The sequence below is a fragment of the Noviherbaspirillum sp. genome, from assembly GCF_035254685.1.
GTDB lineage: Bacteria > Pseudomonadota > Gammaproteobacteria > Burkholderiales > Burkholderiaceae_D > Noviherbaspirillum.
The window spans coordinates 1-115,343 of sequence record NZ_DATFAI010000035.1 but is presented as its reverse complement, the minus strand read 5'-3'; the positions used below and the strand labels follow the sequence as shown (position 1 = coordinate 115,343).

The 115,343-nt window shown below is 59.3% G+C and carries 102 protein-coding genes and 1 pseudogene; 37 read left to right on the top strand and 66 right to left on the bottom strand.

Annotated features, from left to right (window positions below; translation table 11 throughout):
* Positions 1-169: 169 nt before the first annotated feature.
* A pseudogene (locus tag VJ698_RS24620) lies at positions 170-1,518 on the bottom strand (Fic family protein).
* Positions 1,519-1,683: 165 nt separating this feature from the next.
* Between VJ698_RS24620 and VJ698_RS15895 the strand changes: the two are divergent.
* Entirely contained in the window at positions 1,684-1,881 is a 198-nt protein-coding gene (locus VJ698_RS15895) for a hypothetical protein (RefSeq protein WP_324103762.1), read from the top strand.
* A gap of 139 nt (positions 1,882-2,020) precedes the next feature.
* Here VJ698_RS15895 and VJ698_RS15890 read toward each other — a convergent pair whose 3' ends face one another.
* The 7 genes from VJ698_RS15890 to VJ698_RS15860 all read right to left on the bottom strand — a co-directional run bounded on the left by VJ698_RS15890 (position 2,021) and on the right by VJ698_RS15860 (position 8,372).
* Complete coding sequence (locus VJ698_RS15890; RefSeq protein ID WP_324103761.1) at positions 2,021-2,581, bottom strand: RBBP9/YdeN family alpha/beta hydrolase; 561 nt, start codon at positions 2,579-2,581, stop codon at positions 2,021-2,023.
* A gap of 27 nt (positions 2,582-2,608) precedes the next feature.
* Entirely contained in the window at positions 2,609-3,919 is a 1,311-nt protein-coding gene (locus VJ698_RS15885; protein ID WP_324103760.1) for an MFS transporter, read from the bottom strand.
* A 149-nt stretch (positions 3,920-4,068) separates the two neighbouring features.
* Complete coding sequence (locus VJ698_RS15880; RefSeq protein ID WP_324103759.1) at positions 4,069-5,094, bottom strand: 3-keto-5-aminohexanoate cleavage protein; 1,026 nt, start codon at positions 5,092-5,094, stop codon at positions 4,069-4,071.
* A 31-nt stretch (positions 5,095-5,125) separates the two neighbouring features.
* Positions 5,126-5,974 (bottom strand): TauD/TfdA dioxygenase family protein, encoded by an 849-nt coding sequence (locus VJ698_RS15875; protein ID WP_324103758.1) that lies wholly within the window; start codon positions 5,972-5,974, stop codon positions 5,126-5,128.
* Between the two features lie 14 nt (positions 5,975-5,988).
* Positions 5,989-6,969, bottom strand: coding sequence for a quinone oxidoreductase (locus VJ698_RS15870; protein WP_324103757.1), 981 nt, complete (start codon positions 6,967-6,969; stop codon positions 5,989-5,991).
* 34 nt (positions 6,970-7,003) lie between these two features.
* On the bottom strand, positions 7,004-8,026 hold the full coding sequence (locus VJ698_RS15865; protein ID WP_324103756.1) for a universal stress protein: 1,023 nt from the start codon (positions 8,024-8,026) through the stop codon (positions 7,004-7,006).
* A gap of 37 nt (positions 8,027-8,063) precedes the next feature.
* The gene (locus VJ698_RS15860; protein ID WP_324103755.1) at positions 8,064-8,372 is read right to left on the bottom strand and encodes a Rieske (2Fe-2S) protein; all 309 of its coding nucleotides are present in this window, start codon (positions 8,370-8,372) and stop codon (positions 8,064-8,066) included.
* Positions 8,373-8,587: 215 nt separating this feature from the next.
* On the opposite strand from VJ698_RS15860, the gene VJ698_RS15855 reads away from it, so the two are divergent.
* The 7 genes from VJ698_RS15855 to VJ698_RS15825 all read left to right on the top strand — a co-directional run bounded on the left by VJ698_RS15855 (position 8,588) and on the right by VJ698_RS15825 (position 21,108).
* The gene (locus VJ698_RS15855) at positions 8,588-11,278 is read left to right on the top strand and encodes a helix-turn-helix transcriptional regulator (RefSeq protein ID WP_324103754.1); all 2,691 of its coding nucleotides are present in this window, start codon (positions 8,588-8,590) and stop codon (positions 11,276-11,278) included.
* Between the two features lie 332 nt (positions 11,279-11,610).
* Positions 11,611-13,371 (top strand): DUF1302 domain-containing protein, encoded by a 1,761-nt coding sequence (locus VJ698_RS15850; RefSeq protein WP_324103753.1) that lies wholly within the window; start codon positions 11,611-11,613, stop codon positions 13,369-13,371.
* 10 nt (positions 13,372-13,381) lie between these two features.
* Positions 13,382-14,731: a DUF1329 domain-containing protein gene (locus tag VJ698_RS15845; protein ID WP_324103752.1), complete on the top strand. Its 1,350-nt coding sequence runs from the start codon at positions 13,382-13,384 to the stop codon at positions 14,729-14,731.
* A 20-nt stretch (positions 14,732-14,751) separates the two neighbouring features.
* On the top strand, positions 14,752-15,828 hold the full coding sequence (locus VJ698_RS15840; RefSeq protein ID WP_324103751.1) for a WD40/YVTN/BNR-like repeat-containing protein: 1,077 nt from the start codon (positions 14,752-14,754) through the stop codon (positions 15,826-15,828).
* Between the two features lie 20 nt (positions 15,829-15,848).
* Complete coding sequence (locus tag VJ698_RS15835) at positions 15,849-18,302, top strand: efflux RND transporter permease subunit (RefSeq protein ID WP_324103750.1); 2,454 nt, start codon at positions 15,849-15,851, stop codon at positions 18,300-18,302.
* A 42-nt stretch (positions 18,303-18,344) separates the two neighbouring features.
* Positions 18,345-19,349 carry a YeiH family protein gene (locus VJ698_RS15830; RefSeq protein ID WP_324103749.1) on the top strand — a complete coding sequence of 335 codons (1,005 nt, stop codon included), beginning with the start codon at positions 18,345-18,347 and terminating at the stop codon, positions 19,347-19,349.
* Positions 19,350-19,455: 106 nt separating this feature from the next.
* The gene (locus VJ698_RS15825) at positions 19,456-21,108 is read left to right on the top strand and encodes a 3-(methylthio)propionyl-CoA ligase (RefSeq protein ID WP_324103748.1); all 1,653 of its coding nucleotides are present in this window, start codon (positions 19,456-19,458) and stop codon (positions 21,106-21,108) included.
* A gap of 85 nt (positions 21,109-21,193) precedes the next feature.
* On the opposite strand, the gene VJ698_RS15820 is transcribed toward VJ698_RS15825, so the two are convergent.
* Positions 21,194-21,466 carry a hypothetical protein gene (locus VJ698_RS15820; RefSeq protein WP_324103747.1) on the bottom strand — a complete coding sequence of 91 codons (273 nt, stop codon included), beginning with the start codon at positions 21,464-21,466 and terminating at the stop codon, positions 21,194-21,196.
* A 231-nt stretch (positions 21,467-21,697) separates the two neighbouring features.
* Positions 21,698-22,711: an AraC family transcriptional regulator gene (locus tag VJ698_RS15815; protein WP_324103746.1), complete on the bottom strand. Its 1,014-nt coding sequence runs from the start codon at positions 22,709-22,711 to the stop codon at positions 21,698-21,700.
* Between the two features lie 310 nt (positions 22,712-23,021).
* Here VJ698_RS15815 and VJ698_RS15810 point away from each other — a divergent pair, with 310 nt between their 5' ends.
* Together VJ698_RS15810 and VJ698_RS15805 are read left to right on the top strand one after the other, a co-directional pair.
* A complete protein-coding gene (locus VJ698_RS15810; RefSeq protein WP_324103770.1) occupies positions 23,022-23,864 on the top strand; it encodes a TauD/TfdA dioxygenase family protein in 843 nt (280 codons plus the stop codon).
* 59 nt (positions 23,865-23,923) lie between these two features.
* Positions 23,924-24,976, top strand: coding sequence for a 3-keto-5-aminohexanoate cleavage protein (locus tag VJ698_RS15805; protein ID WP_324103745.1), 1,053 nt, complete (start codon positions 23,924-23,926; stop codon positions 24,974-24,976).
* A gap of 438 nt (positions 24,977-25,414) precedes the next feature.
* On the opposite strand, the gene VJ698_RS15800 is transcribed toward VJ698_RS15805, so the two are convergent.
* The gene (locus VJ698_RS15800; protein ID WP_324103744.1) at positions 25,415-25,717 is read right to left on the bottom strand and encodes a helix-turn-helix domain-containing protein; all 303 of its coding nucleotides are present in this window, start codon (positions 25,715-25,717) and stop codon (positions 25,415-25,417) included.
* Positions 25,718-26,097: 380 nt separating this feature from the next.
* On the opposite strand from VJ698_RS15800, the gene VJ698_RS15795 reads away from it, so the two are divergent.
* The 19 genes from VJ698_RS15795 (at position 26,098) to VJ698_RS15705 (ending at position 35,825) form a co-directional block, all read left to right on the top strand.
* Complete coding sequence (locus tag VJ698_RS15795; RefSeq protein ID WP_324103743.1) at positions 26,098-26,337, top strand: hypothetical protein; 240 nt, start codon at positions 26,098-26,100, stop codon at positions 26,335-26,337.
* 3 nt (positions 26,338-26,340) lie between these two features.
* Positions 26,341-26,694, top strand: coding sequence for a hypothetical protein (locus VJ698_RS15790; protein ID WP_324103742.1), 354 nt, complete (start codon positions 26,341-26,343; stop codon positions 26,692-26,694).
* 220 nt (positions 26,695-26,914) lie between these two features.
* Positions 26,915-28,717: a replication endonuclease gene (locus tag VJ698_RS15785; protein WP_324103741.1), complete on the top strand. Its 1,803-nt coding sequence runs from the start codon at positions 26,915-26,917 to the stop codon at positions 28,715-28,717.
* Positions 28,710-28,856: a hypothetical protein gene (locus VJ698_RS15780; protein ID WP_324103740.1), complete on the top strand. Its 147-nt coding sequence runs from the start codon at positions 28,710-28,712 to the stop codon at positions 28,854-28,856. The genes VJ698_RS15785 and VJ698_RS15780 overlap by 8 nt, the downstream gene beginning before the upstream one ends.
* A gap of 317 nt (positions 28,857-29,173) precedes the next feature.
* On the top strand, positions 29,174-29,644 hold the full coding sequence (locus VJ698_RS15775; RefSeq protein ID WP_324103739.1) for a hypothetical protein: 471 nt from the start codon (positions 29,174-29,176) through the stop codon (positions 29,642-29,644).
* Positions 29,631-30,239: a hypothetical protein gene (locus VJ698_RS15770; RefSeq protein WP_324103738.1), complete on the top strand. Its 609-nt coding sequence runs from the start codon at positions 29,631-29,633 to the stop codon at positions 30,237-30,239. The genes VJ698_RS15775 and VJ698_RS15770 overlap by 14 nt, the downstream gene beginning before the upstream one ends.
* 327 nt (positions 30,240-30,566) lie before the next feature.
* A complete protein-coding gene (locus tag VJ698_RS15765) occupies positions 30,567-31,355 on the top strand; it encodes a major capsid protein P2 (protein ID WP_324103737.1) in 789 nt (262 codons plus the stop codon).
* Positions 31,356-31,365: 10 nt separating this feature from the next.
* Positions 31,366-31,641 (top strand): hypothetical protein, encoded by a 276-nt coding sequence (locus VJ698_RS15760; RefSeq protein ID WP_324103736.1) that lies wholly within the window; start codon positions 31,366-31,368, stop codon positions 31,639-31,641.
* Positions 31,641-31,991: a hypothetical protein gene (locus VJ698_RS15755; protein WP_324103735.1), complete on the top strand. Its 351-nt coding sequence runs from the start codon at positions 31,641-31,643 to the stop codon at positions 31,989-31,991. Before VJ698_RS15760 ends, VJ698_RS15755 begins: the two co-directional genes overlap by 1 nt.
* 3 nt (positions 31,992-31,994) lie before the next feature.
* Positions 31,995-32,657, top strand: a complete 663-nt coding sequence (locus tag VJ698_RS15750) for a hypothetical protein (protein ID WP_324103734.1) — start codon at positions 31,995-31,997, stop codon at positions 32,655-32,657.
* Positions 32,657-33,262, top strand: a complete 606-nt coding sequence (locus tag VJ698_RS15745) for a hypothetical protein (protein ID WP_324103733.1) — start codon at positions 32,657-32,659, stop codon at positions 33,260-33,262. The genes VJ698_RS15750 and VJ698_RS15745 overlap by 1 nt, the downstream gene beginning before the upstream one ends.
* On the top strand, positions 33,263-33,760 hold the full coding sequence (locus VJ698_RS15740) for a hypothetical protein (RefSeq protein ID WP_324103732.1): 498 nt from the start codon (positions 33,263-33,265) through the stop codon (positions 33,758-33,760).
* Positions 33,757-33,957 carry a hypothetical protein gene (locus VJ698_RS15735; RefSeq protein WP_324103731.1) on the top strand — a complete coding sequence of 67 codons (201 nt, stop codon included), beginning with the start codon at positions 33,757-33,759 and terminating at the stop codon, positions 33,955-33,957. Before VJ698_RS15740 ends, VJ698_RS15735 begins: the two co-directional genes overlap by 4 nt.
* 2 nt (positions 33,958-33,959) lie before the next feature.
* Complete coding sequence (locus tag VJ698_RS15730; protein ID WP_324103730.1) at positions 33,960-34,637, top strand: glycoside hydrolase family 104 protein; 678 nt, start codon at positions 33,960-33,962, stop codon at positions 34,635-34,637.
* Positions 34,634-34,903: a hypothetical protein gene (locus tag VJ698_RS15725; protein WP_324103729.1), complete on the top strand. Its 270-nt coding sequence runs from the start codon at positions 34,634-34,636 to the stop codon at positions 34,901-34,903. Before VJ698_RS15730 ends, VJ698_RS15725 begins: the two co-directional genes overlap by 4 nt.
* Positions 34,903-35,202, top strand: a complete 300-nt coding sequence (locus VJ698_RS15720; protein WP_324103728.1) for a hypothetical protein — start codon at positions 34,903-34,905, stop codon at positions 35,200-35,202. Before VJ698_RS15725 ends, VJ698_RS15720 begins: the two co-directional genes overlap by 1 nt.
* A 1-nt stretch (position 35,203) precedes the next feature.
* The gene (locus tag VJ698_RS15715; protein WP_324103727.1) at positions 35,204-35,578 is read left to right on the top strand and encodes a hypothetical protein; all 375 of its coding nucleotides are present in this window, start codon (positions 35,204-35,206) and stop codon (positions 35,576-35,578) included.
* Complete coding sequence (locus VJ698_RS15710) at positions 35,575-35,703, top strand: hypothetical protein (RefSeq protein ID WP_324103726.1); 129 nt, start codon at positions 35,575-35,577, stop codon at positions 35,701-35,703. Before VJ698_RS15715 ends, VJ698_RS15710 begins: the two co-directional genes overlap by 4 nt.
* A complete protein-coding gene (locus VJ698_RS15705; RefSeq protein WP_324103725.1) occupies positions 35,700-35,825 on the top strand; it encodes a hypothetical protein in 126 nt (41 codons plus the stop codon). Before VJ698_RS15710 ends, VJ698_RS15705 begins: the two co-directional genes overlap by 4 nt.
* A 52-nt stretch (positions 35,826-35,877) precedes the next feature.
* Here the strand turns inward: VJ698_RS15705 and VJ698_RS15700 are convergent, their stop codons facing one another.
* The 16 genes from VJ698_RS15700 to VJ698_RS15625 form a co-directional block, all read right to left on the bottom strand.
* Positions 35,878-36,111 carry a hypothetical protein gene (locus VJ698_RS15700; protein ID WP_324103724.1) on the bottom strand — a complete coding sequence of 78 codons (234 nt, stop codon included), beginning with the start codon at positions 36,109-36,111 and terminating at the stop codon, positions 35,878-35,880.
* Positions 36,112-36,406: 295 nt separating this feature from the next.
* Positions 36,407-38,875: an efflux RND transporter permease subunit gene (locus VJ698_RS15695; RefSeq protein ID WP_324103723.1), complete on the bottom strand. Its 2,469-nt coding sequence runs from the start codon at positions 38,873-38,875 to the stop codon at positions 36,407-36,409.
* A 49-nt stretch (positions 38,876-38,924) separates the two neighbouring features.
* Positions 38,925-39,968, bottom strand: coding sequence for a WD40/YVTN/BNR-like repeat-containing protein (locus VJ698_RS15690; RefSeq protein ID WP_324103722.1), 1,044 nt, complete (start codon positions 39,966-39,968; stop codon positions 38,925-38,927).
* A gap of 318 nt (positions 39,969-40,286) precedes the next feature.
* Positions 40,287-41,690 carry a DUF1329 domain-containing protein gene (locus VJ698_RS15685; RefSeq protein ID WP_324103721.1) on the bottom strand — a complete coding sequence of 468 codons (1,404 nt, stop codon included), beginning with the start codon at positions 41,688-41,690 and terminating at the stop codon, positions 40,287-40,289.
* A 20-nt stretch (positions 41,691-41,710) separates the two neighbouring features.
* On the bottom strand, positions 41,711-43,492 hold the full coding sequence (locus VJ698_RS15680; protein WP_324103720.1) for a DUF1302 domain-containing protein: 1,782 nt from the start codon (positions 43,490-43,492) through the stop codon (positions 41,711-41,713).
* Positions 43,493-43,885: 393 nt separating this feature from the next.
* Positions 43,886-44,674: an enoyl-CoA hydratase/isomerase family protein gene (locus VJ698_RS15675; RefSeq protein ID WP_324103719.1), complete on the bottom strand. Its 789-nt coding sequence runs from the start codon at positions 44,672-44,674 to the stop codon at positions 43,886-43,888.
* Positions 44,671-46,839 carry a 3-hydroxyacyl-CoA dehydrogenase NAD-binding domain-containing protein gene (locus VJ698_RS15670; protein WP_324103718.1) on the bottom strand — a complete coding sequence of 723 codons (2,169 nt, stop codon included), beginning with the start codon at positions 46,837-46,839 and terminating at the stop codon, positions 44,671-44,673. Before VJ698_RS15670 ends, VJ698_RS15675 begins: the two co-directional genes overlap by 4 nt.
* 194 nt (positions 46,840-47,033) lie before the next feature.
* Positions 47,034-48,242 (bottom strand): acetyl-CoA C-acetyltransferase, encoded by a 1,209-nt coding sequence (locus VJ698_RS15665; RefSeq protein WP_324103717.1) that lies wholly within the window; start codon positions 48,240-48,242, stop codon positions 47,034-47,036.
* Positions 48,243-48,316: 74 nt separating this feature from the next.
* The gene (locus VJ698_RS15660) at positions 48,317-49,093 is read right to left on the bottom strand and encodes an SDR family oxidoreductase (RefSeq protein WP_324103716.1); all 777 of its coding nucleotides are present in this window, start codon (positions 49,091-49,093) and stop codon (positions 48,317-48,319) included.
* 63 nt (positions 49,094-49,156) lie between these two features.
* On the bottom strand, positions 49,157-52,711 hold the full coding sequence (locus VJ698_RS15655) for an indolepyruvate ferredoxin oxidoreductase family protein (RefSeq protein WP_324103715.1): 3,555 nt from the start codon (positions 52,709-52,711) through the stop codon (positions 49,157-49,159).
* A complete protein-coding gene (locus VJ698_RS15650) occupies positions 52,692-53,405 on the bottom strand; it encodes a glutathione S-transferase family protein (protein WP_324103714.1) in 714 nt (237 codons plus the stop codon). Before VJ698_RS15650 ends, VJ698_RS15655 begins: the two co-directional genes overlap by 20 nt.
* Positions 53,402-54,796 carry an FAD-binding oxidoreductase gene (locus VJ698_RS15645; protein ID WP_324103713.1) on the bottom strand — a complete coding sequence of 465 codons (1,395 nt, stop codon included), beginning with the start codon at positions 54,794-54,796 and terminating at the stop codon, positions 53,402-53,404. Before VJ698_RS15645 ends, VJ698_RS15650 begins: the two co-directional genes overlap by 4 nt.
* Positions 54,793-55,098 (bottom strand): Rieske (2Fe-2S) protein, encoded by a 306-nt coding sequence (locus VJ698_RS15640; RefSeq protein WP_324103712.1) that lies wholly within the window; start codon positions 55,096-55,098, stop codon positions 54,793-54,795. The genes VJ698_RS15645 and VJ698_RS15640 overlap by 4 nt, the downstream gene beginning before the upstream one ends.
* Before the next feature lie 150 nt (positions 55,099-55,248).
* A complete protein-coding gene (locus tag VJ698_RS15635) occupies positions 55,249-55,656 on the bottom strand; it encodes an ester cyclase (RefSeq protein ID WP_324103711.1) in 408 nt (135 codons plus the stop codon).
* Positions 55,657-55,675: 19 nt separating this feature from the next.
* Entirely contained in the window at positions 55,676-56,638 is a 963-nt protein-coding gene (locus tag VJ698_RS15630; RefSeq protein ID WP_324103710.1) for a PDR/VanB family oxidoreductase, read from the bottom strand.
* Positions 56,639-56,773: 135 nt separating this feature from the next.
* Positions 56,774-57,676, bottom strand: a complete 903-nt coding sequence (locus tag VJ698_RS15625) for an EthD domain-containing protein (protein ID WP_324103769.1) — start codon at positions 57,674-57,676, stop codon at positions 56,774-56,776.
* Positions 57,677-58,192: 516 nt separating this feature from the next.
* Here VJ698_RS15625 and VJ698_RS15620 point away from each other — a divergent pair.
* The gene (locus VJ698_RS15620) at positions 58,193-61,030 is read left to right on the top strand and encodes a LuxR C-terminal-related transcriptional regulator (protein WP_324103709.1); all 2,838 of its coding nucleotides are present in this window, start codon (positions 58,193-58,195) and stop codon (positions 61,028-61,030) included.
* A gap of 117 nt (positions 61,031-61,147) precedes the next feature.
* Here VJ698_RS15620 and VJ698_RS15615 read toward each other — a convergent pair whose 3' ends face one another.
* From VJ698_RS15615 to VJ698_RS15590, 6 genes are all read right to left on the bottom strand, one after another.
* Positions 61,148-61,594, bottom strand: a complete 447-nt coding sequence (locus VJ698_RS15615; RefSeq protein WP_324103708.1) for a nuclear transport factor 2 family protein — start codon at positions 61,592-61,594, stop codon at positions 61,148-61,150.
* A 27-nt stretch (positions 61,595-61,621) separates the two neighbouring features.
* Positions 61,622-62,668 (bottom strand): aldo/keto reductase, encoded by a 1,047-nt coding sequence (locus tag VJ698_RS15610; RefSeq protein WP_324103707.1) that lies wholly within the window; start codon positions 62,666-62,668, stop codon positions 61,622-61,624.
* 2 nt (positions 62,669-62,670) lie between these two features.
* The gene (locus tag VJ698_RS15605; protein WP_324103706.1) at positions 62,671-63,420 is read right to left on the bottom strand and encodes an ester cyclase; all 750 of its coding nucleotides are present in this window, start codon (positions 63,418-63,420) and stop codon (positions 62,671-62,673) included.
* Between the two features lie 87 nt (positions 63,421-63,507).
* Positions 63,508-64,950 carry an aldehyde dehydrogenase gene (gene aldA / locus VJ698_RS15600; protein WP_324103705.1) on the bottom strand — a complete coding sequence of 481 codons (1,443 nt, stop codon included), beginning with the start codon at positions 64,948-64,950 and terminating at the stop codon, positions 63,508-63,510.
* Positions 64,947-66,167 (bottom strand): alpha-hydroxy acid oxidase, encoded by a 1,221-nt coding sequence (locus VJ698_RS15595; RefSeq protein WP_324103704.1) that lies wholly within the window; start codon positions 66,165-66,167, stop codon positions 64,947-64,949. The genes aldA and VJ698_RS15595 overlap by 4 nt, the downstream gene beginning before the upstream one ends.
* Positions 66,168-66,196: 29 nt before the next feature.
* A complete protein-coding gene (locus VJ698_RS15590; RefSeq protein ID WP_324103703.1) occupies positions 66,197-67,444 on the bottom strand; it encodes a cytochrome P450 in 1,248 nt (415 codons plus the stop codon).
* A 282-nt stretch (positions 67,445-67,726) separates the two neighbouring features.
* Here VJ698_RS15590 and VJ698_RS15585 point away from each other — a divergent pair, with 282 nt between their 5' ends.
* Positions 67,727-67,867: a hypothetical protein gene (locus tag VJ698_RS15585; protein ID WP_324103702.1), complete on the top strand. Its 141-nt coding sequence runs from the start codon at positions 67,727-67,729 to the stop codon at positions 67,865-67,867.
* A 473-nt stretch (positions 67,868-68,340) separates the two neighbouring features.
* Here VJ698_RS15585 and VJ698_RS15580 read toward each other — a convergent pair whose 3' ends face one another.
* The 23 genes from VJ698_RS15580 to VJ698_RS15470 all read right to left on the bottom strand — a co-directional run bounded on the left by VJ698_RS15580 (position 68,341) and on the right by VJ698_RS15470 (position 94,693).
* Entirely contained in the window at positions 68,341-69,309 is a 969-nt protein-coding gene (locus VJ698_RS15580; RefSeq protein WP_324103701.1) for a VOC family protein, read from the bottom strand.
* Complete coding sequence (locus VJ698_RS15575) at positions 69,306-70,136, bottom strand: alpha/beta hydrolase (RefSeq protein ID WP_324103700.1); 831 nt, start codon at positions 70,134-70,136, stop codon at positions 69,306-69,308. Before VJ698_RS15575 ends, VJ698_RS15580 begins: the two co-directional genes overlap by 4 nt.
* Positions 70,137-70,213: 77 nt before the next feature.
* The gene (locus VJ698_RS15570; RefSeq protein WP_324103699.1) at positions 70,214-70,642 is read right to left on the bottom strand and encodes a lipocalin-like domain-containing protein; all 429 of its coding nucleotides are present in this window, start codon (positions 70,640-70,642) and stop codon (positions 70,214-70,216) included.
* Positions 70,643-70,684: 42 nt separating this feature from the next.
* Positions 70,685-71,551, bottom strand: a complete 867-nt coding sequence (locus VJ698_RS15565) for an alpha/beta fold hydrolase (protein WP_324103698.1) — start codon at positions 71,549-71,551, stop codon at positions 70,685-70,687.
* A gap of 200 nt (positions 71,552-71,751) precedes the next feature.
* Entirely contained in the window at positions 71,752-72,777 is a 1,026-nt protein-coding gene (dmpG, locus tag VJ698_RS15560) for a 4-hydroxy-2-oxovalerate aldolase (RefSeq protein WP_324103697.1), read from the bottom strand.
* A gap of 14 nt (positions 72,778-72,791) precedes the next feature.
* The gene (locus VJ698_RS15555) at positions 72,792-73,736 is read right to left on the bottom strand and encodes an acetaldehyde dehydrogenase (acetylating) (RefSeq protein WP_324103696.1); all 945 of its coding nucleotides are present in this window, start codon (positions 73,734-73,736) and stop codon (positions 72,792-72,794) included.
* 11 nt (positions 73,737-73,747) lie between these two features.
* Positions 73,748-74,536, bottom strand: coding sequence for a 2-keto-4-pentenoate hydratase (locus VJ698_RS15550; RefSeq protein WP_324103695.1), 789 nt, complete (start codon positions 74,534-74,536; stop codon positions 73,748-73,750).
* Between the two features lie 24 nt (positions 74,537-74,560).
* Positions 74,561-75,505 (bottom strand): 3-carboxyethylcatechol 2,3-dioxygenase, encoded by a 945-nt coding sequence (locus VJ698_RS15545; RefSeq protein ID WP_324103694.1) that lies wholly within the window; start codon positions 75,503-75,505, stop codon positions 74,561-74,563.
* A 173-nt stretch (positions 75,506-75,678) separates the two neighbouring features.
* A complete protein-coding gene (locus VJ698_RS15540) occupies positions 75,679-76,929 on the bottom strand; it encodes a DUF1329 domain-containing protein (protein WP_324103693.1) in 1,251 nt (416 codons plus the stop codon).
* Positions 76,930-76,951: 22 nt separating this feature from the next.
* A complete protein-coding gene (locus VJ698_RS15535) occupies positions 76,952-78,547 on the bottom strand; it encodes a DUF1302 family protein (RefSeq protein ID WP_324103692.1) in 1,596 nt (531 codons plus the stop codon).
* A gap of 62 nt (positions 78,548-78,609) precedes the next feature.
* Positions 78,610-80,979 (bottom strand): efflux RND transporter permease subunit, encoded by a 2,370-nt coding sequence (locus VJ698_RS15530; protein WP_324103691.1) that lies wholly within the window; start codon positions 80,977-80,979, stop codon positions 78,610-78,612.
* Between the two features lie 27 nt (positions 80,980-81,006).
* Entirely contained in the window at positions 81,007-82,068 is a 1,062-nt protein-coding gene (locus VJ698_RS15525; protein ID WP_324103690.1) for a WD40/YVTN/BNR-like repeat-containing protein, read from the bottom strand.
* 177 nt (positions 82,069-82,245) lie between these two features.
* The gene (gene iaaH / locus VJ698_RS15520; RefSeq protein WP_324103689.1) at positions 82,246-83,694 is read right to left on the bottom strand and encodes an indoleacetamide hydrolase; all 1,449 of its coding nucleotides are present in this window, start codon (positions 83,692-83,694) and stop codon (positions 82,246-82,248) included.
* Between the two features lie 34 nt (positions 83,695-83,728).
* Positions 83,729-84,469 carry an aspartate/glutamate racemase family protein gene (locus VJ698_RS15515; RefSeq protein WP_324103688.1) on the bottom strand — a complete coding sequence of 247 codons (741 nt, stop codon included), beginning with the start codon at positions 84,467-84,469 and terminating at the stop codon, positions 83,729-83,731.
* A 16-nt stretch (positions 84,470-84,485) separates the two neighbouring features.
* Positions 84,486-85,826 (bottom strand): acetylornithine deacetylase, encoded by a 1,341-nt coding sequence (locus tag VJ698_RS15510; RefSeq protein WP_324103687.1) that lies wholly within the window; start codon positions 85,824-85,826, stop codon positions 84,486-84,488.
* 145 nt (positions 85,827-85,971) lie between these two features.
* A complete protein-coding gene (locus VJ698_RS15505) occupies positions 85,972-86,985 on the bottom strand; it encodes a ring-hydroxylating dioxygenase ferredoxin reductase family protein (protein ID WP_324103686.1) in 1,014 nt (337 codons plus the stop codon).
* 22 nt (positions 86,986-87,007) lie between these two features.
* Positions 87,008-88,405, bottom strand: a complete 1,398-nt coding sequence (locus VJ698_RS15500; RefSeq protein ID WP_324103685.1) for an amidase — start codon at positions 88,403-88,405, stop codon at positions 87,008-87,010.
* 199 nt (positions 88,406-88,604) lie between these two features.
* Positions 88,605-89,945: a Rieske 2Fe-2S domain-containing protein gene (locus tag VJ698_RS15495; RefSeq protein ID WP_324103684.1), complete on the bottom strand. Its 1,341-nt coding sequence runs from the start codon at positions 89,943-89,945 to the stop codon at positions 88,605-88,607.
* A gap of 338 nt (positions 89,946-90,283) precedes the next feature.
* Positions 90,284-91,027 carry an SDR family NAD(P)-dependent oxidoreductase gene (locus tag VJ698_RS15490; RefSeq protein WP_324103683.1) on the bottom strand — a complete coding sequence of 248 codons (744 nt, stop codon included), beginning with the start codon at positions 91,025-91,027 and terminating at the stop codon, positions 90,284-90,286.
* Between the two features lie 15 nt (positions 91,028-91,042).
* The gene (locus tag VJ698_RS15485) at positions 91,043-91,555 is read right to left on the bottom strand and encodes a hemerythrin domain-containing protein (protein WP_324103682.1); all 513 of its coding nucleotides are present in this window, start codon (positions 91,553-91,555) and stop codon (positions 91,043-91,045) included.
* Positions 91,556-91,578: 23 nt separating this feature from the next.
* Positions 91,579-92,112: a cupin domain-containing protein gene (locus VJ698_RS15480; protein ID WP_324103681.1), complete on the bottom strand. Its 534-nt coding sequence runs from the start codon at positions 92,110-92,112 to the stop codon at positions 91,579-91,581.
* A 38-nt stretch (positions 92,113-92,150) separates the two neighbouring features.
* Positions 92,151-93,266, bottom strand: a complete 1,116-nt coding sequence (locus VJ698_RS15475; protein ID WP_324103680.1) for an alcohol dehydrogenase catalytic domain-containing protein — start codon at positions 93,264-93,266, stop codon at positions 92,151-92,153.
* Between the two features lie 428 nt (positions 93,267-93,694).
* Positions 93,695-94,693 carry an AraC family transcriptional regulator gene (locus tag VJ698_RS15470; protein WP_324103768.1) on the bottom strand — a complete coding sequence of 333 codons (999 nt, stop codon included), beginning with the start codon at positions 94,691-94,693 and terminating at the stop codon, positions 93,695-93,697.
* A gap of 334 nt (positions 94,694-95,027) precedes the next feature.
* Here VJ698_RS15470 and VJ698_RS15465 point away from each other — a divergent pair, with 334 nt between their 5' ends.
* Both VJ698_RS15465 and VJ698_RS15460 read left to right on the top strand, forming a co-directional pair.
* Positions 95,028-95,345 (top strand): hypothetical protein, encoded by a 318-nt coding sequence (locus VJ698_RS15465; RefSeq protein WP_324103679.1) that lies wholly within the window; start codon positions 95,028-95,030, stop codon positions 95,343-95,345.
* A gap of 34 nt (positions 95,346-95,379) precedes the next feature.
* On the top strand, positions 95,380-96,588 hold the full coding sequence (locus VJ698_RS15460; protein ID WP_324103678.1) for a tyrosine-type recombinase/integrase: 1,209 nt from the start codon (positions 95,380-95,382) through the stop codon (positions 96,586-96,588).
* Between the two features lie 215 nt (positions 96,589-96,803).
* Here the strand turns inward: VJ698_RS15460 and VJ698_RS15455 are convergent, their stop codons facing one another.
* A complete protein-coding gene (locus tag VJ698_RS15455) occupies positions 96,804-97,853 on the bottom strand; it encodes a DNA-binding protein (protein WP_324103677.1) in 1,050 nt (349 codons plus the stop codon).
* 323 nt (positions 97,854-98,176) lie between these two features.
* Here VJ698_RS15455 and VJ698_RS15450 point away from each other — a divergent pair, with 323 nt between their 5' ends.
* Entirely contained in the window at positions 98,177-98,482 is a 306-nt protein-coding gene (locus VJ698_RS15450; RefSeq protein WP_324103676.1) for a hypothetical protein, read from the top strand.
* A gap of 221 nt (positions 98,483-98,703) precedes the next feature.
* Here the strand turns inward: VJ698_RS15450 and VJ698_RS15445 are convergent, their stop codons facing one another.
* The 9 genes from VJ698_RS15445 to VJ698_RS15405 all read right to left on the bottom strand — a co-directional run bounded on the left by VJ698_RS15445 (position 98,704) and on the right by VJ698_RS15405 (position 109,636).
* Positions 98,704-99,759, bottom strand: coding sequence for a branched-chain amino acid ABC transporter permease (locus VJ698_RS15445; RefSeq protein WP_324103675.1), 1,056 nt, complete (start codon positions 99,757-99,759; stop codon positions 98,704-98,706).
* Between the two features lie 20 nt (positions 99,760-99,779).
* The gene (locus VJ698_RS15440; protein ID WP_324103674.1) at positions 99,780-100,646 is read right to left on the bottom strand and encodes a branched-chain amino acid ABC transporter permease; all 867 of its coding nucleotides are present in this window, start codon (positions 100,644-100,646) and stop codon (positions 99,780-99,782) included.
* Positions 100,647-100,672: 26 nt separating this feature from the next.
* Positions 100,673-101,374, bottom strand: coding sequence for an ABC transporter ATP-binding protein (locus VJ698_RS15435; protein ID WP_324103673.1), 702 nt, complete (start codon positions 101,372-101,374; stop codon positions 100,673-100,675).
* On the bottom strand, positions 101,371-102,093 hold the full coding sequence (locus VJ698_RS15430; protein WP_324103672.1) for an ABC transporter ATP-binding protein: 723 nt from the start codon (positions 102,091-102,093) through the stop codon (positions 101,371-101,373). Before VJ698_RS15430 ends, VJ698_RS15435 begins: the two co-directional genes overlap by 4 nt.
* Positions 102,094-102,159: 66 nt before the next feature.
* Positions 102,160-103,452: an ABC transporter substrate-binding protein gene (locus VJ698_RS15425; RefSeq protein ID WP_324103671.1), complete on the bottom strand. Its 1,293-nt coding sequence runs from the start codon at positions 103,450-103,452 to the stop codon at positions 102,160-102,162.
* 473 nt (positions 103,453-103,925) lie between these two features.
* Positions 103,926-104,528, bottom strand: a complete 603-nt coding sequence (locus VJ698_RS15420; protein ID WP_324103670.1) for a VOC family protein — start codon at positions 104,526-104,528, stop codon at positions 103,926-103,928.
* A 12-nt stretch (positions 104,529-104,540) separates the two neighbouring features.
* The gene (locus VJ698_RS15415; RefSeq protein WP_324103669.1) at positions 104,541-105,506 is read right to left on the bottom strand and encodes a glutathione S-transferase family protein; all 966 of its coding nucleotides are present in this window, start codon (positions 105,504-105,506) and stop codon (positions 104,541-104,543) included.
* Positions 105,507-105,632: 126 nt separating this feature from the next.
* Complete coding sequence (locus VJ698_RS15410) at positions 105,633-106,535, bottom strand: 4Fe-4S dicluster domain-containing protein (RefSeq protein WP_324103668.1); 903 nt, start codon at positions 106,533-106,535, stop codon at positions 105,633-105,635.
* A 59-nt stretch (positions 106,536-106,594) separates the two neighbouring features.
* Positions 106,595-109,636 (bottom strand): molybdopterin-dependent oxidoreductase, encoded by a 3,042-nt coding sequence (locus VJ698_RS15405; protein WP_324103667.1) that lies wholly within the window; start codon positions 109,634-109,636, stop codon positions 106,595-106,597.
* A gap of 619 nt (positions 109,637-110,255) precedes the next feature.
* On the opposite strand from VJ698_RS15405, the gene VJ698_RS15400 reads away from it, so the two are divergent.
* The 3 genes from VJ698_RS15400 to lpdA are packed head-to-tail and all read left to right on the top strand — an operon-like array spanning position 110,256 to position 115,155.
* A complete protein-coding gene (locus VJ698_RS15400) occupies positions 110,256-112,478 on the top strand; it encodes an alpha-ketoacid dehydrogenase subunit alpha/beta (protein WP_324103666.1) in 2,223 nt (740 codons plus the stop codon).
* Between the two features lie 15 nt (positions 112,479-112,493).
* Positions 112,494-113,747 (top strand): pyruvate dehydrogenase complex dihydrolipoamide acetyltransferase, encoded by a 1,254-nt coding sequence (locus VJ698_RS15395; protein ID WP_324103665.1) that lies wholly within the window; start codon positions 112,494-112,496, stop codon positions 113,745-113,747.
* A 10-nt stretch (positions 113,748-113,757) separates the two neighbouring features.
* Positions 113,758-115,155: a dihydrolipoyl dehydrogenase gene (lpdA, locus tag VJ698_RS15390; protein WP_324103664.1), complete on the top strand. Its 1,398-nt coding sequence runs from the start codon at positions 113,758-113,760 to the stop codon at positions 115,153-115,155.
* Positions 115,156-115,343: the final 188 nt, after the last annotated feature.

Here is a 115,343-nt window from a genome sequence, read left to right as displayed (position 1 = left end):
AGTCAGTCAGCAGTGAATCACCTGCAAGTCTTGCATGGGGAACAGTCACAACTCGCCCCACCCGATATCGCGGAGGAGATATTCCCCCGCAAGAAAATGCGACGGACCTCCTCAGTGAACGTACTCTGGTTGCACTCTGAGCCGCACGCTACAGTTGAACCTGCATCTGTCAATGTCCATGCCTGGCTTTCCACGCAAGGAACTCCGACGGTCTCACGCCGTAGCGCGCAAGGACTCCCTCGTGTATCCGCCTGAGTTCCTCCACAATCAGCGATTGCACGCTGTCTCGCTCAACCTCGGGTACGCGACCGATGATCGCCTGTCGGATGATATCCAGCGGTTCGTGATCAGGCTGTGTCACGACAGCATGGATGGTCTGCTTGATCAACTCTCGCCAGGCAAGGCGAAGCGGGTCGGGTTCCGCCAGTTCCTGTTTGATTGCCAAATACTCTTGCGTCGAGCGTTCATATGCCCAGACATAAAGGTCACGCAGCAACTCTACTCTCGTCATTTCGTACACACCGAGGATGGCGCGGTTGTATGCATGTTCCGGAACATCAAGGAAGGTCAGTGGACATAGATTGGCTCGGAACAGCGGCAAGTTAGCGGCCAAGCGCGAGGTGCGCTTGTTGATGTCGGCAAATGGCTGCAGGTAGGGCAGATGCACCATCACGAAAAAGGACTGCTCGAATGGATCGGCGATCTGATTTGCTTTTGCCAATAGCAAGTCCAGCAAGTCGTCAATTTGTTGAGGGGCCGATAAGGGGCGATAGACGCTCTTGCCGATATCCACGGCATGTTGGCGAATCCGTCCCTCATCGGCAGGGTTGGGCAGCAGATTTTCCGCCAAGGCGGCGTGCAGGTTCATCAGCGTATATCGGTTGAATTCGGCACTTCGATGTTGTCAACCAAGAGCTCGATTGCTGCCTTGTGGTTCAAAATCATCTGCGTTTCGATGGCGGCCTTACCGCGTGCTTCCTTGCCGTGCTCGATGAGTTCACGGGTGTCGAGTCGGGAATAAGTGTTCCCTTCCAGATGGCTGGACGCCCATGACAAGTCGATCAGCAATCGGCTCAGGATAGCCCGACTATAAGTGCCTGCCGGCGCATCGGCTTGCTGTGTCTGCCCGATTTTTTGCAATTGGCGCCGGAGTGGGGCGGACAGATACCAGGTCTTGTTTGGCTGGTAGGCCTCGAGAAAGTCCCGCTGATAGTCCACTGGCTTGCGCGCTTCGAGTGGTTGATCGATGTAGGCCACGATATCCCTGCTGTCGGCCGACAGAGGAATGAAATCCGGAAATTGATTGGTCTGTGCGACTGTTCGTGTTGAGCTTACCGGATAGTAGCGGCGAGCACGCCCTTCGCCGCGTGCGCTGATGCGCCCTGCAGCGATCATTTCGCTGATCAGGCGCTGCGCGGTTCGGCGTGCCACTTGGGGATGCTGTGCAAGCAATTCCATCAAGGTCAGTCCGACTGGGGACGCATGAATGCTCTGCAGGAGCTCTTTGGTTTTCGGCATGATTTCTGGCGCAGTTTATCGTGGTTACGGCGCTATGTTGGCGCAGTTTCGATAACCGCGCCAGATTTTTGGCGCAGTTCGGCCAGGGCCTGATCGACGGCTTGTGGCCGGGCACAAGACACGCTCGGGTCTCTTAGCTTGCTCAGTGGCCTCAAGGGTCATGACATGATCCTTTTTGCGGGTGCACGTCCGCATACCGACGCCATTGACGAGCGCGATGACTTGGCCCTTGGCGACGATGTTCTCGACCATGCCGGCCGTCTCTTTAGGATCATAGCCGTCGTTGTGCAGGGCAAGCTTCAGCTGATTGTCAGTAACTCCACCCTTGGCATTGACCTGATCAGACCTGATCAGAATAGCTGATGGTTACCTTGAGTACGTCGGCCGTGGTGAGCGCAAGCTGCGTATTCCCGATACGCACCCGAGTTTCACTTCTTCGGCATTGAAAAGCGTTTATGCACCTCTTGGGGATCCACTTGCTTTGTCTGCCCGCGCCTTCCAGTCAACAGAGCTCACGGATCAGATTTTCGGCCTCGGACCACGCGCCGAATCCAGCTGCAGGATTGAGGTGACCGACTGCGCCGGCATTGATGATGGTACTGCCCCATTCCTTTGCCAATTGAGTGACGCGCTCAATGCGCCCCAGGGGGTCGTTCGTGCTTGCGACGACCATACTGGTGAAGGGCAGGCGGGTTCGTGGAATGGGCAGCCAGCCGTTGTCGCGCAAAGCGTCGGTGGTCGGATAGCCGGCGGGTATTGGCGACTCCAGGTCCGCAGGAGTAACCAGCAAGGCGCCCTGTAACGGTCGGCGGTACTGCTGCGCCCAGTGAACCGTGATCATAACGCCAGCACTGTGGGCAACCAGGATGACCGGTCCCTCAATGTGTGACAGCACTTTCTCGAGCGCCTCGACACGCGCGGCACGACTGAGCTTGTTATGTTCGAGCGGGGGAACCGAACAGGTATTCGGCAGCTTTTTTTCCAGGATGGTCTGCCAGTGATCCTCGACATGATCACGAAGGCCGGGAACGATAAGAATGGTAGGAGTGTGCGAAGCGTTCATTGGGATGGGGTCGAAAAATAGCTCCGTTCAGTTTTGCAGTGCCTGGATGTGCTTCAGGTCGCTGGCGTAATAGCGTTTGCCAATGGCGAACGCCGAAGCAGCGCCAAGTGCGACGAGCGGAATGATCTTCAGAGAACCAAGGAGCCCGACGCGATCGGCGATGAACCCGGTGACGAATGGCCCGGGCGCCAGGCCGAGGAGGTTGTTCATAAGCGTCAGTGTTGCGAACGCGCTCGAATGGATCACGGTCGGGGTGAGATTGGCCACCATGGCGCCCGCCGGGCCGGAAGTGCCGGCGACCACCAGCATGGCGGCGCCGATCAGGACAAGCTGCGGCGTTCCTGCAGGGAGGCGAAACGCTACCATCAGGAGCGCACCGGAGATCAGGGAATAGGCTACGGCCATCCACCACTTTCGTTCCGGCACATGGCGGCTTATGCGATCCGTGACAATGCCGCACAAGACCATGCCGATCGCGCCAGCCAGGATGAACACGCCTGCCAGCAGCGCGGCCTTGTCAGTGCGCAAGTGGTAATAGCGGTTCAGGTAGCTTGGCATCCAGGCGACCAGCGCTGCCATGATAAAAAGCTGCAGCCCGCTCCCGACGTAGGCGAGGCGTACTGCCGTCGAACCGAAAAGACCTTTCATGAGACGGCGGAAGTCGTCGCCGGCGGCCTTGCCTGATGCCGTCTTGCGCCTTGGGGTAATCGATAATGGCGTCATCCTGTCTTCGCGAACGACCGCGCGATACAGGATAACCAGGAGCAGGCCGAACAGAGCCATGACGCCGAAGGACCAGCGCCAGCCGAATTGCATGGCGATGACGCCGCCGAAGGTCATTCCCAGCACAGAGCCGACCGGGCCGCCTGCCATGAATGCCCCGGTCAGCGTGGATCGCAGGTGCGACGGGAAGATGCTCAGGATCAGCGCAACCCCGACACTGCCGTAGGCTGCTTCGCCGATGCCGACGAAGAAGCGCGCGGCGAACATCTGGTTGTAGTTGCCTGCCAGAGCGCACGCAAGCGTCGCGAGGCTCCACAGTCCTGCCATCAGGACGATGCTCTTGACGCGGCCCCAGCGGTCGGCCGCCACAGAAAGAGGGAATGTGAGGATGCCGACAAGCAGGGCGACTATGCCGCTGAGCGAACCCAACTGCGTGTCCGATAATGCCCATTCGGCTTTCAGGACAGGGAATACCGCGTTGAGGACCTGCCGCGACATGTAGTCAGACAGCAGCAATCCGAACGTCAGCGCAAAGACCGTCCAGGCATAGATCCGCGGTACCGATGGTGCGGCGGAATGCGCTTCCGGCAGGTCCTTGGCAATGGAAAGGGCCATGATTGTCTCCTGGGGCAGGATGCCGTGGCGGCAGGATCGCTGTCGCCCGGCCTTGTTATGCTATTTTCTCGGGAAGCAGGGAAACCTGCTTCCCGTGGGCTTGCTGCACCTTGCGATTATGCCGCACGCAAGGCAGCGCCGGCCTTGCCTTACGTGCGATTCGGCGCGAAGCCATTCGCAGCAAGGGTTTCATCAGCATTCTTGTAGAAGGTGCCAATCTTGTAGATCTCGCGTGCCTCTTTCGCATTGGCGACGTCGCGACCGAACTCGCGTGAGATGCGCACCAGTTGCTCGATCTGTGCCACCGTACCCATCTTGCGGTCGCGGCGCTGGGTCCAGATATTGTCTTCAATGCCGCAGCGAACATGCAGGCCCATGGCAATTGCCATCATGTTCAACGGAAGCACGTTCAGCATGGAAGACTCAAGCGTCAGCACGGAACCATCCGGGCAGGCGCGCACGAAGTTCGCCAGGTTGTAGAGGTTCGGTGCGTCGAAGCCGCCGCCAATGGCAACCCAGGTCAGGATCAACGGAACGTTGCACACGCCGCGGCGCATCATGCGCTCCACCGTTTCCAGTTGCGTGATGTTGGCAAGCTGGAAGTGCGTCTGGATGCCCTTGGCCGAGAGGCGGCTGATATGCTCCTCGACCCAGTCAGGGCCGGCAGGGATCGTCATTTCGCGATAGGCACGGTACATGGCTGGATCGGCCAGCGAAGTGCCGGCGATATCCGCCGCACACATCTGCTCGACGACGTTCATCTGGTTGGTGTTGATCGCGATCGTCACCTGGTCCGGCGTCGGTGTCAGCTCGGCCAGCATGTGGCGCGTGTCGTCGGACAGCCACTTGGCCACGTCGCCGTCATTTTCCGGCGCGAAAGAGATGGAGCCGCCGACCTGCAGGATCATGTCGGGCACACGCTCGCGAATCCCGGCCAGCAGCTCGTTGAACTTGGAGAGGCGCTTGGAGCCCTTGCCATCGAGCTCGCGCACGTGCAGATGGAGGACCGTGGCGCCGGCGTTGTAGCAATCGACGGCCTTCTGGATCTGCTCTTCCATCGTGACCGGGATATCTTCCGGGAAGTCGGACGGCATCCACTCCGGGCCGTACGGCGCGGCGGTGATGACGAGTTTTTGCTGGTTTTCCGGGAACAGCGAACCATCGAGAAAATTCATTGCGGGTCTCCTTGATTGGATAGGTGAAGGGTCAGAATGTCGTGTCGCCGATGATGCCTGCACGCTCCATCTTGCGATGGCAGGGCGGATAGTCCATCACGGCGTAGTGCTGAGTGGAACGGTTGTCCCAGATGGCCATGCTGTTTTTCTTCCAGCGCCAGCGCACCTGGTACTCCGGGATAAATGCCTGGCTGATGAGATAGTTCAGGAGCATGGACGATCCCGGGCTTGCATCCTGTCCGAAGCGCACATGCTCCTTCGTATGGAAATTGGTGAAGTGCGTGGTGAAGGCATTCACGAACAGGACTTTTTCTCCGGTTTCCGGATGTGTGCGCACGACCGGGTGCTCGGCATCCGGATATTGCGCTTTCAATGCGAGGCGTTTTTCGATCGGCATCGCGGCGCCGAAACTGGCTTCGATGCTGTGGCGGGCACGCAGGCCAGCGATCTGTTCCTTCACGTGCGCGGGCAGCATTTCGTAAGCGGTGACCATGTTGGCCCACATCGTGTCCCCGCCGACGTCCGGGCACTCCACGCAGCGCAGTACACATCCCATGGGCGGTGCTTCACGCCATGTGGCATCGGTATGCCAGGCGTTCTCGTAACGATCGATCGGCGTATCCGGCGACTTGTAGATCTGGACCAGGCCGGGATATTCCGGATGGCTGCCGGCGACCGGGTGATCTTCCAGCTTGCCGAATCGCTCGGCAAAGGCAACATGGTCAGCACGGCTGATCTCCTGGTCACGCAAGAACAGCACCTTGTGCTTGAGCAAGGCGTTCTTGATCTCCTTGAACAAGCCATCATCGTGCACCGCGTCGGCCAGGTTGACGCCAACCAGTTCGGCGCCGATATTGCATGTCAGTTGTTCTATTCTCATTTTCTGCTGTCTCCTCAGATGACAAAAACGGATGATCCTGTCGTCTTGCGCGATTCCAGGTCCTGGTGTGCCTGCACTGCCTCTTCCAGTGCATAACGTTGATTGATTTCAATCCTGATGCGACCCGCAGCGACATGGCCGAACACTTCGGCGGCGAGCTCGGCTTTTTCCGCGGGGTCGGCAATGTAATCGGCAAGGGCCGGTCGCGTCAGGAAAAGTGATCCCTTCCTGGCGAGGATCTGCGGATCGAAAGGCGGTATCGTGCCCGAGGCAGTGCCGACGCAGACCATGAGGCCGCGGCGCTTGAGCGAATCCAGCGATGCCATGAAAGTGTTCTTGCCAACGCTGTCAAAGACAACGGACACACCAACGCCATCGGTCAGTTCGCGGACCCGCTTCGCGACGTCTTCATGGCTGTAGTTGATGACTTCATCGCATCCGTGCGCACGTGCGACTGCCGCCTTCTCTTCGCTCGATACCGTGCCGATTACGCGCAGGCCCAGCAACTTCGCCCATTGCGAGACGATGAGGCCAACACCGCCGGCGGCCGCGTGCAGCAGAATGCTGTCGCCCGCATGGAACGGATAAATACGGCGCAGCAGGTAAGCCGAGGTCAGGCCACGCATGGTCATTGCAGCGGCGGTTTCGCAACTGATCGCTTCGGGCAGTTTGATCAAGGGATCGGCGGCAATGAGGCGAGCGGTACTGTATGCGCCAAGGGTGTTGAGAAAACCGGTATAAGTCACGCGGTCGCCGACAGCGACATTGGTGACGCCCGGCCCGACAGCTTCAACCACGCCGGCTGCTTCGACGCCCATGCCGGCGGGCAGAGGAATCGGATAGGTGCCATTGCGGAAATAGGTGTCGGCAAAGTTCAGGCCTACCGCCACATGGCGCAGGCGGACTTCACCTGCGCCGGGTTCGCCCACCTCGACGTTCTCATAACGCAGGACGTCCGGGCCGCCGGTTTCGCGGAAGCGAATCGCTTTTTCCAAAATGTTCTCCTTGTATATCGTTGTTCAATGACGCTCAGGTGTTTGAAGAAGGTGCCAGGTTCACGATCCTGGAAAACAGGCGCCGGAATTGCGCGTCCGTATCGCCGCCGAAGCGCGGATCTTCGTGGTCGCAGAACGCGGCATTGATTTCCTCCCAGTCTTCATCGGTCAGACAGCGTTGCGCGGCAGGCAGGATCACGCCTTCCTCGCGCCCCATGTGTTCCCACATGAAGGTGGCATAGGCAGAAACCGCCTTTTCCAGTTCACCCCGCCCGGTGTTGCCTGCTTCATACTCGCGCAGCAGAACGGCAAGTTCGTCCACCAGCTGGTGGTCTCGCTCATGCTGGCGTTCCAGCTCGTCCAGCTCGGCGTTGACGGACGACGTGCGCTTGCGCAGCTTCCTGAACAGGTACTCCTGCTCTTTCGGATGGTGCAGCTCCAGCGGGAAGGCCTGGATGTAGTACAGCATTGCCTTCATCAGCTCCATGCCGTCGGAGGCCCCCGGTGTTGCCGGCTCCCTCAGCAGATGCATCCAGGCGTGCAGGACTGCGGCGAGCGAACGGTGTTCGTCGCGGATGGTGCCGATGGTGACGGCAGGGATCGGAGGGCAGGTCGTGGCCGAGACCAGGACCGGAATTTCAGTGTTGATCAAGACGCGCAGTGTTTGCGAATCCAGCACCATGCCGACCCTGCTGCGCCGCCCGTGGGATGCCATGAAGATCAGGTCGCAATCCTCCGCCTTGGCCGCCTCGAGAATGGCCGAGTAAGGCGAATCGCTGACGGCCGTGGCGGTGGTGCAGGGCACGCCTTGCGCGCGGGCCGCCGACTCGGCTTTCGTCAGCAGCTCGCGGGCACGGCCTTCAAAGTTGTAGCTGAAGTCGGCAGGAGACACCAACCGGACGATCTCCGCATCGCCATGCAGCAACGACACATGATTGGTTTGCGCATGGAAAAAGGTGATGCGCGCGCCGAGGGTGCGGGCAAATTCGACGGCCTGTCCGATTGTCGCAATGGAAAGATCGGTGTTGTCGATCGGAACGAGCAAGTGGCGATACATGGTGACTCCTACAAGAATAATGGGGCGCGAAATGTTGTCATGCGTCCATCCCAACCATGACCTTGCCGTCATTCACCTCGACCGGGAAGGTCCTCACACGCATGGCAGGAGCAACGACCAGGGCGCCCGTCGTCACGTTGTAGCGCCAGCCGTGGGCCGGACAGCTCACGACGTTGCCGCACAGGGTGCCGCCGGCCAGGGAGGCGCCGGCATGCAGGCAGGAATTTTCCATTGCATGCAGCGCGCCATCCATGTTAAAAATCGCCACATCTGCTGCCCCGGCGCGCACTGCACGAGAAGTCCCTGGCGGGATGTCCTTGAGCGCGCAAACTTCGATGAACTTCATTCCACTCCTTTGATTTCTTGCCGTGGTGTTGCACAAATCGTAGGGCATGGATCTGGGCGAAGCCCCCCTCGAAAAAGGGGGGGCTGACATAATCGCCTGCTTATATGCTGCGATCGGATGCCGGAAAAGGGCGACGGCAGGTAACAGACGCAAGCGCGCATTCCCTTTTGGCAAACCTGCAATAGACTGTAGATGATCCCTTCCGGGATTTTTTGATGGCTTCCGCTGTGATCGACAACGCATCCAAATACGCTGAGCTTGTGCTCCGGACCACGCCGCCGCGCGCGTCCCGGCATCAGCTCGCGCGTCCGCGTCTCAGCCTCGAGGATGAAAGGTTCCGGGAGCATTCCGTCATCGTCGTGCAAGCCCCGCCCGGCTTTGGAAAGACCTCGCTGCTGGGCCAGTGGCGGCGCGAGTACCTGGCGCGCGGCGCCGCAGTGGCGTGGGTGACAGCAGACGACAGTGACGATCCACGACGCTTCCTGCATTGCCTGGTGCTTGCCGTACGGTCCGGTTGCGGCCGGCCGGCATTCGGCCGCCTGCTGCTGGAAGGCTCCGGCTCCAACGCGGATGAAATCGCGGGTATCACGGCATGGCTGGCCGAGGTGACGCAATCGTCTCTGGACCTGATCCTGATCGTCGACGAAGCGGAGCGATTATCTCCGGTCAACTTTTCGGCGCTGACCTATCTGCTGCACAACACGACATCGAACCTGCGCGTTATCGTTGGCGCACGCAGTCGCATCGATACCGCAGTAGCTGATCTACTGAATTACGGACACTCGCTGTCGCTTGGACCGGAACAGCTGCGTTTCCACCTCGACGAGACCATGGCGCTCGTGCGCGGCCGCTTTGGCGCGAAGGTCGACGCCGACATGGCAGCGCGTGTGCATGAAGCGACGGAAGGCTGGCCGCTCGGACTGCAGATCGTGATGGCCGCGATGGAGCGTACCAATGATCCGCGTGCGGCCATCGCGGCCGTTTCCGCAGGTGTTGGCGGTCGCGGCGAGAATTTTGTAGGAGGGCTGCTGGCTAACCTGACCGGCGAGGACGCTGATTTCCTTATCCGGATCTCCGCGGTTAACCTGATTCACCCGGATCTGTGCCGCGCGTTGACCGGACTCGACGACGCGCCGGAACGCCTTGCTCGCCTGATCCGTGACACGCCCTTGTTCGTGGTGGGCGACGAAAGCGAATGGGGGCGCCTGCACAACCTCGCTCGCGACGCGTTGCGCACGCGCCTGGCGAAGCTGCCGGAGCCGGAGCGCCTCGAGCTCCACTTGCGCGCGCTGCACTGGCTTGCCGATCACGGCATGCTCCAGGAGGCGGCGCGCCATGCCCATGCATCCGGACAGCACGAGATCGCCTACGACCTTGCGGAGCAATCTCTCTATGACGCCGTCACACAGGGGCACCAGGAAACTGTACTCGGCTGGCTCGAGCTCCTGCCCACGACGGAGCTCGACAAACGGCCTCGCCTGCGCCTCGCCGCCGCCTGGGCCTTGGCCCTCAGTGAGCGCCCGGCCGAAGCCGATGCACTTGTACGCCGCTTGCTCGAGAATCCGGATGCCGATGCCGAGTTGCGCTACGAATGCGCGCTGATCGGCAGCGGCGCTGCGTATTACGCCGATGATCCAGACCGCTGCGTTGCCTTGTTTGCGCCATGGGCAGCGGCGCCGCCTTCGCGCGAGCCGCGCTTTCTTCAGATGCACGCCAACCGTCTGTCCGCCATGTCCTTGATAACCGGGGATCCCGCGGGCGCGCGCCGTCATATCCAGATGGCGGCCGCATCCGACTTCGCACAGGCCTACGGCTACGGCGTGCGCTGGGCCAACTTCAAGATGGGCCTTAGTTATCTGTGGGAAGGGCAGGTGCTGCTTGGTGAAGAGGTACTGCGCCCTGCGCTCGCAAGCGCGGACGCCGACCTCGGTCGTCGCCATCCCCTGTCCTGCATGATTGCATCGATGCTCGCGACGGCCGTGTATGAACGCGACCGCCTGGATGAAGCGGCGGAACTGCTGGCCAACCGGCTCGACGTGCTGGAACGTGCCGGCACGCCGGAAGCTGTCATGCTCGGTTACAGGACCGCCGCCCGCATCGCCGCGGCACGCGGTATCGAACACCGTGCGCTTGACCTGCTCGAACTCATGCATGCCGTCGGCGTCGCGCGCGGCCTGCCACGGCTGTGCGTGGCAAGCCTGGCCGAACAGATCCGCATGCATGCAGGACGCTATCGGGTTGAAACCTGTCGCGTGCTGGTTCAGCGCGTCGACGAAATCATGGCCGAAAACCTGGCATCAAAAGGCCCATTGTGGCAGCGCGGAATGCAACTCCTGCAATGGCTTGCTCATGCCCATGCATGGATCGCCGCGCAAGAGTGGCAGCGGGCTGGCGAAGCACTGCTGCAGGTCGCCCCGTCGGCGGAAACGATGAAACTCGGCCGCTGGCGCATTGAAATCATGGCGCTGCGCGCCTTCGTCATGGAGCGCAAGGGCGAGAATGGACATTCCTTGCTGATTGAGGCCATGAACCTCGCGCAGACCTTCGGGCTGTCCCGCATTTTTGTGGACGCCCATCCCGCCCTTGGGGACTGGGTGCAACGCGTAGCTGGTGAGAGCGGAGCCGGTATCCGGCTACCGATGCCCCGCATTGCACGCCCGGTGCCCAAGCCCCCTGCAAGCGCGCCGCGTGCCGTACCAAGCATGGTGCTGACGCCGAAAGAACGCGAAGTGCTGGAGCATCTTGCGCGCAATCTCTCGAACAAGGAAATCGCGCATGCGATGGAGGTGGGAGAGGAAACCGTCAAGTGGCACCTCAAGAACCTGTTCGGCAAACTTGATGCCGGCACGCGCAAACATGTTGTGCGACGTGCACAACTCCTCGGCCTGCTGGAAGGCCTCGATTGATACCGGATTTCCGTCGGTTCAGGCAGTAAGCCGAAAATTCCACAGCCGACCCTGTCGCTCCGTGAGTTGGTGCGCCAGGCGATCGACATATATAAATATCCATTGATATCGTGCCGCACGCCGGCCTACGGCTCTGTCATGTCCTGACAAGCCGGCTTCAAGCCGTTATCACCAATCCTCGCCCATTCTGCCGTTTTTCCTTGCGGCACAACACCCCCCATCCTCTCACTCTCACCCCCCGATCATGGGGGGGTGGGGGATGTCGTCTTGTTCTGATAATGAGCTCTCGGAGACTGAAATACCTTAGCCAACCTACAAGAGAGGGCAACACAATGAAAACGAGGAGACCGCTGGTTGATGCGATGCGCATGCGTCCGCTTTCCGTGGCCGTCACTACTGCGTTTCTTGCAGCGGGCAACGCCATGGCGTTCGAATTCGATACCGGCAACCCGGACGTCGCCGTCCGCTGGGACAACACCGTCCGTTACAACGCTGGGCTGCGCGTCCAGGGCAGGGACCCGCGCATCGGCAATTACTATGTCGCGGACGAAGGTGACTACAGCATCGACAAAGGCGACATGGTGGCGAACCGCCTTGACCTGTTGTCCGAATTGGATGTGGTGTTCAGGAAGGACATGGGATTTCGCGTCAGTGCCGCGGCATGGTACGACGGCGCCTACGGCAGCCGCAGCCGTGCCAATCCAAACCTGCGTGACGTTCTCGGCAATCCCGCCCAGCCGAGCTATGTAAACCAGACCTACAGCAGTTACACAAAGCGCTACTACGCAGGCCCATCCGGAGAAATCCTCGACGCATTTGTATTCTCGAACTTCGACGCCGGCAATATTCCCGTCAAACTGAAGGCCGGCCGCCACACCGTCTTCTGGGGTGAATCGCTTTTCCTCGGCGGTGCGCTGCACAGCGTTTCTTATGCACAGATGCCGCTCGACCTGCAAAAAGGATTTGCGACCCCGGGCACCGAGGCGAAAGAGCTGTTCCGCCCACTCAACCAGATTTCTGCGCAGGCGCAGGTGACGGATAGCCTGTCGCTGGCGGCGCAATACTTCTTGCAGTGGGAACCCTATCGATATCCCGAAGGCGGCACCTATCTCGGCCCGGTCGACTTTGCGTTCAACGGGCCCGACCGAATCATCCAGGCCACGCATCCCCTGCTGGGACCGCTCGGGTATACGCGCGGCGATCCCGTCCGCCCGAAAAACAGTGGAGAATTCGGCCTGAGCGCGCGCTGGTCGCCGGAAGCGCTCGACGGCACGCTGGGCTTCTATCTCCGCCGCTATGCCGACAAGCTCCCGCAAACGCTTGTCACCTCGCAACGCCTGGCCGGCGGCTTCCCGCTTGCCGGCAGCAGCTTCTACAACCTTGTCTACGCCGACAATATCGATTTGTTCGGCGTCAGCCTGGCCAAAAACATCGGCGGCCTCAGCCTGGGCGCCGAACTTTCCTATCGCCGCAATACACCGCTGGTGGCGAAGGTCCTGGGCGATGTCTCGGCCACCGGCGTTCCCGCGCCCGGCGAGACTTCCGGCCCCCGCGGCGATACCGTGCACGGCCTCGTCAATCTCATGGGCTCCATTTCTCGCACGCCGCTGTTCGATAGCGCGACCTGGGCGGGCGAGCTGGTCTGGAGTCACTGGAACAAGGTGCGCAGCGGCGCCAGCCTGTTCAACGCGGTCGGCTACAACTGCTCGGTGCGCTTCGGCGTTCCTGCAAGGACGCGCGCCGGCGACAAGTGGGATGGCTGCGCGACGAAAAACTATGTGGGGCTGAATCTCTCCTTCACACCGACCTGGTTCCAGGTGCTTCCCGGTGTCGACCTTTCCGCACCCCTGACCGCGGGCATGGGCTTGAAAGGCAACGCGGCCACCACCTTCGGCGGCAATCAGGGGACAGGCAACTTCAGCCTCGGCCTCGGCGCCGACATCTACCAGAAATACCGTATCGACCTGAAATACATCGGCTACCTGGGCCACTACCGGGACGATGGCACCGGTGTAGTGACTAGCCAGAACGGGTCCTCGGTCCTTATCAAGGACCGCGGCTTCCTGAGCCTGACCTTGAAAACATCATTCTAAGGAGACAGACATGCAATTCCAGACAGCGATTTTGATTGCAGCGGTTGCAGGTGCGGTGACCAGCGTTGCCGTGGCCGGCGTGCCAGCCGATGAAGCGAAGAAGCTTGGCACGAGCCTGACTGCGGTGGGCGCCGAAAAAGCGGCCAGCAAGGACGGTGCAATTCCGGCATACACCGGCGGCCTGACGAGCGCGCCAGCAGGCTTCAAGGTCGGCGACGGCGTTCGTCCCGATCCTTTTGCGGATGAAAAGCCCTTGTTTTCCATCGACGCAAAGAACGCTGAAAAATATGCAGACAAACTGACCGAGGGCACCAAGGCTCTGATGAAGAAGTATCCGGACTACCGGGTCGAGGTCTACAAGACGCATCGCACCTCTGCCTTTCCGAAATTCGTGGAAGACAACACGGCCAAATGTGCAGTGAATGCCAAGACCACCAATGGCGGACGCTCGATGGAAGGCTGCCAGTCCGGGTTCCCGTTCCCGATTCCCAAGACCGGTTATGAAGCCATGTGGAACCACCTGGTGCGCTTCAATGGGCTGGCGTTTACCGTCAAGTATCGCAACTGGAACGTCGACGCGTCGGGACGCCCCTCGCTCTCGACCGAGGGTGTCATCGTGCAGGAGTATCCGTACTGGGACAAGGAAAAGGCCAGCTCGGGCGTCTACTACAAGCAGCGCATCTCCTATACCGGCCCGGCCCGCCGCGCTGGCGAGTCGATGATGATCATCGATCCGCTCGACTACACCGACAAGGATCGCCGCGCATGGCTCTACCTGCCCGGCCAGCGCCGCGTGAAGGTCGCGCCCGACCTGTCGCACGACACGCCGAATCCCGGCACCGCGGGCTCGACCACCTTCGATGATGTCTTCCTGTTCAACGGCTCGATGGACCGCTTCGACTTCAAATTGATCGGCAAGCGCGAGGTCTTCGTGCCGTACAACGACTATCGCATGACCTATCGTGCTACTGCGGACGAACTGCTCAAGCCGAAGTTCATCAATCCGGACGTGGTGCGCTGGGAGCTGCATCGCGTCTGGGTAGTCGAAGCAACGCTGCGCGAAGGCAAGCGTCACGTCTACAGCAAGCGCACGTTCTACCTGGATGAAGACTCCTGGGCCGCCGTCGCATCCGATGAATACGATGCGCGCGGCCAGCTGTACCGCGCCGGTTTCGCCTATGTCACGCCGAGCTACGACGTGCCTGCGCCATCGGCCACCATCCACGGCCTCTACGATCTCGTTGCCGGCGTCTACTCGCTGGTCGGCCACAGCGCCGAAACCGGTGGTGTGCGATTCGGCAAGGCGTTGCCGGACCGCGAGTGGTCGCCTGACGCACTTGCCGGCGGCGGCCTGCGCTGATGGCCCGGCTGAGGCGCACGATGAAGAGCATTCATCTTCCACGGTTTACGTCGGTGCTTGCCGCCCTCCTGGCAGCATTTCCGCTTGTCGCGGGGGCGGCTCCTTTTCGCGACGTGCTCGACACGCCAGCGAAAGACAGCCGACTTGCATCCAGATCCCTGCTCAATGCGGTAGCGCGCGCCGGCAAGCGCCTTGTGGCCGTCGGCCAGCGCGGTCACATCATCTTCTCGGACGATGGGGGCAATTCCTGGCGCCAGGCAAAAGTGCCCGTCAGCGCGGACCTTGTCGCGGTGAGTTTCCCGACGCCGCAGAAGGGATGGGCGGTCGGGCATGACGGCGTCGTGCTGCATTCCGAGGACGGCGGCATTAGTTGGACGAAGCAGCTTGACGGGCGCGCGGTCGGCAAGCTGATGGTGTCGTACTACGAGGAACGCGCGGCGAAAGGATCACTGACGTCTCCGGAGGCAGCACTCCTCGACGAGACGCGCCGCATCGCCAGCCAGGGCGCCGAGAATTCGTTCCTCGATGTCTGGTTCGCGAACGAAAGCACCGGCTTCATCGTCGGCGCCTTCAACCTCATCTTCCGTACTGCCGACGGTGGCAGGACATGGGAGCCCTGGTTCCACCGCACCGAAAACCCGAAGCGCTTGCACCTGTATGCCATCCGGGAGGCGGCCGGAGAGCTGTATATCAGCGGCGAGCAGGGCATCGTCCTCAAGCTGGACCAGTCGCGCAACCGTTTCGTTGCCCTGAATACCGGCTACGGTGGCACCTTTTTCGGACTTGCCGGAAGCGATGACGCGGTGATCGTCTATGGTCTTCGCGGCAATGCATTTCGTAGCACCGACGGCGGCAAGCAGTGGCACAAGATCGAGGCCGGGCTGCAGGACGGAATCACGGGCGCGGCGTCCTGCGGTGGCCGCCAGCTGATACTGGTAAGCCAGTCTGGACATGTGCTGGCAAGCGACGATGCGGGCGAGAATTTCCGTCACACGAAGCTTGAACAGGCAGTGCCCGCCTCGGCCGCGCTCTGCATCGGAGGCAACGTCGCAGTAATTGCCGGCACCCGCGGAATCACTATTCAGGCTTTCAAATAACATTTCAGGAGACACAGGCGATGGCAGCCTCAACAGATTTGACGGACCGTATGCCGGTTGTTCGTTCGCTCGCGGATTTCGACCCGAAATCCGGCAGCGGGCTTGAGAGGTTGATCTTCAACCACCGCCTCGCCCTGATAGTACTGTGTGCGCTGATCACCCTCGTGCTGGCAGCAGGCGCAGTCATGAAGCTGAGGCTCAATGCCAGCTTCGAAAAAATGATTCCGCAGGGCCACCCCTATATCCGGAACTATCTCGACAACCGCAAGGAATTGCGTGGCCTGGGCAACGCCTTGCGCATCGTCGTCGAGAACGAGAAGGGCGATATCTTCGATCCGAAATTCCAGGACACGCTGCGCAAGATCAACGACGAGCTATTCGTCATGCCAGGCGTGGACCGCGCATGGCTGAAGTCCCTGTGGACGCCGGCGGTGCGGTGGACCGAAGTGACGGAGGAAGGATTCCGTGGTGGTCCCGTAATGCCCGAATCCTATGACGGTTCACCGAAGTCCATCGAACAGCTTCGCCTCAACATCGCCCGTGCTGGCATCGTTGGCCGTTTCGTTGGCAACGACTTCAAGTCGAGCATGATCTTCGTTCCCTTGCTGGACAAGGATCCGACGACTGGCCAGCCGATCGACTACCGCGCATTGTCCCGTATGCTTGAGGACAATATCCGCGCGAAATTTGCCGGAGATCCGGCATCAGGAATTCGTATCCACATCATCGGTTTTGCCAAGCTCGTCGGCGACCTGATCGATGGCCTGACGCAAGTGATGACTTATTTCGGGGTGGCGGCGCTCATCGCGATTGCCGTCATTTTCCTTTATACGCGCTGCCTGCGCAGCACCGTGCTGGTGGTGGCGTGTTCCGTGGTGGCCGTAGCGTGGCAGCTCGGTCTGGTCGCCCTGCTCGGATTCGAACTTGATCCCTTTTCCATCCTTGTTCCATTCCTGATATTCGCCATCGGCGTGTCGCATGGCGCGCAGAAGATGAACGGCATCATGCAGGATGTCGGACGCGGCACGCATCGGCTAGTGGCGGCGCGCTATACCTTCCGCCGTCTCTTCCTGGCGGGCATGACCGCGCTGCTGGCCGATGCGGTCGGGTTCGCCGTCCTGATGATGATCGACATACCCGTGATCAAGGACCTCGCGCTCACCGCCAGCATCGGCGTTGCTGTTTTGATCTTCACCAACCTGATCCTGCTACCCGTGCTGCTTTCATATACCGGGGTAAGCGCGGCGGCCGCCGGCCGCTGCGTAAGCGCGGAAAATGAAGACGTCGGCGGCAGTGGCCTCGCCACGATCTGGAACCTGCTGGATCGGTTTACGCAGCGTCGCTGGGCACTCATGGCAATCGCCGTATCGGCCGTCCTGTGCGTCCTGGGCTTCATCACCAGCCAGCAGCTGAAGATCGGCGACCTTGAGTCCGGAGCACCCGAACTGCGTGCCGATTCGCGCTATAACCGGGACAACGCCTACATCGCGAGGAACTACTCGCTGTCGAGTGACCAGTTCGCCGTCATCGTCAAGACGCCGGCGGAAGGCTGTCTCAATTACCGCACCCTGGTCGAAGCCGACCGCCTTGCCTGGGATCTGCAGCAACTGCCCGGCGTGCAAACCACCATGTTCCTCGGCAACGCGGTGCGCCAGATTACCGCCGGCTCGAATGAGGGCAGCCCGAAATGGCTGACGTTGGCTCGCAACCAGGACGTGCTGAATTACGGCGCGCAGCAGGCATCCGTGAATAATCCGGACCTGTTCAACAACGACTGCTCGGTCATGCCGGTGATTGCCTACCTCACCGACCATCGCGCGGAAACGCTCGGCCGCGTGGTCGATGAAGCAAGCCGGTTCGCCGCGCTGCATTCGGAGCCGGACCGCCAGTTCCTGCTGGCTGCAGGCAATGCGGGGATCGAGGCAGCAACCAACATCGTGGTCCGCGAAGCCAATCATCACATGCTTTTCTATGTTTATGGCGCCGTCATCCTCCTGTGCTTCGTTACATTCCGCAGCTGGCGTGCCGTCGTGGTGGCCGTGCTGCCCCTTGTCGTCACTTCGATATTGTGTGAAGCCTTGATGGTGATGCTCGGCATCGGCGTGAAGGTGGCGACCCTGCCTGTCATTGCGCTGGGAGTGGGCATCGGTGTTGACTATGCGCTTTATCTCGTCAGCATCCAGCTGGCCCAGCAGCGCGCCGGCGTGCCGCTCGCACTCGCCTACAGGCGTTCGATCCAGTTCACCGGCAAGGTGGTCGCGCTGGTCGGCGTCACTCTCGCAGCGGGCGTCGTCACCTGGGCATGGTCACCGATCAAGTTCCAGGCTGACATGGGCATCCTGCTGACGTTCATGTTCCTGTGGAACATGATCGGTGCACTGATCCTGATTCCCGCCTTGTCCCATTTCCTTTTGCAGAAGCCCGCGCAGGGGCTGCGTTTCCGGATGCCTTTTCCGCGCGCGGCCCGCCAGTAATCGAGGGCGTCGAGGGCCCGTTTATACATTGAAAGAGATACGATGCGTCAGTATGTTGTCACCTATGTGAACGCCGTTCCCAACCTGTGGCCCGGTCTGATCACCGCCATCACGATCGCGTTCGCCGCGACCTTCATCGCCGAGCACCAGGGCGGGCCGCAACTGTTGTACGCACTGTTCTTCGGCATGGCGTTCAATTTCGCTGCAACGTCCGAGAAAATCCGGCACGGCATCGACTTTGCCTCGCGTCACGTCATGCGTTTCGGCGTCGCGTTGCTGGGCGCGCGTATCACCCTCGAGCAGATTTCGACGCTCGGCGGGGCGTCAGTGTTGCTGGTAATCGGCGGCGTGGTATCGACCATCCTGTCTGGCGTATTGCTCGCGCGCCTGCTGCGGCGTCCGCTGGCGGAGGGAATCCTGACCGGCGGCGCGGTCGCGATCTGCGGCGCATCGGCCGCACTCGCCATTTCCGCCGTCCTGCCTCGCACTGAAGATAACCACCGCTTCACCTTGTTCACGGTCGTTGGCGTGACAACCTTGTCCACCGTGGCCATGATTGCCTATCCGACGCTGGCGCACATCGCCGGATTGAATCCGAATGACGCCGCAGTGTTCATCGGCGGGACCATCCATGACGTCGCACAAGTAGTCGCGGCAGGCTACATGATTTCTCCGGAAGTCGGCGATGCGGCCACATTCGTCAAGCTGCTGCGTGTCGGAATGCTGCTGCCGGTGGTGGCCGTCCTTGGGATGCTGTTCCGCAAGCAGGGCGGCGGGGAGGGCGAAAAGCCGCCCATCCTGCCCCTGTTCCTGGTCGGATTTGGCGCACTGATGGTAGCCAACAGCATGGGCATGATTTCGCAGGAGCTCGGCAAAGGATTGTCCACGCTTTCACGCTGGTGCCTCGTCGTCGCAATCTCAGCGCTCGGCGTCAAGACCTCCTTCCAGCAACTGGCCAGGCTCGGCTGGCGCCCGGTGGCGCTGCTGGTGACGGAAACCTTGTTTCTGGCGACACTGATCCTCGGTGGCCTGACACTTCTTCATTAAGCGCACCAATCACAATGCTGCCGCGCCGCCCGCCCTCGAACCAGCGTGCTTGTCGCCCCTGCCCGGCCCGCAAGACCATTTCTTGATTACCTATAGGGAGTATTCCATGTCGCAGTATCCGAAGAGCCCGTTGATGGGCCAGATGATGAGCCAGCCCTTGCTCATTTCGAACATCATTCAATTTGCGGACCGCTATTTCGGTGACGCTGAAATCGTGTCGCGCCGGGTAGAGGGCGACGTCCATCGCTATACCTACCGCGACTGCCATCGGCGCGCGCGGCGCCTGGCAAATGCGCTGGCAAGCCTGGGAGTGCAAATGGGCGACCGCGTCGCCACGCTGGCATGGAACGGATATCGCCATCTCGAGCTGTACTATGCCATTTCCGGTTCCGGCGCAGTCATGCATACCATCAACCCCCGTCTCCATCCTGACCAGGTTGCCTACATTGCCAATCATGCGGAAGACCAGTATCTGTTTTTCGACATGACTTTCCTGCCGTTGGTCGAGCGTTTTGCGCGGCAATGCAAGACGGTCAAGGGATTCGTCATGATGTGCGACCGCGACGGCATGCCGCAAGAAACCAGTGTGCCGAACCTGATGTGCTATGAAGACCTGATCGACCAGAACTCCGATGAGTATGCATGGCCGCAGTTCGACGAGAATTCCGCGTCAAGCCTGTGCTATACCTCCGGCACTACCGGCAATCCGAAGGGCGCGTTGTATTCGCATCGTTCGACGCTGCTGCACTCGCTTGCGTCAGTGATGCCGGATGCGCTGAATGTATCGGCGCGCGACGCGGTACTGCCGGTCGTTCCGATGTTCCATGTGAACGCCTGGGGCCTGCCGTATTCCGCGCCAATGGTCGGCGCGAAACTGGTTTTCCCCGGCCCGGCGCTGGATGGCAAGTCCCTCTATGAACTGTTCGAGCAGGAGAGAGTCACTTTTTCCGCGGGCGTGCCGACCGTCTGGCTGGGTTTGCTCAATTACGTTGAACAGCACAAGCTGAAGTTCTCGACCTTCAGGCGTACGGTGATCGGCGGCGCCGCTTGCCCACCTGCAATGATGAGCAAATTCCGTCATGAGTATGACGTGGAGGTCGTGCATGCATGGGGCATGACGGAGATGTCGCCGTTGGGCACGACCTGCACGCTGCAGAATCGCCATCTCGACCTGCCCGAGGAGCAGAAGCAAGCCGTGCTTGAGAAGCAGGGACACGCCATCTTCGGCGTGGATATGAAGATCGTCGACGACAATGGCAAGGAACTGCCGTGGGACGGCGAAACGTATGGCAACCTCCTGGTGCGAGGGCCATGGATCATTGAGCGCTATTTCAAGGGGGAGGGGGGCGACGTGCTGCAGGACGGCTGGTTCCCGACCGGTGATGTCGCCACCATCAGTCCGCATGGCTACATGCAGATTACGGACCGTAGCAAGGACGTGATCAAGTCAGGGGGAGAGTGGATTGGTTCGATCGATCTGGAAAATATCGCAATGGCGCATCCGGCAGTTCAGCAAGCTGCCTGCATCGGTGTCTTTCATCCGAAATGGGATGAACGCCCGCTGCTCGTCGTCGTCCGCAAGCCGGGCGTCGATATCAGCAGGGAGGAATTGATCAGGCACTACGATGGCAAGATCGCAAAATGGTGGACGCCGGACGACGTGGCTTTTGTCGAGGCACTGCCGATCGGCGCCACTGGCAAGATCCTGAAGAACAGGATCCGGGAACAGTTCAAGGGCTACAAGCTGCCGACCGCATGAGAAGATGAAACGCAGTCCGGCATTCGTGAGCAGCGTGTTCAGCGGCGAGATCTGCCTGAACAGCGTTCACGATTGCCGGCGCTGGTTAATGCGGCCTTTGCAGAAGCTCGCGAAGGAGCGCGTTCTGCTCGTGAAGCATGGTGATGATTTGTTCATTCTGGTCGCGCACGCGCGGCAGCGTGGACATCACCAGTTTCGGCGGCGAGTTTTCTGGAAGACTCGCCATCATGCGCTCCATTACGCGGAGCATCCGATGGCCACGCGCCGAACCGGGACTGCGGTCCGGCGCTTTCAAAAACGCACGGAAGGCAACCATTCCTCCGATGATGGCGGCTCCAAGAGCGATGGATCTGTTCATCCTTCCTCCTACCGGTTGACTCTGCTTGCCAGGCAAGCTCGACCCCGAGGGGTATTCGGAAACAGGATGCCGGCACGGTCGGTCACAGCGCCATGTACGTATCCGACAAGTCCCAAGCTTGCAACATCCATGGCTTTCGTATTTGATGGAAATCGAACAACCACTATCCGATGGCCGTTGCTGAAAATCCTCTCGGCAATGTTGAAATTCGCCCATGGGTTTTGGCGCAATTCAGGGATCGGCGCAATCAAAAGCGTCGTTCCTCCAGCGCGTCGGCGATCTGCCGAATTGGGCGCTGAACCAGCGTGAGAAGGCGCTTGTCTCTGAAAAACCCAGGAGCATGGCTACCTGAGAAACCGAGTGGCGCTGGTTGCCAAGGTAGCGCTGCGCCAGTTCGCAGCGCACTTCGTTGACCAGAGAGGAGAAATTCTCTCCGGCCTCCATCAAGCGCCTTTGCATGGTTCTCGGGCTCATGCCGAGGCTTTGTCCCACCTGTTCGATGGCAAAGATTCCCTTTGGCAAGAGTCGGTGGATCGTGCGACGGACGTTTGCGCCAACGGCGTCCTGCCCCGTTCGTGGCTGGAGATCGAGAAAGCCCCTGGCATAGCGGGCGAGGGTGGCATCAGCCAGAGGGTTTACCCGGTCCAGATCCTGTTGCGAGATCACGATCCCGTCAAACTCGCAGTCGAACTCGACGTCCGTGCCAAACACGCGACGGTGAATCCGCATGTTTTCGGGCGCGGAATGGGATAAATGCACGCTGCGCGGCTTCCAGCCTTGTCCCAGTATCGCGCGCATGAGGCTGAACAAGACGCCTACCGTCAGTTCAACCGCCTGCCGTCCGGCATCCGGCCTGCCTGTTACCAGCCCGGCCCGCACCACGGCGATCTCATTGAAGTCTTCCTCCTGCACGATGACCGAGTCACTCAGCAAATGGCGGTAATCCTCAATCTCCACCAGAACCTGGCGCAGCGTGGGTTGATGTTTCAGGAGCAGGCTGAGCGGGCCGAAGTCCGACAGCCGCCATGTTTCCGCAACCTGAAGCCCGAGGGCCTGGCAGTTTGACGTCTTCGCAGACGCCTCCAGGACGTCGGCAAGACATCGCTCGGGAATCCGTAGGTCCGGCACGTGCAGGCAGGCCTGGTCGACGCCAGCACGGGAAACGATGCTAACAGGATCAATACCCAACGCTGGTGCAAGTGAGAAATACCTGGTCAGGGAAGCGCTTCGAACGAGAGTCTGCATGGATTACCTCGAAATGCGATACATGGCCTTGATGTGGACGTGGCGACATGTCGCTTGCATCCACCTGCTGCATCTGACATTTGCCCACTGCCCACTGATTCAGATTCTAGCGAGGCTCGTTTTCCGCAACTCCCCCATGACTGGGGGGATGGAGAGCGAAATGTGGCGCCGCACGCAAAGTTCCGGCGCCTCCGGTCAAGCGTCCGTCGATTGTCTGCACGACAATCATCTCCACCCCAGCCACTGTTGCGCTGGCATTTTCAACGAATGTGAATTGATGGATGCCGGTGGCATTCATGAGGAGACCGTAATGCGAGTAGAACCCCTTACCTGTCATATCGGCGCCGAACTTAGCGGTGTCAGCCTGGGCGATGCGTCGCGTGACGATGTGCTCTTTGCCGAGATCCGGTCCTTGCTCTTAAAGCATAAAGTGCTGTTCCTGCGTGACCAGGATCTGACGCGGGCCGAGCATGTCGCCTTTGCGAAGAAATTCGGCGAACTCGAGGACCATCCGATTGCCGGGAGCGACCCGGAGCATCCAGGGCTCGTGCGCATTTATCGAAGCGACAAGAAGGAAAGCTACGAGAACAGCTTTCACACCGACGCGTCCTGGCGCGTGTGCCCGCCGATGGGAGCGGTGCTGCGCTGCATCGAATGCTCGCCGGTCGGCGGCGACACCATCTGGGTGAATATGGCGGAGGCCTACAACAAGCTGCCGGAAGACATCAAGAGCCGCATCGCCGGCCTGCGTGCGAAGCACAGCATCGAACACTCTTTTGGCGCAGTCATGAGCACGGAAGATCGTGCAAAACTGGCGGCACAGTTTCCGATGGTCGAGCACTCCGTGGTCCGCACGCATCCGGAAACCGGGGAGAAGATCCTTTATGTGTGCAGCTTCGCCACGCACTTCGCCAACTTCCATACGCCCGAGAATGTCCGCTACGGCCAGGACAAGACACCCGGCGCGAGCCATCTGCTCAACTACCTGATCAGCCAGGCCGCTATCCCCGAATACCAGGTCCGCTTCCGCTGGCGCCCGAACAGCGTCGCCATCTGGGACAACCGCAGCACCCAGCATTACGCCGTCCATGACTACTGGCCTGCTCAACGCAAGATGGAGCGCGCCGCCATCGTCGGCGACAAGCCTTTCTAAACACAGGCGCTGCAAGAACGCAGCCAGATCCGCTTCAACCAGATACGAGGAGTGAAAAAATGCATTTTCTGGACGATTCTCTTTTGCCCGAAAACCAGGAGAAACTTGTCATCCAGGTGGCGCCTTACGGCCCGCAATATGTGCCGGGCGACGCCGACGACATTGCCGTGACCATGGACGAACAGGTGCAGCTCGCCGTCGACTGCTACAACGCAGGCGCCACCGTGCTGCACGTGCACGTGCGTGAAGCGGACGGCAAGGGTTCCAAGCGCCTGTCCATGTTCGACGAATTGCTGGCGCGGCTGCGCGAGGCGGTGCCGGACATGATCCTGCAAGTGGGCGGATCGATTTCATTCGCGCCCGAGTCCGAAGGAGCAGCCGCCAAATGGCTCAACGACGACACGCGGCACATGCTGGCCGAGCTGAATCCGAAGCCGGACCAGGTGACGATCGCGATCAACACCAACCAGATGAATGTCATGGAGTTGAAGACACCGGAAGACCTGGCCGGAACTTCCCGCGCCAAGCCTGCCTTGTACGAGGCATTCCGCGAGATGTACATTCCGTCTGGCCCGGGATTCGTCGAAGAGCATCTGCGACGCCTGCAAGCCGCCGGGATCCAGCCGCATTTCATGCTGGGCGACGTCGGGCAACTGGAGACGGTTGAACGCATGATCCGGCGCGGCAAGTACACCGGTCCGCTCATTCTGAACTGGGTTGGAATTGCCGGTGGCATGGACGGGCCCAATCCGCGCAACCTGATGGAGTTCGTCAATCGCGTGCCGGACGGCGCGGTGTTGACCGTCGAAAGCCTGGACCGCCATGTGCTGCCGCTCAATACGATGGCGATCGCGATGGGCCTGCACGTTCGTGTGGGTATCGAAGACACCTTATGGGGACGAAAGGGCGAGCGCATCAGCTCCGTCCGGCAGGTCGAGCAGGTGGTGCGCATCGCACGCGAGCTCTACCGGGACGTGGCGACCGGCGAGGAAGCTCGGTGTATTTACCGGATCGGCGACCACTATAATGGCGTCGACGAAACCTTGGCCAGAAACGGATTTGCGCCGAACCGTGAGCCGGGGCGACGCGGTTTCCTGCAGCACGCCGCGTAAGGCACCTGCAACGGCCGCGATGACTGCAATGTGCCAGTACATCGCGGCATCGCGGCCCACTTGCATTTGCGAACGGCCAGGCGTGCTCCAAGGTCTGCCTAGCCGTTGCAGCTTTCAATCGGCATACTTCCATCTAACAGTAACGGCAGGGAGCTGTTCACGAGCAAGACGCAATATCAGGCCAGGCTGTTCCTGCCCAGACTGAAAAAGATGCAATTGGCCAGCTTGATGCAAGACTGCATGCAATTGGCATGGGCGGCCTTGCCGCACAATCACATTGCCAGGCAACTCTCTAGCTTTTCAAGCTAGTTGCTGATTTGCAGGCTTAAATGGTTTCCGACACTGGTCCACCCAACGGCGCAAACGACGCCTATGAGTTTACATAAGAAACATTTTGGTAATCCGGTGCTGATTTCTCAGCTATTGCAGCAGGGCAGGTTATCGAACCATGCCCCAATCAGCGCGCGGCAATAGCAGTAGAAAACCCTTGAAAATCTCCTGCCATAGAGCCTTGCTCTCTGGCGTCTTGGCGCGCTCACGGTGCATATCAAGCATAACTAGACCGGGATGACGTCCAAGAAATTCCGCCACTCTCAGAGCGACTTCATCACTGAAAACATCATGCCCCTTGCGGTAGCGGCTTACTTGTTGTTTTGTCACGCCTAGAACTTTTTGCAAGGCGTAGTCTGACGGCAGATCAAGCTTGGCGCGCAACGCGTCAAGGTATTCGGCTGTATTCATTTATTGCTCCTTGGTCGGATGGTTGAAGCGTAGAACATAGTCAAGCGGACTGCAACCGTCACTTTATCACTTGACGGTCAAGCAATCACGGGACTATATTTCTACGTGCCGTCAGGCAATCTGTCCTGAAAGTGCTTCTTGGTCGAACATTTCCCCTTTGCCTGACGGCATATTCGACCGGGAGCCATTGACCAAGAGGCCGTCATGAGAGTTACAAAAAGTAACAAAAAAGCAAAATATCAAGTGTTCGCGCTAGGGGTTCAGTCGAGAGAAAGGCAGCTCACGACGCATTCAATCATTGATGCGCTTGACTTCGCTAAGGGTCTATTGCGGCAAGGCTGTGATGTCGCTATCGAGAACCTTCCGAAGCGGGGTGCAAAATGAGCAAGGCAACGGCTTTCAATCTAAAAGCTGCCGCAATCGGATCGTTCAATCTCAAATGCGCCGCAACGGGCTTGATGATGTCGGACGCGACTTCCGATTTCCGCGTACTGGCGGTGACGCACACACCGAAACACGCTTTTCCTTTCCCCTGCGCTGACGCGGCAAACCATGCCCGCACGATCGTCGGCGCTCTCTACGGTTCATTCGACTGGCAAGTGGTTCCTCACAAGGGGTAATCCATGGGCATCGCATCCAAGGACGAAGCGGCGGCACTCTCTCACGCGGCAGCCAATGCGGCCATCGAACAGGCATACGCGCTGCTGCAAACTGACCGAGAGGCGGTACGGGCGGCGCATTGGAACCGCCTTGACGAAAAAACGCGAAAGATGGTGTGCCACATGGCCGGGATCGACGCGAAGAAGGGGAAGGGCGCGTTGCGCGATCTGAACGCCATGGAGCGCGGGCAGATTCACTGCGAAGCGCGGCGCATGCTGCGCGATCTGGAAATCATCTTGCGTTGCGCGCAGGGCGGAGCGATGCCGGTAGACGTGGCAGCACTTGCGCCGCATGAGCCGTACGGGGTGGTGCAATGAACGCAGCGCAGAGGCGGAAATTCCGGCGAGCGAAGCCGCAACCGGGTCAGCGTGTGATGGTGCATTTCGTGGAGAAGCATTGTCCGCCGATGGAGTGCATGGTAGTGCGCGGTTGGAGTCCATTTCACTGTGTAACGGTCATTGACGCATTTGATATTGGCCGGACTGACGGCGACTATCGGTATTGGATGCCTGTCCGTTATCTTCAAGTGATTGGTTGATGCTCGCCGAGTCCTACATTGCCGGCCTGCCGCGTCGGTGGGGTATCAAGCTGGCGGGCATGTTTGCCAGCGAAGGCTACACAAAACACGCGGAAAAGATGCGCGTGGTGCATGCCGTGCAAAGCGAGGTGCAGCGCGTTCCATTGGATGCAGGGGAGGGTGCGCTACATCAGGCAGCGGACGCGGCGGCGCGGGAGTGCTACGGGTACTGCGAGCGCTACAAGCTGGCAAGCCTGATTGTGGATGGCATTTCGCTGCTGTGCCTGCGTATGGGCATTTCGCGGCCAGTAGGCGCGACGGAACAGGAAATCATCGCGCGGGCCGTCGATAAGGGCTGGTGGCTGCGCAAGCTGCGCAAGGAACACATCAGGCGTTTCGAGCATACGTCAATCATGCTCGGCTTCACATCGATGCAGGCTGATCCGTACGTCAGCCGGGAAGCGGCGATGCGGCAGCGGGCCTATAACGCGGCCAATCAAAAGCTGCTGGAATCCACGACCGTGACGAATGGGCAGGACGAATTCACCCTGGCTGAACTGGCGGCACTCGGCGTCTCCAACAAGGCTATCCGGCGCGGGGAACTCATGCTGCGAATCCGCGGATTCGAGGAAATAGCGGATTCACTGAAGCATGTAGGCATGTTCTGGACAATCACTTGTCCATCAAAGTTTCATTCGGTCGGCGGGGCCAATGCGAAATACAACGGCGCCACGCCACGCGACGCGCAAGCGTATCTCTGCAAGGTCTGGGCGCGGATTCGGGCAGCACTGAAGCGCAAGGGCATTCAGCCGTACGGATTCCGCATTGCTGAACCGCATTCCGATGGGTGCCCACATTGGCACATGCTGCTGTTCATCGCGCCAGAGCATGAAACGGCTATGTCAGACATCGTGAAGGCGCATGCACTACGCGAGGATGGCACGGAAGAAGGGGCGCAGAAAAACCGCGTCAAGCTGGTTCGCATTGAGGCTGGCAAGGGCACGGCGGCGGGCTACATCGCAAAGTATGTCTCGAAGAACATTGACGGCTACGGCGTCGGGGATCACAAGGCATTCGAGGATGGCCGGACATACATAGTCCAGACCGATATTTTCGGGAACGCGGAAATCACGGCATCGGAGCGCGTGACGTACTGGTCACAGGTGTGGGGAATTCGACAGTTCCAGCAGATCGGAGGCGCGCCGGTCGGCGTGTGGCGCGAAATGCGGCGCGTGGCTGAGGAAACGGTGCGCAATGCTCATGCGGACGTACGGGCGGCGTGGATGGCATGCCAGAAGATCGAAAGCGATGACCCGATGATAGCAAGGCAGGCGGATTACGCGGAGTTCATGAAGGCGCTCGGCGGGCCGACAGTCGGGCGCAGGGGCCGGGTGCAACTGGCGCGCAGGAATACCGTTATCGAGGGGCGCTACGCCACGTATCAGGAGGAAAAGCCGTGCGGTGTGTACCACGTCACGAACGCGAACGCAGTCTATGAATCGGTGCGCTATCAGTGGTCGCGGGTGCAGCCTGCGGAGGTCGTTGCCGCTCCTTGGACTGGTGTAAATAACTGTACGCGGGAATGGTTGAGAGAACTGGAAAAGCGGTCGAAAGACAACGCGGAAATCCTGAAAAATCAAAAAATTTGCTCCGCAAATGTGGTGATTGACCGGGACGGTGACTGGAACGGCGACGGCATGAGGCTGAAACCAGACATCGGGCCGATGTCGGATTACCTGAAGCATAGGAAAAATGCAGAGCAGCGGGCGCAGGAGGATCACTTGCGCCATCTTCAATCGAAATTCAAGGATCGGAATGGATGAATCGAAGGAATTGGAGCAGGCAGCGATTGACCTGTGGGGTACGTATGGAAGGTTTTTGCCGTCCAAAGTAAAAGGCTTCATGCTGAGGCTGGCGGATTTTCTCAACTGGCAGGACCTGAAGGGGGTGATGCGTGGCTAAGACAAGAAAAGGAATCATGGCATGCGAGGGCCAGCGGTGCGAGTCGCATGAACACAATGCACCGGTGGTGGTGTTCGAGAACGAAAAGGGCACTTTGTCCTATTCGTGCGACTGGTGCGGGCGTGCGCCGTACGCAAGGGTAGGAACCGGGCAGCATGCGGAGTGGCTGGAGGAAATGGCGCGTCGTGCGCCGGTTCCGGCTGCTGCGCCTGCTGCGCCGGAACCGGCAAAACAGGCAGCACAAAAAGCGCCTGGTCAAACAGGTGACAAGCAAGCGAAAACAGGCGCAGGGACGTTTTTTGGATAAGGGGTAGGGAATGGATCAAGTAGAACAAAAAAACTCAGCTGCGCTCGATCCTGAGGCACAGGCGCGACAAGAATCATTCGCAGCAATTACCGGGGAAGTGCTGACGGCGGAACCAGTCGAGGGGGCGCAGGCAGGGGGGGTATCAGGGACGGTCCCAATGAAACCGGAGGATGAGGCGAAGGACTTGATTCAATTCGGCCTGTCACTGTTCACCCCTCTGTATCCATCGCTGGCACGAATTTACACACCGGAAAAGCAGCAACGGCTGGCGGAGGTTACCGGGCCATTGATGGCGAAATACAACCTCTCGCTCGGGGCCATCTTCGAAAAGTGGGGGGCAGAAATCAATTTCGCTATCGTGGCGCTGCCGCTGGCGGCTGAAACGGCAAAGGCAATCAAGGCTGATAACGCGGAGCGCAAGGCAGCAGCGGAGGAGGCGGCGCGCAAGGAAAAGGAGGCGAAGGCCAATGCAAACCAATGACGGCCGCATAGTCATCATTTCCGGCAAGTCGCGTTCGGGGAAAACGGTCTATGTGTCGCGCCGGACGAAATCTGACCGGCGCATTTTCGCATGGGATCCTGAAGATCAATGGTCCAAGGAACGCGGCTATCAGCGCGTGACGACGCGGGCGGAACTGGCGAGGATGGCGGACAAGCCGGGGCAAATGCGCATCGCCTATGTCGCGGCGTCGAACCTGAAGGACGAGTTCGAATTTTTCTGCAAATGCGCCTTCCATTGGGGACGGTTTCATGGTGGCGGGGTGGTCATTGCGGAGGAGCTTGCAGACGTGACTACGACCGCCAAGGCGCCGGACGGGTGGGGAATCCTGATCAGGCGGGGGCTCAAGCGGGGCATCACCATGTACTGTATTTCGCAACGATGGGCGGAGGCAGATAAAACGGCATTTGGGAACGCGTCTGAGTACGTGTGCTTCATGTCGGCAAGCGCGGACGATGTGGCGTACCTGTGCCGGAAAACACGGATACCGCAATCTGATCTGGATGGGCTGTTGCCACTGCAATACATTCGTTTCGAGCCGGGACAGCCTTTGGAGCGTGGAAAAATCAAGTTTTAGAGGGGGTTCCTGAGGGGGTGATCAATAGCAGCCTGCGCACATGCGCAGGCTGTTTGTTTTTTGGGCGTCGCAGAGGGAAAGTGAAGCCTGATTCAAACAGGGGGCGCAAAGCCATGAACCAAAACGTGAAATGCGTACTGATCGTGCTGGCGACGATGGCGGTTGTCTATCGCGTCACCGATGTTCGCAGACTCATTACCAATTCTTTCTGAGGGAAACCATGAACGCATATCTGAAAACCGCTCTGATCGCCATTGCCGCTGTTGCGGTGGTCGTGCGCATTGATCCGGTCAAGAAAATCGTCTTCGGCGCATAAGCGGAGGAACCATGCAAGTATTGAAAAATCTGCCGTTCTTCAACGTTGTTGAAACCGGCGTTGCGTCGCTGTCTCTGCCACTCGGCATGACCTATGAACGCATCATTCTGGAACTTGGCGGAACTGCCTTCACGAAGGCGATGATTACCGATCTGAAGGCCAAGATCAACGGCAAGGTGGTCTGGCAGACGACCGGCTCTCGTCTGGACGCGCTGAACAAATTCCGTGGTCTGGCGACGGACGCAAATCACCTGGTGCTCGATTTCACAGAAATCTTTGCACGCGATGAAGTCGGCCAAAGTCTCGGCGCAATCGGCACGGCGCAAGGCGTATCAACATTCACGCTGGAAGTCACGATTACAGGCGCGACGGCTCCGACACTGGAAAGCTGGTCCATCCTGTCCGGCCCGAAAAACCTTGGCGTAATTGCCAAGCTGTTGAGCTACAACGTGACCATCGGTGCGGCGGGCAAATTCCCTGTGCAACTGCCTTACGGTAAGCAGGGTGGCAGCATCATCAAGCGTGTCGGCTTCTTCCACGCGAACATGACCGATCTGGAAGTTAAGAAAAACGGTCTTGTGATCCACGACACCAAGAAGGTGATCAACGAGTACTTCCAGACCGAAAACAAGCGTTCGCCTCAGGCGGGCTTGTATGTCGCGGATTTCATCGTGGATAACAACCAGTCGGGCATGCTGGTGACGGCAGACGCGCAGTCGATGGAATGGAATGTGACGGTCAGCGCAGCCGATGTGATTACGGTGCAGGTTGAATACCTCGATCTGTTGAACAACCTGTAACGGGGGCGACATGGACGATAACGCGGTAAGCGCGGATACCGGCACGTCATGGTGGCAGAACACGCTTGATTTTGTGGTGCGGGCGGCGGCGACAAAAAAGTACGCCTCCCCGCAACTGCAAAACGGGCAAAGCTACTATGTAGACGGAATGGGTAACGTCCTGCCGATGGGTCAACCGGCACAGATCATGCCGAACCAAGCAGCGGGCGCAATGCTCGGCAGCCCGGTGGTGATGCTGGCTGTGATGGCCTTCGCCGGGGTGATCCTCTACAAGCTGGTGAAGTAATGAGCGATTGGGCGGACGGCGTGTTTTCGAGCGGTCAGCAGGCAGCATCGGCGGGCGGCTCTGCCGTCATGTCGAAGCTGTTCGGCGCGGCATCAGCAGCAAATCCATACATGGCGGCAGCGTCGGCACTCGGGGCGGCGGCGGGATCAACTGCAACATCAGGGTCGACCGGAAACAAGTTCGAATCCAGTTTCGGAAACACCGGATGGAATGTCAGTTTCGGAAGCGGGTCAATTTCCAGCAGCGCGGACGCAAGGCAGAATGCGGCGCTCGATGGGCTGAGTCAGTGGGTAGGCATTGCCTCTGGCATTATCGGCCTGCTGGTGGTCCTGAAGATCATCAAGGGGTAGCAAATGGGTCTTTTTGGCGGCGGAAATTCGAGTTCCAGCACCACAAACAACGAAACGCTGATCAACCGGCAACTCGCGCTGGACAATGCGTCAAACGGCATTACCGGAGACGGCAATGTTTTCAGCGTCACGACCAATACGACCGCAACCGATCATGAAGCCGTAGCACAGGCCATGGGGGTCAGCAGCGGTGCGGTGAGCGGTGCAAATCAATCACTCATGGCGGCGCTATCGCTGGCAAACAGTACGGCGAACAATGCGTTAGCGGCGAACACATCGACAGTCCGTGACGCGCTGGCGGCAACGACAAGCGCCACGCGCGACGCAATCACGGCAGTTTCAGGCGCGAACTCGGCTTCGCTCAATTTCGCGTCAACCGTGAACCGGGATGCGCTCGATCTGGCGGCGCGTGGTCAGTCAATGATTGCCAGCAGCGCGGCGGAATCGCTCGGCATGGTCGGCCATGTCGTTGATCTGGCGTTTCAGTCCAATGATGCGTCAGCAAAGCGCGCATCGGATGCGGGCCTGTCGGCGGCGGACATGATCGGTCGCGCCTATAACACGGCGACGGCATATCAGGCAGAAAAGCAGACGGCAGATAGCAAGTATTTGGTGATCGCCGGTTTGGTAGCGGTCGCAATGATAGCCATGAAAGCGTTCGCATAATGCAGCAATTCATCCAACAAATTCAGGCGGGCGGGACATGGCAGTTACAGACCGGGGGTGATTACTTCAGGCTGGTGACGTGTCCTTCGCCGGTAGATGTGAAGTTCTTCAGGGGCGGGCAGGAGGTAGCAAGCGCGGTGCAGATGGATACCGGCTTTTACCTGAAGCCTATCGGGGGATTTGACCGCATCGATATCGCAAGCGCCACAGAACAGACCGTGAAAATCATGGTCCTTGATGGTGACGGCGGCTATGACCACTTCAATGTGGACGTGACAAGCGCACTCCAGGCGATTGCGGTCAACATCAGCGGCGCGGCAGAAATGACCGTGAAGCAAGCGGCAGTGGTCAATGATCTGGCAGCGGTCGCGGTCGGCGTGGCGGCGACGGAGCTGGTAGCGGCAGACGCGGCGCGCCGGGGCCTGCGGTTCACAAATGCCGGAACGGTTGACGTGTATATAGGCGGGGCCGGTGTAACGACTGCGGGCGGTGCAATCAAGATCGGCGCAGGGCAGACGTGGATTGAAGATCAGGCAGCACCGGCAGCATGGTATGGCATCGCGGGCACGGCGGGACAAAACATCAAGATTCAGGAGATTCGATAAATGGCGGGTCTGATTGGAAGTAGCGGCAGCAAGAATCTCAGGGTGAAGGAATTCCGCTCATCTGGCACGTTTCCGGTGCCTTCGGGCGTGAAAACCGTTTCCCTGTTTCTGGTGGGCGGCGGCGCTGGTGGCGCGTCAAGCTATCTCGGGCAGGGTGGAAACGTTGTAGAGGTCAACTATGACGTTGACGGAAAAGCGAGTTGCGCGGTCGTAATCGGGGCGGGCGGCGCGTCGGCGGCAAATGGGGGAAATACATCATTCGACGGTGTTGTGTTTGCCTGTGGCGGCGGGGCATACGGCGCGGTGCAAAGTTCAACGGTTCCACAAATCGGCGGAACCGGAAAATCAGGATTCGGCGGACATGGCGCGAACGGCAGCACGGTGGCGGCGGCAAATGGCGCAGTCTCGGCTGAGTCTGCACCTTCTAATACAGGTGCGGGCGCGCCAAATGGCATGTCTGGCGGTTCTGGTTACTGTCGCGTGGAGTGGTACGAATGAAAACAGAACAAATTTTCGCATTGATTGCAGGCGGCATCGTGCAAAACATCATCGTGGCAGACCAAGCCTTTGCGGACCTGATCGCGCCTGATTATGACGTGGTGATCGACTGCACCGGGGAGGCAAATGCCTACATTGGCGGCGAGTACGCGAACGGAGCGTTCGTGCCACGTCCGCCTGAGCCTGCGACGGTTTAACGATGCGGCGTGAACAGGTCCTGCTATGCGCTTATGGTTTGCTGCTTGGCGTGATTATCTACGAATGGACGAAGCGCCAAGGCGACACGGCGACAGATAACGGCAACGAAGATTTTGTCGGTGATGTGGGAATTGAATTCGAGTCAGCGGCGGCCAGCGCGGCCAACTTCTTGGACTCGGCAACGGGAGGCTTCTTGAAAATTTCGGCTATGCGATCGATCGACATGTCAGTGTTGACAAATCCGAATGTGCAAGCGATTTTGCGCGTGATTCGCACTGGTGAAGGCACGACAGATGATCAGGGATATCGGCGCATCTTCGGAGGGCAACTGTTTTCGTCGTATGCGGATCATCCGCGCGTGAGTGTCACGAAGGGCGGCTACACCAGCACGGCGGCAGGGGCCTATCAGATGCTGGCTTCGACATGGGACGAAACGCGCAAGATGATGGGGCTTACCGACTTTTCGCCTGCGTCGCAGGATGCGGCAGCAGTCGGACGCATCGCGGCGCGTGGTGCGCTCGATGACGTGCTGGCGGGACGGTTCGATACGGCCATCAAGAAGATAAATCGGGAATGGGCAAGCCTGCCGGGATCGCCTTACGGCCAGCCGGTCATGACTTGGGACAAGGCGCGGGCAGTCTATGCCAGCGCGGGCGGCGATATGGGGGCCTACGCATGAACATGAAAGACATCATGATTTTCGTCGGCGTCGCGGCGGCGGCTTACATGCTGCTGTCGCGCAAGTCGGCAGCAAAGATACCAGCGGGCGCAACGGAAATTCAGAATAACGCGCTGCAGGGGCAATCCGGTTACGGCTGGCGCTACTTCTCGGACGGCACGGCAATCTCACCTGGCGGCGATTACTACAAAAACGGCGGGCTGATCTATCAGGCCGCATACAACGGCGTCACGGTCGGCGCGAATTATTCGAATCTGGCGGTGTGATGAAGGGTCAACGCACATTGATCATCGCGGGCGCGGCGGTAGGCGTCGCGCTGCTGGTGTGGATCGCCACGCGGGGAGCAAAGGGGATCGGGCAAGATATCGGCGGCGCAGCGGTAAGCATCGTCGATGGCGCAGTCTCGGGAGCGGTAACGACTGCGGGAAGCATCGTAGGAATACCGTTGACGGACGCGGAAAAGGCAGCGAAGGCGCGACGGGAGGGTGATGTATGGGGAGCATCGTTCTACATGCCAGCAGCAGATTTCATCAAGTGGATAGCGGCGGGAATGCCAAAGGAATGACATGGACCCGATAACCATTCTGGCGGCAATTGCACCGCTCGGCGTCGAACTCGGTAAATCGTTGATTTCACGCTTCCTCGGGCAAGCTGATTTCAAACCGGCGAATATCGACGACTGGCTGAAAATGCGTGGCGTCGATCTGGACATGTTCAAGGCCATGAACGATGCAGGCGGCGCGAATCCGTCTTATCCATGGGTAGAGGCTATCGTTCGACTTCAGCGGCCAATGGTGGCGGCGGTTGCGTTGGGCGTCTGGTCATATACGCAGGTGGCGGGCATGCCATCAGACACGGTGAACAATTTCGCGGCGGCGATTGGCTTTTACCTGTTTGGCGATAGGACGCTGTTCTACGTCAGAAAGGCGGGCGGAAAATGACAATCGAATTAGCCATCAGCGGCGCGAACCTGTTGGCATTGATCGGGTATTTCATGAGAACGGAAAGCAGGCTCACGCGGCTGGAAACGAAGCTCGATTTCATCCTGCCGAGGGGTGAAAAATGAACTGGCTGCACTTCATTGAAGGCGCAATGTGTGCGGCAGGATTCGCCATATTCATTGCCGGGGCATACCGGATAAACCGCGCTGCAAAGCGCATCGAAAAACTGTGGAAGGATGCAAGATGACACGACTACCACCGCGCAAGAAAAATGGCCAGTTCCGCAAGCGCAAGAAGCGCTAAATCACGGCATCAAGGGCCAGCCGCGCATGCCATGCATGACGCGGCTTTTCTATGGTCTGAAAAAACGTGCCGGATGCTTTCGCGGCGCGAATCTTGCCGGGCACATCGTAGTTGCGCACATAGGACCGGAACGAACGTTCAGGATACAGCCAGCGAGGCGCGACAGCGGCAACCCATGCTGCAACGTCATCTTCAGTGACCGGGATTTCTCCGAAAAGATCGTAAGGCATGGTGCGCTTTACGGCGGGCGGAGGCAATGCTGAATCCGTGGGAATGCTTACCGTGGATATGGGATTGTCAGGCGGGCCGGGATAGGGTAGCGTATTTCGAAATTACGGGGCCAATTGGCCCTGTTTCACTATCAGCACCGGATTTGACATAAGAAACATTATGCGAAATCTTTCTGTAGGCGCCATTTTCAAATGTCCAAATTTAGCCAGATTCAAATGTCCAAATCATGAACGGATTCATGCTAAGACCTCCCTAAGCTCCATGGATCCCGATGAACGTTGGCAAAAGGATGACCTAGATTTTCACACGCCGAAGCAGCCCGGGCAATTCATCGGGAGATGTATCTATCGCAAAGGCATCTTTCTCCACGGCTCCCACCACACCTTTTGACGGCAGGAGAAAAGCGGCGAGACTAGGGACAAGAACGAGTGCACCCACCATGTTCAATAGAAACATGAATGCCAGAAGAATACCCATATCGGCCTGAAATTTGATCGGTGATCCCGCCCATGTAATGACAGCAGCAGAGAGCGTCACGCCGATCAGCGCCACCACTTTTCCTGTTGATGTCAAAGCATTGATATAGGCGTCTCGCACCGATGCGCCTTGCCGCTGAAACACCAGGTGCGTGGTCAGCAAGTAGAGTGAATAATCGACGCCGATACCTACTCCGAGCGCAGCAACCGGCAGGGTCGCGACTTTTATGCCGATGCCAAGCAAGACCATCAAGGCTTCGCACAGGACCGATGTGACGACCAGCGGCACAACCGCGACGATGACTGCCCTCCAGCTGCGAAACGTAATGAAGCACAGCAGGACGACCGATGCATAGACATAGAGAAGCATGGTGCGATTGGCACGCTCGACCGCGATATTGGTGGCAGCCTCGATGCCGGAATTGCCAGCGGCCAGAAGAAACTTGCGGTCTTCCGTGTTGTGCTCCCGCGCAAAGTCCTCGACCGTCTTCACCACGCGTGTCAGCGTGGTTGCTTTGTGATCGGTCAGATACACGATAATCGGCGCGACGGAACGACCGTCATTGAATAATTCAGGACTGGAATTATTCACGATGCTCATCGCATCTTGCACCACGAAAGGATCACGGTTAATGGTCTCCCATTTCGGCGAGCCCTCGAAACCGGCCGACGTAAAACGCCGTGCAAGGCTGGCAACCGATGTGGTCGTCTGCACTCCGGGCAGATCTCGGAGTCTTTGCTCGAGGCGGTCCATTTCCAGCATGGTCTCGTAGTTGACCAATCCATCCGGTGGGGTCGAAACAATGACTGCAAATTGATCGCTCGACAGCTGGTAATGTTTCGTGATGTAGGCATTGTCCAGGTTGTAAACCGAATTCGGCCATAATTCCGGTGCGCCGGGATCCAGGTCGCCAATCTTGAGCTGCAGGCTAAGCGCTGCGCCGGCCGCTCCCAATACCACGGTAACGGCAATAACCCCAGCTGCACGGCGTCTTTCCGAAAACCGGCTCAGCCAGTTCACGAACGGGTGAACTCCCTGCAAGCTGCGTATGCTGTAAGCGGCGCCGCCCTTGCTGACGCCGCTGAAGGACAGCAAAACCGGAATGAGGATCAGATTCGTGAAAATCAGCACGGCTACACCGATGCTGGCGGCGAAAGCCAAGCCGCGAATCACGGGAATGTCGATCAGCGCCAGCACGGCGAAGCCGACCGCATCGGCCAGCAAGGCCGTCAGACCGGCGAGAAAGAGGCGGCGAAACGTATAGCGCGCTGCCACATATTTGTGTGTTCCTCGTCCGATATCCTGCATGATGCCATTCATCTTTTGCGCACCATGGGATACGCCGATGGCAAAAATCAGAAATGGCACCAGGATCGAGTAGGGGTCGAGCGAAAAGCCGAGGAGCTGCATCAGGCCCATCTGCCACAGCACAGCAACCAGTGAGCAGCCGGTGACCAGCAGTGTGCTGCGCCAGCAGCGCGTGTAAGCAAGGATGATAAGCACTGCAATGATGGCAGCGTACAGAAAATAGGTCAGTACCTCGCCGACGCCATGAATGAGGTCGCCCACCAGCTTGGCAAAGCCGATGATGTGGATTTCCACGCCATCCTTTTCAAAACTGCGCAGCGATTCGAGCTGGTCGCGGAATGCCTTGTAATCGATGGTCTTGCCGGTTGCCGCGCCCTTTTCGACCAGCGGGACAAACAGCATGCTGGAGTGATGGTCGGTACTCACCAGTGAGCCGACGATGCCGGAGCGCGCCACATTGCGACGCATCAGGTCGATATTTTCGGAGGAACCGGTAAAACCATCCGGCATGACCGGGCCGCCCTGATACCCTTCCGCGACAATATCGGTCCACCGCACGACCGGCATCCACAGCGACTTCATGAACGCCCGGTCCACACCCTGAATCAGGTATACCTTGTCATTGATCTGCTTGAGGGTTTCCAGGTATTTTGGATCGTAAATATCACCCTTGGTATTCGTCACCACGATACGCACCGAGTTGCCGAGCCCACCTAGCGAGGCGGAATGCGCCTTGTAGTTCTGCACAAATTCTTGCGACTGCGGCATCATGTCTTCGAAGCTGGCAGTGACTTGCAACCGTGTCGCAAACCATCCCAGCACGACTGTCAGCGTCAGGCAGAATGTCACCAACAAGACGCGGTTATTGAAAACAAGCCGTTCAATCAGGTTGCCGGATCGCTTATCGAAGTCCCCGGGGTTGGCCATGATCGGCATTGCATCACGCTGACTGGCGTTGTGACTGATTATGGGGGCCATTTTTTATACTCCAAGTAAATGCTGGAAAAACTTTGTTCAGGTAGCGCTGTCACTTCAGGGATTCGACTTGAATGCCTTCAAGCGCCGTCACCGCGATACGCTCGCCCGGCAGAGTGGCGACACCGGTATAGCGCCATCCCTTGTTGCCCTTCCTGGACGAAAAGCGCTGCCCGCTCGCATCACCGATCAACATTTCCCCGGCAATATTGACCAGGACGAACCCTTCCGAGGCTTGCAGCACCGTGCCACCGTTGATGGTCGTTGGCGATGGCACATCCACAGCACCCCAGGTTTGCCCGTGGTCGGCGCTGCGGTACACCGCACCCTTCAGTCCGTAAGCAAGCAAAATATTTTTGGATACGGCTAGCCCGAAAAAGCTGCCGGTGTAACCCGTGGCGACGGCAACAAAGCGGTTCTGTGCGCGATCGAGGCGGAATATCGCGCCGCGCTCGCCAGCGATATAGACGCCGCCATCGCCGCCGCGAACGGCATTCAGATGGAGCATTTCCGGATTGTCGATCCGGTCCAGCCACGGCGCCCATGTACGTCCGCCATCAGTCGTTCCGATGATCAGGCCGAAGGCGCCTACCGCAAATCCATTGCGTTCATCGTCGAACCACACGTCCAGAAGCGGCAGCGTCGGCCCTGTCTTGTAATTGCGTTCGACCGCCCTCAAGGCAGCTTTATAGGCTGCGTTACCGGATTCCGCTCCTGCCTTGTAATATTGGACGAATAACTTATGCGCGGCGCGGCCATCAAGCTGCTTTTGCCAGGTCTTGCCACCATCCTCGGTGTGCAGCACCACGCCGTCGTGCCCGACCGACCATCCCTTGCGTTCATTTGTAAAATGCACGGCAACCAGGTCGCTTTGCACCGGCGAAATACTTTGCGACCAGGTGCGGCCATCATCATCCGAGATCGCGATGACACCTCTTGCACCGACGGTGACCAGTCTTTTTCCAGCCATGCCGACTGCCTGCATCGATCGCTTACCCAGCTGGTCCACGATAACTGACGGAGAATCCAGAGGATCCTGGAAGGCGGCCTGTGCGCTGCAAGGAAGCGTGCCGCACAGCAGGATGGAAAGCAGCAACTTTGTCGTCTTTAGCCGCCGCATGCGAAGGCCTGCGCCCTGATAAATCATAGTCGTCTTCATTCTCTATTCGAATAAGAGCCCACTTCGGTAGGCCGTGTCTGCGGATTACAGGCCAGGAATGGCGCAAACAAGGCGCGAGGAGGTGACATAGTGGTGGCTATGGCAACGACGAGCAACGCCGTATCCGCCATTCCTGGCCTGTAAGCTGCGGGCACGGCCTACCGAAATGGGCTCTAAGGCCCTGGGAAAATATCTGCTACCTACTCTGTTGAAGAACAACGGCAGACGTGCAGCGTGTCCGCCGTTGCCCGGCCGTCAGCGCACGCTGCCGGCGGCGACTGCCTGAGGATTGAAGTGAACCGTCAGCCCATCCGAGTTCTTGTGATGACGGACGTAATTTCCCTTGTCCTTGACACCGGTATTGATCACCAGATAATTGCCCTTCTGCAGATCAATGAAATCGAACGTGTCGCCGTTGACGCCGCCTACGTCATAGGCAGGCCATTGATACATGTTGGCGACGCGCCAGAGTTTGCCGGCATTGTCATACGACTCGGTACCGACAAAGCACCAGCAATCCTCTTCGACATAGAACACTCGCTTGCTGTAGGCATGACGTGCGCCCTCCTTGCGGGTGGCCTCCACGACCCACACACGCCGCTTCTCCCAACGCACGGCTTCGGGATTGATGTGGTTCTTGCCGAGCACTTCGTCAGAAGTCTTCTGATTCGTTACCCCAAACGTGTTATAGGGGACAATCATTTCCTTCTTTCCGACCAGCTTCATGTTGAATCTGTCCATGCGCCCGACGAAGCCCCAGGGCTCATCCCAGAACAGCACGCCGGCATAGGCGGACATCGGAATATCGTAGGCAAACTCCGGTGCCTTGCGCACTCGGCGCTGGCCGGGCGTATAGATCCAGATCGGCGACGGCGCCGCGGAATCCGGAAGATAGTAATTCAGGAACACGGTGCCGGCCTGAGTCGGCGGCGAAGTCAGCGTCGTCCAGAAGCCGTACACGCCGTTATAGGCTTCCTTTCTCAGCTTGCCGGTCTGCTCGGACCATGGATGCATGTAGGCGGCAAAGAAGTTGGGCAGCGGAATTTTCGACCCGCCCGTATCCACCAGCCAGGAGGAATTGCTGAGCATGGCAATTGGCGGCGCAAAGTGAAACATGGCGTTCCACATCACTTCGTATCCCGATTTCGGAATCGGGAATGGAATGCCCTGGAAAGGTTCGCCGTCAGGCGCGGCCCCGGTCACCTTATCGCCTTCCACTGCACCGCCGAGCTTGGCCGTGGTGGCATTCTTGACGGTGTTGTCGAGGAACCAGTCGGCGTAGGCCATGGATCGATGGGTCGGGTACACATCCAGGCGGTAGGTGGGAAAACGCTGCAAGAGCGCTTTGGTTCCTTCGCCAATCAGCGCTTGATATTCGCCCATATTCTTGGCGGTGACCGAATATAGCGGCTTCTCGTTAGCATACGGATCCGCATACTGGTCTGGGCCGGCAGGCTGGCTCTTTTTCAGGCCACCCGTATAAGCTGGAATCGAACCGTCCGTATTCTTTCCGGCCTCTGCGCCGAACCGGGTCAATGTCGTGCCAAGCTGCTTCGCCTCTTCGGCGGAAACCGCAGCGAATGACGCCTCGCCATACATCGCGAGTACCAGAACCGTCATATTCAGTGCGGCGCCGCCGATACGCTTAAAACGTTTCATGATTGTCTCCTGTAACCTATTTAGAACGAAGTCTTCAATGTCAACTGCACCCAGCCCTTGTCATTCAAGGCGACCGGTCCGTTGCCGCCAAACCCGGAATACGATTCACCCAGCCCAGGCACGTTGACCTTCGGACTTGTATTCCACTTGTAGCCGTTGTACTGCAGTGCCACGGTGGTTTTCTGATGGATGGTCGCTTTCACGCCCGCCGAGAAAATTTTTGTTCCTTGTGCATAGAAGGAGCCGGCGGCGTAGGCAGGGTTGCCGTGAATCCCGTACGTCAACGACATCGGCGCGCTCAAATCGACGCCCGGCGCGACTTGTAGCCATTGCGGCTCGAACAGAAATGCCAGTGCAAAGGCATTCCTTGTTGCGCAGCCATCCTTAGAGGCACCGGGAAGCGCGGCATTGACGCTGTCGCGGCAACTGGCATAACCGACACCGTTAAACAGTTTGTCATTGCCGGTAACCCGATTGAGATGGGTATAGGACATTTCCGCGATGAGCAAGCCCGTATCCCAAAGCGGTGTCCGGCCCAGCGTGTACAAGCCATTGACGATGACGTTGACGATATCGCCCGTCGCGCCCTGGCGATTGGGCACGCCCACGAGACCATTCGAGAAGGCGCTGTTAAGCGCAGTGTCGGTGCGGTAGGACACTTCCCAACCGGTACTGAGCGGCCCGAACGTGCGCTCATAACTTACGCCGAACAGCTTGCTGTTTTGCGCAAATGTCTGGTGAACTTCACCGCCGCCAGTGGCATAGATATCGCCCGCAGCCCACGGCTGAACGTCATCGAATTTCCGGAAGTAGAAGCCGATATCGCCGCCGGCCCATTCCGGCGACCACGCCGCCTTGATGCCGAAGTTGTTGTTGATATCCTTGGGTTTATAGACGTTCCCGGCCGAGACAGGGCCGCCGAACAGGCCGGCGACCGCACCACCGCTGGTCGGGCCCGAATAGAGGATGTCAAACGGCCCCAGGTAGGTACCGCCTTCCGGGAAGCGGTTAGGGCGGAATTCGAGGAAATACTGCGCGCTGAGCGACAACTCCGGCGTCACGTCGGCCGATGCCATGATTTGCGCGCGCGGCAGGAACAGTTCCTTGACTTCGGATCCAGGCTGGGTGAACGCCTTCACGAAATCCACCGGATGCTGCGAATAGGCGATATTGGAAAAGCCAAAGAAAAAGGCATTGCCCCAGTGCTGGGTGAAGCGGCCGGCTTTCAGATAAACGGGGGTGTCTCCCACTTTGGTATTGTGGAACACGAAGGCGTCGAGAAGCTCTCCACCCTGCAGATGCCACTTCTTGGTTTCCGAGGAATAGACGCCGCTCGGATAGCTCAGGAATGTGGAAAACGCCGGATTAGGGTTGGTCCTGACTGTTTCGTCGTAGGCAAAATCTTTCCAGAAAGATCCGGACAGACGGAACCCGGTATTCTTTTGGTACACGCCTTGCAGTTCCACCATTCCCTGGAAACGATTGGTGACCATGTCACCCTTGTCGAACTTGTAATCGCCTTCGGCAAAAAAAGGATGATTGCCGATCGCATTATCGCGGCCCTGAGCGCGCCACCCTGCGGTGTATTGCACCGTCGTATCGAGATTGACGTCCCAATCGCCGCTGCTGGTCAGATTAGCCGCGTGAGCCTGCTTGATTCCACCCATGACTGCCAGCGCGGACGCCAGCGCCGTTAAAGATAATGAACCGCGAAGTCTTGTACCGCTACTCATGTCACCTCCGTGTTTTATAGTCTTGCGCGATAAGGTCAGCCGCTTTGGCGGGCGGCATGCCCTACTCATGTTTGTGATGCGTTACTCACACTGCCATTTGCTGTAAAGCTGCTTGCCGAAATCAAACAGATACCGTGCCTACCCGCGACCATTGGGTCCGGCGTTTGCAAATAGATCAAAGGAAGGCGTACGGTTCAGTTGCCTGCGCCTGGGGCAAAATACGAGGATAGGAAGCGGCACATTGCAGTGGGGCGTGCGGATGGGCCAGAGGAAGGCGGATCGCTGTTCCGAATGGAATACAGAATGTTCAAGGATGTCTCCTGATTATGGTTATTCAACTTCAAGGCTGTTTGATATGGATTCACTGTATCTGCAAGCTTCAGTCGGAGAACCACCCGGCATGAGTGGTTAGCGGGTGGCCGGCCGGTGCAAATTGTTGCCGGCTCGATCGAAAACTTCCGCTCATTTCCCTTCGAACCCGGCACGGCGCCTGACCAGAAAAGCACTGACGCCCTCGCGGAAATCCGCTGTCCGGGCCGCAGCCCTGAATGCCACCCGTTCCGCCTCCAGCTGATCATGCAAGGAGCTGGCAAAGGTATTCCGCACCAATTGCTTGTACTGCCCGTAGGCCTGGGTGGGCCCGGCAGCGAGCTGCCGAGCTAACGCGTCGGCCCGCTCGGCCAGCGCCTCCTCTGGCACCAGAAAATTCACCAGACCGATTTCCTTCGCTTCAGCTGCGCTCAATGTCTCGCTCAACAGCATGAGCTGCGCCGCCCTGCGCACGCCCAGTATCCTCGGCAGGAAGTAGGTCGCGCCGCAGTCTGGTGCCGCCCCCACCCGGTCATAGGCCATCAGGAATTTCGTGCTATCGGCAGCCACCACTACGTCGCAAGCCGACACGAATGCCAGTCCGGCGCCAGCGATTGCGCCGTGCACCGCCGCCAGCACGGGCGCATGGATGGTGCGCAGGGTCTCGATCACCGGATTCAGGAAGCCGAGAAGCTCGTCGACCACCGCCTCTGCCTTGTCGAAATCCTCGGCGAAGCGGCTGACGTCGCCGCCTGCCATGAAGGCCGGGCCACATCCACGCAGAACGACGCAGCGCACACGGGGATCGTTTGCCAGCGGCAGGATGCAATCGCTCAGGGCGCGTGCCAGGGGAATGTCAATCGCATTCAAGACTTGCGGACGATTGACCGCAATCCAGGCAATGCCGCTGGCGGCATCAAACTCCAGCGTGACGAGACTCATGCCGCAACTGCCTGCTGGTAAGGTTGCGCCTGGTTACCGCCGACATAAAAGCAGTCACCCTTGATGCCAAGCTCGCGCAGCTTTTGTGGAATTTCAAAACGCGGCCCGTAGCTCGCTGCGAGCTCGTTACACCGACTGATAAACAATGCAACACCGGTCCGGTCGATGAACGAGAAAGGGCCGCCGAGATAGGACGGAAATGCCCAAGCCAGTTGCGCGCCCAAATCCGCTTCGACGGCATCGACCACTACGCCATCCGCCCAGCAGCGCGCCGCCTCGATGACTTGCGCGTACAGGAGACGCTCCCTGACTTCGGCGATGTCGGGATGCGGTGTCTTTCCCGCATACTCAGGATCAAGGTGCTTGGGCGCGTCAGCCGGGTACAGGTAGAAGCCATGTCCGGACTTGCGGCCGAGGCGCTTCTCCTCTTTGAGGGAATCCACGATACGGTTCTGCGCCACGTGTCGGTCATCGGCCCAGGCGCCCTGCTCGCGCGCGCGGAAAAAATGCCCGATGTGGTACAGGACGTCAATGCCCACTTCGTCAGCCAAGGCCAGCGGTCCCACCGGCATGCCGAGCGCGACGCCGGCGTTTTCGATCAGCGCGGCGCTAACGCCATCGGCCAACAGGCGGATGCCTTCCCGAATGTAGGCATCAACGCAGCGCGATGTGTAGAAGCCGTAGCCGTCATTGACCACGATCGGTGTTTTACGAATCTGCTGAATATAGTCCAGTGCGCGTGCCAAAGTCTTTTCCGACGTATTCTTCCCGACGATAACTTCGACGAGTTCCATTCGAGCGACTGGGGAAAAGAAATGCAGGCCGATGAAATTATCCGGCCTGTTACTCGATGCCGCCAGTTCATTCACCGGCAGCGCCGAGGTGTTAGTTGCGAAGATGGTCTTGGCATCGGTAGCGGCTTCGGCCGCCTTGATCACGGTCGCTTTCAGGTCGGCGTCCTCCAGCACGGCCTCGATCACCAAGTCGCAATCGGCAAAACCAGCGTAGTTCTCGGTCACGCCGATGCGCGAAAGCAATGCATCGCGCGCAGCCTGCGACCGCCGCCCTTTTTTCACTTCCTGATCCAGTGCCAGCGCGATATTGTCACGGCCGCGCTGCGCCGAAGCCAAATCACGATCGAGCAGCACAACTTCGATGCCTGCAGCAGCGGACACGTGCGCAATCCCCGCACCCATGAATCCCGCCCCCAGCACGCCGAGTCTGCGCACTTGCGATTTCTCGATGCCTGCCGGGCGACGCGCCAGTTTGCTCGCCGCCTGTTTTGCAAAAAACAGTGTGCGGATCATGTTCTGGGCGACACTGCCCCGCACTAGCGTGACAAAGTGCTTTTGTTCGATAAGCAAGGCCTTGTCGATCGGCAGACGCGCGCCTTCGTAAATGCAGCGCAGGATGGTATACGGTGCCGGGTAATTGTCGCGCAGCGTAGCGTGCGTCTGCGCATTGGCAGCCGCGAGGGCACTTGAATTGGCCGGTGCGTAACAATCGCCCCCGGGCAGTCGAAAGCCTTTTTCATCCCATGGCGCGACAGCCTTGACACGGCCTGCGACGATGGCCTGCTCCGCTGCCTTGCGTAATTGATCCGCCGGAACGACTTCATGCAGAATGCCCAGGGCGAGTGCATCCTTGGCGCTGAGTGCGGTGCCCTTGGTCAGTAGCGGAATGCTGCGCGCCACACCAACAATGCGTGGCAGCCGCTGAGTGCCGCCAGCACCCGGCAGCAGCCCGAGCTTCACTTCCGGCAATCCGAATTGCGCCTGCCCATTGTCGGCGGCAATCCGGTAATGACATGCCAGCATCAGCTCCAGTCCGGCCCCCAGGGCTGTGCCGCTTGCCGCGGCCACTACTGGCTTGCCGCAAGTCTCGATCCGGCGGAAGAGGTCGCCATAACAACGGATACGCTGCAGCACGTCGGCCGGGCTGACATCCGACCTCGCGAGGTCGGCCATTTGCTCAAGATCGGCGCCTGCAATGAAGCTGCTCTTGCCCGAACTGATCACGATCGCCTCGATCGATCCGTCACCGGCAAGTCGATCAAACTGTACCTGCATCTCTTCCGCCAAAGCCGGAGTAAACACATTCATCGAGCGCCCGGGCAGGTCGATGATCAAATGACCGATGTGCGCATTGGTTTCAATAGTAATCATGGATAAGCTTCCTGTGATGAGGATGATGAGAGCGGATCGGTGCCCTGGCAGGCTATTGAAAAACATGGCGAGCGGGCCGAGATTGCGGTCGAGCCGTGTAGGCGCGAGGAGTGCACGCATACAAGTGGTACGCAGAGCACCGCAGGCTCCAATCCCGGCTCGCGCAGAAGTTTTTCAACAGCCTGCTAGACGCTCTAGATGCGCTCGATGATGGTAGCCACGCCCATCCCTGCCCCGATGCACAGGGTGGCCAGCGCGGTCGACTTTCCGCTTCGTTCCAGCTCGTCAAGCGCGGTACCGAGGATCATGGCGCCGGTAGCGCCCAGCGGATGCCCCATGGCGATGGACCCGCCGTTGACATTGATGCGATCCATATCGATGTCCAGCGCTTCGGCGAAGCGCATCGGCACGGCGGAAAACGCCTCGTTGACTTCGAACAGATCGATGTCAGCAGCACGCATGCCTGCACGCTTGAGCGCTTTTTCCGCGGCATGTGATGGGCCGGTCAGCATGACGGTCGGCTCGGAACCGATTTCGGCAATCGCACGGATGCGTGCACGCGGCTTCAAGCCGGCGGCTTTGCCTGCAGCCGCGGAGCCGATCAGTACGGCACACGCGCCATCGACGATGCCCGATGAATTGCCGGCATGATGAACATGGGCGACCGCCTCGAGTTGTGGATAGCGCTGAATTGCCAGCGCATCGAATCCGGAGGTGCGACCCATTTCAACGAAAGACGGCTTGAGCGAGGCCAGATCGGCGAGCGTGCATGACGGCCGGATAATTTCGTCCTGCGCCAGCAGAACTTCGCCCAGGATGCCTTTGACAGGTACCACCGAACCATTGAAACGGCCTTCGTTCCAGGCGCGGGTGGCCCGCTGATGGCTGCGCACCGCGTATGCATCGACATCGGCGCGACTATATTTCCACAGCGTTGCCAGCAGATCGGCGCTTACACCTTGCGGAATGAAGTTGGAAGTGTAGGCCGTCACCGGATCCACGCTCCAGCAGCCGCCATCGGAAAACATGGGAACGCGCGACATCGATTCGCTGCCGCCGGCCACAATAAAGCCATCCGAGCCCGCCGCGATCTTTGCGGCCGCCATATTGCATGCCTCCAATCCCGAGCCGCAGAAACGGTTGATCTGCACACCGGCCACTTCCTGCGCATAGCCAGCCTGCAAGGCGGCGATCCTGGGCAGGCACTGTCCCTGCTCGGCAACCGGCATCACCACGCCGAATATCACGTCGTCAACCATGCGCGTATCGAGCTTGTTGCGGTCACGCAGCGCGGCCAGTACGGTCGCGGCCAGATGCACCGAAGTCACCTCATGCAGTGCGCCGTCGGGACGGCCGCGCCCCCGGGGCGTGCGAACATGGTCAAAAATCAAGGCTGTCGTCATTTCATTGTCTCCAGAGTATTCAGGTATGGGTTACAAGTGGGATGCATGGCATTCCATGCGCGATGCTCCTCGCTTTATGCGGACCACAAGCCGCCCTCTACCGGCAGAATGGCGCCGGACAGGTAACTCCCCGCGCGCGAGCACAGGAAGATCACGGCGCCGCCGATGTCTTCCGGCGACCCCAACCGATGGGCCGGAATCGTCGCTTCCATCTGTTCCTTCAATCCTGGAACGGCGGTGAAGAAACCAGCCGTCATATCGCTGGGGAAAAAGCCCGGTGCAATGGCATTGACAGTGATATTGCGTGCTGTCAGATCGGACGCCAGCATCCGGGTGAGCTGATGCAGTCCGGCCTTGGCCGCGCCGTAGGCATAGGCTTGGCTGCTCTTGGCCCACAGCGCTGCAATCGATCCGATGTTGACGACTCGTGCCGGACTGCCCGCCTGCGCTGCAGCTTCGAGTTGCGGCAACAGCTGCTGCACCAGGAAAAACGGCGCGCGAAGGTTGAGCGCCATCTGGTTGTCCCAGTTGGCGTCGTCGGCCGCCTCAATCGGGCTGGAGCTGAATGCACCGGCGTTATTAACAATCATGTCGAGCGCAGGCGCGTGCCGCGCGATATCGGCGGCGGCGGTGCGCACGCCGTCCATCGTGGCCAAATCATGACGCAGGAAAGTGCAACTTCCCTCGCGTGACAATTCAGCAGCGAAGCGCTCGCCCTCATCTGCGGAACGCGCCACGATCAGTACTTTGCAGCCAGCCTGCACTAGTGCCTTGCTGATCATGGCGCCGACGCCCTTGGCGCCTCCAGTCACGACCGCGGTTTTTCCCTCGATCGAAAACAACTTATTCAAAATTCCAGTCACAGCCCTGTCCTTTCACGAATCAGCTAATTTGTTGATGGCGTTGCGTGCGCACTACACCTTTTCCGCGGGTCGTGGCCTTTCCGCGCCGCCCTTGGCTCCCCTTGCTGCATCAACTGGCTGGATAGGGATGAACTTGACGGAAGTGCTGGCGAACTGCGCCGGGTTCCTGAATTTCGCCAGGATCTCTGTCTCCATCTGCTTGACCTTCTTGACGTTCGCTTCCTTGACGTGGCCAAAGCCCTTGATCTGTGCCGGCAAACTGGCAAATTCCACTGCTGCCGCGTGATTGGAAGCCGTCAGCACGCCGGCCATCGTCGTCAATTGCTTTTCATAGTCATCGATCAGCCCGCGCTCCATCCGCCGCTCGGCGGTGTAACCGAACACATCGAACGCCGTGCCACGCAGGAACTTGAGACGGGCCAGAACGCCGAAGGCGTGGCCGACCCAGGCGCCATATTCGCGCTTGACCAGTTGCCCGGTCGCCGGGTCACGCTTGGCGAACAGCGGCGGAGCAAGGTTGTAGCGCAGTTTCATCTCGCCGGCGAAATTGTCTTTCAGCTGTTGCCTGAAGCTGGGCAGGCTGTAGAGGCGGCCGACCTCATACTCATCCTTGTACGCCATCAGCTTGGCAAAATTGCGCGCCACAGCGACCGCCAATGCCGTGCTGCCCGGCATAGCCTTGACTTCTGCCGCAGCGATCGTCTCCACCAGCCGCTGATAGCGCTGCGCGTAAGATGCATCTTGGTACGAGGTCAGCAACGCTGTCCGATGCGCAAGGATGTCTTCCAGACTGGTCAGCGGTTTGAATTCCGGCGCAGGCCGGCTGCGCACCAGCTTTTCTTCAAGGCGAGTCGGGTCGGCCGCCAGCAAGCGCCCCAGCGCAAGCGCTGTCTTGTTGAATTCCACCGACACTGCATTGATCTCAATGGCGCGCCCGATTGCTTCGGGGGATACCGGCAGCAAGCCCTTTTGTGACGCATAGCCGAGCATGAACAGGTTGGCGGCAATCGAATCGCCCAACAAGGCCAGGCCAAGCCCGGTCGCATCGACGTCATACAGGCGACCATCGCCGACGCGCATGCCCAGGCTATTGAGCAGCTGCGCCTGCTCAACCTGGAGATCACCATTGCGCTGGAAAGCCGGAAGCGGCGTAATGCGGGCATTCACCACGATTGCCGATTTATCTTTTGCCAGCGTGACGACGGCTTCTTTCGACATTGCCGCCACAGCGTCGAAGGCAAGCGCCAGATGCGCTTCGCCGATGCCAAGTTTTTGTGCACCCAGGTCGCCGGCACTGTCGCCGATGCGCACATGGCTGTATACCGCGCCATTCTTCTGGCTCAACCCCGTCATGTCGAACGTTGAGCACGCTTTACCCTCCAGGTGGGCAGCCATCGCCAGCAGCGCACCGACAGTAACTACCCCGGTGCCGCCGATCCCGGAGATCATGATGTTGTATGCACCGTCGTTCAACGTGGCGATGGCCGGCACAGGCAGGTCGGTGATACTGTCATCGGACAGTGTGGTACGTTCCGGCTTGCGGGGCTCTGCGTCGAGCACCGTGACGAAGCTGGGACAAAATCCCTTGACGCAGCTATAGTCCTTGTTACAGCTGGACTGATCGATCTGCCGCTTGCGACCCAGTTCGGTTTCTTTCGGCCAGACGCTCACACAGTTGGACTGGACCGAGCAGTCACCGCAACCTTCGCACACGTCGCTGTTGATGAACATACGCTTGGCAGGGTCGGGAAACTTGCCACGCTTGCGACGGCGGCGTTTCTCGGCCGCGCAGGTTTGCTCATAGACGATCACAGTGACGCCTTTGACCTCGCTCAGCTGGCGTTGAACACCGTCGTAATCATCCCGATGATGTACCGTGACGCCATCGGCCAGGCGACTCTGTGACACGTAATGACCCGGGTTGTCGGTCACCACGACACAGCGCACCGCGCCTTCCGCCAGCACCTGGCGGGTGATATCGCCAACCGACAACGGGCCATCGACCGGCTGGCCGCCGGTCATCGCGACGGCGTCGTTGAACAGGATCTTGAAGGTGATGTTGATCTTGGCCGCGACTGCGCCGCGTACCGCCAGCAACCCTGAGTGATAGTAAGTGCCGTCGCCCATGTTCTGGAAGATGTGCGGCAGGTCGGAGAATTTGGCCAGGCTGTACCAGTGCGCGCCCTCGCCGCCCATCTGGGTATTCGGCAGCATGTTTGCATCGCTGTACATCGCCATCGCATGGCAACCAATTCCGCCGGCCGCATAGCTGCCGTCCGGCTTGCGCGTGCCGGTGTTGTGCGGACAGCCCGAACAGAAATAGGGAGTACGCGCCGCGCCGGCCGGACTGGCTGCAGTCACCGCTTCCATCTGCTGCACAAGCGTCGCGGCACAGGCATGGACCTGCTCGGCAGCCACGCCCATCCGACGCAGTCGCTCCGCGATCACGATGGCTAACTGGATCGGTTCGAGCTGCACATCGGACGGAATCATGAAAGCCCCGTCTTCATCCGTCTTGCCGACGATCCGGGGTGCATTCGCGCGCCCATAGAGAATCGCCTTGGCCTGGTTTTCAGTCAGGCCATCTTTTTCTTCGACGAATAGCAGCTCGGCCTGGCCCGCCGCAAATTCGGCCAAGCCTTCGCGTTCGACCGGGAACATGCAGCCCAGCTTGTAAAAGGAAATACCGAGCGCGGCAGCGCCCGCGGCATCCAGCTGGAGCAGCTTCAGCGCCTGCAGCGCATCCTGCACCGCCTTGCCGGTGGCAACGATCCCCAGCTTGCGTACCGGCGCATCAATCAGGACGCGATCGATGCCATTGGCGCGGACGAACTTCTCCACGAGCGGCCAGCGATAACGCTTGACGACGACCTCGGAGCGCTGGCGGTCCACATGCGTGGCGACGTTATGGATGCCTTCCGGCGGCAATTCGCCGCGATCGGGGAAAACCGGATCATGCGCATGGCCGCCGATCTCGACAGTCATGGTCTGCTCCAGCGTCTCATTGCACATCTTGAAGCCCGTATAGAGCCCCGTATACCGCGACATCGCGAAACCCAGCAAGCCCAGGTCGATGACATCCTGGACATTCGACGGTGCCAGGATCGGCATGCCCGCGTGCATCAATGCGATCTCGCTCTGATGAGCGACGGTCGAGGATTTTCCGGAATGGTCGTCGCCGGCGACTATCAGCACGCCACCATGCTGATGAGTGCCGGCGATGTTGCCATGCTTGAAGGGGTCGCCCGAGCGGTCGACGCCGGGACCCTTGCCATACCAGATCGCGAATACGCCATCCTTGTTCGCCTGCGGCGTGGTCGCCAGCATCTGGGTGCCCCACACGGCCGTTGCCGCCAGGTCTTCATTGACGCCGGGCTGGAACACGATGTCGTTCTGTTCGAGCAGCTTGTGTGCGCGCCACAGTTCTTGATCGTAGGAGCCAAGCGGCGAGCCGCGGTAACCGGAGATGAACCCAGCAGTATTCAGTCCGGCGCGCCGGTCAACGCCACGCTGCAGCAGCGGCAGACGAACCAGTGCATGCGTCCCCGACATGAGGACGGCGCCGTTCTCACAAGTATATTTATCGTCAAGAGTTACGTTGCGCATTGCTTTTCCATTTCTCGCTGCCCAATTGATAGGCAGCGTTTTTTTCGATCAAATAGCCGGCCAGTGCAGTTTCGAAATCGGCCAGCACAACACTGCTGCTGGCGCGCCGGGACATCATGGCAAACCACGCCTCCAGTCCTTCGGTCGCAGCCAGAATCGAGCGGCCATATACGAAACGCGTTACGCGTTCGGCGATATCGAAGCAATAGAAAGCGAACAGATCGGCGTAGCTGAGCTCCTTGCCCAAAAGGAAGGGCCAGGGAGCTCCCAGGCGACTCAGCGCTTCGCTGGCCCGGCTGAGCGTGTGGCGCACCGCCTCGATCGTCTGCGGGCTATTCTGTCCTCCCAGGAATACGCCAGGAAACAGTAGGCGCACCTGCGCCTCGACATACATCTGGACAATGTTGATGATCTGGCGGCCACGCGCGCGCAGGTAAGGATTGGCCGGATGCAGGCGCGGGCCTTCCTGCGTATCTTCGATATATTCGAGGATCGCGACCGTCTCGCTCACCCAACCATGCGCCGTTTCCAGCACAGGTATCTTCCCCATCGGACTATGCGAAAGAAACTCGGGATCATGGCTGGCGCGCACGGTGACAATCTCGAAATCCACGCCTTTTTCAATCAGCGCCGCGCGGCCGATATTGAAATAGTTGCTAACGGCGTAGCCGTGAAGTCGCAGGGCAGGCATCATGCGTTTCCTGCCGCGACGGCGGCGAAAATCTTGCCGGGGTTAAGAATCCCGTTGGGGTCAAGCGTCTGCTTGATGCTTTGCATGAGAGTGCGTTCGATCTCGTTGCGGCTGATCGGAAACCAGGGGGCCTTTTCCAGGCCGATACCATGCTCAGCCGACACCGAGCCGCCAATTGAACGCAAGGGTTCGTAGACGCAGCTTTCGACGGCATGGCGGTCGTGTTCGCCACCGGCGCCGATTGCGATATGCAGATTGCCGTCGCCAACGTGGCCGAGGAAGGCAATCGCTCCTTGCGGCCAGCGCGCGCGCAGACGGGCGGCCACTTCGCGCATGTACGCTTCCATGTGGCCCACCGCGAGACTGACATCGAATGCATAGAACGGCTGGAATTCGCGCACCAGGTGTTCCAGGTCTTCGCGGATTGCCCAGATGCCCTGGCGTTCCCGCTCGGAGCGCGCGATGATCGCATCGCTGCATAGACCTTGTTCGAGACCAAGGCCCAATGCCTGTTCGAATGAACGCGTATCGTGTTCCTGGTCGGAACCGAGCGCTTCGATGATGGCGTAAAAAGGTTTATCGGATGGCAGCGGTGCGGCATGGCGGCCGGCGCCGGTATTGACCCGATAAAAATTGTTGTCGATCAGCTCGAAGGCGCTAAGCTGGCCGCCCAGCGCGCCATCCATGTGACGCAGCAGACGGGAGAGCTGATCGAAGCTGTCCGCGCACACCATCGCGGTATTGCTGCTGGTCGGGCGCTCACGCAGGCGCAGTACGAGACGGGTAATCACGCCCAGCGTGCCTTCGCTGCCGATGAAGAGCTGCTTCAAGTCATAACCGGTATTATTTTTGATCATCCGATTCATCGACGACACGATCCGGCCATCGGGCAGCACCGCTTCCAGGCCCAGCACTTGCTCGCGCATCATGCCGTAGCGGATCACGCGCATGCCTCCCGCATTGGTTGCGGCATTTCCGCCCAGCTGGCAGGAGCCGCGCCCACCCAGATCGAGGGGAAAGCTCAAGCCATAGCCGTCTACATGATTTTGAAAGGTTTCGAGCACAACGCCGGCCTGTACGGTGGCAGTGCGATTGGCCAGATCGACTTCTTCAATTGCGTTCAGGCGTTCCAGCGACAGTGCGATTTCGCCAGCCCGGGTCTGGGTGGCGCGCACCCAGCCCGACATGCCTCCCTGGATCACCACCGGCTGGCGCACGGCGTTACAAAGCGCCATCACTTGCGACACCTGCTCGACGCTCGCCGGGCGCACGATTGCATCCGCGCCGATTTCAGACATGAAAAACCCGGGATAACGAGAGCACACCTCACTGCCTGCCAGTACGCCCGCTTCGCCGACGACTGCGCGCAATTGATCCAGCAAGATCGTGTTCATAGCGCCACCAGGATATCGTCACCCTCGACCTTCACCTGGTAGACGTCCAGCGCCAGACACGGGTCATCGGTGCACACGCCGCTGTGAAGATCAAAGGTCCAGCCATGCCATGGGCAAGTCACCAAAGCGCCGGCCAGATCGCCGCGCTGGATCGGGCCACCGGCATGTGGGCATTTCCCACTGGTCGCGATGACTTCATCGTCGATGTAAAAAATCGCGATCTTCTGGCCGTTCAGCATGACGTCCAAAGACTTTCCCTCCTGGAGTTCCTTCAGAGAACCTGCTCGTTGCATCTCTTTCATCGTTATCACCTTTCCCATCTCATCGGCTGCCCTGCAGCCTGCTTGCCGAAGCCGTTATATCGAAGCGCGCGTACACGGAATCCAATCCGCACGCACAACCGATCGGCGACAGCGCAGGCCGCGGCCGGGTAGTCGCCGGATAGTCGTCAGTTATGCCGCCTGAAGCTGCTGATAAACCGGCACCGCATCCCAGATGCTGCGTTCGAGGATGATCTTGCCGTCTTTCCAACCCATCACAGTCACTCCGCGCGTCTTGGTAACCTTGCCTGCCGCAGGCATGCCCAGAAAATCGCCAGCATGTTTGGTTTCCCAGGTCCACTGGAAGGAACCAAGCTTGTCGTCGCCGACATAATCGAACACATCGAACCGGTTGTAGCTTTGCTCGGGATTGCTGATCACGAAACCGGAAAAGAACTTGCGTAGTGCTGCCAGATCGTCCTTGATCTGTATGCCGAAATTGATATCCTCAAACTGGAAGGTTGGCGAATAGAGCGACATGAGTTCGTCTGTGCCATTGGCAAACAGACCGATCCAGTGTTGTGCCCATTGCAGATTCATTTTTGTCTCCTGTGTAAATTTAAATATCCAGAACAAGAAGCTTGCTCTTGGAACGCGAACAACAAGGCATGAACTGATCGTTGGCCGCACGCTCAGCGTCCGACAGGCATACGTCACGATGATCCGGCTCCCCCTCCAGCACACGCGTCAGGCAGGTTCCGCATACGCCCTCATTACAACCGACCGGGATGACGATGCCGTGCTCCGCCAGCACCTCAGTGATCTTTTTGTCTCTCTCAACCATGAAGAGCGCGCCCGTGCTGGCGATCTTCACTTCAAATGCGCTGTTGTCCGAAGAAGCACCCGCTTCCGGCGCAGCGAAATACTCGCGGTGCAGGCGCTCTGCCGGCCACCCGGCTTCGGCGGCCGCGGTGAGAATCGCGTTCATGAAACCCGTAGGGCCGCAGACATACAAGTGCGAGCCTGCTTGCGCGGCTTCGGCGGCCAGCAAGCTGGCGGAATCCAGCTTTTGCTCAGCCGCGCCGTTGTCGAAATGAAAGAACACGCGATCGGCAAAAGGTGCGTTGCGAATGCGGTCATAAAAGGCCATCCGGCCTTTCGAACGCGCGCAGTAGTGCAGCTCGAAATCAGCGCCGGAGTCCCACAGTTGCTCTGCCATGCAAAGCATCGGCGTGATGCCGATGCCGCCCGCCATGAGCAAAGAGCGACGCGCTTCGCTCTGCAGCCGAAACAGATTGCGCGGCTCGCCGATGAGAAGTGTGTCGCCTTGCTGCACGCGATCATGCAGCGCGATAGAAACACCGCGCGATGCGGGGTCGCGCAAGACACCAATCAGATAGGATTCCCGCTGCGCCGGATGACTGCACAATGAATATTGACGCATCAGCCCTTCACCGACTTGCACGTCAATATGGGCTCCCGCCGTAAAGGGCGGCAGCGCATCTCCGTCGCAACGCACCAATTCGAAACTAACGATGTCGTCAGCTTCCTGCCGCTTGTGTTTCACGATTACTTCAATCATTACAGCCCCCTGGATACACAGTTGAGCGGGATCGCGGGATTGCGCGTACTGTCCGCCGTTTTCTTGTTATTCTTCAGTTGCCCGACGTTTGCGTTTTCCCCCGTACGCCCCGGCAAGGTCGCCCGCCGCATTTGTTCAGCTTGCAGCGGCAGACACGCCATAGATGCAGTTCAATACGGCATCCTGACGCTGATTGTTGGCATCGAGCGCATCGATGGTTTGCATGACATCCAGGCCGCGCAGGCCGAGCTGGGTTGGACGTCCGCCGTCGACCATGCGGTAAGCGGCTCGAACCGGACACACCTGGATGTTGCCGATGCGCTGGAACAGACTCGCGCCAACAGCCGAGAACACTTCAGTCAGGCACGCCTTCAGGCGCCGCTGATCCGGACAAACGATTTGAACCACGACATCGAATGTCGCATCGGGCGTATGGGTATGCTGGACGCCGGCCGGACTCCACCAGAGCGGATCTCCGGAAATGAGCACATGCGATCTCAGCTTCAGGATGGCGGCATGATCAGACAGCATCGGCAACAGGATCTGCTCGATAGCGCTGGCTGTTTCCTCACCCGCATGGCCAGCACGGCGTCCGATCAGCAGAAAGACGCTGGCCGTATCCGGCCGCTCGGCCGCCGACTTGCCATCCTGGCCCAATCGGTCAACATGCGTGCGGCTTGCACCCGGCGCGAGGTTGTATAGAAGAGAGGTTTGAAACACATTGCGCTCATCTTCCTGGATCAATGCAGCGACTGCGCTCGTCGCCAGTCCCGCGCGATCTTGTTCTTTGTTGAAAAGAACTTCGGCGACACCATCAAAGCGGACTGATTGCGATATCGGTACGCCTGTATTTTTCAAATCCGTTTCGACATCCCCCATCGGCTCATCGAGATGAAACTGGAGGTAGGATTCAAATCCCGGGATGCGCGCCGCCAGCACTCCGTGCACATCGCGCCAGTAGCGTGAAAAAAGCGATGGAGAAATGCCATCTTTTCTGATCAGCAGCGCAATGGTCGACACTGCGGTAGCGGACGCCATAGATGAATCCAAGGTACTCATGCTTGTCTCCGACTGATGATTTGATTTTTGCCAAAAGTTTTTTGTGCGACAGCGCCACTATAGCCAGCGGCTTCCGGCAATGAACCACCCTTGTTGAGGGGTTGGAGGGTGGCTGATCTGAATCGATTTTTTCTTGATGTCGTTTCGAGATATTCAGATCAGGAGCGGTATGGAGGACAGAAAATTTGTGCCATACTCGTTAAAAACCATAAGTAACATCATCAGGAGACAAGCATGAACAATCTGACATTTTCCCGAATGGCGCCGCTTCATTTCGAACCACATCCGTACGAGCCGGGATGGCGCGCCCTCTCTTTTTTTATTCCTGCAGCTACCGTTTCCGGCTGATCTGATCCTGTTTTTTCGCGACCGTTATCGCTACGCGAGGAGATGCCTGCACAATGCGCTTGCATCAATGCGCGGCCAGTCGCGATTCCTCTTTCGAGAAACTGATTTCCACGCCCGCCCTATCCGGGATGACATCGAAGTCCGACCATGATCACTACCAAAACTGTTCCGCCGCGCTACCGCCGCAAGCTGATCGAACGCGCACGCCTGATCGATCGACTCAATGAAGAGGCTTATCACAGCCTCATTTTCCTCAAGGCCGCCAGCGGCTTTGGCAAGACCTCCTTGCTCACGCAATGGCGCCAGAGCCTGGTTTCCCAAGGATGCAAGGTCGGCTGGGTCAACCTGGATGCCTCAGACAATGAGGAAAGCCAGTTCCTCACCTACTGGATCGCCGCCTTGCAGTTTGCCGGGTGCGATTTTGGCCAAGGTGCCCTTGCCGTCTATCGGCGCGGCGAGCCAAGCACCATCACCTCATTTGTCACTGCCCTGATCAATGATCTGTCGACGCTCGATTCTGAAATTTATCTGGTACTCGAGGATTACCACTCCATCACCAATCAGGATATTCATGACATGATTGAGCGCGTGCTCAATTACGCGCCGACCAATTTTCATCTGGTCATTACCTCGCGCACTGGCTTACCCTTCGACCTGCATCAATTACGCGTACATGACCGGCTCACTGAACTTGGGGTCAAGTCGCTGCGCTTCACTTTCGAGGAAACCCATGCGCTGCTCGCGGACCGCGTATCGGATCAGGTTGAGCCGGAGCAGAGCCGCTCGCTGCACGACGCCACGGAAGGCTGGGTCGCCGGGATCCAGATGCTGTCGATGGCATGGCGGGCAGACGGCAGCCCGCGTGGCACGCAAAGCACGCTGGCCGTGGCGCATAGCCATCTGTCCGAGTCGATACTCCAGTCAACGTTCGAACGGCTGTCGCCGCCGACCGCCGACTTGCTGGTGCGGCTTTCCATCTTTGAACGCTTTTCAGCGCCCTTGTGCGAAGAAGTCATCGGGATTGCCCACGCCGGCGAAGCTCTGGAAAGACTGGCTTCCGACGGCGTGCTGCTCGTACCGCTCGATCATGAGGAGTACTGGTATCGTTTCCACCCGATGTTTGCCGAGTATTTGCGACGCAAACTGTTATCTCGCGTGGTGGAGCATCTGTCAGGGCTCCACGACAAGGCGCGCGAATTCCTGGATAACGCTGAGTCGGTCATGTCGCCAGGCTTCTCGACGTTCATGCGTGACTGCCGCACGACGCTGGCGTTGGTGGACTTGCCCACCGTGCATCTCAAGGCAAGCATGTGGTTCGAGAAGCAAGGATATTTGATCGAAGCGGTTTCACATGCGCTGAGCGCCGGCGAAAATGCCTACGCCTACGACTTGATCGAACGGTGCGCCATGACGGCCGTCGAGCAAGGCAACCTGAACTACGTTCTGGCATGGGTCGACAACATGCCTGCAGATCAGTTGGCGACACGCTGGCGATTGCGCCTGGTCAAATTCTGGGCACTGGCGTTGAGCAACCAGCTGGCGGCTTCCCAAGCCGAACTGGACGGCCTTTCCGCGAGCGTGTCATTACCGGGAGGGATCACCCCATTCGAGTTCGCGGTATGCCGTAGCGCCCTGGCCTGCGTCAGCGAGCGCAGCAATATCACACTCGAGTTTGAAGCATTGCGCACACCGTCCGGCGACGCGTTTCACAATACCGTTGCATGTAATGTATTGACCTATGCCTATGGCTACGCAGGACAATTCGAGAAAGCCAAGGAAGCGCAGGCCCTATTCAGGGAAAGCTTGAAAAAGACCAAGTGGACCATCGCCCTTTCCTATGACCGCAGCTTCGTTGCCCGGCAATTCATGATGCAAGGCGATTTCGGGATGGCGATATCGGTCTTGCGTGAAGCAGTGACGTTCGCGGAAGAGAAGTTCGGCCGTCGCTCGACGCCGGCGTGCGCAGTCGCCAGTTACCTTGCCGAACTGCTTTACGAATCCAATTCGCTGATTGAAGCGGAAAGTTTGCTGGCTGGTCGGCTCGATGTGATGAATCAGCTGCTGTTTTTCGAAAGCGTGGTGCAAGCCTACTTGACAGGTGCCAGGCTGCGTTTCATTCGTGGCGATGCCACCGCGGCATTCGACCTGCTGGACCAGCTCAAGGTATACGGCTCCACTATGGGGCTGGTGCGGCCGATCGCGGCAGCGCTTGCAGAACGGATCCGGATGGCGCTGCTGCAAACCGACCCGCTGACGGCATTGCTGCTGCAACAGCAGCTCGAGGGGATCGCCATTCCCTATGGCGCCGAGCCGAAATGGGCGACACTGGGCAACGCGATGGAGATACCCCTGATTGCACGCCTGTCTCGCGCGCGCTGTGCCATTGCCAGCGACGATGCTGCCGGCGCGCTAGCGGTGCTGGATTCGCTGGCAGCCGCGCCCGTGATTGCCTGCCGCTACAGTGTCATGGTCGGCATCCATGTGCTGCGCGCGATGGCACTGGATAACCGTGGCGACTCGACGCAGGCAGTTGCAGCGATGTGCGATGCCGTCCGCATGAGCGCCCGCGCCGGCATGGTGCGCAGCTTCACGGACGAAGGTCCGGCATGCCTCAAGCTGCTGGAGATGTGCCGGACCGGGTTCGCCGCGAGCCAGGCACAGGGCGAGGTGCAGGACGAGGCGCGGGACAGGCATTTTGGCGCGATCCTGGCCTCGTTCAATCCATCGCAGCAAGGACAGCGTGACCTCTCGAAGCACCAGGATGAAGCTTTTGCGAATACCGGACCAAACCGGCTCAGCACGCGTGAATGTGATGTCCTGAAACTTCTTGCGCAAGGCATGCCGAACAAACGTATCGCTGCCACGATGAATGTGTCGATTGACACCGTCAAGTGGCACTTGAAAAATATTTTTGGCAAGCTCGAAGTAGTGGACCGCGTCGGCGCAGTCGACAAGGCCCGCCGCGCCGGCATCATCACCTCCTGACCTTGAAGGCTTGACACAAAAAAAGATCGCCATGAAGGAATGGCGATCTTTTTCAACCATCTGCCGGGCAATGCCGCCGAGCGGCATGACATCACCCGGCCTTGCCAGACTACTTTCCTAGCCTTTCAGCGCCACGCCAATATCTCCCTCGACATGCTGCACGAAAAGCTCTCGATGAACGATGCGCCAGCCTTTCGGGCCTAGCTGCAGGTGGTCGCAATATTCTCCCCAGACCGTCATCGTCTTTCCGGCATGGCTGCCCTGCCCCGCATGCGTTGCCTGAAGGTAGCACTTGGCGCGCGCTTGCTTGCCGTCGACGTTGACCCTGACATTGCCGATCATGTGCTGCGTCGGCCCGCACTTGTCCAGAAAGCCCTGGATCACGCCGACAATTGCCGGCCTTCCCTCGAAAGCGCCGACGCCATGGTAATTGACGCTCGCGTCTGCTGTGAAAACCTCATCCAGCCCGGCCCAGTTCCTTGCGTCCAGCAAGGTCGCATACTGCAGCAGCACCTGATTGATCCTGTTCCGCTCCAGCAAATCGCTTACGGCGTTGTCGTTCATATGTCTATGCCTTGAAGAGTTATTCCGTTATCTGCCTGACGGGAAATGGGGCATATCGATCTGGTCGAACATGCCACCATACCCAAGCGCTTTCTGCATTTCCCAATCCACCATGCAATAAGGGTGGCCGAGATCAAACGCGCTGGCTTGATCGAGTTCCCGCAACGTCACCTCGTCCAGCACCAGTTCGGTTGCCTTCAGGTTCTCTTGCAACTGCCGCACCGAAGTCGCGCCGGCAATCGGAATCACGCCGCGCGACATCACCCATGCCAGCGCCACTTGCGACGACGCCACGCCAAGACGATCGGCAACAGCGTCAACCGCGAGTGCAATGGTACGGTTGCGGGCGTTGAGTTCCTGCAGCTGCATCGACTCAAGCCGCACCGGGCCTTCATGCTTCTTCTGTCGCGTGTACTTTCCACTCAGGATGCCGCTCGCCAGGGGCGACCAGGCAGTCACGCCGATGTCATAAGTTTTCGCCAGAGGTAGATGCTCACGCTCGATCGAACGCTGCACCAGGCTGTACTCGAGCTGCATGCAGGCGACCGGAGCAAGCCCGCGCAGCTCATGGAAAGCCTGCGTGCGCGATACCACCCATGCCGGCACGTCCGACAAACCGATATGCAGGATCTTCCCGGCTCGTACCGCATCGTCCAGCGCGCGCTGCACCTCTTCCACTGGCGTCGTGAAATCCCACCAATGGACGAAATAGAGGTCGATATAGTCGACACCGAGGCGATTGAGGCTGGTATCGAGCGACTGCGTCAGGCTCTTGCGATGCATCCCGGCCGCGTTGGCGTCATTACGGCCCGGCACCGCATTGGCGTACTTGGTGGCGATGACGAATCGTTCGCGGTCATTTGCCACCAGCCTGCCGACAATCTGCTCGCTCTCCCCACCCGTGTACATATTGGCGGTGTCGATAAAGTTGCCACCGGCCTCGGCGTAGGCTTCAAAAATGGCCCGTGATTCTGATTCCGAACGGGACCACTCACTTCCCGGCCCGAACGTCATCGTACCCAGGCACATTTGAGAAACGCGCAGTCCGCTCCTTCCCAGAATTGAATAACGCATGATCAAACCTTCAAAGCGCGCGCGTTGGGATTCGGCACGCTGCGCCACTTCTCGTCAGGCGCCGGAATCACCCCAAGCTGGATAGCGAACTCGCGAAAATTCCAGTGCGTGCGGCAGCGGACAATCTTGCCATTTCGATAGAACTGCGTGGTCGTGCCGCGGGTATATGTCGTTTTACCTTTGGCCGGAATGCCAAAGAAATCCTCATTGTGCGTGGCTTGCCATACCCACTGCATGTAACCCCACTCGTCATATTCAAAATCCGCGCCGAGCAGAATATTGTTCGCCAGGCGGTTGTAATCCGTGGAATTCCAGTCAGCCGGAGGAGGAGCTTTCCTTTTTTCGGCTTTCGATCCCGGCGCGACGGTGCCGCCGTCATAACTAATCATTTCGAATTTGTGCACGCCGAACGGCGACTTCGGGCCGGAATTGTTGAATACCACGAATGCCTTGTACAACTCATCCTTGGTCGCGATGGTCTGGCCGAATTCGATGTCTTCCCAGATGAACTTATCGTCGTAATACCCCAGCACCACATCGGCGCCTTTGTTGAAGAAGGCCGTCACCCAGTCTTCCGCCGTGGTGAAATTCTTGGTGCGCTTGCCGGCGACAGTCTTCGCGCCGGTTCGTTGCGCCGCCATGGCAGCATTCCCCGCCAGCAGGGCGAGCGCGCTGCCGGATAGCGCCACTGTGGAAGCCTTGCCCAATGCGGCGCGGCGCGACAAATCGGTCGGTTGCTCAGTTTTTTTCACTAAAGTGTCTCCTTTTATAGGTGTGCGCAATAAGCAGCGAATCGCTGCGGCACGAACTGACTACGTGAATCTCAGACGTTGATTTGCTTAATTCTGGATATACGCCACTTGCGTATGCATGTATTCATACAAGCCATGCTTGCCATCGGTGCCACCAATGCCAGAGCGCCGCACACCTGCGTGGAACCCCTGGATCGTTTCAAAATTCTCACGGTTGACGTAGGTTTCACCGTATTTCAGGGAATTGATGGCGTGCATGGCGGAACCGAGATTGCTGGTGAAAATCGAGGAAGTCAGGCCATACTCGTTCGCATTGGCCAGCTTGATCGCTTCGTCGAGATCATCGACCGGCTCGACCAGGAGCACTGGGCCGAAGATTTCACGTCTCAGGATCTGCGCGTTCCCATTGACGCCGGCAAGGACGGTCGGCTTGAAATAGCAACCGTCGCCGATTTCCGCCCTGCTGCCGCCAGTCAGTGTTTCCGCGCCATGGGCCTTGGCATCCTCCACCAGCGAATCGATCCTTTCCACTGCGGCTTGATTGATCAGCGGCCCCATGTCAATCGGACGCGACCCGAGCGGATCGCCAAAACTGATCTGTCCGACCGCAGCCGCAAGCTTTTCACTGAGCTCGGCATATTTCGCGCGCTCGACAAACACGCGCTCGGTAGAGTTGCAGGCCTGTCCGCTGTTGATTGTCTTGGACATCTTCAACATCGCCACGGCCTGGTCGATATTGGCGTCGGCCAGCACGATCGCCGGCGCCTTGCCGCCAAGTTCGAGATTCACCTTGGTGATGTTGCGAGCAGCATTGGCCATGATGGTCGAACCGGCCGCTGAACTGCCGGTGAAGCTGACCATATCGATACCCGGGTGACCTACCAGCGCTTCGCCGACGCTTCGCCCCAATCCGCCGATCAGGTTGAATACCCCGGTTGGCAACTCGACCTGGGCAGCGATTTTGGCGAATTCGTAAGCGCTATACGGCGTTTCCTCGCTGGGCTTCATCACGATCGTATTGCCGGTGACCAGTGCCGGCGCAAGCTTTCGGACAATCATGAAAAACGGGAAGTTCCACGGCAGGATGGCCGCGACCACGCCCATCGGCCGACGGAACAGGAAAATGTTTTCGCGCGGCCGGTCGCTGTTGATGATTTCGCCCTCGATTCGCCTGGCCCATTCCGCCATGTAGTCGAGGTATTCGGCAGACAGGAAGACTTCCATTTCAGCCAAGGGCAGCACTTTGCCCTGCTCCATGGCGACGACCCGCGCAAGCCGCGGAATATTTTCGCGTACGATTTTTGCCATGTGGCGCAAATATTGGGCGCGCTCATTGGCCGGCCGGGTTGCCCAGCCACCCTGCGCAGCGCGTGCTGCGGCGACTGCTTCATTGACCAGATTTTCATCTCCATCGGGAATCGCGCCAAGCAAGGCGCCGCTCGCCGGGTTGACCACCTTGATGCTATCCGTGTAACCGGCGATGAAGCGCCCGGCTACAAAATGTTCGAATGTAGAAGCAATATTTGTCATTTCATACTCCGGGTAAGTTTGGTGATGGTATTTGGCTCTGCCGCGGGCAAATGCATAAAGTCCGGCAACCTGTCCGCAGGCCTGATGTGGCACCGGGTGATTTCGTCAACGCTTGAACAACCGATCAGTGCCAGCGTTCTTGCCGTTTCCTGCTGCAACAAGCTCAGCACCCGGTCTACACCTGGCTTGCCAAAGGCAGACAAACCGTACAGGTAGGGACGCCCGATCATGCAAGCCCGCGCTCCCATGGCCAGCGCCTTGACGACATGACTGCCACGCCGCACGCCGCCATCCAGGACAACTTCGAGTCGGTCGCCTACGGCATCGACAAGATCGGCGACCAGATCAATGGTGGCGGCGCCGCCGTCGAGCTGGCGCCCCCCATGGTTCGAAACGACGATGCCCGCGACCCCGCAAGCGACGGCGTCGCGGGCATCGGCGACCGACTGCAAGCCTTTCACGACAAACGGCTTTCCCCAATGGCGCATGAGCCGTTCAATGCGCGACCAGGTAATGTTCTGCTCCATGTTTGCGCCAAAGTACGCAGCAAGGGTGCCGAGATCTTGATTGCCTTTGCCGGTCGGGATATTCGGCAAGGTCACGCCGCCACTGGCGAGATATCGGAAACACCAGGAAGGTCGCCGGGCGAACCCGAGCAGGTTCCGGCGATTCAGCCTGGGCGGCACCGTCAGGCCGGTGCGATGGTCGCGTTCGCGGTTACCGGCGACGATGGTATCGACCGTCAAACACAGCACGTCGAAACCCGCAGCCTTGCAGCGTTCTATCATCTCGATGTTGGCGGCATCGTCTTTCAGCAAATACAGCTGATAGATTTTCGGTCCCTTGCATGCGGCCGCCACCTCCTCGATGCTGGTGGTTGCCATCGTGGAAAGCGAATAGGCCACGCCGGAACCGGCAGCAGACTGAGCGGCGGCGCGTTCTCCGTCGGGATGAAACACCCCGCTCAATCCCGTCGGAGAAAGCATGAGCGGCCATGCGAGGTCCATTCCGAAGACCGTCCGCCGCATGTCGATCTTGCGGATGTCACGCAAGTAATCGGGGATGAAGTGATACCGCTCAAACGCCGAGGTATTGGCGCACTTGGTCACCTCGTCATCTGATCCGCCGCTGATGTAATGAAATAGCGGACCGGGCAAGCGTTCACGGGCCGCTTTTTCAAAATCGAGAAGATTGAAGCAATCGATAATCTTGGTCATGAGGCCGCCCGGAAGCTCAGGATTCGCGCTTAGCTCAGCTTGTAGCGCACGCGCAGATGGTGCGGGCCTCGGGCAAAATAGGAATCGATCCATTCCACCTTGTCCGACACCGGCTCCAGGGTTTCAAATCGCTTGAACACGATTTCCAGGGCTGAGCGCGTCTCCATCAGGCTTAGATACTTGCCGAGGCAGAAATGCGGCCCTTGTCCGAATGACATCAAGGGCACTGATGACTTGCGATCCATATCGAAGCTTTCGGAATCGCTGAACTTGGTTTCGTCGCGGTTTGCCGATGCGAGCAACACCATGATTGCGGATCCCTTGGGCATGTGCACGCCAGCCAGCTCCGTATTGCAGGTGGTATGGCGGAAGATCATTTGCACGACAGGATTAAAGCGCAGCACTTCGTCGATAAATTGCGGAATCAGCGCCGGCTCCTTGCGCAGCCTGGCATATACCTCCGGCCTGCGCTTGAGTTCAACCAACGAATTGCCCAGCAGGTTGGTTGTGGTTTCGACGCCGCCGATCAGCAACAGGATGGCCATCTGGATGACTTCAATGCGCGTCAGCCTCACGCCATCGACTTCAGCCTGGATCAACTGGGAAATCATGTCGTTTCCGGGGTTAGCGGTGCGCTGGTCATACAACTCTTCAAAGAACGCGCGCACCGCATCGGAGCTTTTGCGGATTTCGGCCAGGCGCTCGGGGCCGTATGCAGCCCGATTGGCGGCGGCCAGGACGTCATCGACCCATACCTTGAATTCGGCCCGGCGCTCACTCGGGACTCCCAGCACCTCGGAAATCACTGTGACCGGATACAGCGAAGTGAAATCCCAGACCCAGTCACACTCCCCTTCCGAACCATACTTTTCAGCCAGGTCGTCGATCAGCTGATTCGCGATATCGACGGTGCGCTGCGTCAGCGCATTCACTTGGGTCGGAAGGAAGGCGCGGTTGACCAGCTTGCGCAGTTGCATATGATTCGGCGGATCCATCGAAATCATTGGCGGCACTTCAGGCACCGGATCAAACTCGCCCAACAACGCTGGCCAGAACTGCGCCGAACTGAAGATGCTGGCATCCTTCAACACAGTATCAACGTCGTCATAGCGCGCCACCGCAAACGCCTGCAAACCCTCAATCCACTTTACCGGCTCGTCACGGCGCAACTTGGCATAGTAGGGATACGGATCCTGCTTGATTTCAAGATCCAACGGATCGTAAGTCTTGGCGAGATTGGCGGCTTGTGCCGCGTACTGGCTGTCTTGGTGATTCATGGAGGTCTCCTAGGACTGATAGTTATTACCTGAGCACCAAATCTGAGCATTTCTGCTCTTGTCGGAAGAAATTTTCGGCGCTTCCCAAAGGGCGCTGAAATAGTGACGTTTGTCTCCGAGCTGTAATTTGTTTCTTTGGGCTTTTTGACTACAGGCACAATGTATTCGTGACCTCGGCGCGAGAGCCCACCCTGGTTGAGTAGTTATAGGGTGGCCATCCGGAGTCATTCCCGGTTTGCTCCGTCCGGAAAACCGGTCAGGTCACGCGCCAATGGCATATCCTTGCCCTACACCGCTTATGGACGGCTGGCTGAAATTGCCGACGGTGCGATTGTCGAGAAGAAGCGGCTTGGCCATGTGCTGCAGATTGCAGCCCAAGTGCAGGAACAGCGGGATAACCGGCGCAGCCGGTCCGGCCCGTGACGGGTGCATAGTGGCCAGGGGCCGATCCGGTTAAAGACGGTGCCGGGAAAGAAATCGCAACGGCATCTGGATGAGGCGGATCTGTAGCAAGCCATCAAGAAGACGGCTCGCTGATGAAACGCGGGGCGAAATTCCGGTCTTGCAAGCAACACTGATAATCAATAGCGCTGCAGATCTTGCTGGTGATTTCGCGGCATGGCTCCGTTTCCTAAAACCCCGAGAAACATCGCCCAGGACATCTGAAAATGGCCGGCCGTGGGCCATTTGAATCTGGCTTTGACAGTTGCCGTAGCAGCTAAATGAGAATGCTTCGATCTGGCTAAATCAGAGTGTCCCACTTGGTGCACATTGGCGTGGCGCAGATAGCGCACGCTGGACGCTTCCTGTTCGGCATTTGACGTCTAAGCAGGCGATGCAACGCCTTGATCACGCGACAGGCACGACGGCCGGCAAATCGATATCGGGATGACGCGCTAGCAATCCTTCATGAGAACATGATTGCCAGGCAGGACCTTTACCGGGTGGCGCAGCCCGCGGTCGGCATTGTCTTGCAGTTTGGCGCGCAAGACGGCATTAGCCTCCTCGCTCAGCCAGCTCCGGTTATGCCCCCAGATGCTGGGACCATCGGTCAGTTCCACTGCCTGCCAGTTGGCGGGATCGATGACGAGACCTCCCCATCCGTACTCGATCATGAAGTCCGAGGGCGTCCTTACATAGAAGGACGTCATGTGGTCATTGGAATGCCGGCCCAGAGTCACCGCGAGATTTTCCTTGCGCAACTGGACAAGGTCGTGCGCATGCCCTACATCGTCGAACTGCATCAGCTCCATCATCAGGTGATGGACGCCGCGTTGTCCCGTTTCCAGCAAAGCCAGGCTGTGATGGCGCGGATTCACGTGCAGAAAATAGGCCTTGAACGGCGCCAGGACGTAATCGGACACGCCGAAGCCAAGCAACTCGGTATAAAAGTGCAAGGCCGGCTCTATCCTTTCACAGGTAAGGGCCACGTGGCCGATGCCAAGCGGACCGGTGCGGAATCCGGCGATATTGCGCCCCGGCGTGAATGGGCTGTCTGCCTTTTCCGGCCCCCAGTAGAGTTCAACCCGGTTTCCTGCCGGGTCATGCATCCAAATGAGTTCGCGCACCCGACGCTGCGCGGTCAGCGCGGCGCTCCCCTGCTCGACTCGGACGCCGGCCGCTTCCAGGCGTGCCGCGATCGCTTGCAACGCCGCTCCGCTTTCCACTTCCCACCCCAGATGCTGGATGACGCCGTCCGCACCTTCTTCGAAATGAAAGCGCTGGCTCAAGTCGTCCATGCGGAAGGACAGGGTTCGCGCCGATTGATCTGCAATTTGCAGGCCGAGAAACTTCGTCCCGAATTCAGCCCAATCGGCGAGGCGACTAGTGCTAATGCCCGCATAACCCAATGCGACGACGCTCATGCGTATTCCTCCATGAAGCGGGTGACGATGCCAACAAATTCCTGTTTCTTTTCGATCTGAACCCAGTGGCCGCATTGGTCGATGGCGTGCAGGGTCGCATTGGGCAATTTTTCCGCGAGCATTTCCGATACCCTGAAAGGAATGACGCGATCATCGCGGCCATGCACGAGGGCGACCGGCACGCGGATGGCGTTCAATTGCGCATCGCTCAGCGCAAGCATTTCGACACCCTTCTGGCGCGGCGCGGGAAACAACCGTGAAAAACGCTCTTGCACGTCGGCGCGAATGCTGGCGCGGTAGCGCATGTCGACCAGGTCGTCGGTGACGATGGACTGGTCGTAGGCGAAGATGCCGATCAGTTCGCGCATCGCTTCGCGCGAAGCCTGATATCCCCACACTTTGTCCAGCCCTTCGCTGATGGGGAAGCTCGTTCCCGCCGACCCCATCAGCACCAGCTTCTTGACGCGGTCCGGATACATGCTCGCCGTCTTGAGCGCAATGGCTCCGCCAAAGGAATTGCCGACGATGGAAAACTGCGCGATTCCCAGCGCATCCATCAGGCCGATGACTTGCGCGACCCAGTTGCCCGGAGAGGTCTGATACCCGGGCGGCGTTTGCGTGTAGCCGAAGCCGGCCATGTCCGGCGCGATCACGCGGTGCGTAGAGGCCAGCTCCGGCAGGACCAGGCGCCAGTTCGCCCATGCCGTCACACCAGGGCCGGAGCCGTGAATGAGCAGGATGGCGTCACCCTGCCCGCGATCGTGATAGTTGATGTTCACCCCGTCGAGGGTGATGCTGTTGCCCATCTCGGGAACGTTCTCGCTCATGCTTGCCTTCCTAAGTTTCTTGCCGTGCGAAGTATTGCTGCCTTGGTCTTCCTGGATTCAGTGACGACGAGCCGAACTCAACTGCGCTTCCAGGCCAGCCGTGCGGTACGCGCTTCGGAGGTGCCATCTTCCAGCCGCGCCACCAGCACCAGTTGGCCCGCATCCATCGTTTCGATGCGGCGCTTCTGGGTGCCGCCCTTCCAGTTGGGAAAGGCGCTCAACTCGACGTGATGGCTGACGATATCACCTGAACACGTGTAGGTTCCGGCATAGGCCAGCATAGTGTTGTAGGCCTGGGCCTTTTCCTGCTCGGAGGCGTTCCATTGCCCGCCGCTGGTGAAGTTCCGACGGTCACCGCGGCACAGCATGCACATCATGCGGCCATCCGGGTCGTATTGGATGAAGCCTTCAAGTTGCTGCCCCATCGGGTAAGTGCGGCGGCCATCATCGTAGACCTGTTCCCATGCGACGATTTGCCAGCGCCCTGTCATTCCTTGTTCACTCATTGACTATCCTCAGCTACCTACCTTGTTGAAAATCTTGCCGATTCATTCCGCCAGGAATTCCAGCACCATGCGGTTGAATTTGTCTGCATGCTCCCACTGCACCCAATGGCCGCAACGATTGAAGATGTGCATCTCGGCGTTCGGCATGCCCCACAGCAGGCGCAGGCCGATATCGAAAGGAACGAAGCGATCATCGCGACCCCAGATGATGAGGGCCGGCGCCTTGACCTCGCCGAGGCGCGCGCCATAGTCGCTGAATTGCTTCGGGTTCGCCGCCAGGCTCTTCACCCAGTTGTCGAGGTGTTCGCGGCGCGCGAGCATGTTGTCTACGCGCAGCTGCAACAGATCGTCCGTCAGCGCACCGGCATCGAACACGAAGACGTTCATCATGCGCTTGACGTTCTCGAGCGTCGGTTCACGGTAGACGAGGTGGATCAGCTTGATGCCTTCTGTGGGCATCGGCACGAACTGGCTCGGGCCGCCCGTGCCGCCGCCCATCAATACCAGCTTGCCGACGCGCTCGGGATGGGCGAGCGCGAAGGCCGTGGTGCTGTGTCCACCCATTGAATTGCCGATTACGTGTGCGCGTTCGACGTCAAGCTGGTCGAGCACGAGCTTGACGATACGCCCGTTGAAGTCCGAACGCGAGCCAGCCGTGTTGAGGAACACGTCGCTCTTGCCAAAGCCGGGCATGTCGATCAGGAGCAGGCGAAAGCCGGCCGCGATGAGCGGCTCGATGTTACGGTGAAAATTTGCCCAGCCGGTTGCGCCCGGACCCGAGCCGTGCAGCATCACGATGGCTTGGCCGGATGCTGGGCCGACGTCGTTATAGTGAACCTTGTACTCCGCATCGCCGTCGCGAACTCTCACGAAGCGGCTTGTCGAGGCTTCGGTATAGGATTTACTCATGTGCGATTCCTTCGCATGAACGTGTTTCGATGAAATGCATCTGCGTCAGGTGAATGCTGTTCAGTCAGCATTATTTTTTCTTGCGCCGGCCCTGCGCAGAGATTCATAGGTAGCCCCCTCCAGCGGCTCAGCATGGGTCCCCGCCTGCGCGGGGACGACAATTTTGCGCAAGCAGGCATCACTGAACGGCAGGCCCTGCATCAGGCTGCCTTCTTCTTCAGCATGTCGAGTGCGACGTCGACAATCATGTCTTCCTGGCCACCCACCATGCGGCGCTTTCCCAGTTCGACCAGAATGTCGAAGGCCCGCAAGCCGTATTTCTGTGCAGCGGCTTCGGAATGACGCAGGAAGCTGCTGTAGACCCCGGCATAACCCAGTGCCAGCGTCTCGCGGTCCACCCGCACCGGGCGTTCCTGGATCGGGCGCACGATGTCTTCCGCTGCGCCGATCAGCTTCTTCACGTCGCAGCCGTGGTTCAGGCCCATGCGGTCGATGGCAGCGATGAAGACTTCCAGCGGTGCATTGCCCGCCCCTGCCCCCATGCCCGTCAAGCTGGCATCGATGCGGTCACAGCCGTTTTCGAGCGCGACGATGGAATTGGCCACGCCGAGGGACAGGTTGTGGTGCGCGTGCATGCCGGTGTGCGTTTCGGGCTTCAGCACGTCCTTGAACGCCTTGAAGCGATCGGCGATGTCATACATGTTCATCGCGCCACCCGAGTCCACAACGTAAATCGTGGTCGCACCATAGCTTTCCATCTTCCTCGCTTCCTGTGCGAGGTTTTGCGGCGTTGTCATATGGCTCATCATCAGGAAGCCGACGGTGTCCATGCCAAGCTCTCGTGCGTATTCGATGTGCTGCTTCGAGATGTCCGCTTCCGTGCAGTGAGTCGCGACGCGAACAATGCGCGCCCCGGCGTCGTAGGCATTCTTGAGATCGTGGATGGTGCCGATACCGGGCAACAGAAGCGTTGCCACTTTCGCATGCTTCAGCACGCCGGCGACCGCCTCGATCCATTCCAGGTCGGTGTGCGCGCCGAAGCCGTAGTTGAAGCTCGAGCCTTGCAAGCCGTCACCGTGGGCGACTTCAATGGAATCGACTTTCGCTTCGTCCAGCGCCCTGGCAATGCGCACCGCCTGCTCCAGGCTGTATTGATGGCGGATGGCGTGCATGCCGTCGCGCAGGGTGACGTCGGAGACGTAAATCTTTTTTGTCTTGTCGAACATAGGCATTCCTCCGCTCAGGCCGCTGCTGCGAGAAGTTGACGCTCGGCCATGCGCTCTGCCGTCTTCAAGGCAGCGCTGGTCATGATGTCGAGGTTGCCGGCATAGGCCGGCAGGTAGTGGGCCGCGCCTTCGACTTCGAGGAACACGGAGACTTTCAGGCCGGGCTGCTTTCCGATGCCGGGCAGGTTCAAGCCGTTCTCGTAACGGTCGAACTGCACTTCCTGTTTCAGGCGATAACCTGGCACATATTCCTGTACGGCGGCTGCCATATCCTTGACCGATTGGCGGATGGCGTCCTGGTCGGCGTTGAGCTCCGTCATGCAATAGACGGTGTCGCGCATGATCAGGGGCGGCTCGGCCGGATTCAGAATGATGATGGCCTTGCCCTTTTGCGCGCCGCCGACCTGTTCGATGGCCCTGGACGTCGTTTCGGTAAATTCGTCGATGTTCGCACGCGTGCCGGGGCCGGCGGACTTGCTGGAGATCGAGGCGATGATTTCGCCGTAGCAGACCTTGGCCACGCGCGACACGGCGGCGACCATCGGGATCGTCGCCTGGCCACCGCAGGTAACCATGTTTACGTTCGGCGCATCCAGGTGCGCGTCGCCGTTGACCACGGGGATGCAGTACGGGCCGATCGCCGCAGGCGTCAGGTCGATCATCCGGATGCCGGGTTTGAGCTTGCGCAGGAAAGCGTCGTTCTTGACATGCGCCGCAGCCGACGTGGCATCGAACACGATGTCGATGTCGGCGAAGTTGGCCATCCTGGTCAAGCCTGCCACGCCTTCATGCGTGACCGCCACACCCATGCGCACGGCACGCGCGAGGCCATCCGAGTTCGGGTCAATGCCGACCATTGCGCCCATCTCTACGTGCTTGCCGTGGCGCAGGATCTTGATCATCAAGTCCGTGCCGATGTTGCCGCTGCCGATGATGGCAGCCTTGAGTTTCTCGCTCATTGCATGATTCCTTATTCGCTAAATACCGCCCGCACGCTGCTCAGTCCGTCGATCTGCGCGATGAACGTTCCTGGCTGCGTGACGGGTACCATCGGCCCGAGCGCGCCGGTCATCAGCACGTCGCCGGCCCGCAAGGGCGTGTTCATTTTCACCATCATGTCGGCCAGCCAGACGGCTGCGTTCAGCGGGTTGCCGAGACAGGCAGCGCCACTGCCGCGCGACAACACTTCGCCGTCACGCGATAGCGTCATCGCCGCTGCGACGAGATCGAGATCGGCCAGCGGTACCGGTCGGCTGCCGAGCACAAACATGGCGCTCGACGCATTGTCGGCAACGGTATCCACGAAGCGGATGTCCCAGTGCTGGATGCGGCTGTCGACCACCTCGATGGCGGCGAGCGCGTAGTCCGTGGCGCCAATGATGTCGGCAAAGGTGTGCTTTTCACGGGTGAGATCGTGCTTGAGCACAAGGGCGATTTCGGCTTCGACCTTGGGCTGGATCAAACGCGACAAGGGCATTGGTTGGCCGTCGCCGTAGGCCATGTTCGCAAACAGCGCGCCGAAGTCGGGCTGGTCGACACCAAGCTGCTTTTGCACCGCGAACGAGGTCAGGCCGATCTTGCGGCCGACGATACGTTCGCCGTTCGCTACACGCGCATCGACGTTCGCCCGCTGCACGGCATAGGCAGTGGTCATGTCGCTGAGCGCGACTTCGCCGCGCACCGGCCCCACCGGCTGGCGCGTTTCTTCTGCAGTGCGCAGACGTACGGCCAGTTCGTTTATCAATGTTTGGTTCGACATCTTCTCTCCTCGTGATGCTTGTCGTCAGGCTTGCAGCGGGTCGGCGTGCATAGCGGCAAATCCGGCAATCCATTCAGGGATCGCACGGTAGAAATCAATATGCGCGTCGTACGGGCCGAAGGCCGACAGCGCGCCGAATGCGGCGACCCAGGTGCGAATCTCGTGTGCCGAGCGGCCGCCGTCACGCGTGATCGCGCCGTCGGTCATGCCGTCCACCGCACGCAGATCCTGTTGCAGGCGCTTCAGGAACGCCGTGTCCCACTCCGGGTTCAACGGCCGCATTCCCGGCGCTTCGCCCTTGGAGAAGGCGACGGCGGCAGCCACGGTGCGCTCCTGGCGCGCCGCGCGCGCTTCCGGCGAAGGATTGCGGTTGGAGATCAGGCGTTCAGCGACTTCCTGTGTGGCGCCTTTCATTTGCGGCACCGGCGGCTCATGCGAAATGCCGCCCGAACCGATCACGAGCACGCGCTTGCCGGTGCGCTGGAGGAAGCGGCCGATGGCCTCGCCGAGCAGACGGGCCCGGCGCAGCGACGCCATCGGGGGCGCCACTGAATTGATGAACACCGGGATCACCGGATAGGTATCAAGGTCGCCCGTCAGCTCTTCAAGCGCTTGCGCGCAGCCATGATCGACCTGCATGCGGTACGAGATCGCAGTATCGATGTCTGCGGCGAGGACGGCTTCGGCCATCTCGCGCGCAAGTTCGACCGGCACGTTCAGCGCTCCCGGCTTGCTCTTGTAGTCGCCGATTGACTGCGCCGCGGCACCGATGCAGAACGGCGGCATCATGTCGTAGAAAAAACCGTTGTAATGGTCGGGCGCAAACACGATCACCAGTTCCGGATCATAGGCACGCACGCGCTCCCGGGCGGCAGCGACCGCCTCCTCGACCTCGGCGACGATCTGCGGCGCGGGATCGAAGTAGCCGTGCAGCGGCGTATGGGAAAGGCATTCGAGATGAATTGGCATGACGATGTTCTTAAGATGCTTGTTGGGCGATCCCCAACACTCGCAACGGAAGCGCTCGGCGAGCTGCACTCCGTCGGAGGTGTTGTCACGCCAGGTCGCACCCTGGCATGACGGGTAAAAAGGAGGCCGCCCGCAAAGGAGCGAGCGGCCCCAAACACGCCATTAGCGATGCCTCATCGCCCTGCCGACTCCAGCCTCGTCAGCGATACATCGCTCGGCTTGGCGTCGAAGTTGGTACGCCAGGTCGACACATCGATCAGCGAAACGGTTGCGTGGTTGCGCTGGAAGTCGATCACGCTGGCAGAGACGGTGCGGATGTCACCGGCCTTGGGATTGACGTAGGAGTGCATTTCGATGAACTTCCAGAACTCGCCCTTGCGGTTGTAGGTCTCGACGAAGTGCACACGCGGATAGGCCGTTTCGATGTACAGCACCTTCTTGCTGTACGGGTGCTGCGCCGGGGTAGCGACCTCGACCATATACACCTCGCGCGGCTCGAACGAGTCGTTCAGGTTCCAGAACGGCGCAGAGCGATCCAGTGTCGGATACTTCTCGGCAGTCGCGGACGCTTTCTGGTTCCAGACATCCACCCGGCTGTTGGCCGGAGCCAGAATCCAGCGCTTTCCCAGCAGCTTGTAACCCGGATACCAGCACGGACGTGCATTGAAGCCGTCGATCTCATCCTGCAACTGGTCGGAGGAACCGACCGGGTCCATCCATGCGCCGCCCGACAAGCGACGGGTGCGGCGCACCGCGGGAACATAGGCCCAGACGTCCGGCACCTTGTTGGAGTCGTACATCATCGTGTAGGTGCCGATGCCCTTGACCTCGGAAGGCGCCTTGAAGAACAGCAGCTGGCGCGCGCTCTCGTCGTCATCGCCGATGGTGGACGAGCCGCCGGTCAAGCGGCCTTTCATGTTGAAGCGCGTAAATTCGGCCACCAGTTCGGCGTGGATGCCGTTTTTGCCGTCAATCAGCAACTGGGTGAAATTCGGCACGGAAGACACGTCACCGAGCAGTGAGCCCAGGTGCAGGTTCCAGACGATCTTCTTCGCGGCTTCCGGATCTTTCATGTCGATCTCGGGGAACGGCTCGCCCGCTTTCCAGCCATCGACCTTGCAAGTGGCATCGTTGATTTTGGTCTTGCCTTCATTGGCCTTGCTGGCCTTGACCCAGTTCGGGTCAAGCGCCACTTTCTTCGCATGCGCCAGCGTGAGCTTCCAGCCGCTGTTACGGATACGCCACTCCATTCTCTCGGACAGCATGCTGCCGATGGTGTGACCGTCGAACGTGGCGTTCTTGACCTGGTCCAGGTTGGCGGCGGAAATCACGGTGCCTTCAGCCAGATCTGCTGCCAGGGCCGGCAGGCAGGCCGCGCCGATCAGTGCGGCGATCAGAGGGGAATACAGAGTTGTTGCTTTCATGATTGCTCTCCGGTGCAATGAATTAGAAGAGATAGGTCAGGCTGGTATAGACCTGATCGCGGTTGTGCAAATAGCCGAACAGCGTCGTCCTGTCGCTGCCAGGGACTGGAGCCTTGGCATAGCCGTTGTCCCAGAAGCCGTCGTACTCGATCTTCCAGCGCAAGTTCTTGCTCAACTGCGTCGTGAACGAAGGGATGAAGAAACCGCCGCCATTGGTGACGTCCGAACCCAGCACAAGCTGCGGATGGAGCCGGCCGTTGTCATAGCTCAGGTCGAAGATGGCTGTCGCCAGCGTGTTGTGGCGCTTGACGCGGCCGCCCCAGCCGACGCTGTAGAGCAGATTCTCGTTCTGGTCGAAGTTCTGGATCCATTTGTCGAACAGCTGCACCGAGAAGAACATCGGCTTTTCCGTGCCCAGGAGGCTCTGGGTGAACGCGAAATTCTTGTCCATGCGGATCATGGAAGCGATCACGTTCTTGGTCTTCCAGCCGTCGAAGCCCGGCGCTACGGCTCCGCTCAACGGCGACGGTGTTGCTGCGGCAAAGTTGAAAGGCGCATCCTTGATGTAGGCCACTTCGGTGCTGAACACGGCATCGGCCATGTCGGAATAGCGGCTCGCCGTCGCGCCGATCACGTTCACGATCGGATAGATGATCTCGCCGGCCAGGCCAGCCGTGGTTGCGCTTCCCGTCGGGGTGGCGCCGGACGGCACGTTGGGCAGGCCGAACAGCGCCAGGTTCGGCGACGGATTCATGATCGGCGAGTTGTAGAAGGTGCGCATCCATGAAACCGAGTAGTTGGTGTCGCCCGCCATGCCGCTCCAGCGCACGCCGCCGGTCTTGCTGTCAATGTCAGCCTTCGCGTTGTGCCAGGAGTACGGGTCGATCTTCCGGAAGTCCACGCCGGCATAGGGCTGACTGGACCAACGGCCGCCATAGATATCGATCTCGGTGCCGATATCCCTCTTGCGGTCCCAGCCCGGACGAATGAAAGCTTCAATGCCGCCGTTCGCCTCGGGAACATCGATATTGGCCTTGAGGATAATGTTGCCCTTGCGCAGCTCTTCGTTGGCCGGCTCAAGGAAGCTGCGCCAGACGTTGTCATAGCCTTGCGCGAGGTCGTTGGCGACGAAGAAGTCGGTCTCGCCCCAGACGATCTGCTGCTTGCCGAAACGGAATTTGACGCGGTCGCTTGCCTTGACGTCGGCATACCATTCGCGCACATCGACATCGTCGTACAGGTCCCTCGTCAGCCCCTGGTTCCTGTAGCTGTTGGCGCCCATACCTTCCAGATGCTTCAGGAACGGGGTATTCAATTCTTTGGACGCACGCGCCTTCGCCACAAATGTGACGGTGTCGTTCGCCTTGAAATCCATGTTCAGGCGTGCGGTGGTACGCGCCATGGATACCTTGCCCGTGTCGTTGTAGCCGGGCGTGTCCTGCCAGTTCTTGGCGTTGATCGACACTTCTTCGCGCAGATAACCGTCGAAGTGGAAGCGGCCTTCACCGCTGTTGTCATCGGCCAGTGCCAGCGGGCTGGCGGCTACGGTCACCGCGGCGGGGATCAGCGCGTGGATCAGTCGGCTACGCCGCGTAAGCTTCATCTTGCGTTGCTTCATTTTGTCTCCCAACAAAGAGGCATGAAAAGGAATTGGAAATATGTTTTTGTTTTGTTCAGAAATCAGGCTGCCTGCGGCAGCGGCACCTTGGCATCTCCTCCTCGCGAGCCAAAAATGAACTTGGGACGGAACACATAGATCAGCGAAGGCATCACGAACAGCGCCGACATCGCAGAGACGGAGAGCCAGATGGCCATCAGGAGGCCCATCTCTGCCTGGAAGCGCAGCGACGAGACCCACCACAAGAGCGTGCTCAGGATCAGCACGCTGGCCGTGACGATGACGCCCATGCCGGCCGAATGCAGCGCCTGGCTGATGGCATGCTCGGGTGAGCTGCCGATGGCAATTTCTTCCTTGACGCGGTCGGCAATGTAAAACGCGTAATCCACGCCCAGGCCGATGCCGAGGGCCGCCACCGGCACGGTATTGATGTTCATGCCGATGCCTTTCCAGACCATGAAAGCAAAGGTCAGCATGTTGGAGATGATGACCGGCATCATGAACAGCATCCCGGCGATCGTCGAGCGATAGACGACGGTGCAGAGCACCGCCAGCACCAGCAGCGCCAGCGCGATGGCTTCAATCTGGCTGGAGAGGATGATTTCGTTGATCGCCGCCATCACGCCAACCGCGCCGCCTGCCAGCTGCCAGTGGCCTTCCTTGAGCGGGTTGGCGGCGATGAATTCCTTGATGCGTGCCACCGCGGTGCGAATCGTTTCGCCCTGGCGGTCGCGGAACATCAGCGTGACTGAGCCGTTGGCGGCCTGCTTGTCGACAAAGCGATCCATGTCGCCCGGTTCGGAGACCGACTCCAGCATCGCCATCAGGCTGGCGTTGATGGTCGCGTTGTCCGACATTTCCTGATAATGCGGATTGCCTTCGTGCAGGCTGGCATTCACCTGCGGGATCACGTCGGCGATCGACAGCGAACCGCCGATTTCGGGCTGCACTTCCATGAAGCGCTGGAAGCGGTCCATCGATGGCAGTATGTCATTGCCCTTGACCACGCCCGGCCGATTGTCGTCGCCAATTACGACGAACAAGCGATCGACGCCTTCAAAGCGCGAATTGATGGCCCTGGAATCCTGGTTGTACTTTGCGTGCGGCCACAGGATCGGCGATCCGGGATTGGCGTCGCCGATCTTCAGGTTCAGCGCATAGATGCCGGCGCTGACAATCACCACCAGGCTCGTGCCCAGCACCGCATAGCGGGCACGGGACAAGGTGATGCCGACCGCGAAGTCCAGCACCTTGCGCAAGACCGGTTGCAGATTGAGAGGATGCGCATAGCCGCGTGGCCTGCGGATATAAGACAGCAGCACCGGCGTGAGGATCACGGCGCTGACGGTCAGCGTGGACACCCAGACCACGGACAGCACCGTGAGCTTTTGCAGCATCGGGATCGGGCTCATGGCCACCACCGCCATGCAGGCCGCGTCGGCGATCACGCCCAGCATGCCGGGACGGAACAGGTCGGCCAGCGCGACGCGGGCTGCAGTGGCGGACAGATCTGCGCCACTGAGTTGCGGCTGCGCCTCCAGTTCGTCATCGAAACGATTGACGATCTGCACCGAGTGCGAGACAGCGCGCGAGGTGATGAGCATCGCCACCACGATCACCAACGGCTCGAAACTGATGCCGAGAATCTGGCAGATACCCAGCGCCCAGATCGCGGAGACAAGGCCGGCCAGCAAGGGCAGCACGACGCCGCGCCAGGTGCGCAACAGGACGAACAGCATGGCCAGCGTGACGCCCAGCGCGTAGAACACCAGGTGCAGGGTTTCCGGCAGATAGTGGTTCACCCAGCCGAACAGGATCGGATCACCGACCACGCGGATCTTGACTGAGCTGTCGGCAACCTTGGCGATCTGCGCATTGATCTCCTTGAAGACCGTCGCGTAATCGACCTTCTGATCGATGAAATCCACCGTGATCAGCGTGGCCTGCAAATCCTTCGACACGTAAGGACCGTACACCAACGGGTTGCGCAGGACCGCCGATTTCAGCTCGGCCATCTTCTCGGCCGTCTGCGGTACGTCCGGCCACATCAGCGGCGAGCTTTCGATGCCGCTGGTTGAGGCGTGCACTTCCTTGAGCTTTTTGGACGCCAGCGAAGTGATCTGGAACTGGTTGACCGCAGACACTTCACGCATGCCCAAGGTCAGATCGCGCACTTTCTCAAGAACGGGGGTCTGGAAAATGTCGCCCTTGTCGACCTCGAGCATGATGGTGACCATGTTCGAGCCGCCAAAGGTGTCCTTGAATTTCTCGTGGGTCTTTACGTACTCGTGCTTCGAGGGCAGCATGTCCTCGAACACGGTACGCACCTGGATGTGCAGGGCGAACCAGCTCAGGATGAGGGTACAGGCCAGCAGCAGGCCGACGACCAGTTTGCGCCGGCTGATGCAGAAATGCGCGATGCGTTCAATCATGGGAGCAGTCTCGAAAAATTCGGGGATTCAATTCGGGTTGAACGGCGTCCATCGCTGGCCGTCCCAGGTGCCGACATCGGCGCCGGCCAGCCAGTAGGTGGAACCGGACGCCAGGGCGCGGGTATGCCAGGAAAGGGCACGCTCGCCCAGCACGCCGGTCTTCCATTGCACGCTGTCGGTGGCTTGCGTGTCTCCTTGTGTCCCGGCAATCCAGCGGCCCAGCAAGCCGACGGCGAACCATTCCTTCTTGTCTGCATTCCAGAGCACATCCAGCAAATGCTCATGCGCAGGCAGCTTGATCCTGGTCCATTGGCGTCCGCCATCACTGCTGCTCAGTACGACGCCATCAAGGCCGACGGCAATACCATTGGATGCATCACGGAACGCGACCGCCATCAGCGAACCTTCCACCGGTGCTTGTTCCTTCTCCCAAGTCTTGCCGCCGTCAACGCTGCGCAGGATCTTGCCGAATTCGCCCACCACCACGAACGCGCTGCCGTCCAGGATGGCAACGTCGTTCCAGGCCACGTCTTCTTCTTCGCGCAAGCGCTCCCAGGTCTTGCCGTAATCTTGTGTGCGCAGCAGCGCACCCATCTCGCCCACGGCGACCGCGATGCCGTTGGTGCCGGTGCGCACGCGGTTGAGCTTGTTGGCGACTTGCGAACGCGGCACCTTGTCGGCCTTGATCCAGTGTTTGCCGCCGTCATCGGTGGTGAGAATGACGTTGTCGTTGCCGACCGCCACAGCATGCTTAGCATCGTACGCGGCGATGTCCTGCAAGGACAGGTTGGCCGGCGTTGTCTGGCGCGCGATCTTGCGGTCCGCGCCGACGGCCAGGATCTTGCCGTTGGAAGCGGCCGCCAACAGCGTGCCGCCCTCTCCGTGCGCGATGCCGTAGACACGGTCGCGACGCTCCAGCGCCGGCGGTGTGACGCTCGCGCCCACTGCCTGGGGTTTGATGAACAGGCCTGCATACAACAGGCCGGCGATAATCATCCACGGCAGCGCCGACACGAGGAGATTGGCCAGGCGCTGCTTGCCGTCCAATCGGCGCGGTTGCTCCATGCTTTGACTGGAGAACTGGTTCATAAAGCGATCCATAAAGTTGACATGCAAAAAATGGCTTCTACGAACGGATTTTCTCGATCCCGCTCGTGCACGACTATCCGAACACTGCGGGCTTATCCCTTGCCTGCAACATTCATGACGGCCGCGCCACAAGCCGGAGATCCGTGCGCATAGCGCACATAGCACGACGAAGCTATGTCAGGCAGGCGGTATACGACCGAGCACCGATTCGATGGCAATCCCGATCGCCAGCAGGCGGCGATCGCTTCGAGCCGGCGCATCCAGTTCCAGCCCGACCGGCAGGCCGCTGCGCCCACCGAGGCCGACCGGCAACTGGATACAGGCAAGGCCCGCGCTGGCGGCGGGTTCGGTATTGCGGATCAGGCGTTCGAATGTTTCCGGTTCATTGACTTCCGGGCCTGCCAGCGGCGCCACGATGGTGGTCGTGGGAAATACCAGGGCGTCGATCGACAAGCTTTCGAACAGGGTTTGGTAGCGCTGCTTCAGCGCGTTGCGGCCGGTCTTCTCGGCGGCCTCGAACAAGGGCTCGACATCGACCATGCCCTGCGGCGTTGGCAATTTGCCGGGAAGGACCCATTGCTCATAAATGGCTTTCACATCCGGACTATTGATCTTCTCGACCATGGCCTCGATCGATATCCCCGGACCCTGCTCGCGCAGATACGCCTGCATGCCGACGCGTGCCTCATGGATCACGACAGGAAAACCGATCGGCTGGTTCAGGTCGAACAGTCCCGCATCAGGAATGTCGACCAGCGTCACGCCGTGCTCGCGCAACCAGGTCAGCGCTGCCTCGGCGCATGCCTGCGTGTCCTCGTCCAGATTGGCCCAGAATTCCGCAGGAACGCCAAGACGCAATTCGGCCAGCGCGATGGGAGGCATGGCATAGTCATCGGTAATCAGTGCATCAAGCAGCGCCACGTCCGACATGCATTGCGCCATCGGCCCGACGGTATCCCGGCTGGTCGAAATGGGAATCGTGCCCAGGCTTGGATAACGGCCGCTGCTGGGCCGCAGTGATGCGCAGCCGTTCAGCGCACAGGGGATGCGCATCGATCCGCCCGTGTCCGTGCCCAGCGCCGCCAGCGACATGCGTGCGCCAATCGCTGCCGCGCTGCCCGAGGACGAACCGCCGGCAATCCGTTCACTGTCATACGCATTGCGAACGCCCACCTTGCGGCCGGTATTGAATGAGGGGTTATAGCCCGTCGCGCCAAAGGCGAACTCGTTCATGTTGGTCTTGCCCAGCACCACGGCACCCGCGTCGCGCAGCTTCTGCAATGTGGGGGCATCCTTTTCGGGCACGAAATCGGCCAGTGCGGGGGAACCCGCCGTGCACGGCAGGCCGGCGGCATGGATATTGTCCTTGACCACGATGGGAATGCCGGCAAGCGGCTTGAGTGGCTTTCCGGCAGCGCGGTCCATGTCGGCTTGTGCGGCGGCCTTGCGCGCACCGGCTGCATCGACCGTCACAAAGACGTTGAGATGCTTGAGCTCCTCGATACGCTGCAAGCAGGCCTCGACCAGTGACGCGCTGGTCAGCGTGCCATTACGGAACGCTTCAATGGCCTGGTAAATGGTGAGATCGGTCGACAGCGCTTGGGCTGTCGCTTGAGACGTTTTCATGCAAGGCTCCTGTGCTGCCATGTCAAATGCCGAATCAAATACGGAAGGCCTGATCCTTGATCACTTCCGGGCTGGGGAAGGCGGTCTTGCTGTGCGCGATGCCAAGGTCGAGCAGCATTTCGCACATCTTGTAGGCGATCACGCCGGGATTGAGGACCGGCACCGGCAAGTTGGCTGCCAGATAGGCATGCGACTGATGCATGGTGGTGGAACCCAGTACCAGCACATCCGCGCCGTCTTCCTCGATCGCCAGCCTGGCCTGCTCCAGCAGCTTGCCGAACACGACTTCCTCCTTGCCTTGCAACAGAGACTCCGTATCAGGACGAACGTTGATGGAGCGGATCGATGCCACACGGGATTCGAGCCCGTACTCCTTGAGCGTCTTGCGGTAGAGCGCGAACCACTGCGGCCACATCGTCAGGACGCTGAATTTGTGACCGAGCGTGCACGCCAGATGGAATGCGCTCTGGCCAGGTGCCATGACGGGAATCGACAGGCGCGAGCGCAAACCGTAGAGGCCGGAATCGCTGACGGTATTGATGCACACCGCATCGAAGCCCTCTTCCTCCGCCTTCATGCCGGCGGCCAGCACTGCGGCGTCCATCAGGGTCGTGTCGTAATAGCTGTCGGCCAGGCTGAGCACACTGCCGGCGCCGACGAACTCCACGTCGATGTCCTCGCGCACCATGCCGGGAGGAAGCTGGGAGGCGAACATGGCTTTGGTCTGTTCGCTCATCGGCACGGGGACAATGAGCTTGATGCGTTTCTTCTTCATGGTCGGATCCTTTCAGTTATTGCGTTGACAAACCCAGTTCGCTGCGGGAGCGCGTCAAGGTATCAATGAGCGCGTACATGATTTTTCTGGCGCAGGGAATGAGTTCGGGGATGTAGGTCGCACCCATGCCACCCAGCCCTTCCGCCACCGGCAGTGGCGCCCCTTGCGCCGGCCACGGCCAGCCGATCCGTGCGGTCGGCACACCCCAGCGGCGCAAGGCCGCGCCGTCGGTCTGTCCGCCCAGCCAGTCGGGCGTACCATGCGGCTTACCTTCGATATGTTCCCAGCCGCGCTTGCAGGACTGGATGATCCAGTTGTGCGGATCGGTTGTGCCGCCCGGTACGGAACCGTACATTTCCCAATCCATCTGCAACTCGGGCCGGCGTGCCTTGAGGTCGGCGACAAAGGCAGCGAACTGCGCTTTCACCTCGGCCGGCGACATGCGTGGATTGACCCGCACGTCGAAGAACAATTCGGTCAGGAAGGACGGGAAGGCCGGGCGTTCGGGATCGCCGCCGCGCACGCCGGCAATCCAGCCATGCGGCTTGACCACGCCGGAGGTATTTTTCTCGGCGTAGTCGATGATCCATTTCTCCAGCTCTGGAATGACGGTGGCGGTGGCGCCGACCGAGCTGCGGAAGCCGGGAATGTCGTGCGGCACACCCGCGTAGCCCAGCGTGCCGTAGACGCGCAACTTGAACCAGGCCATGCCGGGCTCTTCGTGATACACCCAGTTCCACGGCTTCATGATGATGGCGAAGTCGGGATACATGCCGCGATTGAGCAGGTGCAGCACGCCGCCGGACATGCCGGCGTGCTGGCGTGCCGCGATGTCCACCGGCATGCCGCCGTCGGCCATGCCCATCAGCAGGTCGCCGCGCAGCGGCACCTTGGCTTCGATCAGCGCGGTGGCGACTTCGGTCAAGGTGGCGATCATGCCCTTGGGGTTGGACGCGCCTAGGCCGAACACCCAGTCGTCGATCTGTTGCGCGCGCGGCTGCATGTCGGCCTCGGTGGCCGGTCCGGTCAGCAGTTCCTTTTCTTCCGGTGTGCAGTCGAGATGCGTGTCGATCGGCGCGTACAGCATCACGGACGCGCCGCCGCCCGTGCCCTTGTACTGTGCCTTGACGTTGCCGCTGATGTCGGTCAGCGGCTGGTAGCCGGCATCGAAGCCAACCTTGCCCAGGTGGGCGACCATGAATTCGCTGGCCGCGCGCGTGGCGCCAGTCGGGCTGTGGATGTCGGTCAGATCGAACAGCAGTTGTTGCAGTCGCCTCGGATCGATCTTCGCGCAGGCCTGCTCATACCATTTCTTCTGTTCGGCTGAAAACGGGACGGGGGTGGTAGCGGGCAGCATGACTGGTTCCTTTGCGTTTCTTTTCTTAAGTGCGTCCAACAACATGCGCGGCGACCGACCCAAGGTGAAATCGGGAAGCGCGGTCGTACATGCGGTACGACGCGCATCGCCGGTTCGAGATTGGGCCGCGCAGCAGCATGGCGCTCTAATTGCTCGGCGTGAATTTTTCGCTGTAGATGTTGGCCGGATCGGCGCCCAGCTCGATCAAACGCTTGGTGGCGGCGTCGATCATGACTTGCGGCCCACAGAGATAGGCGACGGTGTCTGGCTTGACATCGCCTTCGCGCAGGGCGCTGACCGGATTGCCGTGATGCATGCCTTCCTGCGGATCGCGGTCGACGCAGATGCGCGTTTCGAGCGTCGGCAGCCATTGCTTGCGCAGCTCGATGTCATCTAGGCAGAACAGCGCATCCGGCGTGGCGCAACCGAAACTGAGCAGCATGGGCGGCTTGCGTCCGCCGCTTTGGCGCAGCGTGTCGATCATCGACAGGATGGGCGCGAGGCCGGTGCCGCCCGCCACGAAAATGTGCGGCGCACGCTTTTTCTCTTCGCGCAGGAAGAAGGAGCCGTACGGGCCTCTCAGCTTGAGCACCTGATCCGGCGCGGCGTCCTTCGACAGGAAGCTGGACATGGCGCCCTCGGGCAGGATACGGATCAGGAACTCCATTTTCGGCACGTCGGTGCCCACGCTGGAGGGCGAATAGCTGCGCAGCACGCCAAGTCCTGGCACCTCGATCTGCATGAACTGGCCGGGACGAAACTCCATCCACTCTCCCTCCGCCAGTTCCACTGTCAGGCGCACGGCATTGCTGGCGATCTGTTCGACCGAGTCGATGAAGGCATGGACAGCGTGCGCGGCGCCGCTGCCGGCTTCACTGGTGTAGGGAAGCTCGAAGCTGCAATCCGAACCGGCTTCGCAGACACACAGCAGGCGCGTGCCGGTGGCCACTTCACTGGCCAGCAAGGTCGAGCTGACGCCGGCGCGCACCGGCGCATCACCCGACGATAGTTGGGCCGCACAGGACGAGCAGCTGCCGGACTGGCACTGATACAGGAGGGGAACCTCGGCGGCGATGGCGGCATCGAGGATGAGCTCGCCGGATGCCACTTCAAAACTGTGGCTGACGCCATCGGCATAATTGAGTGTGACTTGATGCATGGTGTGTCTCATTACGATGAATTCAGATTCCGGGCGGATGCTGCTTGTGCCAGTCGCTGACGCGCTGCACGGCCATGCCGGCACGGCACAAGACGGCTTCCGAACCTTTTTTACCGATGAATTGCACCCCCAGGGGCAGGCCTTGCCGCGTGCAGCCGTAAGGCAGGCTCAGGCAGGGATGGCCACTGACGTTGAACGGCGAGGTGAACTGGATCAGGCGACGATTGGCCTCTGGATCCAGCGCGAGGTCAGCGAGCTGCTCGTAGGTCGGCGCCGCATACGGCTGCACGGGCGCGAGCACCAGATCGACCTGATTGAGCAAGGCATCGACTTCGCCGGTAAAGCGCTTCGCCGCCAGCAGGATGCGCTGGTAATCCATACCGCCCAGTTCCCGTCCTCCGTCAATCAGGCGGCTGAGCGCAGGGCCATATTCGGCGGCTCGACTCGGGTAAGTGGCTTCGTGCGCGATCGCGGTCTGCACGCCGCAATGGCGCTCCCAGTTGGTGCTCACGGCTCGGGTATCGGGCATCCGCACGCTTTGCAGGACACCGCCACCTTCACGGATATGCGCCATGATCTGATGCAGGCCATGCTGGATCGCAGGATCAACACCATCGCTCAACCAGGACTCGTCCACGCCCACGCGCAGACCCTTGAAGGTTTCGTCAATGCCGGGAATTTCCAGGCACGCGCCGGGTAGCGAAGTGGGATCCTTGGGGTCATGGCCGGCGATGGCGCACAATAGGTAGAGCACGTCCCTGGCGCTACGGGCCATGGGGCCGACATGGTCAAGGCTGGCCGCCAGCTCGAACACGCCATGCCGGCTCACACGGCCCCACGTCGGCTTGAGGCCGGTCAGGTTGTTGGCTGCGCAGGGGAAACGGATCGAGCCACCTGTATCTGTGCCGAGCGCGCCATAGCAGAGGCCCGCCGCCGTGGCCACGCCGCTGCCGCTGGACGAAGCGCCGGCCCAATGCGCCGCGCCCCAGGGGTTGTTCGGCGCCGGCAGGTCGGGATGATGAATGGCAAACGCGCCCTCGGTCATGCGCAGCTTGCCGAGGATCACCGCACCCGCTTCTTTCAAGCGTGTCACCACCGTGGCGTCTTCCGGCGGCAGGAAGTCGCGGTAGATTGTGGTACCCGCCGTGGTCGGCATGTCCTTCGTCCAGAACAGGTCTTTGACGGCAACCGGCACGCCATGCAAGGGGCTACGATAGTCGCCGCGCGCGATGTCGGCTTCGGCCTGGCGCGCCTGCGCCAGCGCCTGCTCCGCCGCGACGCAGGCATAGCTGTTGAGACTGCCGTCGAGCTTCTCGATACGCGCAAGTTGCGCCTTCGTCACTTCGACGGGCGAAATCTTGCCGCTGCGGATCAGCAGCGACAGATCGGACACTTCCAGATAATGCAATTCGTTTTCCATGCTCACTCCTCGCCACGAAAGAAGGGCGATGCGAAGGTTTCGTCGCGCGGGTGGTTTTTCTGCAGCTCCGGTGAAAGGAATGCCGCCGCGCGAGAAACAAGAGAGGGTCTGGCGAGCCCGGAAACACCGGCCACCGGCCGTCAGGCTCGCGAGCAGCGAAACAGGGACGCGCCCGATGGCGCAGCCCTGTCCTTCTCTCTTACTCTTCGTCCGAAATCTTCGGAACCTTGTAGCCGGGTCGCATGCCGTCGGCGGTGTCCTTGAAGCGCAGGCTGGTCGTCTTCAGTGCGCCAGCCACACCGCGTCCGGGCTTGGCGATCCCACGGTTCCAGCGCGATGCCACCTTGCGCCAGGTGATGGGAGACACGTCGGTTACCACGAGTTGCTCGTCATCCCAGCCGGTGCCGTCGGCGTAGAAGTTCTGCATCGCTTCGCGGGCATACAGATCGCAATCGTTGAAGCCATGCAGCGCGAGCGGCTTGTAGACACGGTCGAAGCGATACTGGAACTTCTTGCGGTCTTCCTCCGTTGGGCAGACGCGCACCAGCACTTCCCAGTATTCGTGCGTGTCGTCGGTGATTGGTACGTACCATTCGTACTGCACCACATGCTCTTCCGGCCAGTTCTCGACCATCAGCACGCCCGGCAACACCACCGAGGTACGGTAGTAGCGGCCCTTGATGCCTTCCACTTTGAGGCCGAGCTGTTCGTTCTCGAGCACGGGTGCCCACTTGTCGGTGAACAGCCACTGCATCAGTCCCTTCGGACCCTTGTCGTCTTCGATCGTGGTAATGCAGTCGTCGCTGGCGGGCAAGATCCCCAGGGGAAGAACCCAATCCAGCGCATGGACGATTGTGTTGTCCTTGTGGACCAGGATGTGGGCATTGTCGAAGCCGTTCTCGCAAGCGATGCGCCAATTGCCGAAGCCGGTGCGATGCATGCCAAGCGCTACCGCGCCTTCGTCCAGCACGCTCGGTGCGGACGGCCACAGCGGGTGCGGGAAGCGCTCGCTGTTGTCCGGAAAGCGGAATGGCAAGTCATCGGACAGCGGCGGGACGTCGGCATCGGCGAAATCGTCTTCGCGTACGAACACGAAAATCATGCCCGCAACTTCCTGCACCGGATAAGTGGTGATGCCGGTCGTGCCGATCAGCTTGTCATCCGGGTTGGCCACGATGGTGGACAACACGCCCGACTCGAGATTGAAGGTAAAACCGTGATACCAACACGAGATCGTGTCCTTGGTGAAGCACATCGGCTTCTCTGACAGGCGAACACCGCGGTGCACACATTGATCCTTCAGCGCATAGATCTTGCCATCCACACGACGCAGCACAATGGGAATGCCGCAGATCTGGATGCCTTCGACCTGACCTTCCTGCAGTTCATTGCTGAACAAAGCCGGGTACCAATGATTGATGAAGCCCCAGGCCGCATCCTTGTACGGCTGGTACTGGCTCTGCACTTTGCTGTTATTGGTGCGCGATTCACTGATGCCGTTCTTGACGACGCGGCGACGGACAACCGGTTGATCTGCCATGAGAGTCTCCTACTGTTTGGAAAAACGCTTCGTGCTATGCGAAGCAGTGATTTCATAATACGTAGCAGCATTCCGGCTGGCGCTCCCGCAGGCGAACGCACTATCCCATCAATGCAAAAAACACGCGCTGCATTTGCATTCATCTGCATGGCAATGCGCAGACTTCAGCGATCAGGAATGCGCCCGTGTTTCGGGCTGCTCTCTTTTGTGTCGTTGAACTGAAAAATCGAACGCCACAATGAGCGAGGGCTGAGCCGTGCATTGCACAGGACTCAGCCCTCGCGGCGGATTTGACGTGTTGGTGTTTGTTGTTCGTGTTTGTAGTTTGTGTTTGCTGTTCAGGCCGTCATGCCGCCGTCAACGGACAGCGTCGTGCCCGTCACATAAGCCGATTTTGCCGACAGCAGGTAGAGCACGGCATCAGCCACTTCCTGTGGCTGGCCGATACGGCGCATCGGGATCATGTCGTCGAGCAGATGAACGTCGCCGCCTGTCGAACGCATGTAATTCGGCGTCTCGGTCGCGCCCGGGCATACTGCATTGATACGAATGTTCTGGCCCGCGTACTCTTTCGCAACCGCCTTTGTAAGACCAACGACCGCATGCTTGGCCGCCACATAGTGGGCAATGCCATTCATGCCGCGCAGGCCAAAGATCGACGCATTGTTCACGATGGCACCGCCACCCGCTCGCAGCATGGCCTCGATCTGATACTTCACTCCGTAATAGACACCCTTGAAGTTGAGGTCGATGATCCATTCCGACTCCTCGACCGGCGTCTGATGGATCGGCTTGAAATCGGCGTGACCGCCCGCGTTGTTGAACGCGAAATCGATGCGGCCGAAACGTGACTCGATGAACCGGACGAGCGCTTCGTTGTCTTCGCGGCGCGACGCGTCCATCACCCTGATCTCCGCCCTGCCGCCCGACGTGACGATTTCATTGCGCACGGTGGCGAGCTTGTCTTCTGTACGGCCCGCGAGCACTACCGTCGCGCCTTCCGCCGCGAGTGTCAGTGCAGTGGCGCGCCCCATGCCGGAGCCGCCGCCCGTCACCAGGCCAACCTTATCTTTCATCAACATGCAGCCCTCCTTCGCTCAGGCGAATGTCGATTCTTGCTGCACACCGGCAGCAACGTCGCGTCGCAGAATCACCGGTAAGCCGCCATGCTTGCGTTTGCTGATCCAGGCGGACAGCGCGGAATCGAGATATGTGGCGTGCTTCGGGAACCAGTCGGCGAGCGCGGCAGCAAGGCGCTGCACATCGCGCAGGCCGATCTGGCCGGCCTTTGCGAGCCGGTTCACCTCCAGTACCGTGTCAAGCACCTTCTGATGCTCGTCGAGATGGCAATCCATGTTTGGATACTCCGTGCGCACCATCCAGTTTCGCTCTGCCTCGAAATGTGCAAGCAGATGATCCTCGACCGCCTGCAGGCAGCCAAGGGCCGTTACCGCATTGGACGCGGCAAGTGCCTTGACGACATGCACAAATTCTTCATGCGTGTCGTCCATCGGGGGATGACCAAGTAACATCGCGTCGCTCCATTCGAGCTTCGCGGCAGCGTTCTCATCGAATTCGCCCTGATGCGCGTGTGCGTGATGATGTGACATACGGAGACTCCTGTGTCGGTCTGTCAGGTTTTGGCGCCAATCAGCACGGACAGCATCACTGCCGGCGTTTCAGTCCGGTTGCGCCATGCATGGCGTGTGCCGTTCTGGATCACGACATCCCCTGCCTTGAGATGACGAACCTCGCCATCGTCGAGCTCGAGCCAGAGTTCTCCGGACAGGATCACGTCGTAGTCGACCGTCGCGGTCCGGTGAAAACCGGAGCCGTCGCTATCGAAGCTCTCGGCGAGACCCGGCAGGTACTTTGCGTATTCCGCGCCGGCCGCGGCACCGTCGAAGCCAGGCGCAGCCATCACGCTATCGGGCGGGAACTGCACGACAATGACACGCGTGCCATGCGGAGCGGGCAACATGGATTCGATACGCGCCACTGGGTCGCGCCCATCGAATGGCAACGTGGGCTCGGCTTCGGTAGTGGCCCACGCGAGCGTGGTGCGAAAACCGGGCACCGACGCGTAGTCGTGAGTATTTTCCACCTGACCATCGGATACCACCACCGACTTGCCGTTCCGTTCGCCGGTTACGATACGTCTTACCATTTCAAACTCCTTGTCCTTGTTGTATTTGGGCCGTGCGCTTACTGCACGATCACCACGTTGACGAAACCGCCCTTGCGCTGCTCGGCATCGGCGAGCGCTTCGTTAGCCTGCTCCAGCGTGTAGCGGTGATGATCGAAGACGCTCAAATCCAGCGTTCCCGCTGCGGCCATATAGGCAAGATCCTGACCTTCGCCCACCGTGAACCACAGGGAGCTCATCAGGCTGATCTGCGAGCACATCATTTCGTGCAGGTTCAAGGGCAGCGGATCGGACATGGCACCGACTTCGACCAGGCGGCCGCCACGTGCGAGCGATCTCAGGCAATCGAGCGTGACCTGGTGCGACGCGCCCGGGCCGATCGCGTCGAGCACTGCATCGACGCCCACGCCGCCCGTCTCGTCCCGCACCCATGCACCGAGATCGCCGGAACCATACGAGAAGGTGCGGATGCGTTGCGGATCGAGCGCACGCACGCGTTCGAGCAAGTCAGGGTTGCGTGCAACGCAGAAAATCTTGACCGCGCCCATCGCCCGCGCGATCTGCACCGCCCCAAGGCCCAGCGTACCGCTGGCGCCATTGATCAGCACCGTCTTGCCGGCGCCGACACCTGCCTTGCGCAAACCCGAATAGGCTGTACCCAGATAGCCGAAGCGGGCCGCTTGCTCGAAGCTGACCGCTGGCGGCAGCTTCACCAGACCGTCAGCCGGCGCTGTTGCATACTGACCGAAGCCGCCGTACGGATATTGCTTGTAAATCTGCTTGGAGCGGGGTCCAAAGCCGAAATAGCCCTGGAAGGTGTATGCGACGCAGTTTGTCGGATCACCATTGCGGCAGGCATGGCACGATCCGCACGAACGGCCCGGATTGATGTACACACGATCACCTGGCACGATGCCAGTCACAGCCTCGCCGACCTCGGCGACGACGCCTGCGGTATCGAGACCAAAAATCGCGGGCAAGTCCGGCAAGGTCAGGTAAGAGCGTTCGCCATAGTGGCTGATCACATTACGCAGGTTCGGCACGACGCCGGATGCCTTGACTTCGACGAGCACGTCTGTCGGGCGCAGCAGCTCCGGACGCGGCAATGTGTCAAGCTGAAAACGGCCGCTGGCGTCGTGTACGCGCATTGCCTTCATCTGCTTCGAAGCATTCATTTCGGTCTCCTTGATCTGGTAATAGGTTCGAGCCCTGCCATACGGCAGCAGAATGCGGGATGCACCGCGCGCGGCGCGGCCGACACCCCGGCTACGGCTTCGATCCTAGGGCAGGCAGAGACAGGCCGGCACTCCCGCAGGTGAACCCACTATCCCGCCAGTGCAGAAATGCAGCCGCTTTGTGCAGTCATGGGCGTGGCCGCGAACAGCACGGCTGCACGACAGCGGTCAGGAACGCATCGATGTTTCGGAGGAATTTCACCGAAGCCACGCTTATCGTCGGTTATGAAGTGGCCTGGATGGCTGAAGAGTCAGTGGCAGGTGATGGCAGTCATGACGCCACTGAAAAAAGTGGTGCCGGCAGAAGCTCGCCTGCAGGTGGCGCAAGCGAGCTTCTTTCGAGTAAGGCATCAGCGAGATATGGCGTATCAGGAGCGCGTCAATGTCTCGGACGGCGTTTCGCCGAAGCGGCGCTTGTAATCGGTCGTGAAGTGGCCCAGATGACTGAAGCCCCAGCGGAATGCGATGGCAGTCACGGTCCCGCTGGACGCCTGGGCCTGCAGGAGTTCGTCATGCACCCGACGCAAGCGAACTTCCTTCAGGTAATGCATCGGCGAGATATTGCGGAAGCGGCGAAAACCCGAGAACAGAGTCCGGGTGCTGACGCCGGCATGTTCTGCCAGATCGCCCACCGATATCGGCTCATGGGCATGCTCTTCAATGTACTGCTCGATGCGTTTGACGAAGGACGGCGCGAGGGAGTGTCCTTTGTCTTCGCACAATTCCGCACTGTAGTTGTTGGGCTGGCAATTCAACAGCATGCCCACGAACGTGGATTCGAGTTGGGTGCTCAACAACGGCGACAGCTTGTCCGTCGTCGACAGGACATCGCACATCCACGCCATCATCTGGACTAGGCTGCGGCCGTCGGGCGTATCGAGAGCCATTTCCATCTTGAATTCGACATCCTTCTGCAAGGTGCGGCCCAGATGCTGCTGGCACTGCCGCCTGACCACCTCATTATCGACTCGGATGATGATTTTCTCGGTGCCTCCCATGTGCTGAATGCGCGTGCTGGCGTGCGCATTCAGCACCACGCCCTGATCGGACTCGAACACGGCGCGCTTGCCGTCGGACTCGATAAATTCGCGTCCCCTGATCGGGACCTGGATCAGTGAGAACGATTCCAGCACATCCGGAGCGATGATGGTCTCGCCGCCATAAGTCATGCGTCCCACGCCCAAGCTGCCCGCATGCCGATAGTTGACGCGGGTATTGAACTGAGGATCTTTCGAATAGATGGCATTCTTGCAAAAGATACGCTCGCCAACTGAACGCGCCTCTTCAATATCGGACGTCCGACACAGGTCATAGTCTGACAACACAGAGTCGGCTGGAGTCACAGAAGGAAAGATACTGAGTGCCATAGTCTCTTGGATAAGTGATGAACAAGTGGGGGTTTGGTTTTCGGAGCGCGCTGAAATCCCCCTGGTCGTGCTGCACATCAAAGAAAACGTGCGACACACGAATCCATCACTCAGCCTGTCTCCCCCGTTATACGGCGCATGGTGTGAGCAGTGCTTTTGCCTGCTCGTTATAAGAATGATCCGCGCCGGGTGCAGAAATATTACCCGAAAATATGACCTCATTTCTTATTTTTGACATGCATCAAGGACGCATATTGCCGACCTGTGCTTGACCCGAAAAAGGTCAGAAAGGCAACAAAACTTGTGATTTGTGCCACTTGTTTGCAAATGACAAATGACTTCAGTCGAGTTGCCATTCATTGCTCGGATGCTCAGTGACAAGCTGGAACTCGCAGCTGTCTCTCCGGTTGCACCAATCACCAAGACTTCCCTCGACGAGGATGAAAGTGCCTATCAAAATGCTACGGAGCAACCCGATCCAGGCTCGGCCTGCTCGCTACGCATTTTGATAGGCGCATATGGACGTGCCCTGTTTCGCTATGCAGCAAGCCGCACATGGTGGAGCCTGCTCGATCAAGCACATTCGCGATCAGCCGATTCCATTCACGAAGGGCGCATATGTGGATTGAGAGATAGCGCGGCAGACCTATAATGTCGAACCAGTTCCCGCATTGCCGCTGCCCCGAATGAGCATCAACTTGCGCAATTCCTCCCTCACCAGTTCCCTGGCCCCGATTGAAACTCTCGCCATTTCTCCTGACATCGATGGCCGGGACGGAACCAACCGTGCGAGCGGGAACCGTCCGCAAATCGCCGCCACGAATGACATCGATGCGCTCAAAGCTTGGCTCGCGCGCTTTGTCGATACAAAAACCACGTTCGACAACTACCGCAAGGAAGCCGAGCGGCTCTTGTTGTGGTCGACGATCCAACTGCAGAAGCCGTTTTCCTCGCTCACGCACGAAGACTTGCTCGCGTACCGGCATTTCCTTGCCGACCCGCAGCCGGCCGCGCGCTGGGTGATGCGCGATGGACGCAAGTTCGGGCGGGCACATCCCGAATGGCGCCCGTTCGCTGGTGCGCTTTCCCAGTCGAGCCAGCGTCAGGCATTCATCATTCTCAATACCCTGTTCTCGTGGCTCGTCAATGCCGGCTATCTCGCCGGGAACCCGTTGTCGCTGTCGCGCCAGCGGACAAGGAAAGCGATGCCGCGGGTCACGCGCTACCTCGACGAAGACCTGTGGAATGAAGTGAAGTTGACGATCGACCTCATGCCCAGGGAAACAGATCGCGAGCGCGAACACTATCTGCGAATGCGGTGGCTGTTTTCACTGCTCTATCTCTGTGGATTGCGCATTTCCGAAGTTGTCGGGAATACCATGGGAGGGTTTTTTTGCCGGCGCGACAAGGACGGCCAGGAACGCTGGTGGCTGGAGATCACCGGCAAGGGTGACAAGACGCGCCTCATCCCGGCCACCAATGAGCTGATGGTCGAGCTGGCCCGCTATCGGCGGGAAAAAACGCTTCCGCCCTTCCCTGCGCAGGCGGAAGACATCCCGCTGTTGCTCCCGATCGGGATGCAACGGCGTCAAATGACGCGGGGCGCAGTGCATGGCGTCGTGAAGCAGGTGTTCCAGGACACCGCGGCTCGCCTGCGCACGCGAGGTGCAGAGTTCGAACCGCTTGCCGTTCGCGTCGAAGCGGCGTCGGCGCACTGGTTAAGGCATACGGCCGGATCTCATATGGCGAACAGTGATGTCGACCTGCGCCATGTGCGGGACAACCTCGGGCATGAATCACTGACCACCACCAGCGGTTATCTGCATTCCTCTGATGATGCCCGACACTGCGAAACGGAGGAGCGTCACAAGATCAACTGGAAGGCGCAGTCCTGAACTGGATCGTAATAGCCTTATGCGATCAGGCCGGGCACCCTAGGCTCTCCGTCTGATCTTACTGCCGCGTTGGACTGTGCCGGAAAGTGTGCTGGCATTCTGTCGCGAAGATTCTCGCAATTGACACGCAGTGGTCCGGCGGCGGCAAAGCGGATGCCATGCTCATACACCCACTACACCACGCATTTTCCTTAACGGCGACCGACAGGTCCCAGTTACACGGGCTTTGGTTTGCGCTGCCGTACCGGCTTCGCTACCTTGGCCAGATCTTCCAACTTCCGTTGCGCCTGGTCCAGCTGCACCCTCAACTCGATCGCTTCGTTTTCCATGCGGGTCGCATGAGCATGCTTGTCGTTCAGGAGATTGCGCACCGTCTTCAGCTCGTCTGACACCAGGTCGCGGTTTGTAGTGACTTCCTTCAGGTTGCCCTCGAGCTCCCCCACCCTTTGCCGGAAATCACCCAGCTGCTGGTTGAGCGTCGACGTTTCGACGCGTTGACGTTCCGCCTGCTGCTCGGCGGTTTTACGGGTCGCATCGAGCTCCTTCTGCAGCCTCGCGGCGGCGGTGCGCTCGCGGTCGATCTCCATGAGCGCCCTCGCCTCCGATGCCCGATAGCGTTCTTCGGCCAGGCTCGCCGCGGCGCGCAGCTTTTCCAGCTCCGTGCTGAAATCGCGCCGTGCCTCTTCAAGTTTCTGCAGCAAGCCGGTGTTTTCGCCGCGGGCATTCTGCAACTGGCCCTCCAGCGCGGCGATCGTTGCCTCGCGCGCGGCAAGCGCTTGCTCCAGTTCCCCGATGCGGGCGTGCGCCTGCTCCAGGGTCTGACTGACCAGCGCATGGGAAGCCCGTATTGCGTCTCGATCGGCTTCCGCCACCGCCTGCAGTTGCCGGGCTTCCGCCACCTGAATCTGAGCATCGCCGCGCAACTCCGCCAGACCTTCCTGCGCGGCAGCCTGGGCCGAAGACCAGAGCTGCGCCACCAGTTCGCCGGCAGCCGTCTTGAGCGATTCCGGCAAATCGGGATGTTCGATCCGCACGCGGCTCTTGTCGCGTAAGTCTTCCCAGAAACGCCCCAGCGCTTCTGCCGGTGCACTCATGCTGCCTTTGCGCACCAGTTGGTATAACTTGTTGGTTGTCGGTGTCACGCCGTAGCGGAAGAACAGCAGGATGCAGACTTCGCGGTACAGGTCCTGGGTCTGGGGAAATTGGCCACGCAGCTGGTCGATGTCGGCAAGCAGCTGTTTTTCGTTGAATTCAGGGGCGTTCATGGCGTAGAAAGTCAGAAAGGTAATTGATATTACAACGGAATACCTCTACTTTCCAACTTTCAAACGTTTTAATATGACATTATTCTTATAATGTCGATCAGAAAGTATATCGGCTGACTTTCGCTGCTTATCTCGCTCGCTCGGCGAGTGCCGACCGCTCACAGCGCCAATCGCCTGCGAGTGCTCGCTCAGCAACAAGCAGTACTGCTATCGAGGCTTCCGTTTTTACGAACTAATTCCTCGGTTCGTCACTCTTTTTCTGATGGTCTGCCCGCCCTTAGAATGACGTCTGTGAATATGCCCTGTAGATGACAGAGAACGAAATGACGGAAAAAGCAGAATGGGAAGTTGTCGATCACGAGCGAGTAGCATCCCGGCCAAACGTGGCCGATGTAATGAGAGCATTGCTGGGGCCGTGGTGGCGATGGAAGCTTGCAGCGAGCGCCGTCGTGACATGTATTGCCCTCACCCTTATCGTCACGCTTTCGGGCATCCTTGTTTCGGTTCTGCTCATGGTGGGCGTCACGGTCATAGCCCTGCGAAAGGTCGGCTCGTGGCTTCGGGGTGGCAATTCACCGAAGAATATCTGGCTGGCCCCTCACAAGCGAAGCGGCAAGCAGATGTCCTGATAATACTAAGTCATTGACTCGTAGGGCTCAGCTCGAGTGCGTCATAGGGGAGGCAAAAAACAAAAAAGCCCGCCAAGGCGGGCAAAACCCTGAATCCTATATTTTTCCATCCTTAACGATAAGGAAAATATAGGAGGAGACTTTTTCATCAGGGCGGGGACAAGCTTGAACTGTCGCGCTTTGCGACGGCCACTACGTCTTCATTCGCGTTACTCGATGATCTAGCGAATCTGCGTATTCCTGAGAAGGCGCAGCCGACGCTGCACGGGAAACAAGTGAAGATCAAATCGCTTGGCGATGAAGCCCCATAAACCTTCCGGGAACCAGATTGTTACCACAATAGCCATCAAACCCAAAGCCGTTAAATACCATGTTCCGTAATCTTCAAAGACCTTCGACAGAATAAAAAACAGTACTGCACCAAGCAGGGGCCCTTCGATCGTTCCCACTCCGCCGATGATCACCATAAAGATGATCAGCGGTGACCACGACACTCCAAAGGCTGCGTCAGGCGAAATACGAAGATTCGACAGGAAGTAGAGCCCACCGCTAATGCCGAAACCAAAGGCAGAAACGAGGTATACCAGGAACTTCGTACGCTTTACGTCGATTCCCTGGCTTTGTGCAGCCACCTCTGCATCCCGCAAGGCGGTAAGCGCCAGGCCGTACCTGGACCGAAGCAGCAGATACACGAGAAGCACGGAGGCATACGATGCAGAAATCGCTAGCCAGAACGTCATGGATTCTCGCGTTGCGCGTTCAATCCCTTTGAGTGCTGTAAGGCTTGCTCCTGATCCTCCGCCCAGTACCGTCATATTCGCCACCAGCAGCCGGAAAATTTCGGCTACCGCCCATGTCCCGATAGCGAATGCGGCGCCGGGGAGCCGGAATACGACCTGCGACACCGGCACGGCGAACAGCGCCGCGAACACACCGCACAACAGGACAGCGGCAAAGGGGTTGATTCCGGCGAAGTTCGCCAGAACGATAAGTGCGTAGCCGCCGATGCCAATGTATGCCTGCTGTCCGATGGACACCAATCCGCCGTACCCGGCGAGCAAGTTCCACATTTGCGCCATCACGAAGTAGCATGCGAGTTCGGACAGGAGCCGCAGATAGCTTGCATCAGCCCAGAACGGCATCGAAATCGAAAATCCAAGCGATACCGCGAAGAAGACCATGGTCGCGATCCCGAGCCATGTCGAGCGCTCCACGCTATAGTCGGACTTGGGAGTTGCGTCCACGGTAATAACTGCCTGCTTTGCCAAGGTATTCATTTCATCCTCTTCCTTGCGCCTTAGCGCATCTTCGGGAAAAAGCCATTTGGCCGGAACAACAGAACCATCACGAACATCACGTGACCGAAAAGTACGCTCCATCCCGGATCAACGCGTGCGCCGATCGCCTGCGTCACGCCCAGCAGCACACCGCCGGCCAGCGTGCCCCAGAATGAACCCATTCCGCCGATGATGACCGCCTCGAAGGCATAGATCAGTTGTGCCGGCCCGTCGGTGGGAGCGAAAGTAGTGCGCATGCCGTGGAAGACGCCGGCAACGCCCAGGATACCGACGGCGATTGCGGTCGCGAATGCGTACACGTGGGAGTTATTCACGCCCATCAGCGAGGCAGCACCAGGATCATCCGAGGTGGCGCGGAATGCACGTCCGATGGAAGTATTCCCAAACAACAGCTGCAATCCCAAGGTCAGAAGCACTGCAAACCCGAAGGTAATGAGCGGCAAGACGCCCGCAGCGAGATTCGCCGTCAGTTGAACGCTTTGCGATTCCAGCCCGCCCGAGGTAATCGCACGCGTATCGGCGGAATAGAACTCGAGCAGCAGATTTTGAATCACGATGGAAATACCGAAGGTCACGACCAGGGACCGCAATGGGTCCTTGCTGATCGTCTTGTTCAGCACGACGCGCTGGAGAATATAGCCGAAGCAGAATGCAATCGGCACGACGACAATCATCGCGACAAAGGGGTGAAGCCCTAATGCGTCCGTCAGCCCGAACCCCAGAAAGGCCATCAGAATCACCATGTCGCCATGTGCAACATTCACCATGCGCATGATGCCGAACATAAGCGCCAGGCCCATGGCAAACATGGCGTAAAGCCCGCCAATCAGAATGCCCTGCAGCACGGCATCAATCCAAACTGTCATGATCTGTCCTCCTCATACCAGAATCACTAAACGCCAAAATAGGCATGGGAAATCTGCTCATGGCTTAACTCGTCCGACCTGCCCTGTAGAGAAACCCTACCCTCCTGGAAACAGTACAGCCGCTGCGACACCCGCTTTGCCATCCCGATGTCCTGTTCCACGATGATTGCTGTCAGGCCGTTCTGCACGATCGTTCCCAGTGCCTCGTAAATCTCCTTGATCACTGCGGGCGCCAGGCCTAGGGAAATCTCATCGCAAATCAGCAAATCCGGATTGCTCATTAGTGCCCTGCCAATGGCAACCATCTGCTGCTGCCCGCCAGAGAGAGATGTTCCTGGCACATTCCTTTTCGCCTTGAGGATCGGGAACAACAGGTAGACCTGTTCCAGGTTCCACGGCCCGTGGCGCTTGGTGAACTGCCCCATGAGAAGGTTTTCTTCCACCGACAGGCTTGGAAAAAGCCGCCGCCCCTCGGGCACCATTGCCAATCCCTCGGCCACAATGCGATGAGGTGCTTGCCCGCCGATGGGGTATCCCTTGAACATGACCTTCGCCGACTGGGCTTTCAAGAGGCCGGTAATGGTCTTGAGGAAGGTCGATTTCCCAGCACCGTTCGCGCCGATGATGGCAACAATTTCTTGCGGCATGATGTCAAAATCAATACCGAACAATGCCTGGAAGTCGCCGTAGTAGGCTTCCAGGCCATTTGTCGACAATAACGGGTTCATACTTCGATTCCCATATAGACACGTTTTACTTCCGGGTTATTCATGACGGCCTCCGGCTCGCCTTCAGCAAGCTTGGATCCGAAGTTGACAACGAGGAGGCGGTCCGCAACCGCGAGAAGTGCGTGTACCACGTGCTCGATCCAGATCATGGACACGCCAAACGACTTGATTTCCTTGATCAGCGCGACCAGTTCAACTGCCTCATGCTCGGTCAGGCCGCCGGCGATCTCGTCCAGGAGAAGCACCGACGGCTGGGTGGCCAGTGCCCGTGCCAATTCGAGACGTTTGCGATCCAGAAGCGTTAGAGAACCGGCAAGCTGGTTCGCCTTCTTGATGAGACCAGTCTTCTCCAGCGTCTCAATGCATAACGGGTCAGCCTCGTCTTCCGACATGCCCCCACCGAATGTCGCGCCAACCAACAGGTTCTCGAAGACCGTCATACCGCCGAACGGCTGCGGAATTTGGTAGGACCTGCCAATACCCATCCTGCAGCGCTGGTGCGGTCGGAGTGAAGTAATGTCGCTGTTGCGGAAATGAATGCGACCGGCATCCGCACGCACGTCGCCACTGATCAGATTAAATAACGTGGTCTTGCCAGCGCCGTTCGGCCCGAGGATGCCCAATGTCTCTCCTTGGTCGAGCGAGAAACTGAGATCATTGGTCACCCTGAGCGCACCGTATGACTTGCTCACATTGTCCAGTGCAAGAATTGCCCCCATGGGCCGCTCCCCCTTGTAATGCTAATGATTCTGCTGCCGGGGCGACCCACGCCCCGGCGGATTGGATCAGGAAATCAGTTTCAACTTCCCGTTGGGTTGAATGTGCGGAGCGAGCTTGTTGTCAACAATGACGAGGTCATACTTGAACTTCTTGCCCTTCACCCACTGGCCGCCCACGAGCGCCGTCTTGGCGACATTCTTGATTGGGCCCTTGCCCCAGGCAACGTTACCGACAATGGTATTGAGGTTAGTCGTGGCAATTGCGTTGCGGATGCTCGCTTTGTCGTCGATATCCTTGGTACGTTTCAGCACGTCGACAGCGACCTCAAACAGTGCATGGGAAAACCCAAGCGGTTGGGTCCATTGCTTCTTGGTCGCGGCCTCATATGATTCGGCGAGTTGTGCCGTAGTTGCGCCGGTTAGCGACGACTTGAACGGATGATAGGGGGTCCACCAGACTTCGGTCGTCAGACCCTCTGCGAGATCTCCCATGGCTTCCACGGACGCCGGGAACAGCAGGCCCTTACCGATAGACACCACCTTCGGCTTGAAGCCCTGCTGCTTGGCTTGCGTCCAGAAGGTCTTGACGTCGGGCGGAATCATGTTGCCGACCACGATCTCACAACCCGCACTCTTGTATGCAGCGATCTGGGCGCTAAAGTCGGCGTTCAGCACCTGGTAACGGCCCGGATCTTTCAGTTTGAAGCCAGCCTTGTTGATCGCCGGCGGGAATCCGAACTTGGCATCGCCCCAGGCATTGCCATCGGTATCGTTAGGGAACAGGCCGCCGATGACGTTGTTAGTCTTGGCCGTTTTCCACATATCCATATAGGTGTCGATCACGTCTTCGAGACCCCAGAAGAAGTGATATGTCCACTCAAAGCCGGTTTGCGGGTTGCTTCCGCGTCCAAAGAGCCACGGTTGCCACGGCGAGACGGTTGAGATGCATGGAACGCCATTGAGTTCGCATTGATCCGCAACGGGATTAGTGGTCTCGGGTGCGGCGGCCACCAACATGAGATCGATCTTGTCCTTCAGGATCAGATTAGCGGCCACCTCACCGGCCTTGTTCGTGTTGGACTCGCTGTTCTTGACGATGATTTCGACCGGATAGCGCTGCCCGCCGACCATAACACCATCCTTCAGTGCCTGGTGCATGGCGTCGATGACAAATTTGTCTGCCTCACCGAAGGGTGCGAGCGGCCCTGTCAGTGGTGTCACGAAACCGATTTTCACCTTGCGCGGAGATTTCGCGAATGCGACGGGCATCATCCCTGCCACGGCGACCGCGCCAATCGTTTTGATAACGCGTCTGCGTTCCGGGCTGGAGCGCTTAGGCAGATCATGCTTATCACTCATGGTAGTCTTCCTCCTTATCGAGTTTATAAAAATCCGGATATGCTTCAAGTTGACCTGCGCGGACGGACCGAATTCTCCTCCTGCATGATGTCCTCGGCGTGGCAGTTGCGATGAACGCAAACCGGATGAGCCAAACAACACGATAGATATCAAGGATTGTGCCAACGGAGTTCCTGCCGACAATGCGCATTGAAATCAACGCCTTATCAAGCTATTCCGTCGGAGCTCGCTTCTCGGACTGCGACTTCGCCGATACTTGTCTCATACATCTGTCGCAGTCTGCGAATCCCGTTTCGAGAATTGTTTGCGACCAGCGTCTTTGAGACAGTAGAGCGCGCTGTCGGAGCGCAGATCGGTCTCTCGATGAAGAGTGAAATGCGCCCAAAAAAACAGCACGAGAGAAAACCCATAACAGCCGAGCCAGGTTCTCTTCGTGCCCTTCGTGCATTTCGTTTCTGGTTGACTTCCAACCTTTACTTCTCGGGGAAACGCGGGTGCCATAGCCTCCGCTCGGTATCACGTCCGTATGCTTTCCCTTGCGGATAACTCACCAGCTCAAGTTGCATGCCCCATGGTGTCAGAAAGTAGACCCAGGACTGGCCTCCGCTAGGGCCGGCTGCGCGTACTGTTGGCTCGCCAAGAATTTGCACGCCTTTGGCACGCAGGTAGGAAACTGCAGCATCCATATCGTCGACATAGAAGGCCAGATGGTGGCCGCCGACATCACTGTTTCTTGGCTGCTCACGCCTCTGGTCTGGCGCCTCGTATTCGAAGACTTCGAAATTCGAGCCGTGCGCACAGCGGAAAAACCGGAGCTTGCGCATGATGGTTTCCTTGTGCACGTTCAGATGCGTCTGCATCCAGTCGTCTTTAGCCTGAAATGGCCCCAGATCATAGAACGCTTCGCATCCGATGACGTCGACAAAGAAATCCGTCGCTTCCTGCAAATCTGGCACAGTAAAGCCGATATGGTCGGTTCCTCGCAGGCCAGGCAGGCCGTTCCTTTCCGAGGTGACGCCTTGCAGGTCGCCCACGCCAGAATGCACATTGCCCATATTTTTTGAACTATCTGGCATAAAAAACTCGCCTTAGAAAAAATGATGTCGATTATGTGGAGCAGACAGGTCGAAAGTGGGTCCAACCGGAATGATCCCCGCTGGGTTCAGATGGGGATGGCTAAGGTAATAATGGCGCTTCATATGGTCCATATTGACGGTGCCCGCCACACCTGGTACTTGATACATATCCTTCAGGTAATTCGCGAGATTCGGATACTCCGTGATCCGCCTGAGGCAGCATTTGAAATGAATGAAGTACACGCAATCAAAACGAACCAGGGTCGGAAACAACCGTAAGTCTGGCTCCGCAATGAAGTCTCCCATCAGGTAGCGGGAAGAAGACAAGCGATCTTCCAGTATGTCGAGTGCATCAAACAGTGAGGCCACGGCCTCGTTATATGCGGGTTGCGTCGTCGCGAAGCCACATTGATACACCCCGTTGTTCACATGCCGATAGATGAAATCGTTCATGGCGTCGATTTCACTATTCAATGACGTCGGACGGAAATCTACGGAATGACGCTGGAAGTCGGTGAACGCGCCATTGAGCATACGAATGATGTCCGACGACTCGTTGCTCACGATCCGTCCGGTGCGCTTGTCCCAGAGAACTGGCACCGTGACGCGTCCTGTGTAATCGCTCCGATTTAGCGTGTAGAGTTCGTGCAGCGCCGCTAGGCCGTTGACATGATCGATCGTGGCGCCGGGATAAGAGGAGAACATCCATCCGTTCTCACCACATACTGGATCTACGACAGACGCTGAAATGATGTCTTCCAGGCCCTTGAGTGCGCGAACGAGGAGTGTACGATGTGCCCATGGGCACGCGTAGGAAACGTAGAGATGGTAACGCCCTGCTTCCGGCTCGAAATCGCCACTTCCATCGTCGGTAATCCAGCCGCGAAATTGCGACTCACTACGTACGAATTCACCCTGTGCATTGACCAGCGGCGGAGCAGCTGTCTGCCAGATGCCATTTTTCAGATAACCCCCCATGATATCCTCGCCGTGCGCACGGTTCTGTTTTGTCAGCGTACATCGCGCATTGCCACGCGCCCTTCGCCGGCATTTCTTCAGTGAGAGGAATGCCGGCAACCGAAACGCAACACGCAATGCTGATGCTTAGCTAGCCGGCGTGAGCTCTTTCCGGTTAGTAGCAATATTGAACACGCCGCCGCCCTTCTGGCCCACCTTGATCGTACCTATATACAGGCTTTCTGCCAGGCTGACATTCACTACCGCTGTGCCCAGCGTCGGATGCGAAATCTCCACCTGATAGTCGCCGCTGTTCGGATCGAGCTGGTCGAACTTGAAATCGCCGAATGCATCTGTCTGGAGCGATGCGATGCTTACCTTGTTGCGCTTCAGCGTTACTTCGGCACCTGGAATGCTTTCGATCAGGCCTTTGACTTCCGCAACCACAGTGCCGCCGATGAAGCATTTGTTATAGCGGTACAGGTTGCGGTAATACACCCGCGGCTTGGTCTTGAGATCCGGACGCAGCACCTCCAGCTTGTCCTTTTTCACGATCTCCTGCATTTCCTCATCCTCGATACACACTGCCTTGAAGACGCCGGTCGGGCAGGACTGCACGCAGCGCGGCTGTTTCCAGCCCTGGTCCAGCAGGTGAGCGTCGAAGATCCACTTCTGCGGCAGCTGCAGCTCCTCGTTCCACCAGATCGCGCCATAGGGGCAGGATCCGACGATGTCGCGCCGCCCCTTCGCCTTCACCGGATCGATGATCACGACCCCGTCGGGCCGTTTGTACACCGAGCCGTCGCCCGCCTTCGCAATGCACGGTGCGTTGTCGCATTGGTTACAGGTTGTCGGGCGATAGGCGGCGTCCACCATTGCACCCTCGCCACGCACCTTGCGCTCCACCTTGATCCAGTAATGCCCATGCACCGGCTGTGGGGCAGCATAGCCCGGAAAATCGTTGCCGACGTGTTCGTCACGCGTGGTCAACATGCAGTTGTTGCAGTTCTCGCACTTGGCCACATCAATAATCAGGTTCCACTTTTTCACGAAAGTCACCCTTCCTGTTCGTAATCGTTCGTTGACTCAATGCTTGCCGACGACGTCTGTCACGCCGCGGCAGTCTGCTTGCCGGTTGGGCGCGAGTTCGCTGGCGCCATGCCCTTGACCTGCACCTTGCTGACGAGGCCAGGCGGCGGCGTCCACACTTCCATCTCCACCAGGCATGAGTTCGCGGCCATGCCTTCCGTCCGCTGCTGCTGCGGGCGCGGCGGGGTCAGAACGTTGGCGCAACCCGATCTGTCGGAGAAGCCCTCCGGCCCTGCGGATGGGACCGGATCAAAATCGGCATTCGACTCAAAGGTCTTCATGATCCCGCCTCCGACCAGCGGGGAGACATCAGCCACAAAAATCACCGAGCCGCGGTCGTTGAAGACACGGATCAGATCCCGATGCTTGATACCTCTCTGGCGCGCATCCTCGGGATTGATCTTCATGACCCAGTAGTAGTAGCCGTCAACGAAGAAACGATGATCCTCGATGTCGTTCATGGCGCTGTCCTTGCCGTCGCCATAGGTGTGGAAGCTGTAGCGCGGATGGGTCGAGATCATCTGCAACGGATACTTGTCGAACAGTTCCTTGCTGTGCGGGCCCTCCCATGCCGGGATATAGCGGTTGAGCGCCGGACGTTCCGGATTGTCCGGTTGCCCGCGCTGGAGCGAGGACGAGACGAATTCGAGCTTGCCAGACTGCGTTTCCAGGCCCTTGCCGAATTCTCCGGTGAACTGCGACGGCAACGGGTGCGGTTCCGGAATGTCCTTGTGGCGGTCTTCCGCATACCAGCGCATCGACACAGGGGTGCGCGTTTTTTCCGGCTCGGCCGGAACCACGTAGTAGCCCTTCTTGACGAATTCCTTCCAGCTGATGTACTTCGGCAGGTCGGTCGAGTCAAAAATCCGCTTGCACCAGTCCAGCTCGCTGCAGCCTTCAGAGAACATGGCGCCCAGACCGAGGCGTTGCAGAATCTCGAGGTAGATCTGGTAGTCCGACTTCGACTCGCCCAGCGGCTCGATGCACTTGTGCTGCATCGTGACCATGCGGTGATTCAGTTGCGAGTTGTTATGATGAATGTAACCAGCGCAATTGGCCCATTCACTAATGTCATAGCGTTCGAACGAGGTGCAGGCCGGGAGGATAATGTCGGCGTAGCGCGCATCGCCCTCGAACCAGATCGACTGGTTCACCACGCATTCAATTGATGGGTCACGGTAGGACTTCTCGAAGCGGGTCGAGTTTGCGATGGTGCCGAACGTGGACCCGCCGTAACGGTAGATCATATGAATCTTCGAATAGCCTGGCATCGGGTATTCGAACGGCGCGAACTGGGCCTCCATCGACGAGCCATCCCACATGTAGCCGGTGGACTTGCCATTGAGGATAGCCTCGGGCAGACGCTGGCGCGGAATCATCTGCTTGACCGGATTCATGGTGATCAGATGCGGCATCCGCTGGTAATTGTTGATGCCCGACGCGGTGAAAGCGATTTCGCCGGAGATGCCGCCTTCCGCATAGCCGGGGAAGTAGAACTCGTAATCCAGCGGTGCGCCAAATTGCAGATTACCGAAGTTGACGCCTGGCTTGCCCCAACCCTGCATGGCCATCATGAGGATCATGCAGCGTGCCCATTGCGAACCGGTCGCAGAACGGCAGGCACCGCCCCAGCCTGCACCAAGGCCGCCGGCGGAAAGATAAGTTTTCTTCTTGCCCCAGGAACGTGCCAGCGCGCGGCAAACATGGGCGGGAACACCGGTTTCGCCTTCCTGCCATTCCGGCGTCTTGACCACACCGTCGGTCTTGCCGAGGAGGTAGTCGCGCCATTCCTCGAAGCCGGTGGTGCGTTTCGCGACGTAGTCCTTGTCGTACAAATTCTCGGTGAGCCACACATGCATGATGCCCTGTGCGAGTGCCGCGTCCGTCGCCGGCCGGATGGAGATCCACTTCCCTCCCAGGAGCTGCGCAGTAGGATTGAGGTGCGGGTCGATGTGGACGAATTCAATACCAAGTTCCTTGGCCCACAAGCGCCGCTGTGTTCCCTCGAAACCGGCATAGAGACCGTTGGTGGATTCTGGGTCGCTCGACCAGAACACGATCTGCTGCGTTTCCTTCAGGCAGTCCTCAACTGTCCCATAGAAGCTCGGAATGCCGAGGCGAAGCGAGCTGCCGAAATGATGCATGGCGCCCCAGTACCAGCCTTCCCAGCTATCAGGGTTCGGCGCCACGCGGGTAAAGCCGATCAGATTGCCAAACCGGAGCAGCGCACTGAGGTAGTAACCAATGTTCCCCCACTGGTGGTGGGACGGCATCGGGATAGCGATCGCGCCCGGGCCATGTTCGGTCTTCATGCGACTGATTTCGCTGGACACGATGTCGAGCGCCTCATCCCAGCTGATGCGCTCGTAGCCTGAAATACCACGATTTTGCGGGTTGCGTTCCCCCTTCGGGTCAAAGTCGACGCGCTTCATTGGATACAACAGACGCTTGTCGGAGTACACCATGGATTTGAGACCCGAAGCATGCGGGCTGAGGGTCGATTTGCGACGGGGCGTAAAGGACTTGCCGCGTGCGTTGATCGTCCACGACGGCGCGTCGGTTTCGTCGAGCTCGATTGGCGTCATGCGGAGGATTTTCCCATCCTTCACATAGACGAACATCGTGCCACCGTTGGTATTGGTTGTATAACGCACCGACCCGTCTGGCATCTTCGTACCGATCTCCAGGCCTTCGGTCTGGATCCGGTTCATCAACTGCATAAACCAGACCGACAGCTCGTCCCTGCCGATCACCATGACCCTGAAATTCTTTGCCGCATTCAGAATTTCTCCCTGATCCGGTTTCGGCCTCAGGAACGACAGTGCTGTTTTCAGATCCTTGAAGATCAGACAGACGTCCGGTTTGGGATGCACGCCGGTCCCCGAAGTCAGCTTCCCGTTCTGAAAAGAGTAGTAACGGCCAATGCTGTCATCCTTCAGCTTGATCTGTACCACGCAATTGTGCCGCTTCATTTCCTGCCTGAACCCGGGATGCTTCTTCGCCATGCGTCGAAGCACCACCGGCAGCCCGAACAAGATTGTCTTCAGGAGCGCCTGTTTCATCCTTTGTTTCCTCCATTATTTGGTGATATGACCCGCGTCACATCCGATCGGGACTTGTCTAGAGACCGCATCGCAGGGCGTCCCCCTTCGTCGCACGGCCACTCTCGCGACACATTTTTGCAATAAGCGTACCAGCGAAAAATCGGCGCTCAAGTCACTGTTTTTTATCGATTTTCTAGTCGAGAAAAATGAGAGACGTGCTGTCGCACTGAAATGCACGTCGCACCTTGCGACGCACATCTCATTTGGCGAGAACGCACAGAAAATTCGCATTCGTCATGCAACGACAGCCGCGAAACCGGCCAGATTTGTCCATCCGGGTTGCAGAGAGTTCAGACGAATAGTGCGGAGACTGATGGCCGTAACACCGCGCGCATCGCTGTGCCCTCGGTCGCACGCGCCATGGACGAATGCGAAGCCAGTCGCAGCATGAGACGTGTATCGCGTCTCACGGCGTGCGAAACGCCATATCAAATGCAGGAAGAGCCAAATATCAGGCAGTTACAGGACCATCTGCATGTGGCATGCATCTTGCCAAGTCTGGTCCGTCGTACTTAAGGGACTGCCGATAGGAAGGGGCGTTGGCCGGTCGCTCCCGTACTCAAACAAAGGAATAAGAATGCCTACTACCACCAACATTCAATATGCCGAGCCTTGGCTCGAAGTGGCGTCGACGCCGCAGGACTGGAGAAACGCCGGACAGGCGAATCTGCTGCGCATACTGTATTACCTGCACGTTGTCCGCGCCTTCGAGGAGGCGGTGCTGAATCTCGAGAAGGCCGGGCTCGTTCACGGCCCGGCGCACTCCAGTATTGGTCAGGAGGGTGGTGCCGTCGGATCGATTATGCTGCTCAATTCCGACGACATGATCACGGGTTCGCATCGGGGTCATCATCAGTTTCTCGTCAAGGGGATGCGGCACATCGACTCGCCCGAATTCGATCCGCGCAAGACCGCGCTCCCGGAAAACGTCAAGACTTTCCTTTACCGCACGTTGGCGGAGATCCTCGGCCTTGCCGATGGATTCTGCCGCGGCCGTGGCGGATCCATGCACCTGCGTTGGGTCGAGGCTGGCGCGATGGGAACCAACGCGATCGTCGGCGGCGGGGTGCCGATTGCCAATGGCCTGGCATGGGCGCAGAAGCGACGTAACAAGGGTGAAGTCACCTTCACCTTCTTTGGTGATGGCGCCATGAACATCGGTGCCGTGCCCGAATCAATGAATCTTGCCGCACTCTGGAATCTGCCGATCTGCTTCTTCGTTGAGAACAACGGTTACGCCGTGTCCACGACCCTGGCGGAGGAAACGCGGGAAACACGCCTGTCCTCGCGCGGCGGCGCCTATGGCATCCCCGCTTACCGCGTCGACGGCATGGATCCGATGGCCGTGCTACATGCCTCCCAAATGGCGCTCGAGCACATGCGCTCCGGCAAGGGGCCAGCGATCATCGAGGCGATGGTCTATCGCTATTTCCATCATGGCGGTTCAATTCCCGGCAGCGCGTTCGGCTACCGCAGCAAGGACGAGGAGTCTTCGTGGACCAGCAAGGATCCAATCGAGCGCACCGTGCAGCAGATGGTCAAGCTCAAGTGGCTGACAGAGGAAGAAAACAAGACCATTCGCCAGCATTGCGTCGACGCGATGCAGGAAATCGTCACGCGTCTGACAGAAGGTGAAGGCTCGAAACGACGCATCCGTCCGGAGCTCTGGCCGAAGCCGGAATTCCGTGACCAGGGCCTGCGCGGTGACCTCTCCGAATTCGCCGGCGTGCGATTCGAGGAACTGGAAACCGCCACTGGCCCGGTCGAGAACATGAAGTTCATCGATGCGGTCGCCAAGGTCATGGCGCGACGCATGGAAACCGATGAGCGCATCTTCTGCATGGGCGAAGATATCCACCGACTCAAGGGTGGAACAAACGGTGCGACCAAGGGTTTGGCTGATCGCTTCCCGGACCGCATCATTCCCACTCCCATCGCCGAGCAGGGTTTTGCCGGTCTTGCGGGAGGCGTTGCCGTGGAAGGCTCGTATCGTCCGGTAGTGGAACTGATGTATTCCGATTTCGCGCTGGTCGCCGCAGACCAGTTGTTCAACCAGATTGGCAAGGCCCGTCACATGTTCGGTGGCGATTCGGCCGTGCCCTTCGTGCTCCGCACGAAGTGTGCAATAGGCACAGGGTATGGCTCGCAGCACTCGATGGATCCAGCGGGTCTGTATGCGATGTGGCCGGGATGGCGCATCGTCGCGCCCAGCACCCCGTTCGACTACGTCGGGCTGATGAACAGCGCACTCAAGTGCGAGGATCCCGTACTTGTCATCGAACATACCGATCTCTACAACACAACCGGCCCGGGACCGAAAGAGGATTCTGACTATTACATCCCGCTCGGCAAGGCCAAGGTGGTGCGCAAGGGTTCCGCCTTCACTGTGCTTACCTATCTAGCGATGACCCCGCTCGCGCTCCAGGTCGCCGAGGAAATGGGAGTCGATGCCGAAATCATTGACCTGCGCTCGCTCGACCGTGCCGGACTCGACTGGGAAACAATCGGCGAAAGCGTCCGCAAGACCAACAATATCGTGGTGCTGGAGCAAAGTCCGCTGACCGTGTCCTACGGTGCAATGGTCACCGACGAAATCCAGCGGCGCTTCTTCGATTATCTCGACCAGCCTGTGCAGCGAATTCATGGCGGGGAAGCATCGCCGTCTGTATCCAAGGTACTCGAGCGCGCTGCCTTTGTCGGCGCGGAGGAAGTTCGCAAGGGGTTCGCCAGGATGATGGCCGACATGGGCCGTCCGGTCACGGCCGGCGAAGCGCAAGCGGCAAATGCAAACATCGCGTGACAGTAAGGAGAAAACGTGGCAACTGAAATCATCATGCCAACCGTGTCGACCTCAATGACCGAGGCGGTGCTGGCGCGCTGGGCAAAGAACGAAGGCGACAGCGTCAAGAAAGGGGAAGTGGTCGCCGAGATCGAATCCGACAAAGCCCTTCTGGAACTGGAAGCGGAGGCCGATGGCGTGCTGGGCAAGCGGTTTGTGCCGGACGGCGCGACCGTGGCAGTCGGCGCACCCATAGGCATCATACTCACGCCCGGCGAGGCCATGCCCGCCCTGCTCGCTGGCGGCAGTGCACCGCAAAAAGCGGCTGTTGAAAGCGCGCCAGCCACCGTCGCTCTGGCCACAAGCGGGAACCAGAATGCCGGGGAAAAAGGCGGACGGCTCTTCGCCAGCCCGCTGGCAAGAAATCTCGCTCTGATCCACGACGTGGACCTTGCACATATCGAAGGTTCCGGCCCGAACGGGCGCATCGTCAAGCGTGATATCGAGGCGGCCGTCGCCGCCACGCATCAGGGCGCGGCCATCGCGTCGCCTGAACAACCGGCACCGAAACCAGCCCGTGATGTGGCGGCGCCCGCGCCCCTCGCCCCGGATTATGAAGAGATCCCGCATTCCTCGATGCGTCGCGTGATCGCACAGCGCCTGTCGGAGTCGAAGCAGCAGGTTCCGCACTTCTATCTGACGATCGACTGCCAGATCGACGAGCTGCTCGCCTTGCGCAAGCAGATCAACGGATCACTGCCAGACGTCAAGGTCTCCGTCAACGACTTCGTCGTCCGTGCTGTCGCGGTTGCACTGAAGAAGGTGCCAGCGGCCAATGCTTCCTGGACCGATACCGCCATCCGTCGTTATCGCTCGGTTGATGTTTCGGTCGCAGTGGCAACGCCGAACGGCCTGATCACACCGGTAGTCCGCAATGCCGATACGAAGAGCCTCGGCACGATTTCCGGCGACGTGAAGGATCTCGCGGAACGCGCGCGCCAGGGCAAGCTGCGTCCAGATGAGTACCAGGGCGGAGGGTTCTCAATCTCCAATCTTGGCATGTACGGCATTAAGGAATTTGCGGCCATCATCAACCCGCCGCAGGCCTGCATTCTCGCGGTCGGCGCTGGAGAGCAGCGCCCGGTAGTCAGGGACGGCGCGGTTGTACCGGCCACGGTGATGAGCTGCACGCTGTCGGTTGATCATCGCGTCGTCGATGGCGCAGTAGGTGCCGAATTCCTGGCCGCCTTCAAGGCATTGATCGAAAAGCCGATGGGCTTGCTGGTGTAAAGGAACCGGAATGGCACAGGAACAATTCGACATCGCGGTCGTCGGCGGCGGGCCAGGCGGCTATGTCGCTGCGATACGCGCGGCGCAACTTGGTTTTCGTACGGTGCTGGTCGAGCGCGAACATCTGGGAGGCATCTGCCTCAACTGGGGATGCATTCCCACCAAGGCTCTGCTGCGCTCAGCGGAAATTCTTGATCACATCAGGCACGCGACAGACTACGGCCTGCATGTAGGGGACAGCGGATTCGATCTGCAAAAGATCGTCGAGCGCTCGCGGAAGGTCGCGGCGCAGCTCAATGCCGGGGTCAGGCATCTGCTCAAGAAAAACAAGGTTCAGGTGCTTGAAGGGCATGCGCGGCTTGCTGGCGCCGGCAAGTTACATATCACCCAGAAAAATGGCGCGCTTGACATCGGCGCGACGCACATCATCCTCGCTACCGGTGCGCGGGCAAGGGCCATGGCACCTGTTGAACCGGACGGCAAGCTGGTCTGGAGCTACAAGGAAGCGATGACGCCGGACCGGATGCCGAAGTCCTTGCTCGTCGTCGGCTCTGGGGCCATTGGCATCGAGTTCGCGAGCTTTTACCGCTCGCTGGGTGCCGAAGTCACCGTCGTTGAAGTGCGCGATCGCATCCTTCCGGTCGAAGACGCGGAGATCTCTGAATTTTCGCGCAAGTCGTTCGAGCGCCAGGGGATGAAAATCCTGACTTCTGCAAGCGTGCAGTCGCTCGAGAAGAAGGCGGATGGCGTCGTTGCCAAACTGGATGTGGCCGGGCAGAAGCTCACGGTAGAGGCGGATCGGGTAATTGCGGCCGTGGGCATCGTCGGCAATGTCGAAAACCTCGGTCTGGAAGGGTCAGGCGTGCAGGTCGAGGGAACGCACATCGTCACCGATGAATGGTGCCGCACCGGCGAGCCGGGCGTGTACGCGATCGGCGATGTCGCGAGCGCACCTTGGCTGGCGCACAAGGCGAGCCACGAAGGCATTCTTTGCGTCGAACGCATCGCTGGCGTCAAAGGCATTCACGCGTTGGACAGGACCCGGATTCCGGGCTGTACCTACAGTCGTCCCCAGGTGGCAAGCATCGGCTTAACAGAGGCGATGGCAGTCGAGCGCGGCTACCAGATCAAGGTTGGCCGCTTTCCTTTTGCTGGCAATGGAAAAGCGATCGCACTCGGCGAACCGGAGGGATTGATTAAAACGGTTTTCGATGCAAAAACCGGAGAACTCCTTGGCGCGCATATGGCTGGCGCCGAGGTGACCGAACTGATTCATGGCTATTCCATCGGCAAGACACTTGAGACGACGGAAGCAGAATTGGCGCATACCGTCTTCCCACATCCAACACTGTCGGAGATGCTGCATGAAGCAACTCTGGCGGCATACGGCAAGGCAATTCATTCCTGACACCGCTGGGAGGGTGAGAAGTGGCGAGCGAACGATTTCTGGTGAGTGTCGCTGCTGCGTGGCGGCAGTTTGTCGAGACGGGGCAGGTGGACGAGACGGCGGTGCGGCCGGTGGTGGTGCAGTCGTGGCTGCGCTGCCGCGCGCTGGGGGTGGATCCACGCGCGCCGAAGCTGCCGGTGACGCTCGAT

What these genes read in the sequence shown, in the direction of transcription:
- VJ698_RS15530 (WP_324103691.1), bottom strand. Translation starts at nt 80,979, where the DNA reads ATGATTGAACGCATCGCGCATTTCTGCATCAGCCGGCGCAAACTGGTC.
- VJ698_RS15705 (WP_324103725.1), top strand. Translation starts at nt 35,700, where the DNA reads ATGAACTGGCTGCACTTCATTGAAGGCGCAATGTGTGCGGCAGGATTC.
- VJ698_RS15565 (WP_324103698.1), bottom strand. Translation starts at nt 71,551, where the DNA reads ATGAGTAAATCCTATACCGAAGCCTCGACAAGCCGCTTCGTGAGAGTT.
- VJ698_RS15420 (WP_324103670.1), bottom strand. Translation starts at nt 104,528, where the DNA reads ATGCCAGATAGTTCAAAAAATATGGGCAATGTGCATTCTGGCGTGGGC.
- VJ698_RS15890 (WP_324103761.1), bottom strand. Translation starts at nt 2,581, where the DNA reads ATGAACGCTTCGCACACTCCTACCATTCTTATCGTTCCCGGCCTTCGT.
- VJ698_RS15710 (WP_324103726.1), top strand. Translation starts at nt 35,575, where the DNA reads ATGACAATCGAATTAGCCATCAGCGGCGCGAACCTGTTGGCATTGATC.
- VJ698_RS15405 (WP_324103667.1), bottom strand. Translation starts at nt 109,636, where the DNA reads ATGAAACAGGCGCTCCTGAAGACAATCTTGTTCGGGCTGCCGGTGGTG.
- VJ698_RS15805 (WP_324103745.1), top strand. Translation starts at nt 23,924, where the DNA reads ATGCATTTTCTGGACGATTCTCTTTTGCCCGAAAACCAGGAGAAACTT.
- VJ698_RS15730 (WP_324103730.1), top strand. Translation starts at nt 33,960, where the DNA reads ATGCGGCGTGAACAGGTCCTGCTATGCGCTTATGGTTTGCTGCTTGGC.
- VJ698_RS15525 (WP_324103690.1), bottom strand. Translation starts at nt 82,068, where the DNA reads ATGAACCAGTTCTCCAGTCAAAGCATGGAGCAACCGCGCCGATTGGAC.
- VJ698_RS15645 (WP_324103713.1), bottom strand. Translation starts at nt 54,796, where the DNA reads ATGAACACGATCTTGCTGGATCAATTGCGCGCAGTCGTCGGCGAAGCG.
- VJ698_RS15760 (WP_324103736.1), top strand. Translation starts at nt 31,366, where the DNA reads ATGGACGATAACGCGGTAAGCGCGGATACCGGCACGTCATGGTGGCAG.
- VJ698_RS15825 (WP_324103748.1), top strand. Translation starts at nt 19,456, where the DNA reads ATGTCGCAGTATCCGAAGAGCCCGTTGATGGGCCAGATGATGAGCCAG.
- VJ698_RS15795 (WP_324103743.1), top strand. Translation starts at nt 26,098, where the DNA reads ATGAGCAAGGCAACGGCTTTCAATCTAAAAGCTGCCGCAATCGGATCG.
- VJ698_RS15535 (WP_324103692.1), bottom strand. Translation starts at nt 78,547, where the DNA reads ATGAAGCAACGCAAGATGAAGCTTACGCGGCGTAGCCGACTGATCCAC.
- VJ698_RS15480 (WP_324103681.1), bottom strand. Translation starts at nt 92,112, where the DNA reads ATGGTAAGACGTATCGTAACCGGCGAACGGAACGGCAAGTCGGTGGTG.
- VJ698_RS15715 (WP_324103727.1), top strand. Translation starts at nt 35,204, where the DNA reads ATGGACCCGATAACCATTCTGGCGGCAATTGCACCGCTCGGCGTCGAA.
- VJ698_RS15515 (WP_324103688.1), bottom strand. Translation starts at nt 84,469, where the DNA reads ATGAAGAAGAAACGCATCAAGCTCATTGTCCCCGTGCCGATGAGCGAA.
- VJ698_RS15815 (WP_324103746.1), bottom strand. Translation starts at nt 22,711, where the DNA reads ATGCAGACTCTCGTTCGAAGCGCTTCCCTGACCAGGTATTTCTCACTT.
- VJ698_RS15785 (WP_324103741.1), top strand. Translation starts at nt 26,915, where the DNA reads ATGCTCGCCGAGTCCTACATTGCCGGCCTGCCGCGTCGGTGGGGTATC.
- VJ698_RS15770 (WP_324103738.1), top strand. Translation starts at nt 29,631, where the DNA reads ATGCAAACCAATGACGGCCGCATAGTCATCATTTCCGGCAAGTCGCGT.
- VJ698_RS15800 (WP_324103744.1), bottom strand. Translation starts at nt 25,717, where the DNA reads ATGAATACAGCCGAATACCTTGACGCGTTGCGCGCCAAGCTTGATCTG.
- VJ698_RS15545 (WP_324103694.1), bottom strand. Translation starts at nt 75,505, where the DNA reads ATGCCAATTCATCTCGAATGCCTTTCCCATACGCCGCTGCACGGCTAC.
- VJ698_RS15475 (WP_324103680.1), bottom strand. Translation starts at nt 93,266, where the DNA reads ATGAATGCTTCGAAGCAGATGAAGGCAATGCGCGTACACGACGCCAGC.
- VJ698_RS15440 (WP_324103674.1), bottom strand. Translation starts at nt 100,646, where the DNA reads ATGACAGTTTGGATTGATGCCGTGCTGCAGGGCATTCTGATTGGCGGG.
- VJ698_RS15570 (WP_324103699.1), bottom strand. Translation starts at nt 70,642, where the DNA reads ATGAGTGAACAAGGAATGACAGGGCGCTGGCAAATCGTCGCATGGGAA.
- VJ698_RS15505 (WP_324103686.1), bottom strand. Translation starts at nt 86,985, where the DNA reads ATGCATCAAGTCACACTCAATTATGCCGATGGCGTCAGCCACAGTTTT.
- VJ698_RS15775 (WP_324103739.1), top strand. Translation starts at nt 29,174, where the DNA reads ATGGATCAAGTAGAACAAAAAAACTCAGCTGCGCTCGATCCTGAGGCA.
- VJ698_RS15400 (WP_324103666.1), top strand. Translation starts at nt 110,256, where the DNA reads ATGCCTACTACCACCAACATTCAATATGCCGAGCCTTGGCTCGAAGTG.
- VJ698_RS15780 (WP_324103740.1), top strand. Translation starts at nt 28,710, where the DNA reads ATGGATGAATCGAAGGAATTGGAGCAGGCAGCGATTGACCTGTGGGGT.
- VJ698_RS15840 (WP_324103751.1), top strand. Translation starts at nt 14,752, where the DNA reads ATGAAGAGCATTCATCTTCCACGGTTTACGTCGGTGCTTGCCGCCCTC.
- VJ698_RS15470 (WP_324103768.1), bottom strand. Translation starts at nt 94,693, where the DNA reads ATGGCACTCAGTATCTTTCCTTCTGTGACTCCAGCCGACTCTGTGTTG.
- VJ698_RS15695 (WP_324103723.1), bottom strand. Translation starts at nt 38,875, where the DNA reads ATGGCCCCCATAATCAGTCACAACGCCAGTCAGCGTGATGCAATGCCG.
- VJ698_RS15495 (WP_324103684.1), bottom strand. Translation starts at nt 89,945, where the DNA reads ATGGCAGATCAACCGGTTGTCCGTCGCCGCGTCGTCAAGAACGGCATC.
- VJ698_RS15620 (WP_324103709.1), top strand. Translation starts at nt 58,193, where the DNA reads ATGATCACTACCAAAACTGTTCCGCCGCGCTACCGCCGCAAGCTGATC.
- VJ698_RS15725 (WP_324103729.1), top strand. Translation starts at nt 34,634, where the DNA reads ATGAACATGAAAGACATCATGATTTTCGTCGGCGTCGCGGCGGCGGCT.
- VJ698_RS15540 (WP_324103693.1), bottom strand. Translation starts at nt 76,929, where the DNA reads ATGAAAGCAACAACTCTGTATTCCCCTCTGATCGCCGCACTGATCGGC.
- VJ698_RS15625 (WP_324103769.1), bottom strand. Translation starts at nt 57,676, where the DNA reads ATGGCGTCCGCTACCGCAGTGTCGACCATTGCGCTGCTGATCAGAAAA.
- lpdA (WP_324103664.1), top strand. Translation starts at nt 113,758, where the DNA reads ATGGCACAGGAACAATTCGACATCGCGGTCGTCGGCGGCGGGCCAGGC.
- VJ698_RS15455 (WP_324103677.1), bottom strand. Translation starts at nt 97,853, where the DNA reads ATGAACGCCCCTGAATTCAACGAAAAACAGCTGCTTGCCGACATCGAC.
- VJ698_RS15555 (WP_324103696.1), bottom strand. Translation starts at nt 73,736, where the DNA reads ATGAGCGAGAAACTCAAGGCTGCCATCATCGGCAGCGGCAACATCGGC.
- VJ698_RS15415 (WP_324103669.1), bottom strand. Translation starts at nt 105,506, where the DNA reads ATGGGGGGTTATCTGAAAAATGGCATCTGGCAGACAGCTGCTCCGCCG.
- VJ698_RS15635 (WP_324103711.1), bottom strand. Translation starts at nt 55,656, where the DNA reads ATGAATCTGCAATGGGCACAACACTGGATCGGTCTGTTTGCCAATGGC.
- VJ698_RS15865 (WP_324103756.1), bottom strand. Translation starts at nt 8,026, where the DNA reads ATGTATCGCCACTTGCTCGTTCCGATCGACAACACCGATCTTTCCATT.
- VJ698_RS15590 (WP_324103703.1), bottom strand. Translation starts at nt 67,444, where the DNA reads ATGAATCACCAAGACAGCCAGTACGCGGCACAAGCCGCCAATCTCGCC.
- VJ698_RS15750 (WP_324103734.1), top strand. Translation starts at nt 31,995, where the DNA reads ATGGGTCTTTTTGGCGGCGGAAATTCGAGTTCCAGCACCACAAACAAC.
- VJ698_RS15630 (WP_324103710.1), bottom strand. Translation starts at nt 56,638, where the DNA reads ATGATTGAAGTAATCGTGAAACACAAGCGGCAGGAAGCTGACGACATC.
- VJ698_RS15700 (WP_324103724.1), bottom strand. Translation starts at nt 36,111, where the DNA reads ATGCCTTACGATCTTTTCGGAGAAATCCCGGTCACTGAAGATGACGTT.
- iaaH (WP_324103689.1), bottom strand. Translation starts at nt 83,694, where the DNA reads ATGAAAACGTCTCAAGCGACAGCCCAAGCGCTGTCGACCGATCTCACC.
- VJ698_RS15755 (WP_324103735.1), top strand. Translation starts at nt 31,641, where the DNA reads ATGAGCGATTGGGCGGACGGCGTGTTTTCGAGCGGTCAGCAGGCAGCA.
- VJ698_RS15640 (WP_324103712.1), bottom strand. Translation starts at nt 55,098, where the DNA reads ATGAAAGAGATGCAACGAGCAGGTTCTCTGAAGGAACTCCAGGAGGGA.
- VJ698_RS15895 (WP_324103762.1), top strand. Translation starts at nt 1,684, where the DNA reads ATGATCCTTTTTGCGGGTGCACGTCCGCATACCGACGCCATTGACGAG.
- VJ698_RS15445 (WP_324103675.1), bottom strand. Translation starts at nt 99,759, where the DNA reads ATGAATACCTTGGCAAAGCAGGCAGTTATTACCGTGGACGCAACTCCC.
- VJ698_RS15860 (WP_324103755.1), bottom strand. Translation starts at nt 8,372, where the DNA reads ATGAAGTTCATCGAAGTTTGCGCGCTCAAGGACATCCCGCCAGGGACT.
- VJ698_RS15485 (WP_324103682.1), bottom strand. Translation starts at nt 91,555, where the DNA reads ATGTCACATCATCACGCACACGCGCATCAGGGCGAATTCGATGAGAAC.
- VJ698_RS15845 (WP_324103752.1), top strand. Translation starts at nt 13,382, where the DNA reads ATGCAATTCCAGACAGCGATTTTGATTGCAGCGGTTGCAGGTGCGGTG.
- VJ698_RS15735 (WP_324103731.1), top strand. Translation starts at nt 33,757, where the DNA reads ATGAAAACAGAACAAATTTTCGCATTGATTGCAGGCGGCATCGTGCAA.
- aldA (WP_324103705.1), bottom strand. Translation starts at nt 64,950, where the DNA reads ATGACAAATATTGCTTCTACATTCGAACATTTTGTAGCCGGGCGCTTC.
- VJ698_RS15500 (WP_324103685.1), bottom strand. Translation starts at nt 88,405, where the DNA reads ATGGAAAACGAATTGCATTATCTGGAAGTGTCCGATCTGTCGCTGCTG.
- VJ698_RS15850 (WP_324103753.1), top strand. Translation starts at nt 11,611, where the DNA reads ATGAAAACGAGGAGACCGCTGGTTGATGCGATGCGCATGCGTCCGCTT.
- VJ698_RS15765 (WP_324103737.1), top strand. Translation starts at nt 30,567, where the DNA reads ATGCAAGTATTGAAAAATCTGCCGTTCTTCAACGTTGTTGAAACCGGC.
- VJ698_RS15435 (WP_324103673.1), bottom strand. Translation starts at nt 101,374, where the DNA reads ATGAACCCGTTATTGTCGACAAATGGCCTGGAAGCCTACTACGGCGAC.
- VJ698_RS15510 (WP_324103687.1), bottom strand. Translation starts at nt 85,826, where the DNA reads ATGCTGCCCGCTACCACCCCCGTCCCGTTTTCAGCCGAACAGAAGAAA.
- VJ698_RS15880 (WP_324103759.1), bottom strand. Translation starts at nt 5,094, where the DNA reads ATGAATTTTCTCGATGGTTCGCTGTTCCCGGAAAACCAGCAAAAACTC.
- VJ698_RS15655 (WP_324103715.1), bottom strand. Translation starts at nt 52,711, where the DNA reads ATGCGCAACGTAACTCTTGACGATAAATATACTTGTGAGAACGGCGCC.
- VJ698_RS15790 (WP_324103742.1), top strand. Translation starts at nt 26,341, where the DNA reads ATGGGCATCGCATCCAAGGACGAAGCGGCGGCACTCTCTCACGCGGCA.
- VJ698_RS15740 (WP_324103732.1), top strand. Translation starts at nt 33,263, where the DNA reads ATGGCGGGTCTGATTGGAAGTAGCGGCAGCAAGAATCTCAGGGTGAAG.
- VJ698_RS15820 (WP_324103747.1), bottom strand. Translation starts at nt 21,466, where the DNA reads ATGAACAGATCCATCGCTCTTGGAGCCGCCATCATCGGAGGAATGGTT.
- VJ698_RS15575 (WP_324103700.1), bottom strand. Translation starts at nt 70,136, where the DNA reads ATGAGCGAGAACGTTCCCGAGATGGGCAACAGCATCACCCTCGACGGG.
- VJ698_RS15830 (WP_324103749.1), top strand. Translation starts at nt 18,345, where the DNA reads ATGCGTCAGTATGTTGTCACCTATGTGAACGCCGTTCCCAACCTGTGG.
- VJ698_RS15425 (WP_324103671.1), bottom strand. Translation starts at nt 103,452, where the DNA reads ATGAGTGATAAGCATGATCTGCCTAAGCGCTCCAGCCCGGAACGCAGA.
- VJ698_RS15430 (WP_324103672.1), bottom strand. Translation starts at nt 102,093, where the DNA reads ATGGGGGCAATTCTTGCACTGGACAATGTGAGCAAGTCATACGGTGCG.
- VJ698_RS15810 (WP_324103770.1), top strand. Translation starts at nt 23,022, where the DNA reads ATGCGAGTAGAACCCCTTACCTGTCATATCGGCGCCGAACTTAGCGGT.
- VJ698_RS15465 (WP_324103679.1), top strand. Translation starts at nt 95,028, where the DNA reads ATGACTTCAGTCGAGTTGCCATTCATTGCTCGGATGCTCAGTGACAAG.
- VJ698_RS15685 (WP_324103721.1), bottom strand. Translation starts at nt 41,690, where the DNA reads ATGAAACGTTTTAAGCGTATCGGCGGCGCCGCACTGAATATGACGGTT.
- VJ698_RS15610 (WP_324103707.1), bottom strand. Translation starts at nt 62,668, where the DNA reads ATGCGTTATTCAATTCTGGGAAGGAGCGGACTGCGCGTTTCTCAAATG.
- VJ698_RS15460 (WP_324103678.1), top strand. Translation starts at nt 95,380, where the DNA reads ATGAGCATCAACTTGCGCAATTCCTCCCTCACCAGTTCCCTGGCCCCG.
- VJ698_RS15615 (WP_324103708.1), bottom strand. Translation starts at nt 61,594, where the DNA reads ATGAACGACAACGCCGTAAGCGATTTGCTGGAGCGGAACAGGATCAAT.
- VJ698_RS15875 (WP_324103758.1), bottom strand. Translation starts at nt 5,974, where the DNA reads ATGAGAATAGAACAACTGACATGCAATATCGGCGCCGAACTGGTTGGC.
- VJ698_RS15580 (WP_324103701.1), bottom strand. Translation starts at nt 69,309, where the DNA reads ATGAGCGTCGTCGCATTGGGTTATGCGGGCATTAGCACTAGTCGCCTC.
- VJ698_RS15490 (WP_324103683.1), bottom strand. Translation starts at nt 91,027, where the DNA reads ATGTTGATGAAAGATAAGGTTGGCCTGGTGACGGGCGGCGGCTCCGGC.
- VJ698_RS15670 (WP_324103718.1), bottom strand. Translation starts at nt 46,839, where the DNA reads ATGATTACTATTGAAACCAATGCGCACATCGGTCATTTGATCATCGAC.
- VJ698_RS15835 (WP_324103750.1), top strand. Translation starts at nt 15,849, where the DNA reads ATGGCAGCCTCAACAGATTTGACGGACCGTATGCCGGTTGTTCGTTCG.
- VJ698_RS15675 (WP_324103719.1), bottom strand. Translation starts at nt 44,674, where the DNA reads ATGAGTCTCGTCACGCTGGAGTTTGATGCCGCCAGCGGCATTGCCTGG.
- VJ698_RS15885 (WP_324103760.1), bottom strand. Translation starts at nt 3,919, where the DNA reads ATGGCCCTTTCCATTGCCAAGGACCTGCCGGAAGCGCATTCCGCCGCA.
- dmpG (WP_324103697.1), bottom strand. Translation starts at nt 72,777, where the DNA reads ATGTTCGACAAGACAAAAAAGATTTACGTCTCCGACGTCACCCTGCGC.
- VJ698_RS15450 (WP_324103676.1), top strand. Translation starts at nt 98,177, where the DNA reads ATGACGGAAAAAGCAGAATGGGAAGTTGTCGATCACGAGCGAGTAGCA.
- VJ698_RS15720 (WP_324103728.1), top strand. Translation starts at nt 34,903, where the DNA reads ATGAAGGGTCAACGCACATTGATCATCGCGGGCGCGGCGGTAGGCGTC.
- VJ698_RS15550 (WP_324103695.1), bottom strand. Translation starts at nt 74,536, where the DNA reads ATGTCGAACCAAACATTGATAAACGAACTGGCCGTACGTCTGCGCACT.
- VJ698_RS15650 (WP_324103714.1), bottom strand. Translation starts at nt 53,405, where the DNA reads ATGATGCCTGCCCTGCGACTTCACGGCTACGCCGTTAGCAACTATTTC.
- VJ698_RS15745 (WP_324103733.1), top strand. Translation starts at nt 32,657, where the DNA reads ATGCAGCAATTCATCCAACAAATTCAGGCGGGCGGGACATGGCAGTTA.
- VJ698_RS15665 (WP_324103717.1), bottom strand. Translation starts at nt 48,242, where the DNA reads ATGACGACAGCCTTGATTTTTGACCATGTTCGCACGCCCCGGGGGCGC.
- VJ698_RS15680 (WP_324103720.1), bottom strand. Translation starts at nt 43,492, where the DNA reads ATGAGTAGGGCATGCCGCCCGCCAAAGCGGCTGACCTTATCGCGCAAG.
- VJ698_RS15595 (WP_324103704.1), bottom strand. Translation starts at nt 66,167, where the DNA reads ATGACCAAGATTATCGATTGCTTCAATCTTCTCGATTTTGAAAAAGCG.
- VJ698_RS15855 (WP_324103754.1), top strand. Translation starts at nt 8,588, where the DNA reads ATGGCTTCCGCTGTGATCGACAACGCATCCAAATACGCTGAGCTTGTG.